Consider the following 110151-nt stretch of genomic DNA (forward strand, 5'->3'; position numbering starts at 1 on the left):
GCATCGGCGGTCTTGTCGAGGTTACCAACACCGGCAACATCACCACGAAGGGCAGCAATTCCAACGGCATCTTCGCCCAGTCGGTGGGCGGCGGCGGCGGCGTCGGCGGCAAGGCCAATATCGGCGCTACCGGCACGGTCGGCGTCGGCGGCAAGGGCAAAAGTGGCGGCGATGGCGGCATCGTCCACGTCATCAACAACGACAACGCCAAGATCGAGACCTTCGGCGCGGCATCCAACGGCATCTTCGCCCAGTCGGTGGGCGGCGGCGGCGGTGTCGCCGGCAATGTCGACCGTGTACTCGAGCAAGCGATGGGGCCGATCCCGGCTCTCAATCTCGGCATTGGGCTGGCCTTCGGTCAGGGCGGCGGTAGCGGCGGCTCGGGCAAGGATATCACCGTTGAAGGCAGTGGCGCGATCATCACCCACGGCTCATCCTCGGCCGGCATCTTCGCGCAGTCGATCGGTGGCGGTGGCGGTATACTTGGCACGCTCGGCAACGACGTCCCGGTGCTGGGGACCATCACCGACTATCATGTCGGCAGCAATGGCGACTTTGGCGACTCCGGCGTTGTCAAAGTCGACTATGCCGGTACTATCGACACCTACGGCAGCGGCTCCATCGGCATCTTTGCGCAGAGCGCGGGCGGCACGAAGGACACCCTCCATCCGCTCAACCCGCTGTTCCAGGGCGTCGCCGGTAATGTCACCGTCGACTTTGCAGGGTCGGTCGTCACCCATGCCGCGGGCACCAGCGCCATCGTCGCGCAGAGCAAGGCGTCCGAAGGCAATGGCGACATTGCCATCAACCTGACGAGCGCAGCCGGCAAGGTCGTGGGCGGCGCCACCGACGCAAACCATATCGGTGTCGGTGTCTGGATCGTCGACGGCAACAACAACACGGTCAGCAACAAGGGCACGATCACCACCGCGAGCGGCACGGCCGGCGGCTGGGCGATCCTTTCCGGCGATGCCAAGGAGACGGTCACCAATTACGGCACCGTCACCGGTTCCTTCGATCTCGGCGCCGGCGCCAACAGCTTCACCAACGAGGCCAACGCCACCTTCAATGCCGGCGCCGATGCCAAGCTCGGCACCGGCAACCTTTTCGCCGACAGCGGCTATTTCTCGCCGGGCGGCAACAACAATGTGATGACGACCAACCTCGTCGGCAATTGGAACCAGGCCTCGACCGGCGCCTATAAGCTCGACGTCGACCTCGATCCGCAGTCCGACCTGATCAACGTCGCCGGCACGGCGGATCTCGGTGGCGCCATCGACCTCAACATCATGGATGCGGCCGCGGCGAAGCCGGGGAGCCAGACGTTCCACATCCTGCATGCCGATGGCGGCGTGTCGCACACCGGACTGGAGCTGAGTTCGGTCCAAAGCGCGGTCGCGCAATATCAGCTGCAGTATCCGGACCTCAACAATGTCTATCTCGGTGTCGACATCACCTTCGCCCCCACCGGCCTGACCGGGAACCAGATTCCGGTCGCGAACGCGGTCAACGCCATCCAGAGCGGCGGCCCGACCTCGCCGGATTTCCAGAAGATCGCCGAGGCGCTGTTCTATATCCCGACCGTCGAGCAGCTTGGCGCCGTCTACGATTCGGTCTCGGGCGAGGGGGTTTCCGGTTTCGAGCAGCCACAATTCGGCGCCTATGAAAGCTTCTTCGCCTCGATCGGCCGCCAGGCCGATTTCTGGCGCACCGGCCTCGGCACCGATCCGACGGATGTCACAGCGGCACCGCAGGCCTATGACGAACCGGCGAAGCCCGGGAAGGATCCGTTCAAAGCCCTGCAGCCCGACCCGCGGCGCTGGAGCTATTGGGCGAGCGCCGGCGGCAATGGCGGCGAGATCAGCGGCAGTGCGGCGGCTGGCAGTGCCGGCACCACCTACAGGGGCGGCAATCTCGCGGCGGGCATGGAGACCGTCGGCGATCCCGACACGCTGGTGGGCTTCGCCCTGGGCGGCTCTGCGGGTTCATTTGCCGTCGATGGCCGACAGACTTCGGGCAACATCGTCGGCGCGCAGGCCGGCGCCTATGTCACGCATAAATGGGACCAGTTCTATATCGACGGCGCGCTTGCCTTCGGCCTCTACAACAACAACATCCACCGGGCCACGGCCGTGCCCGGTTCGGACACGCCGATCGACCCGGTGGCCGGCATCACGCCCGAGAACTGGCGCAGCAATTTCCTCAGCGCCGGCTTCGGCACCAACATCGAGGCTGGCTGGCGGCAGCAGGTGGGCGAGGGGGCGATCACGCCTTTCGCCGGATTGCAGTTCGCATTCCTGTCGATGGACTCTTTCGACGAGACTTCGCCCGACGGTGGCGCTTTGGGGCTGAGCTTCGATCGCCGCGTCATCACCTCGCTGCCGGTCTCGCTCGGCCTGCAACTCGACACCACGATCGGCATCGGCGACGGCCAGTCGCTGCAGGCCTGGGGCCGCGCGGCCTGGGTGCATGAGTTCGAGCCGGACCGCTCGGTGAAACCGAGCTTCCAGGCGGCGCCGGGCACCTCCTTCGTCATCCAGGGCGCCTCGGCCGCCGAGGACGCGGTTGCGGTCAATGCCGGCCTGAAGATGAACTGGGGCTCAAACACATCGACGTTCGCAGCTTTCGACGGCAAGTTCGGCGACGGATTGCAGAGCTATGGCGGCGATGTCGGCTTGAAGGTGAACTGGTAGAGGGATTGGCGAGCAATCTCGACCGGGATTGCGCCGGTCCTGCGAAGCTCGAAGCTGTAAGCAATCTGGCGGAGGGAGTGGGATTCGAACCCACGGTGAACTTGCGCCCACGCCGGTTTTCAAGACCGGTGCCTTAAACCGCTCGGCCATCCCTCCATCGTGCTCTTCACGAGGCGCTTCGTCCTGCCGGCCACAAAGCCATGCCGGCAGGAACGCAAGCGCCCTATGCTCTAGTGCGCCGTGCAAAGACCTGTCAATCGCAGGAATGGCCCAATGTTGTTTGGGGCGCGGTGGCTAGCCGGCTGATGCATTGACAATGCGGCCGATACGCTGCCAATTTGAACCTGCTAATATTTCAAGAGAGGAAGATTATGAAGAAAACCTATGAGAAGCCTGTTTTGACGAAGCGCGAGAAGCTTTCGCAGGTCGCCGCCACCGGGTCGCCGGTGCCGCAATAACAAGCCGGCAATTCGATTGGGACGGCCCCCGACGCCGTGAAATTCCTGGCCGTGGTGAGGCTTGGAAACGACAGTCACGGCGAGACGGCCGCCCCATCATTGTCCGGTCCTGGGCCTTGCCATAATCTCGCCCTGTTGCCGCCATAATCGATTAACATCGTGATAAGCAATTCCTGCGCACAAAGGGATTGGGGATCAAGGTGTTGCTGACATCGGCGGATGCTTGGCTCCGTCGGATGGCAGCACGGTAGGGGACAATCGAAAACATGCAGATTTCGGCGCGCCCGCGTCTTCGTCGCGCTTCTGCTTTCGCCCTGTGCGCCCTTTCGGGCCTCATTTTGGCTGCCTGCGCCTCCCAGCCCGAACCGAAGGGCATGGTCTACAAGAAGGCCCGCTCCAAGGAATATTTCGCCGAATCCGAATATGGGGTGAAGGCCAGCCCGCGCGTGCAGTTCATGCGGCGCGGCGGCGGTCGCGACCAGCTCGGCAAGCCCTACCAGGTGCGCGGCAAGTGGTATTATCCGAAGGAAGATAAGAAGGGCTTCGCCAAGGTCGGGCTGGCTTCCTGGTACGGCGACGCCTTCCATGGCCGCCTAACCGCCAATGGCGAAGTCTACGACATGACGCATCTGACGGCGGCGCATCCGACAATGCCGCTGCCGAGCTATGCCCGCGTCACCAATCTGGAAACCGGCAGTTCGGTGATCGTGCGCGTCAACGACCGCGGTCCCTACCATGAAGGCCGCATCATCGACGTCTCCGAACGCGCGGCGCAGATGCTCGACTATGACAAGGTCGGCACGGCCAAGGTCAAAGTCGAATATGTCGGCCGCGCGCCGCTCGACGGCGACGACGATCAGTATCTGGTGGCTTCCTACCACCCCGGCAACAACCGGCCGGATCCTTCGGATGGCCTGCCGACCGGTGTGATGGTGGCCATGAACGGCCCGTCGCCGAGTCTCTCGGTGGGAGCGCCGCCGGCCGCCGTGCCGTTCCCTGGACAATTGACCGATTCGGAGCAGGCCTTTGCCGCGCAGCCGGGCCTGTCGGAGCAGCTCACCGTGCAACCGGCAAGTTTCTCGACGCAGGGCGCCAGCGATGTCACACTGCCCGATTTCGGACCAATCGTGCCGGAACGGCCGGATGTCGGCCTTCCTGCGAACTCGCCCTTTGCCATGGCTTCGCTGTCCTACGCCGATGAGCGGGTGAAGCGCGCCGATGTCTTTGCCGCGCTTGACACCGGCGGCATGTCGCCGGCCGATATCCTGCAGTCGTGGAGGAAATCGAACCGCCAGGAACAGCCCGCGTCCGACTATGTCGCCGCCGGTTCCTTCGACGAAGCCGCGGAGGCAAATCGCGTGGCCGCGGCGCTCAAGCCATTCGGCCGGACCGAGATCCAGCGCACCGAGCTCGACGGCAATGATTGGTACGCGGTCAATGTCTATCCGGACGGCCATGGCAGCGTCGACGACCTGCTTCAGGCCGCCTGGTCGCATGGCGCGCCGGACGCGCTGGTTGTGCGTAACTGATCAAATTCGCGCGGCCCGTTGATCCGGCCGAAAAAACCCTGATAGCTTGGCCGCGGGGTAGTCTTTGCGCAATTCCGGGCGAAAGCCGTCGGTGTCTCCGGTATTGCTCAGATTGGGTCGACATTTCATGCAATTGCGCATTTTTCCGCCTTTCGCCAGCGTCCTGGGATTGGTGCTGGCGCTGCTTTGCGCCGCCCCGGCAAGCGCGCAGCTTTTTGAGACCAAGGCGACGCAGGCGTTCATGATCGATGCCGACACCGGCACCGTGCTCTTCGCCAAGGACCCCGACAAGCCGATCCCGCCGGCCTCGATGGCCAAGCTGATGACGATGGAAATGGTCTTCAACGCCATCAAGTCGAAGCGCATCACGCTCGACGACACGTTCGTCGTCAGCGAAAACGCCTGGCGCACCGGCGGCGCGCCGTCCGGCACCTCGACCATGTTCGCCAAGCTCAAATCCGAGGTCCGCGTCGAGGATTTGATCCAGGGCGTCACCGTGCAGGCGGCCAATGACGGCTGCATCGTGCTTGCCGAGGGCATGGCGGGCTCGGAAGCGAATTTCGCCGCGCAGATGACCGATCGCGCCCGTCAGCTCGGCCTCCAGAAATCGACCTTCGTCAATTCGACTGGACTGCCGGCGGATGGGCAGCAGACGACGGTGCGGGAGCTGACGATGCTGGCGCTGCATCTGTGGCGCGACTATCCGGAGTTCTTCCACTATTACGGTCAGCCGGACTTCACCTGGAACAAGATCGCGCAGAGGAACCGCAATCCGCTGATCGCCATGGGCATCGAGGCCGACGGCTTCGTGGCCGGCGCCAGCGAGCAGGCGGGCTTCGGGCTGGTCGGCACTGTCAGCCACAACGGCATACGCGTGATCGCCGCGGTGAGCGGACTGGCGAATGACCGCGAACGCTCCGAGGAGGCACGCAAGCTGCTCGACTGGGGCTCTCGGTCATTCCAGAAAACCGAGATTTTCGCCAAGGACGAGGTCGTCGGCGAAGCGCAGGTTTTCGGGGGCGCCAAGTCCGGCCTGGCCTTGAAAGCGAAAGGCCCGGTGAACATCTTTCTGCCGATCGCCAACCGCGACAAGCTGACCGCCAGGATCGTCTACCAGGGTCCGGTGTCGGCGCCGGTCGAGGAGGGGCAACCGGTCGGGGAACTGCGCGTTTGGATAGGCGACACGCTCAGCCAGCAGACGCCGCTGTATGCCGCCGAGTCGGTGAAAGTGGGCACGCTGCCGCAGCGTGCGCTCGACGCGGCCAAGGAACTCGCTGTCGGCTGGCTGCGTCAGAAACATTTGTGATCGGGCAAGTTCGTGGACCTTTTGTCGGACGGGAGCTATGACAGCGGCCAGCACGGGCAAAGGCAGTCTCGATTGGCGAGCGGATTTTTCATCACCTTCGAGGGCGGCGAAGGAGCAGGCAAGTCGACGCAGATCGAGCGGCTGGCGCGGCGCATGCGCGCCAAGAAATACGAAGTCCTGGTCAGCCGCGAACCGGGCGGATCGCCCGGCGCCGAGGCCGTAAGGCACGTGCTCCTGTCCGGGGCGGCCGAGCCGTTCGGCTCGAAGATGGAGGCGATCCTGTTCGCCGCCGCGCGGTCGGACCATGTCGAGCAGGTCATCCGCCCGGCGGTCGAGCGCGGCTCGATCGTGCTGTGCGACCGTTTTATCGATTCCTCGCGCGTCTACCAGGGCGTGACCGGCGGCATCGATGCCGATTTCATGAAGGCGCTGGAGGCAGTGGCCATCAACGGCATGATGCCGGACATGACGCTGATCTTCGACATCGATCCCGTCGAGGGCCTGAAGCGGGCCACGGCGCGGCGCGGGGCAGGGGATGCCGCCGACCGCTTCGAGAAGGAGACTTTGGCCATCCATCGGCAACGGCGCGAGGCTTTCCTGGCCATCGCCAAGGCGGAGCCGGAGCGCTGCATCGTCGTCGACGCTTCCGCCGATCCCGATACGGTGGAAAATGTCGTCACCGCAGCCGTCTTCGCCGCGCTGGAAGCGCGGATTCCGGCGCAAAGGATCGAGACGGCGCCGGCATGATTTTTGAACGCATCGCCCCAGAACAGCACGACACTCTGGACGGCGTGCCCGAGCCGGCGGAAACACCGCGGCTGATCGGCCACGCGACGGCGGCCGCGATGCTTGCTGGCGCCTACCGCACCGGCAAGCTGCCGCATGCGCTGATTTTCGCCGGGCCGCAAGGCATCGGCAAGGCGACGCTGGCGTTCCACATGGCGCATCACCTTCTGAGACATCCGGATTTCAGGACGGCGCCCGACACGCTTGCCGTTCCCGATCCGGCCTCCTCGCTGTTTCGCCAGATCGCCACCGGCGCGCATCCTTCGGTGCTGCATCTCACCCGTCCGGCCAACGACAAGACCAAGAGTTTCAAGACGGTGCTGACCGTCGACGAGATCCGAAAGGTCAGCCGCTTCCTGTCGATGACCTCGCATGACGGCAGCTACCGGGTCGTCATCGTCGATCCGGCCGACGATATGAACATCAATGCCGCCAATGCCTTGCTCAAGAATCTCGAAGAGCCGCCGGCGCGCACCCTGTTCATCCTGATCGTTCACGCGCCGGGCAGCCTGCTGCCGACGATCCGCTCGCGCTGCCAGATGGTGCGCCTGGCGCCATTGGCCGCCGACGAGCTGATGGCGGTGCTGGAAAATGTCGAGCCGCCGCCACCCGACGATCCGGCGGCGCGCGCAGCGCTCGCCGAGCGGGCAGGGGGCAGCGCCCGCAACGCCATACTGCTCACCCAATATGGCGGGCTGGAGATCGCCGGCGCGCTCGATACGCTGGTGGCGGCCCCGAAGCCCGACATTATCGGTGCCCACCGCCTAGCCGAGGCCGTGGCGGGTCGCGACCAGGCGATCCAGTTCGACATCTTCAACCGTCGCGCGCTCGACCTGCTATCGTCCGCCGCCAGCGAAGCGGCTCTGGTCGGCGATCTCGCCAGGGCCAGAAACCTGTCGGAAGCTTGGCACGAGGCGCTAAACACGATATCTGAGGCTGAGACCTACAATCTCGATAAGAAGCAGCACGCTCTGACCATGATCGACCGCCTGAATTCTGCGATGCGAATGTGACGGCCCGTTCGATGCATGCCGTTGGCCCAGTTTCGGGCGGCATGCGTTGGCCTCGGGATGGCAATCGACGTTCCGATGCGATATCCACCGCCACAACTCACATTCAGATATTCATGACGGTTCATTCATGTCACGCGACACATTCTACATCACGACCGCGATCTCCTATCCGAACGGCAAGCCGCATATCGGCCACGCCTATGAGCTGATCGCCACCGATGCGCTTGCCCGCTTCCAGCGGCTCGACGGCAAGGACGTCTTCTTCCTGACCGGCACCGACGAGCACGGCATCAAGATGCTGCAGACGGCGCGCAAGGAAGGCATCACGGCGCGCGAGTTGGCCGACCGCAACTCGGCCGAGTTCAGGCGCATGGCCACCGCGCTCAACGCTTCCAACGACGATTTCATCCGCACCACCGAGGAGCGGCACTACGCGTCCTCCCAGGCGATCTGGAAGGCGATGGCCGCCAATGGCGACATCTACAAGGGCGGCTATGCCGGCTGGTACTCGGTGCGCGACGAAGCCTATTACGGCGAGGAGGAGACCGAGGTCCGCGCCGACAATGTGCGCTATGGGCCGCAGGGAACGCCGGTGGAATGGGTCGAGGAGGAAAGCTACTTCTTCCGGCTGTCGGCCTACCAGGACAGGCTGATCGCACTTTACGAAAGCCAGCCCGATTTCATCGGTCCGGCCGAGCGCCGCAACGAGGTGATGAGCTTCGTCAAGTCGGGGCTGAAGGACCTGTCCGTCTCGCGCACGACCTTCGACTGGGGCGTGCCGGTGCCGGGTGACGAAAAGCACGTGATGTATGTCTGGGTGGACGCCTTGACCAACTACATCACCGGTGTCGGCTATCCTGATGAAAATGATGAGAAATGGCGCTTCTGGCCGGCAAACGCTCACATCATCGGCAAGGATATCGTGCGCTTCCATGCCGTCTACTGGCCGGCCTTCCTGATGTCGGCGGGAATCCCGCTGCCGAAGCGCGTCTTCGGCCATGGCTTCCTGTTCAACCGTGGTGAGAAGATGTCGAAGTCGGTCGGCAACGTCATCGACCCGTTCACGATGGTCGAGCATTACGGCGTCGACCAGGTGCGCTATTTCTTCCTGCGCGAGGTGCCGTTCGGGCAGGACGGCAATTACAGCCACGAAGCGATCGTCAACCGCACCAACGCGGATCTTGCCAACGGCCTCGGCAATCTGGCGCAGCGTTCGCTGTCGATGATCGCCAAGAACTGCGGCGCGGCGGTGCCGAAGCGCGGCGAACTCGCGGAGGCCGACACGGCGATCCTCGACCAGGCGATCGAAGCGCTGGCGGTTTCGCGCCGGGCGATGGCGGAGCAGGGCATCCATCTGGCTCTGGCCGCGATCTTCGGCGTGGTGGCGGAAGCCGACCGCTATTTCGCTTCACAGGAGCCGTGGGCGCTGAAGAAGACCAATCCGGAGCGCATGGAAACCGTGCTTTGGACGACAGCCGAGGTTGTGCGCCGGGTGACGGTGCTTTGCCAGCCCTTCATTCCTGGATCGGCCGCCAAGCTGCTCGACCTGTTGGCCGTGCCCGCGGACAAACGCGCCTTCGAGCACGTCCATGCCGACCATGCATTGGTGCCGGGCACGGCGCTGCCAACGCCCGAGGGTGTGTTCCCGCGTTATGTCGAGCAGAACGCCTGATGCTGGTCGACAGCCATTGCCATCTCGACTTTCCGGACTTCGCCGAGGAGCGGGCGGCTATTGTCGCCCGCGCCCTCGCCGCCGGAATCGGCCGCATGGTCACGATCTCGACGCGGGTGAAGCGCTTTCAGCAAATCCTTGAAATCGCTGAAACTTTCAACGAAGTCTATTGCTCGATCGGCACTCATCCGCACAATGCCGCGGAAGAGCTGGACGTCACCGCCGACGAGCTGGTGCGGCTTTCCGGCCATCCCAAGGTGGTAGCGATCGGCGAGGCCGGGCTCGATTACTACTACGACAAGGCGCCGCGCGATGCGCAGGCGCAAGGTTTTCGCACCCATATTGCGGCTTCGCGCCGGACGGGCCTGCCGCTGGTCATCCATTCGCGCGATGCCGACGACGACATGGCGTCGATCCTCGAGGACGAAACAGGGAAGGGCGCCTTCCCCTTCATCCTGCACTGTTTTTCGTCGGGACGCAGGCTGGCCGAAGTCGGCGTGGCTTTGGGTGGCTATGTCTCCTTCTCTGGCATCCTGACCTTCAAGAATTCCGCCGAGCTGCGCGCCGTCGCCGCCGATGTCCCGCGCGACCGGCTGCTGGTCGAGACCGACGCGCCCTACCTTGCGCCCATACCGTACCGTGGAAAACGCAACGAACCGGCCTATGTGGCCAATACGGCCAAGGTGCTTGCCGAGACCGTCGGCGTCAGCGAAGCCGAGATCGCCGACATCACCACCGGGAACTTCTTTCGGTTGTTCACCAAGATGCCGCGTCCCGACATGGCGGCAGGCTGAGGCATGGGCGACCGGCTGCGCTTTACCGTTCTTGGCTGCGGCTCATCGCCCGGCACGCCGCGCATCACCGGCGATTGGGGCAATTGCGATCCTAAGAATCCGAAGAACCGGCGCATGCGCACGGCCGCGCTGGTCGAGCGGATTGCCGACAATGGCGCGCGCACCACGGTCGTCATCGACACCGGGCCGGATTTCCGCGAGCAGATGCTGCTGGCCTCTGTCAAGCGCATCGACGCCGTCGTCTACACCCATCCGCATGCCGACCATATCCACGGTATCGACGATTTGCGCGGCTATGTGCTTGAGCAGCGGCACAGGATCGATGTCCACGCCGACGAGCCGACGATGGAACGGCTGCGCCAGGCCTTCGGCTATTGCTTCGAGACGCCGGCCGGGAGCTCGTATCCGCCGATCGTGAAGCCGCATCTTATTGACCATGCGAGGCCGGTGGTGATCGAAGGCGAGGGGGGCGCCCTCACCCTCGAGCCGCTGCCGCAGATCCATGGCGACATCATCTCGCTCGGCTTCCGTGTCGGCGGCCTTGCCTATTGCCCCGATATCAGCGGCTTCCCGGATGCCACCGTGAAGCGTTTGCGCGGCCTCGACATGCTGGTGATCGACGCGCTGCAGTACAACACGCATCCCAGCCATCTGTCGCTCGGCCAGGCGCTGGAGTGGATCGAGAAGCTGGCGCCCGGTAATGCCGTGCTGACGCATATGCATGTGCCGCTGGATTACGCCGTGGTAATGGCTGAGACGCCGGAACACGTGGTGCCGGCCTATGACGGCATGACGATCGAAATTCCTTATGAGTCAGGACGATAGCGGCAGTTGCTCAGCCGGCGCTGCCGTTCGTCGGTCGAACGTTCGTCCTCGATCTCGAAGACGCGAAGCGCTCCCGGAGCGATCAGTGGGCTCGTCGCCGGCAGCGAAAGCCGCAGCAATTCCTGGGTACGCACCCGACGCGAAAGTTCCATAATATATCTTATGCGACTAAGATTTGCGAAGAGTATGGCCGGCAAGAAGGTGGTCGTCTGCGGCTTATCCCGACGGTTGGCTTGTATACCAGACAAGGCGTGCTGGCGGTTGGCTACTGACGGTTTGCAGAGTTGCCCCGCTTTCACGCAATTGCCTTCGGAAGCGCGAACCGTTCCGAGCTCCCCAAACGGCTAGATAAGCCTCTTCAGTCGCTTCGTCGCGGTAGTAAGCCGAGCCTCCAAAGGCGGCTTCAAGCCCATGCTCGCCTTTCATTCCGCCACCGCCAAACACCTGGACAACGAGATCAATTGGCGCAGCGGTCACGACCGTCTCGCTCTTGGCGAATTGACGAGCACGGAAAACGTATATCGGGATGGGCTGGCTCACCATTGTAAGCTGCCATGGCAGGCTGAATCTCTGCAAGAGGCCGGCCCCTTATTCATGTCGTCGGCGTGTCGTTCACGCCGGGAACACCGCCCGGGAAGTCGCTGACACATTTCAGGCATTCGGCAAGTGCAGCCTTGTCCGAAGCGCGTAGTTTTTCGCCTGCCGCCAGAGGCGACAGACCGGCAAGGAGCGACCCACAAACCATCAGCACCAGAACGCTTTTCATCGCTATAGCCCACAGTGTTGCGCGAGAAGCGAATTGTCGCAAAACTCCGGGCCGAAGCAACTACCCTGCCCCAAGCTGCCATCGCGCTGGGGCGCAACAATGAAGGCATCCAGAAATGACCGTCTCGCCTGCCTTTCTCGGCTTTCCCGATCGCCTCGCCGACGGGCGCATGCCGCGAGCCGTTATCTTCGCCGCCGGCCATGGCACCACCTATGCCGGCCAGGACAGTCGCGGTTACGTCTCGGCCGCTGACGCCATCCGCGCTGCAAGCCAGGACGACGCTCCGCTGGTGGGGCACTGGGATTTCGACCTCGGCGGTCCTCTATTCGACGGCAAGCCGGCCTGCTGTGTCGATGCCGGCGATGTCTTGACCATCATGCATGACAATGCTGGCAACCGGGCCCGGATCGAGGCAAAGACGCGCGAAGTCCTATCCTTGCCGGCCGTGCCGATCCTGCTTGGCGGCGACGATTCCGTCGTCATTCCGTTCCTTGCCGGCTTTGCCGGCCACGGACCAATCTGGATCCTGCAGATCGACGCCCATATCGACTGGCGGGACGAGGTGCATAGCGAACGCTACGGCTATTCGAGCCCTATGCGCCGGGCCAGCGAGATGGGCCATATCGAAGGCCTGGTACAGGTCGGCCTGCGCAGCGTCGGCAGCGCGCGTTCCGCTGAAATCGAAGCGGCGCAGCGCTATGGCAGTCGCTTCGTCACCGCGCGCGAGGTTCATGCCCACGGCGTCGAAGCCGCTTTGCTGCACATCCCGGAAGGCGCGCATGTCGTCGTTACCCTCGACTGCGATGGCCTCGATCCGTCGATCATGCCGGGCGTGGCCGCGCGTACGCCCGGCGGCCTCTCCTACACCCAGGCGATCGACCTGATCGCCGGCCTCGGCAAGCGAGCGAGGATAGCAGGGTTCGACCTCGTCGAGCTCTATCCACCTGCCGACATCGACAAACTGTCGGCGCTGACCGCGGCGCGACTTCTCGTCAACGTGATAGGCGCCGTCACTCGGCAAGCCGGCTGATGGGCCCCTTGGACTGCCCTTACCCAAGCCCAGAACGAATTTGGCTCCTCGACCGCCTTCTGGTTGCAGAAAGCCGGAACCTGTTTCGCAGAAAATTGAGAAGACTTCTGCCCTGCGACTATCGGATTTCCAACGTTCCGGTCGCGCTATTTCTTCATGTTGCTTTGGCGTATTGTTGCATCAAAGGACACTGATCACCTTTTACCGATGCTGCAAGCATTGGATTATCCGGTCGCGCCCTTCTTTTACTTACTACTATCTAATCCGTTGATTTTCATAGAAGTGCGACTAAATCGTCACACTTTATTTTCGAATATTCGACTATGGTCACATCACCGATGGGATTTGGGTGGATCGGAGGAATCAGTGAAGAGACTTATCGCAATTGCCGCGCTGGCAGGACTCAGCGCGACCGCAGCCTCGGCCGCGGACATGACGGCCCCGGTTGCCGGATCGGCCTATGACTGGAGCGGCTTCTATGCCGGCGCGCATATCGGCGTCGCCAATAGCCACATCAAGGCTACGGATACACAGCAGCCGGATGGTGGATTTTTCACCGATATCATCACTCCGGGAGGGCCAGGCTCGGACTTCGGTTTCAGTGATACAAATATCGCGGGTGGCGCGCACATAGGCTACCAGTCCCAGTGGAACCAGATCGTCTTCGGCGGCGAGGCGACCTGGACCGCCACCGGCATCGACAAGACCATCACAAGCCCCTACTTCCCCGACAGCGACACCGAGACCGCTAAGCTGAAGCACTACGCAACGGTGGTTGGTCGGGTTGGCTATGTTTTCGATCGCTTCATGGTCTATGCCAAAGGCGGTTATGCTGGCGGAGAAGTCAGCTTCAACGCCCACGATTGCTGTTATGCGGACCGGGGCGTGAGCTATGACCAAAGCGGATGGCAGAACGGCTATGCTGTAGGCGCGGGTATCGACTACGCCCTTACCGACAAGTTGATCCTCGGGATCGACTACACGCATATCGATCTCGGATCCAAGACCGGCACGGGACCGAATGTCTATGATGACAACGGCGAACACGGCAACAATCCGGAGACTTTCAAGATCAAGGCCCGGGCCGATGCGGTCATGGCGCGGCTGAGCTACAAATTCGGCAACTGAGCCGATCGACAAACTTGTTTGGACTGGCCCGGCCTTCGCGCCGGGCTTTTCTTTTTAGAAAAACTCATCGAGAAACGCCACCGTCGCATCCGAGATGCCGACGATCTTGTTCGTCGCCTGGCGGTAGAATTTGAAGTTGAGCTCGGTCTCGGGCCGGCCATCCTTCCAATCCTTGAAGCGCTTGAGCTCGTCGCGGCCCAAAGGTCTTGTCGCCAAGGCGGTGCGATGGACGCAAACGCTGACCCGCGGCGTCTGCCGGTCGAGATCGGCGCGTCTCGGGATAGGCTCGGAGGATGTCACGACACCTCGCGCGACAAGCCCCTGCCCGCCTTCGTTCTCGCTGGCGAACAGGAAGACGACGTCGCCTTCGGCCACGTGCTTGCCGCCATACATGGTTTTCTGGGTGGCGAAGACGAATATCTCGGCCTGCGGGTCCTTGATCTCGGCCTTGATGGCATATGCCATGCCTCACGGGTCTCGGCTTAGGCCGATGCGGTAGCTCAGCACGCGCCGGGCGCCCGGCTCGATCAGCATGACGCCCGGCTTGTCGGCAAACTCGCCGTCGAAATCGACGGGGCTGGCGATGCCGTGCCACGGCTCGATGCACAGGAAGGGCGCGCCGCCGGGCTTGGACCAGATCCCCAGCTCGTTGAACCCCTGCCACGACATCTCGATCGACGGTCCGCGCCCGGCGGCATAGCGCACGCTTGTGCTGGCCGGCTTATCGAGAATGACGGCGTCGTCGACGAACAGGTTTTCGGTGAGCGGCAGCGTCTTTCCCTCGATGGGCGTTGGTTGCGGTTCCGGCAGCAGCAGGCCGTCCTTCAGGCGACGGACCGGCGCCGGCTCATTGTCCGCGAAGGTGAGCCGATAGGCTTCCTTGGGCAGTTCCGGCAGCAACGGCCAGTTGAACGCCGGATGCGCGCCAATCGAGGCTGGCAGCGGTTCGTCGCCGGTGTTGGTTATCTCGAAGGTCACGCCAAGCTGCCGTGGTTTCAGGTCGTAGCCGATGGTCAGACGAAAGGCGAAGGGGTAGTGCGTCCGCGTCTCGGCGTCATCCGTCAGGACCAATGTGCAGGAAGTCGGCCCCTGCTGCGCCCAATCAAAGCGCCGGTCGCGGGCGAAGCCATGTTGCGTCATCGGATAGGTTTGGCCGCGATGCCGCAGCCGATCGCCTTTCAACCGGCCGACGATCGGGAACAGGACCGGGGAATGACGACGCCAGGCCGGCCCTGCCTGCCACAGAAGCTCAGTGCCGTCGGCATCGCGCAGCGAGACCAGCTCGGCCCCCTGCCCGACGATGGTCGCCGAGATGCCGTCAGCGTGAAGCGTCAGCTGTTCCATTACGTCCTCGCGGCTGGCCGGTTTGGACGACAGGCTAGCAAAAGCCGGAGCGTGAACTCAAGGGCGGCCGCGCCTCACATCGTTGCTCCGGTTTGGCGGCAGGCCACAAGCAAAAAAGGGCCGGAGGTTTCCCTCCGGCCCTGCCGAGGGCAGCAGCGTTGCCTGCTACGGTTCGGACTATTCGCGTTCGCCGGTGAAATTCAGCAGCAGCTGGAAGATGTTGATGAAGTTCAGATAGAGCGAGAAGGCGCCGAAGACAGCGAGCTTCTGCTGTGATTCCGCATCGAAATTCTCCGCATACTGCTCCTTGATCGTCTGCGTGTCCCAGGCGGTGAGGCCGACGAAGACGGCAATGCCGATCACCGAGATGGCGAACTGCAGCGCGGTCGAACCGAGGAACAGGTTGACCAGGCTGGCGATCACCACGCCGATCAGGCCCATGATCAGGAAAGACGAGAACTGCGTCAGGTCACGCCTGGTCGTGTAGCCGTAAAGGCTGGTGGCACCGAACATCGTGGCGGCGATGAAGAAGGTGCGCGCGATGCTGGTCGAGGTGAAGACTAGGAACACCGAGGCCAGCGACAGGCCCATCACGCCACAGAAGGCCCAGAACATCGTCTGCGCGCTTGCGGCCGACATGGTCTGCATCTTGAACGAGAAGATCATGACGAAGGCGAGCGGCGCCAGCATCACCACCCATTTCAGCGGGCTGGAGAAGATCGGCACATAAAGTGCCGGCGTCGAGGCGACGAAGAAGGCGACGAGGCCGGTGACGACGAGACCGAGGCCCATATAATTGTAGACGCGCAGCATGTGCTTGCGCAGGCCTTCGTCATAGACGGCTCCGGCCTGGGCGCCGGTGCCCATTCGGTATCCCAGATTGGGGCTGTTCATTTGGTTCTCCTTAGTTGGAAGTCTCAGAAAGCGTCGTAGGTCGTCTGTTTCAGTAGAGCGTTCTGGCGAGTTTCTCGGCGGCACGGTCGAGATTGCCGGCGTCGCCGCGTCCGACCACGGCATAGGCGACCTCGCCGATCTGGAAATATGCGGTTGAGATGTCATCGGAGGGCGAAACCGTCGGCTTCACGACGTCGAACGTCCCCGGCCTGATGGCGAACAGCGAGACGAGGCCGAGGTCCCTGGTCTCGACCGCCACCTCGACGCTCGGCCCGAATTGCGAGGGGTAGACCTGGACGTCGCGGATCTTCCAGTCGTCGGGCAGCGACGGCATGACGATTGCGGTGGCGGCGCGGATCTCGTCGGCATCGTAGCCCGGCGCCTCTTGCTGCGACGGCATCGTCTCGCGCACCAAAGTAGTCCTGTGCGCCCGGACCGCATCCTCGACATAGGCCGGCGGCTGCGTCGAGGCGACCACCTTGGTCACCGCGATCGGTCCGAAAATGCCGTTGGCCAGCCAACCCGCGGCGACCAGCACGGCCGCGGCCGCTGCCCGCTGCAACATGGCAAGGATACGTCCCCTGGCAAGCGCCCTTTCCAGCCGCCGCGCCGCTTCGGTCGTGGCCGGACGCGCCATGCCGACGGGACCTGCAAGCGCGACGCGCAGTTCGTCGCGCGTCCTCAAGTCCGACATCACGCGCGCCGCCGCTTCCGGGCGCGCGGCGAGGTGAGCCTCGACCTCAATGCGGCGGGCGACATCCAGCTGATCGTCGACATAGGCGTCGAGATCGGCATCGGTTACGGGGTCGACAATGGCGGTCATTGATCGTCTCCCACGATCCTGAGGTGAGGCCTGGCTTTCGGCGTTGCGCCGTCTTCCATCTCGCGCAACGCGGCACGCGCGCGGCCGATGCGCGACATCAGCGTTCCGAGCGGCACGCCGATGACTTCGGCGGCCTGCTGATAGGAAAGCCCTTCGATGGCGACGAGATGCAGGGCGGAGCGCTGTTCCTCGGGGAGCGAAAGGAATGCTTCGCGGACCTGTGACAGGCGCACCGAATGGTCCTGCGACGCCGGCACGCTTTGGTCGGCGACAAGGCCGGCCTGTTCGATACGCGCCGCCTCGGAGCGGCGCGAGCGCATGCGGTCGATGAAGATGTTGTGCGTGATCGCCAGCAGCCAGGCGCGCAGATTACCGCCCGAGCGAAAGGTCGCGCGCCGCTCATAAGCGCGCACCAGCGCGTCATGGACAAGATCCTCGGCCTCAGTGCTGTCGCGCGTCAGCGAGCGCGCGTAGCGTCGCAGCGACCCCAACTGCCCGACAATATCGAAGCGTGCCATCGACCGTTTCATGCCCTGTTTACGGAGCATGTAGGGATTTTAATCCCCTGCCCGGCATTTCTTTTCGTGTCGCCGGCGCGGAGGAAACCGCTGGCGCGGCGGGATCGATTTGCGTATCACTCCGCCGCCATTGGAGTCCTTCTCGATGTTCGAGACCCTGCAGCCCGCGCCCGCCGACAAGATCCTTGCCCTGATCGGCCTCTATCGCAACGATCCACGGCCCGGCAAAGTCGATCTCGGTGTCGGCGTCTACAAGGACATCGACGGCAGGACGCCGGTGATGCGCGCAGTGCGCGAGGCCGAGAAGCGGCTGCTGGCGAGCCAGGACACCAAGACCTATCTCGGCCTTGCCGGCGACACCGGCTTCAACGCCGCCATGATCAATCTCGCCTTTGGCGAGAAGGCCGACCATTCGCGCATCCGCGCCGCACAGGCGCCAGGCGGATCCGGCGCGCTCAGGCTGGTGGCCGAGCTTCTGCAGCGCACGCGTGCCGGCGCGACTGTATGGATGTCCGATCCGACCTGGCCGAACCACCTGCCGGTGATGCGCGCCGCCGGTTTGCACGTCCGCGACTACCCCTATTTCGATGCGGCGTCGGGGGCCGTCCGCTTCGACGAGATGATGGCGGCGCTGAGGGGCGCCAACAGCGGCGATGTCGTGCTGCTGCATGGCTGCTGCCACAACCCGACCGGCGCCAATCTCGATGCCGAGCAGTGGGCCAAGGTCGCCGACGTGCTTATGGAGCGCGGCCTGTTGCCCCTCGTCGACATCGCCTATCAGGGTTTTGGCGACGGTCTCGACGCCGATGCCGCCGGCCTGCGGCTGCTGGCCGGCAAAGTCCCGGAGATGGTCGTCGCCTCGAGCTGCTCGAAGAATTTCGCCGTCTATCGCGACCGCGTGGGCGCGGCGATGATCATGGCCAAGGACGGCGCCCAGGCCGATGTGGCGATGAGCCAGATGCTGGCTGCCGCGCGCGCGCTTTATTCGATGCCGCCGGATCATGGCGCGGCGGCGGTGCGCATGGTGCTTGAAGATGCCAGCCTGAAGAAGGACTGGGCGACGGAGCTCGAAGAGATGCGGCTGCGCATGCTTCGCCTGCGCGTCGCCTTCGCCGAGGCGTTGCGCCGGCAGTCCAACTCCGACCGCTTCGATTTCGTCGCCAGCCATCGCGGCATGTTTTCGCGCCTTGGACTGACCGAGGCGCAAGTCGAACGCCTGCGCACCGAGCACGCCGTCTATATGGTCGGCGACAGCCGCATCAACGTGGCCGGCCTGCCGGAGGACGGCATGGACGATCTCGCCAAGGCGATCGTCTCGGTGCTCGACTGAGAGTCTCGCGCAGCTGTGGACAATAGGCTTTTGCCGATCGGTGGGATTGGTCGCCCGCCGCGGCGCGCGCTAGGGTCTCTTGCATGAAGCCCTCGAAAGACATTTCCCGGCTGATCGAGATCATGGCGGCGCTCAGGGCGCCGAAGACCGGCTGCCCCTGGGATATCGAGCAGAATTTCGCGACCATCGCCCGCTACACGATCGAGGAGGCCTATGAGGTGGCCGACGCCATCGCGCGCGGCGATCTCGACGACCTGCGCGAGGAACTGGGCGATCTGCTGCTGCAGGTCGTCTACCATGCGCAGATGGCCGAGGAGATCGACGAGTTCGCTTTCGGCGATGTCGTCGAGGCCATCACCACCAAGATGATCCGCCGCCACCCACATGTCTTCGGCGACGAGAAGGCGCGCAGCGCCGGCATGGCCAAGGGCATGTGGGAGAAGATCAAGGCTGAGGAGAAGGCCGAAAAGCGTAATGCCCGCATCGCGCGCGGCCTCGATCCGGAAGATCACGGCAAAGGTTTCCTCGACAGCGTGCCGGTCGCCCTCCCTGCCCTGACACGCGCCCTGAAGCTGCAGGAGAAAGCAGCGCGCGTCGGCTTCGACTGGAGCGAGGCAGCCCCCATCCTGGACAAGATAGAGGAAGAGATCGGCGAACTGCGCGAAGCGCTCGCCACTGGCGACGCCGCGCCGATCAAGGACGAGTTTGGCGACATGCTGTTTGCCGTCGTCAATCTCGGCCGCCACCTCAAGCTCGATTCGGAAGCGGCGCTCAGCGGCACCAACGACAAGTTCCGCTCGCGCTTCCACTATGTCGAGCAGGCCTTGGCGGCTTCGGGCGGGTCGCTGGAGAAGGCCACGCTCGACGAGATGGAAGCGCTCTGGCAGAAGGCTAAAGGCGTAAAGTAAACAGTAATTTAGCTGCCGCTCTTGCGATGCAGGCGGTTCTCGATTTCCTGCCTGGCGCTATGCGTGGCCGTCAGCGAAAGGGTGACGCTGCCGTCCTCATTGTCGGTGCGCGAAACGACGTCGCCGTTGCGGTAGAGCCAGTCGACCTGGCCGAGTTGGGCCGGGCTCAAGGTCACCGTCATCGTTTCCAGCTCGCCTGACACGCGCGTCTCGATGAGCGCCTTCAGCGTGTCCAGTCCTTCGCCGGTCACCGCCGAAATGGCGATCGGTGGAGACTTGCCGCTTGCCCCCTCGGCGAGCAGCCGCTCCCGGTTGCCTTCATCGAGCAGGTCTATCTTGTTCCAGACCTCGATCACGCGGTTGGTGTCGGCGGCATCGACGCCGAGATCGCCAAGGATGCGCTCGACATCTTCCGCCTGGGCCGCCGTGTCGGGGTCGGAGATATCGCGCAGATGCAGCACCAGATCGGCTTCGACGACCTCTTCCAGCGTCGCCCGGAAGGCGGCGACCAGATGCGTCGGCAGGTCGGAGATGAAGCCCACCGTGTCCGACAGGATCACCGGCGTGCCGTGCGGCAGACGCACGCGCCGCAGCGTCGGATCGAGCGTCGCGAACAGCATGTCCTCGGCCAGCACCCCTGCCCCGGTCAGCCGGTTGAACAGCGTCGACTTGCCGGCATTGGTGTAGCCGACGATCGCTACCACCGGGAATGGCACCTTCTTCCGTTTTGCGCGATGCAGGTCGCGCGTGCGCCGCACCGTTTCCAGCTCGTGCTTCAGCTTGGTGATCTTGTCCTGCAGGATGCGGCGGTCGGATTCGATCTGGGTTTCGCCCGGACCGCCGAGGAAGCCGGCGCCGCCGCGCTGCCGCTCGAGGTGGGTCCAGCTGCGCACCAGGCGGCCCTTCTGGTAGTTGAGATGGGCGAGCTCAACCTGCAGCGTGCCTTCCTTGGTGCGCGCCCGCTCGCCGAAGATCTCGAGAATGAGCCCGGTGCGATCGAGCACCTTGGCGTTCAGTTCCTTTTCGAGATTGCGCTGCTGCACCGGGGTCAGCGGATGGTCGACAATGACCAGCTCCGCCTTGCGTTCCTTCACGATATCCGCGAATTCGGCCACCTTGCCGCTGCCGAGCAGCGTCGCCGGCCGCGGATCAGCGACCGTCACCACCGCGGTGTGAACCGGATTGAGATCGATGGCGCTGGCAAGCCCGACCGCTTCGTCATGGCGGGCATCCGCCGAGCGGCTCAAACGCGGACGGCTCGACTCATCGTCGCCGCGTGGCTGGCGGGTAAGCACCGGCACAATGACAACGGCCCGGGTCGGATCCTTGGATTCCGGCCCGAGTTGATGTCCTTGTTTTCCGCGAACGCTACGGTCCGCGCCCTTATCACGTGCCAATCAGGCGCCCTGGCTTTCCTCGCCATCGAACATCTGAACCGGCTGGCTCGGCATGATCGTGGAAATGGCGTGTTTGTAGACGAGCTGGGAGTGCCCGTCACGCCGCAACAACACACAAAAATTGTCGAACGAAGTGACCACGCCGGTCAGCTTCACGCCATTGATGAGGAAGATGGTAAGTGGATTTTTGCTCTTGCGAACTGAATTCAGGAACAGGTCCTGAAGGTTTTGCGATCGTTCCGCCATTTTTCTTGTCTTTCGCCGATCCCCTTCGGTTTGCGGGCCAATGCGCCAAATTACGCGGCACCTGTCAAGCGCGCAAACCCCCTCTTGCCGACACAATGGCAAGCAGAATGAGATAGTTGAGGTTAATTCCAGTTGTGCGGTTATCAGGCTGGACTTTTTTCCGCAACGTCAAAAAAGGCCTGCCGCAACGAAAGTGTCATAGATCCGGGATGACCATTTGCGATTGGCGCCCCGTCGATTTCGACCACCGGCATGGCGATTGTCGTCGCCGAGCTGATGAACGCTTCCCTGGCCGCCTTGGCCTCAGTGACCGAAAAACCGCGTTCCTCGATCTTGAGGCCAAGCTTTGCGGCGACATCGAACAGCGTCGTGCGGGTGATGCCGCGCAGGATGCCATGCTCGGCCGGCCGGGTCACCAGGACGCCGTCCCGGGTGACGATCCAGGCGTTCGAGGAGCCGCCTTCCTTGACGTTGCCGTCGGTGTCGACGAACCAGGCTTCCTGGGCACCGGCTTCCTTGGCCTTCTGCTTGGCGAGCACGTTGGGCAAGAGGCCCGTGCTCTTGATGTCGACACGGTCCCAACGATTCTCAGGCACCGTGATGACCTTGATGCCGGTCTCCACCCGCTTCGCACCCGCGGCCGGATCGGCCTTCCTGGCGGTTATGACCAGTGATGGCCTTATGCCTGCCGGCGGAAACACGAACTCGCGGCTGGCGACGCCACGTGTGACCTGCAGATAAACAAGGCCGTCGACCACGCCGTTGCGATTGACCACCTCGCGCAAAAGCATCGGCAAAACGCCTTCCGACACCGGCCAGGCGATCGCCAGTTCCTTCAGCGAGCGCTTGAGCCGGGCAAGATGGCGCGGCATGTCGACGATATGGCCGCGCGCCACCTCGCAGACCTCATAGACGCCGTCGGCGAACTGGTAGCCACGGTCCTCGATATGGACGCTGGCTTGGGCATGAACGACATAGCGCCCGTTGACATAGGCAATGCGCGGCATGGGCATCCTCAGGGAAATGTCCGGCTTTCATAGGCGATTCCGCCCCTGCCGTAATGAACAATCGCGTAGGCCAAGCCGGTTCAGAGAGTTTACGCAATTCCGGACGGAAAACCGCTGCACACTTTTCCCGGAATTGCTTAGACGCCGAGCGACTTCAGCTTGCGATGCAAGGCGGATCGTTCCATGCCGATGAACTCAGCCGTCTTCGAGATGTTGCCGCCGAAGCGGTTGATCTGGGCGATCAGATAATCCTTCTCGAATTGCTCGCGTGCCTCGCGCAGCGGCAGCGCCATGATGTGCTGGTCCGACTGGTTGGGCGTGCGTGGCATGACGTCGCCGATCTCGGAGGGCAGAAGGTCGGCCGTGATCGGCGAATCCGGATCTTCTCCTCGCGCCAGGATCATCAGCCGCTCGACATTGTTGCGCAGCTGGCGAACATTGCCCGGCCAGTTATGCGCCTGCAGCACGGCCAGCGCATCGTCGCCGATCCGGCGCGGCTTAATGCCTGCCTGGCGCGCGATCTGCTTCATGAAATTGTCGACGAGGTAAGGGATGTCCTCGCGCCGCTCGGCGAGCCCGGGCACCATGACTGGAACCACCGCCAGGCGGTGGTAAAGGTCCTCACGGAAGCGGCCGTCGGCGATCATGGCTTCGAGATTCTGCGAGGTCGAGGAGATGATGCGGACATCGACCTTGACGCGCTTGGTGCCACCTACCCGCTCGAACTGCTGCTCGACCAGCACGCGCAGGATCTTGTTTTGCGTCTCGCGCGGCATGTCGGCGACTTCGTCGATGTAGAGAATGCCGCGATGCGCCTCCTCCAGCGCGCCGACCTTGCGCTCGGTGCCGTTCGATTCGGTGCCGAACAGCTCGATCTCCATGCGCTCGGGTGTGATGGTGGCCGCGCTCAGCGTGACGAACGGGCCGGTCTTGCGCGAAGAAAGCGCATGGACGGCGCGCGCCGTCAGTTCCTTGCCTGAGCCGGAAGGGCCGACGATCATGACACGGCTGTTGGTGGGCGCGACGCGCTCGATGGTCTGCCGCAACTGGCTCATCGCCGAGGACATGCCGATCAGGTCGAAGGTCTCACCGCTGCGCTGCTTGAGGTCGGAAACCTCGCGTCGCAACTTGGACGTTTCCAGCGCGCGCTCGGCGATCAGGATGAGGCGATCGGCCTTGAACGGCTTCTCGATGAAGTCGTAGGCGCCGCGCCGGATGGCTGACACCGCCGTCTCGATGTTGCCGTGGCCGGAAATCATCACCACCGGCATGCTCGGATGCATGGTCTTGATCTCGTCGAGCAGTGCCAGGCCGTCGAGGCGCGAGCCCTGCAGCCAGATGTCGAGGAAAATCAGCCGTGGCGCGCGATCGGCAATGGCCGCAAGCGCGCTGTCGGCATCGTGTGCCGTGCGGGTTTCGTGACCTTCGTCGCTCAGAATACCGGCGACAAGTTCGCGGATGTCTTCCTCGTCATCGACGATGAGAATATCAGACGCCATTATCGACCTTTTCAGTTTCTCGTTCGTGTTCGTTTCGACCTTCACCGCGTGGCGGCGCGGCTACAACCGTTGCCGGCGGCAGGATGATCGAGATCATCGCGCCCCGGCCACCGTGGAAATCTGGCGGCGCGTCGTGCAATTCGAGACGGCCGCCATGGTCCTCCACGATCTTCTTGACGATAGCGAGACCAAGCCCGGTGCCCTTCTCGCGTGTCGTCATATAGGGCTCGAGAAGCCTTTGGCGATTCTCGCGCGGCAGCCCCTTGCCGTTGTCGATAACGTCGATTCGTATGGCGCCATCTTGGCGTCTGGCTTGAATCCGGATTTTGCCGTCAGCGCGGTCTTGCGTATCAAGTCCGTCGATCGCCTCGGCTGCGTTCTTGATGACGTTGCCGAAAGCCTGCGCCATCAGGCGGCTGTCGAAAGTGCCTTTCAACGGCTCGCTGCCGAAGTCGCGCTCGAAGGCGATGTCGGAGCGGCTGACCTCGACCAGGAAAGACGCCTCGCGCAGCGACTCGCGAAGGTCTATCGCTTTCATCTCCGGCTTAGGCATGCGGGCGAAGGCCGAGAATTCGTCGACCATGCGGCCGATGTCCTCGACCTGGCGGATGATGGTATCGGTGCACTGGTCGAAAACCTCGCGGTCCTCGGTGATGACCTTGCCGTAGCGGCGCCTGATGCGCTCGGCCGAGAGCTGGATCGGCGTCAGCGGGTTCTTGATCTCATGCGCGATACGCCGCGCCACATCCGCCCAGGCCGACGAGCGCTGCGCCTGGACGAGATCGGTGATGTCGTCGACGGTGACCACGTAGGATTTCTCTTCCTCGCCGTCGTCGCCGGACTCGACCGTGACCTGGACATTGAAGGTGCGCTCCAGCCCGGTGCGGAAGAAGGTCACCTGCTCGCGGTAGACGGGTTTGCCGGACTGCCGCCCGATCTCGAAGACGCGGCCGACGAGCGGCAGCACCGCCGAAAGGTTCTGGCCGAGCGTCGCATTCGCCGAAATCGCCAGCATGGTTTCGGCCGAGCGATTGACGATGGTGATGGTGCCGTAGGGGTCGACGCCGATGACGCCGGCGGTGACGCCGGCCAGCACCGCCTCGGAGAAACGCCGGCGCTCGTCGATCAGATCCTTGGCCGAGAGGAGCTCGTTGCGTTGCGATTTGAGCTCGAGGATCATGTTGTTGAAAGTATCGCCGAGCGAGGCGACGTCGCCGTCGGACTGGCGAACGGGAACGGCGACGTCGAGATTGCCGGTGGCTACCTCGTCCGCGGCGCCGATCAGCTGGCGGATCGGCCGCACGATCCGGTCGGCAACCGCGATGCCGGTCCAGATCGCCGACAGCGTAATGATCAGCGTGAGCGACAGATAAGGCAGCGCAAATGCGACCTGCGAGGTCCGGCGGTTGTCTTCCAGATTGCGGTATTCGTCGGTGTTGGACCTGACGATCTGACGCGCCTTGATCACGTCGGGGTCGACCAGCCGGATCGTATAGAGGTAAAGCCCTTCGATCTCGCGCAGCTTGATGATGGCGCCCATGATGTTGCGGGTGCGCGGCTCTATCAGCACCGGCTTGCCGTCGGCCGCGGTGTCGACGGCGCCCGAAGGCGGCTCGGGCATGGGAAAATCGGCATCGGTCTTGGCGTTCATGACGAACGAGCCGTCAGGCTTGATCAGGGCCGCATGCGCCAGTCCGCGGCCCACGGCTTCCTTGTTCAGCAGATCAAGGAAACCGCCCTTGTCGAGGCCGTAGAGCGTGCGCGAGGCATCAAGGTCGTATGCCATCGACAACGTCGTGCCCTGGAGGTTGCGCGCATTTTCCTGCACATAGGCGTCGGCAATCGACAGCGACGAGTTGACGATCGTCTTGGTGCGGATTTCGAACCAGCGGTCGAGGCCGATGTCGAGCGTGATCGATGCGATGATCGCCACCATGATGGCCGGGATGGCGGCAACCAGCGCGAACATGGCGACGATGCGCACATGCAGCCGCGAGGCAGCCCTGCCGTGGCGCCGCGCCAGAACGATGCGGCGCACCTCGCGGGCGATCAAAGCGATCAGGAACAGGACAAAGACGGCGTTGGCCGCGATCAAGGCCCAGGTCGCGTCGGCGGTCGGCGCGATCGGCGTCGCGCCGACCAGGATCGCAAACGAGATCGCCGCCGTGATCATCGCGCCAGCAATAGCGACCACGCCCGGCAACGCCAGCAACCGCCGCCCGTCAGGCGCGCCGGTCTGGTTGAAAAGCGGTTGGTTCAGGGTCGGAGCCTCAGCTGCCATGTCGCGGTACAGAGTCGGTCATCGCGTCGGATGTATGCAACGCATTGTGGCGATTATGCAACAAGTGTGGCCGGGAAGATAATCTTTCCCGGGCAAAATTCGCCGAAAGGACGAAGTGACGCTAGAGCCGGACGATTTCAGGTCGGGTCGACCTGAAATCTGAATCCGTCTCTAGATCAACGAGATAGAGCATGATGTCGTCCGAAAACCGCTTCACACTTTTCGGCATCATGCTCTACGGCTGCCTGGCGGATTTGTAGACGTTGACGCCGAGCTCGCGGATCTTCTTGCGCAGCGTGTTGCGGTTGAGCCCCAGAAGCTCCGCCGCCTTGATCTGGTTGCCGCGCGTCGCCGTCATCGAGGCCAGCACCAGAGGATACTCGACCTCGGCAAGAATGCGCTGGTAGAGCCCGGCCGGCGGCAAATCGCCGGCAAAGGAGGCAAAATAGCGCTGCAGGAAATGCTCGACCGCCTGGCCGATCGACAGGTCGTCGGGGATGAGCGCGCCACCGTCGGGCACGACCGGCCTATCGCCGGTCTTCAGCTCGGATTCGATGATCTCCGACGATATCTCGTCCTGCGAGTAGAGGGCGGCGAGCCGGCGCACCAGGTTTTCGAGCTCCCGCACGTTGCCCGGCCAGGGATAGCGTTTCATCAATTCGATGCCGCCGGTCGAAATGCGCTTGGTCTGCAGGCCCTCGCTGGCGCCCTGCTTGAAGAAGTGCCGCACCAGGTCGGGAATGTCCTCGGAACGCTCTCGCAGCGCCGGCAACCTGAGCGGCACGACGTTGAGGCGATAGAACAGATCTTCGCGAAACAGGCCCTGGTTGATGAGCGTGCGCAGGTCCTTGTTGGTGGCCGCGACGATACGGACGTCGGTCTTGATCGGGGTGCGGCCGCCGACCGTGGTGTATTCACCCTGCTGCAGCACACGCAGCAGTCGGGTCTGGGCTTCCATCGGCATGTCGCCGATCTCGTCGAGGAACAGCGTGCCGCCCTCGGCCTGCTCGAAACGGCCGCTGGAGCGGTTCTGCGCCCCGGTGAAGGCGCCTTTCTCGTGGCCGAAGAGCTCTGATTCGATGAGGTCGCGCGGGATCGCCGCCATGTTGATGGCCACGAACGGACCGCCACGGCGGCGGCCATATTCGTGCAGCGCGCGCGCCACCAGTTCCTTGCCGGTGCCGGACTCGCCACTGATCATGACCGTGAGGTCGGTCTGCATCATGCGCGCCAGCATGCGGTAGATGTCCTGCATGGCGGCCGAGCGGCCGACCAGCGGCATCGTCTCGGGCTGGTCCTCCGCGCGGGCATCGAGCTTCGGCCGCTTCGGTTCGGCCAGCGCCCGGTTGACGATGTTGAGCAGCTCCGTCAGGTCGAACGGTTTCGGCAGATATTCGTAGGCGCCGGTCTCGGAGGCGCGGATGGCGGTCATGAACGTGTTCTGCGCGCTCATGACGATGACCGGCAGCTCGGGCCGGGCCTTCTTGATGCGCGGCAGCATGTCGAAGGCGTTTTCGTCGGGCATCACCACATCGGTGATGACGAGATCGCCCTCGCCCGCCGCCACCCAGCGCCACAGCGTCGAGGCATTCGAGGTCACGCGCACCTCGTGGCCGACTCGCGACAGCGCCTGGTTGAGCACGGTGCGGATGGCCGCATCGTCGTCGGCGACGAGAATATTGCCGCGAGCGGTCATGTGCGGTCTCCTTCAGCTTCGTCGCCGGTGCCTGGCGCGGTCTCCTTCCAGGCCGGAAGCAGGATGCGGAACGTGGTGCCGCGCGGCGTCGAATCGCATTCGATGATGCCGCCATGCTCGCCGACGATCTTGGCGACCAGAGCCAGCCCGAGGCCGGAGCCGTTCGGCTTGGTGGTGATGAACGGATCGAACAGGATCGGCAGGATGTCCTCGGAAACTCCGGGGCCGTTGTCATGCACGCAGAATTCCAGCGGCAGCGAGACACGGTCCTGCGTTCCAGGCACGGAAACGCGGATGCCCGGGCGGAAAGCCGTCGACAGCATGATCTCGCCTTGCGGGTCGGCGCCGATCGCCTCGGCGGCGTTCTTGACCAGATTGAGGAAGACCTGGATCAGCTGATCGCGGTTGGCGAAGACCGGAGGCAATGATGGATCATATTCCTCCAAAATCTTGATCCGCCTTGCAAAGCCGTTCTTGGCAATCGCCTTCACATGATCGAGCACGACATGGATGTTGACCGGATAGCGATCGATCGGCCGCTCGTCGGAAAACACTTCCATGCGGTCGACCAGCGAGACGATACGGTCGGTCTCGTCGGTGATCAGGCGGGTCAGCGCGCGGTCCTCGTCGGACGCCGAAAGCTCGAGCAACTGGGCGGCGCCGCGGATGCCGGAGAGCGGGTTCTTGATCTCGTGCGCGAGCATCGCGGCAAGGCCGGTGACGGAACGCGCCGCACCGCGATGCGTCATCTGGCGGTCGATCTTGTCGGCCATCGACCGTTCCTGGAACATGACGACGACGGAACCCGGAAACTCCGGCACCGGCGCGACGTAAAGATCGACCATCTTTTCGATGCCGAGACGCGGCGACGACACGTCGACGCGATATTCGTTGACCGGCGCGCGCCGCTCGCGCACCTGGTCGACCAGCGTCAGCAACGGGCTGCCGAAGGGCACCAGCTTGGTGAGCGTGTTGCGGGCGAGCATATTCGCGCTGGACCGGAAGAAGTCCTCGGCATCCGCATTGGCGAAGGTGATGAAGCCGTCGGGATCGACCATGATGACCGGGCGGCGGATGGTGTTGAGCACGATATTGGCGGCACCCGCCATATCGGCCTGCTGGGGAACATCGGCCTTCATGCAGCGCTCCGCAGGCTGATCGATGGCGAGCCGTCGGCTAGCACGTTGCGCAACCCCGCAATGACTTCGCCCGGCTCAAAGGACATGAGAATGGCTTTGCGCCGCTCGGCTAGAACGTCGGGAGCATGCCGGTCGAGATACCAGCCGAGATGCTTTCGTGCTTGGCGCAGCCCGCTTTCGATGCCGTAAAGCGCAAGCATGTCCTCGTAATGCGAGACGACGTAATCGGTTAGCTCTTGCGGCGTTGTTGGAATGCCTTGTGTGTTTGCACCGGCCGCGGCCATCGCTATGCCGCCCGCGACCCATGGCGCGCCATAATGCGCGCGGCCGATCATCACCGCGTCGGCGCCGGACTGTTCGAGGATGGTCACCGCCTCTTCCGGCGAGCCGACATCGCCATTGGCCACCACCGGGATCGAGACCGCTTGCTTGACGCGCGCGATGGCGCGCCAGTCGGCCTTGCCTTGGTAGAACTGACAGCGCGTGCGGCCATGCACGGTCACCATCTTGACGCCGGCCTGTTCGGCGCGGCGCGCCAGCATCGGCGCATTGAGGGCGCTTTCGTCCCAGCCGAGCCGCATCTTGACCGTCACCGGCACCGACACGGCGCCTACCACCGCCTCGATCAGCGACAGCGCATGGTCGAGATCGCGCATCAGCGCCGAGCCGGCATAGCCGCCGGTCACCTTCTTGGCCGGGCAGCCCATGTTGATGTCGATGATATCGGCGCCCTCACCGGCCGCTATGCGCGCGCCTTCGGCCATATGGATGGCCTCGCGGCCGGCCAGTTGCACCATATGCACCGGCAGGCCAGAATGGCGGATGCGCAAGTCGCAGCCCGCCCTGCCCTTGGCCAGCTCGCCGCTTGCCACCATTTCCGACACGACCAGCCCCGTGCCGTGCGCGTGGGCGCGCTGCCGGAACGGTTCGTCGGTTATGCCGGACATCGGCGCCAGGAAAACCCGATTGCGGATTTTCACGCCGCCGACATCGAGTGGCGATGCCAATGCGGTCAGTTCAGCCATGCACAAAAACCTAGCATGTTCGATCGTTGCACATTCTCTAGCCAGAAGTGTGGCATTGTGCAACGCGCAATGACGTCACATTAAGGCGCATTTTGGAAAATGCTGGCCTTCGGCCATCACCCCGACTAGAGCATGATGCCGAAAAGTGTGAGCGGTTTTCGGCCGACATCATGCTCTACTTCTTTGATTTAGAGACGGATTCAGATTTCAGGTCGAATCGACCTGAAATCATCCGGCTCTAGGACCGATCGGAATGAGCGAGGCAAGCGAAAAGCAAGCGGCGTCCCCAAGCGGCGGGATCGGGGTGGTGATCGTTGCCGCCGGCCGCGGCGCGCGCGCCGGGCAGGCCGACGGTCCGAAGCAATATCAGCGCATCGGCGGCCGCGCCGTCATCGCGCACACGTTGGACACCTTCCTCTCCCATCCGATGATCGGCGCCGTGGTCGTGGCGATCCACGCCGACGATGCCGAACTTTTCCAACGCGCGGCCGAGGCGCATGGCGATCGCCTTGTCGCCGTGATCGGCGGCCCGTCGCGCCAGGCGTCCGTCCGGCTCGGCCTGCTGGCGCTGAGGGAGCAGGCGCCGGCAAAAGTGCTGGTGCATGATGCGGTGCGCCCGTTCGTCGATGCCGGGCTGATCGACCGCACCATCGAGGCCATCGGCGAGCGCCAGGGCGCGCTGCCGGCTTTGCCCGTCGCCGACACGCTGAAGCGGGAGTCGGCCACGGGGATGATCGACGAGACGGTGTCGAGAGCAGGCCTGCATGCCGCGCAGACGCCACAGGGTTTCCCGTTCTGGCCGCTGCTGGCCGCGCATGAGAAGGCGCATCATCTGGGCAAGACGGAGTTCACCGACGACGCGGCGATCGCCGAATGGGCGCAGATACCGGTCAAGATCGTTCCCGGATCGCCGGACAACGTCAAACTCACCTGGGCAAGGGACATCGCATTGGCCGACCAGCGGCTCTCGAGTGCTCAGCGCTTCCCGGACATTCGCACCGGCAATGGCTACGACGTGCACGCCTTCGAGCCCGGCGACCATGTGACGCTCTGCGGCATCGCCATTCCCTACGAGCGAAAACTCTCCGGCCATTCGGACGCCGATGTCGGGCTGCATGCGCTGACCGACGCGCTGCTCGCCACCTGCGGCGCCGGCGATATCGGCACGCATTTCCCGCCATCGGACCCGCAATGGAAGGGCGCGGCCTCGAAGATCTTCGTCGAGCATGCGGCAAAGCTGGTGCGCGAGCGCGGCGGGCGCATCGCCAATGCCGATATCACGCTGATCTGCGAGGCACCGCGCGTCGGGCCGCATCGCGCCGCGATGACGCAAGCGCTTTCGGCCATGCTCGGCATCGCGGGCGAGCGCATTTCCATCAAGGCCACGACCAACGAGAAGCTCGGCTTTGTCGGGCGCGGCGAAGGCATCGCCGCAATCGCCACCGCCAGCGTCGTCTATCCGGGAGACGTGCCGGCATGAGCAACGCCGAACTCGCTATCGCTTTGCTCCAGGCCTGCCAGCAGCGCGGCATCATGCTGGCGACGGCCGAAAGCTGCACCGGCGGCCTGATCATCGCGGCGCTTACAGACATCGCCGGGTCCTCCGCCGTGGTCGATCGCGGCTTCATCACCTATTCCAACGAAGCCAAGATGGAGATGCTCGGCGTGTCCGCCGCCACGCTCGAGGCGCATGGCGCGGTCTCGCGCGAGACGGTGCTGGAGATGGCGGCAGGCGCGCTGGCGCATTCGCAAGCCAGCCTTTCGCTCGCCGTCACCGGCATTGCCGGTCCGGGCGGCGGCTCGGCGGACAAGCCGGTCGGCCTCGTCTGGTTCGGGATAGCGCTCGCCGGACAGCCTATTGTCGCCGAACAGCAATTGTTCGGCCAAAAGGGCCGTGAATTCATCCGGCACGAGACGGTGCGCCACGCGCTGCAACTCGGATTGCGGGCACTCGGCGAGCTTTAAAGCGCGTTGCGCTGAAACGGATTCAGGCGACGCGCATTAAGTCTTTGTTTTGATGCATGTCGCCCAAAACCGCTGCGCACTTTTGGGCGACATGCATTAGGCCGGCTTTGCGCCGTAGATGACGTCGGCGCGCTTCTCGAAGGCTTCCGAGAACATGCGGAAGGCACGGTCGAACATCGTGCCCATCACCGCGCCCAGGATGCGGCTCTTGAATTCGTAGTCGATGAAGAAATGCACCTCGCAACCTTTCTCGGCCGGGTCGAAGCGCCAGATATTGCTGAGATATTTGAACGGGCCGTCGATGTATTTGACGTCGATGGCATGTTCAACCGGATTGAGCAGCACCTGCGTGGTGAAGGTCTCGCGGATCGCCTTGTAGCCGATGCTCATATCGGCAACCAGGATGGTGCGGCCGTCGCGCTCCTTGCGCGATCGCACGGTAAGCGATTCACAAAGCGGCAGGAATTGCGGGTAGGTCTCGATGTCCGCCACCAGCGCGAACATCTCTTCCGGCGTATGCGCGACGCGGCGTGTCGCCTCGAATTTCGGCATTGAAGGTCAGCTGGCCTTCGCGAGCTGCGCCTCGCGCGCGGCGCGCAGCCTGGCGAAATCCTCGCCGGCATGGTGCGAGGAGCGCGTCAGCGGGCTCGACGCCACCAGCAGGAAGCCCTTGGTCTTGCCGACCGTTTCGTAGGATTTGAATTCGTCGGGCGGGATGAAGCGGATCACCGGATGGTGTTTCTTCGACGGCTGCAGATACTGGCCGATGGTCATGAAGTCGACATTAGCCGACCGCAGATCGTCCATCAGCTGCAGCACTTCGTTCCGCTCCTCGCCGAGGCCGACCATGATGCCGGATTTGGTGAAGATCGACGGATCGAGCTCCTTGACCCGCTGCAAAAGCCGGATCGAGTGGAAATAACGCGCGCCCGGGCGAACCGTCAGGTAGTTCGACGGCACGGTTTCGAGATTGTGGTTGAAGACGTCGGGCTTGGCGGCAACGACGATCTCCAGCGCGCCGTCCTTGCGCAGGAAGTCGGGCGTCAGGATCTCGATCGTCGTCGAAGGCGTCGCCGCGCGGATGGCGCGGATGACGTCGGCGAAATGCTGCGCACCGCCATCGGCAAGATCGTCGCGGTCGACGGAGGTGATGACGACGTGGCTCAGCCCCATCTGCTTGACGGCGTGCGCGACGCGCGCCGGCTCATCCGGATCGAGCGCGGTCGGGATGCCGGTGGCGACATTGCAGAAGGCGCAGGCGCGCGTGCAGATCTCGCCCATGATCATGAAGGTGGCGTGCTTCTTGTCCCAGCACTCGCCGATATTCGGGCAGCCGGCCTCCTCGCACACCGTCACCAGCTTGTGCGACTTCACGATCTCGCGCGTTTCGGCATAGCCCTTGGAAACCGGCGCCTTGACGCGGATCCAGTCGGGCTTGCGCAGCACCTCCTGGTCGGGCCGGTGCGCCTTCTCGGGATGCCGCGGGCGCGGCCGGTTGGCGATCGTGTCTACGACTGTGACCATCTCAAACCCTTCGCGGCCGTTATTTCGACGGCCGGCTGTCTTTCGTCATCTAGGACTTTTCGAGGCAAAGAAAAAGGCCGCGCCGGCGCATGCCGCCACGGCCGTTTTCGCATAACGGCTCTTCTTCAGCGACGCATTCGCGCGCCCTACCGGCGAACGAGCCGCCCCACGAAGATCAGCAGGCAGGCGCCGATGAAGCCGGTGATCAGATAGGCCACCCAGCCGACGCCGAACGACTGGATGTTGAGAGCCTGCAGGAGCGCGTTCAGCACTATCGCGCCGACGATGCCCATGATGATGTTCATGACGATGCCGGTGTTGCTCTTCATGACCATCTCGGCGAGCCAGCCCGCCAAGCCGCCGACGATGATGGCTGCGATCCAGCCGACGCCATTCAAATGCATATGCCAGTTCCTCCTCGATCAGGTGAAAACGCATCCGGATATGAACTGCCTTGCCGTCAGGTTTTTCCGGCTGCCGCGTGTGAGTCTCGCCCGACCACGTTACCACGGATTGGCCAGCTACCACCGGTTGGTGATCTATCACCGATTGGTGACCTATCACCGGCCGGTGACTTATCATGCGTTCAAAGCGCGGCCATAGGCGTCGAGCACGCTCTCCTTCATCATTTCCGACAGCGTCGGATGCGGGAAAATCGTGTGCATCAGCTCTTCCTCGGTGGTCTCCAGGTTCATCGCCACGACAAACCCTTGGATGAGCTCGGTCACCTCGGCGCCGACCATATGCGCGCCGAGAAGCTGGCCGGTCTTCCTGTCGAAGATGGTCTTGACGAAGCCCTGGTCCTCGCCGAGCGCGATCGCCTTGCCGTTGGCGCTGAACGGGAAGCGGCCGACGCGGATGTCCTTGCCTTCAGCCTTGGCCTTGGCTTCCGTCAGGCCGACGGAGGCGACCTGCGGGCTGCAGTAGGTGCAGCCGGGGATCTTCAGCTTGTCGATGGCATGCACGCCAGGGAAGTTAGCTATTTTCTCGATGCAGACGACGCCTTCATGCTCCGCCTTGTGGGCGAGCATCGGCGGGCCGGCGACGTCGCCGATGGCGTAGACGCCCGGCACATTGGTCTTGCCGTAGCTGTCGACCACCACGCAGCCCCGGTCCGTTTTCACGCCGAGCGCCTCCAGGCCGAGATTTTCGATGTTGCCCTGCACGCCGACTGCCGAGATCATGCGGTCGGCGGTGATCTTCTCGATCTTGCCGTCCTTCATCTCGACATGCGCGGTGACCGAATTGGCGCCCTTCTCGACCTTGGTCACCTTGGCTTCGAGGATGATCTTCATGCCCTGCTTCTCGAACTGCTTCTGTGCGAATTTCGAGACCTCGGCATCCTCGACCGGCATCACCGCCGGCATCAGCTCGACCACCGTCACGTCGGCGCCCATGGTGCGGTAGAAGGAGGCGAATTCGATGCCGATGGCGCCCGAGCCCATGACCAGCAGCGATTTCGGCATCTCCTTCGGCACCATGGCCTCGAAATAGGTCCAGATCAGCTTGCCGTCCGGCTCGATGCCGGGCAGCGCGCGCGGCCTGGCGCCGGTCGCGAGAATGATGTGCTTGGCGGTATAGGTGCCCTCGCCCTTGACGCCTTTCGGCACAGGCGGCTGCGGTTCCATCGCCTTCTTCGCGGTCTTCGAAACGACGACTTCGCCGGGTTTCGAAAGCTTCGCCTCGCCCCAGATGACGTCGACCTTGTTCTTCTTCATCAGGAAGCCGACGCCGGTGTTCAGCCTGAGCGACACTTTTCGCGAACGGTCGACCACGGCTGATGTATCGGGGCTGACCTTACCGCCCTCGAGCTTCAGGCCGTAGTCCTTGAGATGGTCGGAATAATGCATGATCTCGGCCGAGCGCAGCAGCGCCTTGGTGGGGATACAGCCCCAGTTGAGGCAGATGCCGCCCAGATGCTCGCGCTCGACGATCGCCGTCTTGAAGCCAAGCTGGGCGGAGCGCACCGCCGTGACATAGCCGCCGGGGCCTGAGCCGATGATGATGACGTCGTAGGATTCAGCCACGGGGTTTTCTCCCTGATCTTTCTAAGGGTTAGAGTGAGAGCATGACACGCACGAGCGGCGCCAGAGCGTGGCCGATCCGCCGCGTGTTTTCAGCATCGAGATGGACGCCGTCGAGCGGCGTGGTGGTTGCGACGGTGCCGGCGTCGAAGAAGCCGCAGCCGGCCTCGTCGGCAAGCGCAGAATATTGCGGCGCCAGCCGCCTGGAGGCGTCGTCGCCGCCAGCGAACATTTCCTTGAATTCGGCATTGTCGGTGCGCGAGACGGCGGGCGGCGCGACGATGAGAATCTGCGGCGCGTCCCAATCGAACGGATAGTCGTGGCCGCGCACGATATCGATCAGGCGCTGCACGCCCTGCTTGGCGGCGACCGGATTGCCGTGGATCCATGGCTTCATGTCGTTTGAGCCGAGCATGACGATGACGAGATCGAGCGGCGCGTGGCTGGTCAGGATCGTCGGCAGGACGCGGGCGCCATTGCGGTCGGCGCCGGCCAGATGATCGTCGAACGCCGTGGTGCGGCCGTTGAGGCCTTCGGCGATGACCTCGACGTCGCCGCCGAGCTCGGCCCGAAGCACGCTCGGCCAGCGGTCTGCCAGCGCATGGCGGCCAAGGCTGGCGGCATCATAGCCCCAGGTCAGGGAGTCGCCGTAGCACAGAATTGTCTTCACGCCTTCGCCCCGCTTCTACCAAAACCTGTCCTGACAGGCCCCACCCGCCAGCGCACGAAGAGCCACTGCACGATGATCGTAACGATACCCGGCAGTATCAGTCCGGCCATCATCGGCACGTCGCGCCTTACCACGTCTGCGCCGGCATCCGTATAGAGTACCAGGCCGACCAGCAGGATCAGCAACATGGCGAACACGATCAGCGACCATTTTCCCACCTTGGCGACGGCCATGGCCGGATCGGCCATGAACTGCGCCATGAAGAAGACGACGGTGGCGACGAGGGTCACCAACATCGAGACCATGAAAACGACGATGTATTCTTCCTCGGCCCCGGTGGCGACGGCGAGTTCCTGAGCCACCAGGCCGCCGGCGAAGCCGGAAAGGACGAAGGCGAAAAGGCTGGTGAAGAACTTCCGCACCGCCTTTTCCTTCTTACACCAGCATGCCCATCGGGTTCTCGATCATGCGCTTGAAGGCGCCGAGCAGCTCCGCGCCAAGCGCGCCATCGACCGCGCGATGGTCGGTCGAGAGCGTCACCGACATCACCGTCGCTATCTTGATCTCGCCCTTCTTCACCACCGCCCGCTCCTCGCCGGCGCCGACCGCCAGGATCGTCGCATGCGGCGGGTTGATGACGGCGGCAAAATCCTTGATGCCGAACATGCCGAGGTTAGACACCGCCGTCGTGCCGCCCTGATACTCCTCGGGCTTCAGCTTGCGGCTCCTGGCGCGGCTGGCCAGGTCCTTCATCTCGTTGGAGATGACCGACAGCGTCTTTTCATCCGCATGCCGGATGATCGGCGTGATCAGGCCGCCGGGGATCGACACGGCAACCCCGACATCGGCGTGCTTGTGCTTGACCATGGCGCTGTCCGTCCAGGAGGCGTTGGCGTCCGGCACCGCCATCAGCGCCATGGCCATCGCCTTGATCACCATGTCGTTGACCGAGAGCTTGTAGGCTGGCGCCTCGCCCTTATCGGTCTTCCTCATCGGGGCTGCGGCATTCAACTGCGTGCGCAGCGCCAACAGCGCGTCGAGCTCGCAATCGAGCGTCAGATAGAAATGCGGGATGGTGGACTTCGCCTCGACCAAACGACGCGCGATGGTCTTGCGCATGTTGTCGTGCGGCACGAGCTCGTAGGAGCCTTCGGCGAACAGCTTCAGCACCTGGTCGTCCGACATCGGCTTGGGCGCAGGGGCCGGAGCGGACGGGGCGCCCGCAGGCGCCTTCGCCGTCGGCGCGGCCTTGACGCCGCCGGAAGCGATCGCCGCCTCGACGTCGACCTTCACCACGCGGCCATGCGGGCCGGAACCGGTCAATGCCGTCACGTCGACGCCGGCATCCTTGGCGATTCGGCGGGCCAAGGGCGATGCAAAGACGCGATCGCCGGCGGCGTGGCCGTTGGCGACGGGAGCGGACTCGGCCTTCGCCGGCGCGGGCGCCGCGGCGGCTGCAGCCGGCTTGGGGGCTTCCTTGGGCACTTCGGCCTTCGGGGCATCCGCTTTCGGCGCCTCTGCCTTGGGAGCCGCGCCGCCACCGCTCTTGGCCGCGGCGCCGGTATCCTCGCCCTCGCCGGCCAGGATGGCGATCAGCGCGTTGACCTTGACGCCTTCGGTGCCGGCCGGAACCACCAGCTTGGCGACGGTGCCTTCATCGACAGCTTCGACTTCCATCGTCGCCTTGTCTGTCTCGATCTCGGCGATCACGTCGCCGGGCGAAACCTTGTCGCCTTCCTTGACCAGCCATTTTGACAGATTGCCCTCTTCCATCGTCGGAGAGAGCGCCGGCATGGTGATGTTAATTGGCATGTTGTCCTCCCGACCGGCTCAGCGATAAGTGACGGCTTTGACAGCCTCGACGACTTCGCCGACGTTTGGCAGCGCCAGTTTCTCGAGGTTCGCCGCGTAAGGCATCGGCACGTCCTTGCCGGCAATAGTGATCACCGGCGCATCGAGGAAGTCGAAGGCGCGCTGCGAGACCTGGTTGGCGATGTGGTCGCCAACCGAGTTCTGCGGAAAACCCTCTTCCACCACCACGAGACGGTTGGTCTTCTTCACCGAGGCGATGATGGTGTCGAAGTCGAGCGGCCGGATGGTCCTGAGATCGATGATCTCGGCATCGATGCCCATGCCGCGCAGCTCGGCCTCTGCCTTGATCGCATAGGTCATGCCGATGCCGAAGGAGACGAGTGTGACGTCCCTGCCCTGCTTGTGGATACGCGCCTTGCCGATCGGCAGCACGAAATCGTCGAGCTTCGGCACGTCGAAGGAATGGCCGTAGAGGATCTCGTTCTCGAGGAAGATGACCGGGTTCGGGTCTCTGATCGCCGCCTTGAGCAGGCCCTTGGCGTCGGCAGCCGTATAAGGCATCACAACCTTCAGGCCGGGGACATGGCTGTACCAGGCGGCATAGCACTGCGAGTGCTGGGCAGCGACACGGGCGGCGGCGCCGTTCGGGCCGCGGAACACGATCGGAGCGCCCATCTGGCCGCCGGACATATAGAGCGTCTTGGCGGCCGAGTTGATGATCTGGTCGATTGCCTGCATGGCGAAGTTGAAAGTCATGAACTCGACGATCGGCTTCAGCCCGGCCATCGCGGCGCCGACGCCGACGCCGGCAAAGCCGTGCTCGGTGATGGGCGTGTCGACCACGCGCCGCGGCCCGAATTCCTGCAGCAACCCTTGAGTGATCTTGTAGGCGCCCTGGTACTCGGCGACCTCCTCGCCCATGACGAAGACGTCGCCGTCGCGGCGCATTTCCTCGGCCATGGCGTCACGGAGCGCTTCGCGCACCGTGGTGGAAACCATCTCGGTGCCGGCGGGAATGTCCGGATCCGCGGCGACCTCCGTCTTCGGCGCGGCAGCGACAGGAGCGGCAGCCTCGCTCTTGGCCGCGGCGGGCGCCGGGGCTGGCGCTGCGCTCTCAGTCTTAGGCTCTTCTTCGCCGATGCCTTCGCCGGCCTTGTCGACGTCTTCACCATCGACGGCAAGCACGGCGATCACAGCATTGACCTTGACGCCTTCGGTGCCGGCGGGAACCACGATCTTGGCGAGCGTGCCTTCGTCGACAGCTTCGACCTCCATCGTCGCCTTGTCGGTCTCGATCTCGGCGATGACGTCACCGGCGACGACCTTGTCGCCTTCGTTCTTCAACCATTTGGAAAGATTGCCCTCTTCCATCGTCGGCGAGAGCGCGGGCATGAGAATTTCGATCGGCATGTCCTTGCCCTCTCCTCAGAGTACGATGTCGGTCCAGAGCTCGGACGGATCCGGCTCGGCGTCGTGCTGGGCGAATTCGGCGGCGTCGGCGACGATGTCGCGGACGTCCTTGTCGATGGCCTTGAGCTCGTCCTCGCTTGCCCATTTCTTGTCCATCAACCGCGCCTTGACCTGCTCGATCGGATCGTGCTCGGAGCGCATCTTCTGCACTTCTTCCTTGGAGCGGTATTTTGCGGGATCGGACATCGAATGACCGCGATAGCGGTAGGTCTGCATTTCGAGGATAAGCGGGCCGTTGCCGGCGCGGCACCATTCGGTGGCGAGATCGGCGGCCGACTTCACGGCGCGGACGTCCATGCCGTCGACCTGGATGCCGGGGATCTTGAAGGAAGCGCCGCGATGCGAGAAGTCGGTCTCGGCCGACGAGCGCGACACAGACGTGCCCATGGCGTAGCGGTTGTTCTCGATGATGTAGATCACCGGCAGCTTCCACAGCGAGGCCATGTTGAAGCTTTCATAGACCTGGCCCTGGTTGGCGGCGCCGTCGCCGAAATAGGTCAGCGAAACATTCTTGTTGTCGCGGTAGCGGTTGGCAAAGGCGAGACCGGTGCCGAGCGACACCTGCGCGCCGACGATGCCGTGGCCACCATAGAAATGCTTCTCCTTGGAGAACATGTGCATGGAGCCGCCCTTGCCCTTCGACAGGCCGCCGCGGCGCCCGGTGAGCTCGGCCATGACGCCGCGCGGCGACAGGTCCATCGCCAGCATATGGCCGTGGTCGCGATAGGCGGTGATCATCTGGTCGCCTTCGATCAGCGCCATCTTCATGCCGGTGACGACAGCTTCCTGGCCGATATAGAGGTGGCAGAAGCCGCCGATGAAGCCCATGCCGTAGAGCTGGCCGGCCTTTTCCTCGAAGCGGCGGATCAAGAGCATATGCCTATAGGCGGAAAGCTCGTCTTCCTTGGTGAAATCGGCCGGCTTGGGCGCTGACAGATTATGCTGTTTGTCGGATCTGGATTTGGCGGGCGCTTTTTTGGCGGCGGTGGCCATGCGTCACTCCCTGTTGGCGTCTCTTTGCGGACATTTGGGGAGATCGATCGCCTCCCCACCGATTTGCGGGAAGCTAACACGCAAGGATGCATTGCGCCATGCTGAAAAATGCATGGCTGGCATGCATCTAAGCGATTAAAATCATTGAAAATAAAGACGATTAACCGGAATTCAGTTATTTCGTCGGGGTGGGCAACATGATGGTGATTTCGTCGGGGTGGGAGAGATTGAGCGCCTTTCGGGCCTGCTCGTCAAGCATATCCTTCTCCAGCGTGCCTTCATGCATCAACTGGACCCGGCGCTCGAAGTCGATCCGCCGCGCCTTGACGGCATCGAGCTGCGCCTGCAATTCGACCGTCCGGGCCTCGAGCCGATATTTGGAATAGATGCCGAATTCGCCGTGATAGGCATGGAAGCCGAAATAGGCCAGGAAGAGCACGCAGAGCGAGGGGATGATCAGCCTGCCGGTGTTTCTCTGCTTGTGCTGACGTGTCCACATAACCCGAACCCTCGCGGCCGCGAACGCAAGCGGCCATGAGTCCTATTTCGCCCGATTGTGCTTAATGGACGGTTACGGGCGACCTGTCGCAGGACCGCCTGAAACGAAAAAGGGCGGGAATGCCCCGCCCTTTTCAAACCGTCCGAACAGGCCGGATCAGCTCTTGACCACCGACTTGCCGGCGTAACGCGCCTGCTTGCCAAGCTCTTCCTCGATGCGGATAAGCTGGTTGTACTTGGCCATGCGGTCCGAACGCGACAGCGAGCCGGTCTTGATCTGCCCGCAATTGGTGGCGACCGCGAGGTCGGCAATGGTCGAATCCTCGGTCTCGCCCGAGCGATGCGACATGACGGCGGTGTAACCGGCCTTATGCGCGGTCTCGACTGCGTCGAGCGTCTCGGTCAGCGAGCCGATCTGGTTGACCTTGACCAGGATCGAATTGGCGACGCCCATGCGGATGCCGTCGCGCAGCCGCGCCGTGTTGGTGACGAAGAGGTCGTCGCCGACGAGCTGGATCTTCTTGCCGATCAGGTCGGTCAGGATCTTCCAGCCTTCCCAGTCGTCCTCGGCAAGGCCGTCCTCGATGGTGATGATCGGATAGTCGGCAGCCAGCTTGGCGAGATACTTGGCCTGCGCCTTCGGATCGCGGGTCTTCTTCTCGCCTTCATAGACATAGTTGCCGTCCTTGAAGAACTCGGTCGCCGCGCAGTCGAGCCCAAGCGCGACATCCTCGCCCGGCTTGAAGCCGGCCTTCTCGATCGATTCCATGATGAAATCCAGCGCTGCGGGCGCGCTCTTCAGGTTGGGAGCAAAGCCGCCCTCGTCGCCGACATTGGTGTTGTGGCCGGCGTCCTTGAGCTTCTTGCGCAGCGTGTGGAAGATTTCCGAACCCCAGCGCACGCCTTCGCGCAGCGTCGGCGCGCCGACCGGCAGGATCATGAATTCCTGGAAATCGATCGGATTGTCGGCATGCGCGCCGCCATTGATGATGTTCATCATCGGCACCGGCAGGATGTGCGCCCTGGTGCCGCCGACATAGCGGTAGAGCGGTAGGCCCGCCGCTTCCGCCGCAGCCTTGGCGACCGCCAGCGAAACGCCGAGGATGGCGTTGGCGCCCAGTCGGCTCTTGTTCGGCGTTCCGTCGAGTTCGATCATCGTCTGGTCGATATGGATCTGGTTCTCGGCTTCCATGCCGCCGATCGCCTCGAACAGCTCGCCATTTACCGCTTCCACGGCGCGCTGGACGCCCTTGCCAAGATAGCGCGGCCCGCCGTCACGCAGCTCGACTGCCTCATGCGCGCCGGTCGATGCGCCCGAGGGCACAGCGGCGCGGCCCATCGAGCCGTCTTCCAGAACCACGTCGACCTCGACGGTCGGATTGCCACGGCTGTCCAGGATTTCACGCCCGACAATGTCGATGATGGCGGTCATTTGCGATGTCCCCGATTGATCGATTGAAGCGTCGCGCCCCTCTTAGCCAAAGCGGAGCAAAAGGCAATCGGCGGGGCCGCAATTATTGCCGCGGGCGAGAGTCACGAAGCGCAAATTTCTGTCATCATAAGTCATGCGCGCCGCAAGGCCTTCTCATCTATGGTCGCGTTCGCGCGGGGCGAAACAGGAGGAGTTTCGCCATGTCCCAGTTGAGCGGTATCGTGAGTTTGTTCCTGATCGCCGCGGCGTTCCTGACGTCGTGCGACGACCAGAAACCCCAGCAAAGCTCGGTAGAATTATCGACCCTCCAAGCGGCGTTCAAAACACCAAAGGCCTCCGGGTTTTACCCGGAGGCCTTTGGTGTTAGTGCGCCTATTCAGCGGTCAATGCCAATAGGGCTCCACATGGTAATACTGGAATGAGGCATCGCGAGCGGCTTCGCCGTCGGCGCCGGTCAGTTCCTCGATCGAGTATGCGGGCGCGGCCTGCAGCTGCTCCTTGGTGAATGGCACGATGTAACCGCCTTGATCCTTGTCATAGTCGAGGGTCGCCCACGGGACCGCGTGGTACTTCTCGCCCATGCCGAGGAAGCCGCCGAAGCCGATCACGGCGAACATGATGCCGTTCGACATCTTGTCGAGCATCACGTCCTCGATGCTGCCGATGCTCTTGCCTTCGGTGTTGTAGACAGACGTGCCGATGACGCGCGAGGCGGCAATGGCTGCGGTGTGCCCGGACGGGGTGGTCATGGTGGTGCTCCTCTTTGTCGTTCCGATATGGTGACAATGAGGGGCGCGGACGAAGGTTCCGGCTTGCTGCCTAGAACGGGTCGCCGTTTCGCGGAAACGGCGACCCGTTTTATTTCTTTGTTTTGACGCAATTCCGGACGGAAGGCTACGGCGAAGGCGCCGAGCCTGACCGCTGACACTTTTCCTGTAATGCTTTAGTTGTCGGTGAGGATGAAGGTGACCTTCATGTTGACGCGGTAGGCAGCGATCTTGCCGTCCTCGACGACGATCTTCTGGTCCTGGATCCAGGCGCCCTCGACGTTCTTCAGGGTCTTTGCGGCGCGTGCGATGCCCTTCTCGATGGCATCCTGAAAGCTCTTCTTGGACGACGACGTGATTTCGGTGACGCGGGCAACGGACATGGCTTCCTCCTGCCAAGACGCTCAGTTACGAAAACGAGCGTAGTGCCGGCTCGGTGCAACCACAAGCCGGCGCGGGATTCGCTAGAGCCGGCTGGAATCAGAGGCCTTTGGCGATGCGGTCGAAGGCCATCAGCTTTTCCAACAGCGCCGGCATGTCCTTGAGAGGCACCATGTTGGGGCCGTCCGAAGACGTCGAATTGTCGGGGTCCTGATGGGTTTCGATGAAGACGCCGGCGACGCCGACGGCAACGGCCGCGCTTGCGAGTGTCGCGACGAAGCGCCGCTCGCCGCCCGAGGAGCCGCCCTGCCCGCCCGGCTGCTGCACCGAATGGGTGGCGTCGAAGATCACCGGGGCGCCGATCTCGGCCATGATCGGCAGCGCGCGCATGTCCGAGACCAGCGTGTTGTAGCCGAACGAGGCGCCGCGCTCGGTGGTCAGCACATTCGGATTGCCGGAACCGGTGATCTTGGCGACCACGTTCTTCATGTCCCAGGGCGCGAGGAACTGCCCCTTCTTCACATTGATGACCTTGCCGGTCTTGGCTGCGGCGACCAGCATGTCGGTCTGGCGCGACAGGAAGGCCGGGATCTGCAGGACATCGACATGGGGTGCGACGATCGCGCACTGCTCCTCGGTGTGGACGTCGGTCAGCATCGGGAGCCCAAACTCCCTGCGCAGATCGTCGAAGATCGGCATCGCCGCATCGAGCCCCGCGCCGCGCGTCGCCGACAGCGAGGTGCGGTTGGCCTTGTCGTAGCTGGTCTTGTAGACGAGGCCGATGCCCAGGCGTTGCGTCAACTCCTTCAGCGCGCCGGCCATGTCGAAAGCATGCTGGCGCGATTCAAGCTGGCACGGGCCGGCGATCAGCGACAGCGGCGCATTGTTGGCGAAGACGACCTTGCCGACGGTTACCGATGCATTGGGCGCCAGGGGCTTGCTCATGGGATCTCCCGGAAGATGAAGGCGGCACCCTGCCCGGGCGCCGGCGCAACGACGATATCATCGCCGCTCATGTTGTGATCGACAGCGCCTGCCGCAAGCGCGCGTATGGCCGAAGCTTTGTCGCGGACCGAGAAAACAACCGCCTCGAACCGCAAATGCGACGAGGACTTGGCCGTCAGGCCGAAGCGCCGCACGTAAGTTTCAGGCGTGACGACGCTCAGGATTGCATTCGGCAGCCGCACCGTGTCGCCCGCCCCAAGCTCGTCGGCAATTGCGTCGGCGGCGATCGAGACCAGCCCGATCTGCGCGGCGCGCGCGTCGCTGACCGCGACCACTTCGACGATGCCGGTCACGCCATTGGCGTGCGCCTGAAGCGCCGTGCGATCGATCTTCGGCGCGTTGACGCGCTCGCAGGCAAAGAGGAAGGCGTCCGACGCCTCCTTGCCGGCCGCGAAGGCCAGCCTGAACGATGCCGTATCGCTCTTGCCGTTCGTATCGGTGAAGGCGCGTGAAAAACCCAGCATCTCGCCAGCCGACAGGCCGGCTTCGACAAAGCGCCTATGGTCGGCATCGGCGCTGCCGGTTCCAAGCACGACGGCGGAAAAACCTTCATCGCCCAGCCGCTCGCGATAAAGGCGGTCACGCGCTACGAAGACATTGCCGGCCGCGATCGCCTGTCCTGCCGCCTGTTCATTTCCTACCGCCAGTGGCTCGAGATAGGTGCCGTCGGCGAAAAAGACGCAGGCATTCTCCGTGCCGAAGGGGTGGATGCCCGTGGGCGCGACGACAAAGCCGAGCGAGGCCAGACGCGACCGTACGGAATCGAGGCTTCCGGTCGGCAGCACGAGATGGTCAAGCGGATGGGCGGAGCTTATGGTCATGCCGGGGCGGTGTGCCCCATTCCGGCCGGCTGTTCAAGAGCGCGGAGCCGACGAAGCCTTGCCGGTTCAGGCCGCCGCCACGACATCGGCCGAATAGCGCAGTTCGCGCAGCGGCTTCACCCTGCTGGTCGTGTCGGCATAGATGGGATCTGCCTTGTAGGCGGCAAGCGCCGCCTCGTCCTCGAACTCGGCATAGACGACGACATCGATCGCGTTGGAGAACAGATCGACCTTGGTGTTGAGCGTCACCTCGAAATGCTTCGAGTGTGGAATCTTGCCAAGCGCCAGCAAGCCCGAGCGCACCGCCTCGACATCTTCCCTGCGCCGCACGCTGAAGAAAACGATGTGCCGGATCAAGCCAGCCTCCCTTGTCTTCGATTCAGCGGTGTTTCTGTGGGAGCAATGCCCAGGCGTCAACCGGCAACGATGTCGCGCCCGCGATGCGAAACCGGCGGGACCTTACCCGGTGACGTAGCGCACGATGCGCGACATTTCCCGCACGGTCACGTCGAGGTAATGGCCGCGATTGTAGAGGCCGTCCCAGAACAGGAAGAAGGTGATGGCGGCGATGACGATCACATAACGCATGGCTAAAACTATCGCATGTGAACGGCCGGAACCAGAGTGGCGGCGAGAGCGATTGGTCCAGTTCACCGATTTTTGCCTGAGGCCGCGTTCCGTCAGCGACCGCTTTGCTGGAAGACGCCCAGCCTATGGGGTGCGAAGCCACACGCTTGTGAGGCGACGTGATGAAACCGCGATCGGGCATCGGGCATTTTTGCTGCCAGCCGATACGAGCGCGACGTTCCGAAGCGCCGGCCGGCCAGGCAACAGGAGGCCTCCATGAAGCGCGCCATCATTGCAACAGCGCTGGCGCTTGCCGCAATCCCGGCCAGCGCCGCTCCAAGAATATCCCGGCCAACGGTCACCAACGACCCGTTGGGCGCAAACACCACCGCGACACTGACGCCGGGTGTGGGCGACCTGATCAACAATGTGCCGACCTCGTCGATCACGGCGGTCCACCACCCGAAGGGCATGGCGCCGTTGACGGTACCCAGCGATCCGCTCGGCACATCGATCCAGCCGGTGTTTCCGGGACCGCTCACCACGCCCGCGACGACCAGCGCGCCATAGCCAAATCGGAGTAGCCTGACAGCGGCGATCAAGGGGCTGGTCAAAGCGTGATGCGGTATCTGGCGAAGCCTGACTCGCCATCGCCCGCCGGCTCGATCTTCAACGACTTGACCTCGGCGATGAAATCCTTGGCCCTGGGTCCGGTCTCGAAGACGACGCTGGCGCCGGGCAGCGACGCGAACGACCAGTTGTCGTCCGCCGACGGGTTGATGGTGCCCTCGCTGACGACATAGCGCACGATCACGTCGCGGTTGGTGTCCGGCGCCTCGTAGATGATCTTCGAAGCATTGATGTCGGGGAAATTGCCGCCGCCGCCGGCGCGGTAATTGTTGGTGGCAACAACGAATTTCGCTGCCGGATCAATCGGTTTCCCGTCGAATTTGAGGTCGACGATACGGTTGGAGCCGGTATTCGCGGCGCCGCCCTTGGCATCGTATTTCGGCGCCTGCGACAGGTCGATCCTGTAGGTGACGCCGTCGATGACATCGAAATTGTAGGACGGGAAATCGGTGTTGATGAGTGGCTGATCCGCTTTGCCCGGCTCGATATGGTTGAAGATGCCGGCAGACATCTCCAGCCATTCCTTCACCTCGGCGCCGGTGATTTCGACGGCCCGCACCGTGTTCGGGTAGAGATAGAGATCGGCGACGTTCTTGATGGCGATATCGCCCACGGGAACGTCGGTATAGTAGTCGGCGCCGTTTCGGCCGCCGGCCTTGAAGGGTGCCGCCGCCGACAGGAGCGGCACGTCCTTCCACTCGGTGCTCTTCAATATGTCCTTGAGATACCAGGTCTGCGCCTGGTTGACGATCTGCACGGACGGATCGTCGGCCACCAGTGCGAAATAGGAATAGAGCGGCGCCGATGTCTTGCCGACGGGGCGGCGGACATAGGCTAGGGTCGCTTCATGGTCCTGTTCCAGCGCGGCGATGATGCGCTTGTCGTCGCCGACGGTCGCCTTGTTCTTGTTGTCGACGCGCTCATAGATCGGCCGCGCTTCGGAGGTGGCCGACACAACCCGCCATTTCGAGCCGTCGCGCTCCAGAAGCAGGTCGATGAGGCCCATATGCGAGCCCCAGAAGCCGCCCATGACGGCCGGCTTGCCCTGCAGCGTGCCCTTCTCGGTGTCGACGCCTTGAAGCGCCTGGAAATCCTTCTTGCCGGGGAAGACCAGATGCTGGTGGCCGGTGAAGACCGCGTCGATGCCTTCGACGCCGGCGACGAAGAAGGAGGCGTTCTCCATCTTGTCGCCCTGCTTGATATCGATGCCTGAATGCGAAAGCGCGATGACGATGTCGGCGCCTTCTTCCCTGATCTGCGGCACCCAGGCCTTGGCCGCCTCGACGATATCGCGCGTCTGGACGTTGCCTTCGAGGTTCTTCAGGTCCCAGACCATGATCTGCGGCGGCACGAAGCCGATGACGCCGATCCTGATCGGTTGCTCGGCGCCCGAGCCATCCTTGATCTTCCGATCGAGGATGACATAGGGCTTGAGGTACAGCTTGTCGTCGCGCGGGTTCGTGGCAAGCGTGGTGCCGCGGATCAGGTTCGCGCAGACGAAGGGGAAGTTGGCGCCGGCCAACACCTTGTCGAGAAAGGAGAGGCCGTAATTGAATTCATGGTTGCCGAGTGTCGAGCATTCGTAGCCGAGGACGTTCATGCCCTTCATGACGGGGTGCAGGTCGCCATCCTTCATGCCTTTCTCGTAGGCGATGTAGTCACCCATCGGACTGCCCTGCAGCAAGTCGCCATTGTCGATCAGCATCGAATTCGTGGCTTCCTTGCGCACGGCGTCGATCAGTGAGGCTGTGCGCGACAGGCCCATCGTGTCGTTCGCTTTGTCGGCGTAGTAATCGTAAGGCAGCAGGTTCACATGGATGTCGGTAGTCTCCATGATCCTGAGATGCGCCTGACCGGCCGCGGCTCGGGCGGAGAACGGGTGCAGCATGATCAGCGCGCCGCCGGCAGCGGCGCCGGCCAGGAATTCCCGGCGGGAGAATCGGCGACGGGAGACGGGCAGTCGTGACATTCTCTTCTCCTCTTCGACAACGCGACAACCCCTGCCCCAGCACGAAGCATGGCGCTGAAGGCGCCGTGAGTCCACGTGCGCGAAAAGCCTTTCGATCACGAGAAGGTGACGCGTCGATGAAGCAGGGGATGGCGAAGTGATCAGCTTTTGTCGTCGTCGCCCTGGGTGATCAGGCGCGCGCTGCGCTGACCGGTCAGGTAAATCCATAGCCAGCTAAGCGAGACCGCTAGGCGGTTGCGGAAATCGATCAGGAAATAGATGTGCGCTATGCCCCAGAGCCACCAGGCGAGCCAGCCGGTGAGCTTAATCCAGCCGAAGTCGATGGCGGCGGCGCGCTTGCCTATCGTCGCCAGATCGCCGGCATGCCGGTATTGGAAAGGATGCGTTGCCGTGTCGCCGGCGAGCCGCGCCCTGATCGTCGCGGCAACGTGCTTGCCCTCCTGCTTGGCCGAGGGCGCCACGCCCGGCACCGGCTTTCCATCCGGCCGCAGCACATGCGCGGTGTCGCCGATGACGAAGATGTCTGGGCTGCCAGGCACCGTCAGGTCGGGTTCGACCATCACCCTGCCCGCCCGATCGGCCGGCACAGCCAGCCACTCAGCCGCCGGCGAAGCGGCAACGCCGGCCGCCCAGATGATCGTCCTTGCCGGCAGGCGTTTGTCGCCGAAGACGACACCTTCAGCATCGAGCCTTGTGACCGGACGCCCGAGCTCGACGGTGACGCCGAGCCGTTCCAGCGCCTTGCGGGCGTAATCGGAAAGCTGCGGCGCGAAATTGGCCAGGATACGGTCGCCGGCTTCGACCAGAACGACGCGCGCCTGGCGGGTGTCGATGTTGCGGAACTCGCCTCGCAACGTGTCATGCGCAAGCTCGACAATGGTGCCGGCGAGCTCGACGCCGGTCGGTCCGCCGCCGACGATGACCAGCGTCAGCAGCGCCTGGCGCTTCGCCGGGTCGATTTCGCGCTCCGCCTGCTCGAAAGCGAGCAGGATGCGGCGCCGAATCGTCGTGGCATCCTCGAGCGTCTTCAATCCCGGCGCGAATGGCTCCCATTCGTCATGGCCGAAATAGGCATGGCGAGCGCCGGTGGCGAGCACCAGCGTGTCGTAGGGGACCGAGCTGCCGTCGTCGAGCAGCACGCGTTTGCCGGCGCGGTCGACGCCGGTGACATTGCCGAGAAGCGTCGTCACGTCCTTGCGCCTGCGCAGCAGATGACGGATCGGCCAGGCAACCTCCGAGGTCGCGAGCGACGTCGTCGCCACCTGGTAAAGCAGCGGCTGGAAAAGATGGTGATTGCGCTTGTCGATCATGGTGATGCGCACTGCGGAACCAGCCAGCGCGCGGGTGAGCTCGAGGCCCCCGAAGCCGGCGCCGACGACTACGACTCTATGCTCGGTTTCGTTCATTTCATTCCACCTCGCCAGGTGCAATTGCCGCCTATGATGTAAGTATTTTTGTGCGTTGCAACAATATTGAATCGGGCAATGACCATGCCGGGGAGTCGTCGCGCGGCGTCGTGAATGCACATGCGACTGCCTCGGCGCAGGTATAGCGTGAAACAAAACGACAGGAGCCAGCATGGCTGACAACCGCGATGACGAAGCGCCGGGACAATACGCCTCACCGCCCTGCTTCATGCATGAGCTCGACCCGGAATACCGGGATCTGCTCTCCGACTGGACGGATGTCAGACGCTGGCGCAAGGCGGAGCGCGAGCGGCTCATCAATGCCCGCCTCGCCGTTTCAGCCGATGCGCGCGCCGCCATGTCGGCGCGTATCGCCGACGGCCTCGACGCGCTGATCGGAGACATAGCCGGCCGGATGGTCAGCCTCTACTGGCCATTTCGCGGCGAGCCGGATTTGCGCGGCTGGATGGCCTCGATCAACGAGCGCGGCGGCCGCACCGCGCTGCCTGTCGTCATCGAGAAGGGACAGCCGCTGGTGTTTCGCGCCTACAGACCGGGCGACCGGCTGGAAAAAGGCGTCTGGAACATTCCGATCCCGGCCGAAGGCGATCCGGTGCTGCCCGACATCGTGATCTCGCCGATCGTCGGCATCGATCCTGGCAACTACCGGCTGGGCTATGGCGGCGGCTTTTACGACCGTACGCTCGCCGCGATGCCGTTCAGGCCGCTGGTCATCGGCGTCGGCTACGAATTGCAGCGCATCCCGACCATCTACCCGCAGCCGCACGATATTCCGATGAGCGAGGTGGTGACGGAGGCGAATGCCGCCTAAACCATCCAGGCCCAGTCGATCGGATAGTGGAAAATCGGGGTGAAAGTCACGCCAACCGCCTCCATGTCCCTGCGACCGTCGATGGCCATCTCCTTCAGCGTGTTGAGTTGCGCCGCATGCTCGTCGGTATCCCAGACACTAACTTGGACCATCGAGCCCTTCGGCGAGACGCCTGAGTAAAACTGGAGGAGCCCCGGCAGCCGTCTGACGGCCGGTATCATATACTGCGAGGTCTTCTTGCTTGCAGCGTCGACTTCGGGGAACCGAACCGGGTCGAAGGTGGCGCGCGAAATGCGGACGACGGAGGTTGCCGGCAATGACTCGGCCAGAGTGACTCTTTCTGTCATGGTCCAGCCGCTGCCTCTTTAATTGTGCCGAGGCCGGACGCTAAGCAATTCCAGGCAATGCGTGAGACGGTTTCATCCGGAAATGGCGTCAAAACAAAATGAACAAAGAGAGCGAGAGGTCGACTGTTCCGTCAAGCGATGAACCTCGCTAAGCCATCTCCGGCCGCAGCCCGACCGCCGTGCGATCGACGATCTCACGCAGCGCGAAGGACGAGTTGATCTTGGTCACATGCGGCATGGCCGACAGCCATTCCTTGTGGATGCGCTCGTAGTCGACGAGATCCTTCGCCGCGATGCGCAGGATGTAATCGTATTCGCCCGACATCAAATGGCAGGAAAGCACGTTCGGGCAGCGCTTGATCGCCGCCTCGAAATCCGACAACGTCTTCTCGAATTGCCCTGACAGCGATATGTGCACGATCGCCGTCATCTGGTGGCCGAGCGCCGAATTGGACAGCCGCGCGTGGTAGCCGCGGATGGTTCCGGACTTCTCCAGATTGTCGAGCCTGCGCGAACAGGCCGATTGGGAAAGGCCGACCTTTTCGGCAAGCGCCGCATTGGGGATCCGGCCATCCTTCTGCAAAGTCTCCAGAATGGCGATATCAATCCTGTCGAGCCGCATTTTTCGTGGTTCCTGCGAATTTCCAGTCGTTTTGCGCAACGATTATCGAAGAGCGGCCGTTGCCGCAAGTGCATTCGCAAACACATACGCAACGATTCGTGGTTGACTGCGATTATTGCGTGTCACCTCCAAATCGCGCGGCGTTCCGGAGCTGATGGCATGCACCAATGACAGGGAGAGCGCCCCTTTAAGGGCGCGGACAGGAGAAGAACGATGCGTGTCGGCTGCCCCAAGGAAATCAAGAACCATGAGTATCGCGTCGGCCTGACGCCGGGCTCGGTCCGCGAATATGTCGCGCATGGCCATGAAGTGCTGGTCGAGACCGGCGCCGGCGCCGGCATCGGCGCCGACGACAACGCCTATCGCGCCGCCGGCGCGACCATCGCCAAGACCGCCGCCGACGTGTTCGCCAAGTCGGACATGATCGTCAAGGTCAAGGAGCCGCAGCCCAACGAATGGGTCCAACTGCGCGACGGCCAGATCCTCTACACCTATCTCCACCTCGCCCCGGATCCGGAGCAGACCAAGGGTCTTCTTGGCTCAGGTGTCACCGCCATCGCTTACGAGACCGTGACCGACGATCGCGGCGGCCTGCCGCTGCTCGCCCCGATGTCGGAAGTTGCCGGCCGCCTTTCGATCCAGGCCGGCGCCACGGCGCTGCAGAAGGCCAATGGCGGCCGCGGCGTGCTGCTCGGCGGCGTGCCCGGCGTGCTGCCCGGCAAGATCACCGTGCTCGGCGGTGGCGTCGTCGGCCTGCATGCGGCCAAGATGGCCGCCGGCCTCGGCGCCGACGTCACCATCATCGACCGTTCGATCCCGCGCCTGCGCCAGCTCGACGACATCTTTGGCGGCCGCGTTCATACGCGTTACTCGACCGTCGAGGCGCTGGAAGAAGAATGCTTCTCGGCCGACGTCGTCATCGGCGCCGTGCTGATCCCGGGCGCCGCGGCGCCCAAGCTCGTGACCCGCGAAATGCTTTCCGGCATGAAGAAGGGCTCGGTTCTGGTCGACGTCGCGATCGACCAGGGCGGCTGCTTCGAGACTTCGCATGCCACGACCCACGCCGATCCGACCTATGAGGTCGATGGCGTGATCCACTATTGCGTCGCCAACATGCCTGGCGCCGTGCCGGTCACTTCGGCGCACGCGCTCAACAACGCGACGCTGCATTACGGCCTGCAGCTCGCCGACAAGGGCCTCAAGGCGCTGGTCGACGACCACCACCTGCGCAATGGCCTCAACGTCCATAAGGGCAAGATTACCAACCGTGCCGTCGCAGAGGCGCTCGGCTACGAGATGGTCGAACCGAAGGCGGTCCTTGCCGCCTGACAAATCCGCAGAGATTTCCTTCAGTCGCCCGCCGGTCATTCCGGCGGGCTTTTTCTTGCGCGCAAACTGGTCGCGCCAAGAAACCGGGCAACAAAAAAGCGGAGCAAAAGCCCCGCTTCCTCGAGTGTTGGGACCTGCCGCCGGTTCATCCGCGGTCGACAAATCATCAACGACCCTTTTCTAGCGCAGTCGTGCGACGGAAATACGACAGTCCGGAAAGGCCCGGTTCCCACCTTCCGGGCCATTATGCGTGCTTGTGTGAAATGCTTCACATTCGCTCCGCGCGAAGGACGCCTAGACACGGGCCGTTACTGGCGGCCTGAGCTGCTTTCCGAGTCGGCCAAGTCCGGCTCGGACAGCACTGGCCGACAGCTTCTGTCAGACCCTCCAACGGCCCGCCTGACCATCGGCGGGCTTCTTTTTGGGTCATACCGGTTTGGGATCAGGCCCGCTCGATGCGGCATTGATAGCAATTGTTCCGGGCCGAGCGGACATGGATGTAGGCGATGTCTTCGCGCCCAAGCAGCGTCTGCGCGCGGGCGGCAATGTCGTCGGTCGGCGTCACGGCGCCGCTGCCATAGACGATGCGATCGTCCTTGCCATAGCCCCTGACGATGTAGTCGCTGCTTTCGAGCATCTCCGGCAGCGCATCGCCTTCCGCAGCGCGCTCGCATTCCTCGGCGTGCAGGAAGATAGGGCCGGTTTCGGCGTAGGGCTGCAGTTCCGGGAACGGCCGGTAGGCGACGATCAAGTAGCCCTCGCCCGCGGCGACATTCTTCAGGCAGTGCCTGCAGGGCACGCCGTCGCCGTCGGAGATCTGGCGCTCCGGGGCGCGGCCGTAGGCATCGGGCGCTCCCCGCTGCAAGGCGCGCACGGCTTCGGTCGGCAAGGCTTTGAACTGGATGCTCATGGCAAATCTCCGGGTGTCGATTTCCGGAAATTATGCCTTTAGGGCGGTGTCTCCCACCCGATTCCTGACCGACCGCGCGCGCACGTGAAAGAGCCCGGCCGCTTTGAACAGGCCGGGCTCCGTTGTCGGTATTATCGCTTCGTCGTCAGCGCACGAAATCGTCGAAGCGGCGCAGCGTCACGCGGCGGTTGCGCCAGTTTTCCTGCTGGGTCTGCACAAGCAGGAATTCCTCGCCGTAGCCGACGGTGTCGAGCGCGTAGGCCGGCACGCCGAACTCACCCACCAGCGTGCGCTTTAGCGACGCCGCGCGGCGTTCGGACAGAACCTGGTTCGATTCGAAGGAACCCACCGCGTCGGTGTGGCCTTCGATCAGGATGCGGGCGCCGCGGTCGCGCCGCAGGATGCGATGGAGCGCGTCGGCAATGATTTCGACCTTGCCATATTGCGAGGGAGCGATAGCGGCCGAGCCGAACTCGAAATTGATCGACTGGATGTCGATCGAACGCGCCATGCGCCGCAGGTCAGGCCGGCGCTTGAACTCGCGAATGGTGACGCGCTCGTTCGGGCGCAGCTTCTTCCTGGGAGCTGCGTCGAGCTGGCGCTCGATGGTCGCGGCCGAAGGCGTCGTCGCCTGCGCGGATGCCAGGCTCGGCACGGCAATTGCCGCGATCATGGCTACGGCGAATGTACGTCGGGTCAACATTGTCTTTTCTCCTATAAGCTCGGCCTCGTAATGCGGCCGGACAATGGCAAAGACAGTCTGAAGCGGCGATGAACGGGATGTTCAGTCGGTGGGACTCGCCGCTTTCCGCCCGAAACTGCTTGAGCGGCTTAGCCTCGCATGACGCTGGCCGAGCGCTCGGCGAAGGTCAGCGGATGCACGACCTCCTTCTTCTGCGCCACGGGGGCGAAGCCGAGCTTCTGGTAAAGCGGAAGCGCCGCCGGATGGTCGAGCGTGCAGGTCTGCACGGTGACGCGCCTTGGCCCATGCGCCCAGGCAGCCGAGATCGCGGCGCCGAGGAACCAGCGGCCGATGCCTTGGCCGTGCGCATGCTCCATCATGCCGAAATAGGCGAGCTCCACTTCGTCCGGCAGATGCGGCTTGAGATCGAAGAAGCCGGCAGGAGCGCCGTCGAGATAGAGCACGCGGATGTCGCGGTCCTCGCGGTGCAGGCCGGCGGCAAGCTCGTCGTCGCTCAGCCTGAGCACATTGACCCAGTGCCATTTGCGCCCGACGCGATCCATCAGGTAGCGGTAGAAATGAAGCGGGATATCTTTCGTCTTCAGCAGCGCGATCTGGCGGTTGTAGGGGATCGGCGGCGAAACCGCCGGCGCCGCATGCATCTCCAGGAAGGTGACGGTGACATCGATATCTTGCAGCGCGCCGTTTTCCATCATTCTTTCCCCGTCACCACCGGCGTGTCGCTGAGACCGCCCCATTCCGTCCAGGAGCCGTCGTAAAGCCGATTGTCGGCATGGCCAAGCGTCTCCAGCGCCAGCGTGATCGCCGCCGCCGTGATGCCCGAGCCACAAGACGTGACGACCGGCTTCGACAGGTCGATGCCGGCGTCCTCGATCACCTTGCGCAAGCGGTCCTTGGACAGCAGCTCGCCATTCTCGGCAAGCGCCGTGATCGGAACATTGTGTGCGCCCGGCATATGGCCCGAGCGGACGCCCTGGCGCGGCTCCGGATCGGTCCCGGCAAAACGGCCGGCAGAGCGCGCATCCGCGACCTGGCTCTCTCCGTCGCCGACAATCCTGCGCATCTCGTCGAGGCCGACGACCCGGCCCGCATCGAAATCGGCATGGAAGACGCTCGGCGCGATCTTCGTCGGCTCCGCCGTCACGGGTCGCCCCTCTGCTTTCCAGCGGTCGATGCCTCCGTTCAGGATGTAGACCTGGAAGACGCCCATGACACGGAACATCCACCAGGCGCGCGGCGCCGAGAACAGGCCCGGGCCGTCATAGACGACAATGGTGTCGTCGGCCGAAACGCCCATGGCGCCGACATATTGGGCGAAGTGCTGCGGCGAGGCCAAAGTGTGTGGCAGTTTCGAATCCGGATCGGAAACCGCATCCTGGTCGAGGAAGCGCGCGCCGGGAATGTGAGCGGCATCGTATTCGGCGCGGGCATCGCGCTTTTGCGCCGGCAGGTACCAGGAGGCGTCGACGATGGTGAGACCCGGCTCGCCAAGTTGCTTTTCCAGCCAGTCGGCGTCGACGATGAAAGGACTATCCTGCGCCATTTTTGTTCTCCCTGCCCCGCCTTCGCGCTTAGAGCATGATGCCGAAGAATGTAGAGCGGCTTTCAGGCGACATCATGCTCTACCTCCTTGATTTCGAACGATTTCAGGTCGTTTCGAGCCGAAATCATCCGGCGGTCAGTTCGCCGGTATCGGCCCGAAGCGGATGCGGAAGCGGCGGTTCTCGCGGCCTTTCTTCTCGATCTTGCCGATATGGATCTCGCCGACCTCGCCGGTCGACTTCACATGGGTGCCGCCGCATGGCTGGCTGTCGATCGAGCCGTTGTCGCCGATGCAGACCAGACGGATTTTTCCCGTGCCGACGGGAGGGCGGACGTTCTTCGATTTCACCAGGCCGGGATTGGCGGCAAGCGCCTCGTCGGTGATCAGCCGGGTGAAGATCGGATGATCGGCGCGCACCAACTCCATCAGCCGGGCCGTCACATCCTCCTTGGTGAAGCCGGCGTCGGGAATGTCGAAATCGACACGGCTGTCGTCCTCCGCGACCGCCGCCCCGGTGATCGGAAACGGACAGACCACGGTCAGCAGGTGGCAGGCGGAATGCATGCGCATCAGGAGATACCGCCGCTCCCAATCGATCAGGAGCTTTAGCCTTTCGCCGATAATGGGCATCGCCTGCTCCGGCGCCGGCACATGGATGATCTCATCCTTGGTCTCGCCGGTGATGCTGGCGGCGATCGCAATGCGGCTGCCATCAGCGCGTTCGAACATGCCGGTATCGCCCGGCTGCCCGCCAGACGTCGCATAGAAGACGGTCCGGTCGAGAAGGATGCCGCCACGGTCGTTGATGGCGACCACCTCGGCCTCGGCCGTCTTCTGATAGGCGTCGTCGCGAAACAGCGCCTCGGTCTTGCGCGCCATCATGCCACCTTTTCGAACGGCACGGAAATGCCGGTCTTCTCTTCCATCCAGCCCGGCACCGGAAGGTTCTTGCCGCGCAGGAACTCCGGATTGAAGAGCTTGGATTGGTAGCGCGTGCCGTAGTCGGCAAGGATTGTCACGATCGTGTGGCCGGGACCAAGCTCGCGCGCCAGCCGGATGGCGCCGGCGATGTTGATGCCGGTCGAGCCGCCGACGCAGAGCCCCTCCTCCTGGATCAGGTCGAAGATGATCGGCAACGCTTCTTCGTCCGGGATCTGGTAGGAGAAGTCCGGCATGAACCCGTCCAGGTTGGCGGTGATGCGGCCCTGCCCGATACCTTCGGTGATCGAGTTGCCGTCGGATTTCAGTTCACCGCTGGTGTAGAAACTGTAGAGCGCGGCGCCCAGCGGATCGGCAAGCGCGATCTTGACGTCCTTGCTCTTGCCCTTGAGCCCGAGCGCGACACCGGCGAGCGTGCCGCCGGAGCCTACGGCCGAGACGAAGCCGTCGATCTTGCCGCCGGTCTGGGCCCAGATTTCCTGCGCGGTCGTGCGGACGTGGCCGTCGCGATTGGCGACATTGTCGAACTGGTTGGCCCAGATCGCGCCGTTGGGTTCGGAGCGCGCCAGTTGCTCGGCAAGGCGGCCCGACAGTTTTATGTAATTGTTGGGGTTCTTGTAGGGCACGGCCGGCACCTCGATCAGTTCCGCGCCCAGGATCTTGATCACGTCTTTCTTTTCCTGGCTCTGCGTGTCGGGGATGACGATCACGGTGCGATAGCCGAGCGCCTTGGCGACCAGCGTCAAGCCGATGCCGGTGTTGCCGGCAGTGCCTTCCACGATAAGCCCGCCTGGTTTCAGGAGCCCGCGCTGTTCGGCATCGCGGATGATGAACAGGCCGGCCCGATCCTTCACCGATTGCCCTGGATTCATGAACTCGGCCTTGCCGAGGATTTCACAACCGGTCGCTTCCGAGGCCTTGTTGAGCCGGATGAGGGGCGTGTTGCCGATCGCTTCGATCACAGAACGGGGCATGCGGGATTCCTTCATGTGTGCGGCGAGACCCTAAAAACCGGACGCCGCGGTTTCAAGGCAAGATTTTGCCTGGTCCAGTCGCATTCCGGATGGTGCAACGCTCGCGATCATTTCAACGCCACGGGCCAAAACCGCTCTTTTCAATCGATTTCTCCGCCGCTAGAGCAAACCGGAACATTCACAGGACATCCCATGGCACTCTACCGGGCCAATCCGAAAGACGGTGTCGCCTGGATCACGGGCGGCAGCAGCGGCCTTGGCCGGGCGTTGGCCAAGGATCTCGCCAATCAGGGCTATGCCGTCGCGGTAACGTCGCTGCCGGAAGATCCCGCCGACACGCTGATCGTCGAAACGGCGCAAATGTCCGGGCATGCGAGGTCCTTTCCCTGCGACGTGACCGACGAGCACGGCATGGCGCGCACGGCCGCCGCGATCGAAGAGCAAATGGGGTCGATCGTGCTTGCCGTCTTCAACGCTGGCAACTACATCGCCACCCCCGGTGAGAATCTGGTGGTGCGCGACTTCCACCGCTCCTTCGCCGTGAACTATTTCGGCATCGTCAACGGCGTGGTGCCTGTCGTCGAGCATATGCGCGTGCGCGGACGCGGCCATGTCGTTCTGGTCGGATCGGTCACTGCCTATTCCGGTTGGCCTACCACGGCGGCCTATGGCGGCACCAAGGCCGCGATCAACATCCTGGCGGAGTCGCTGAAATACGACTTCGACAAGATGAACATCCGTATCCAGGTCATCAATCCGGGGTTCGTCGACACGCCTTTGACCGAAAAGAATAAGCTGCCGATGCCGGGCCTGATGCCTGTGCACCGCGCGTCGCGCCGCATGGCGCGCGGCATCATGAAGGGCGGTTTCGAAGTCACCTTCCCGTATCACGTAAGCTGGCCGTTGAAGTTCCTCGCCCTGCTGCCGCGGCCGATCTGCCGGTTCGTCATCGGACTCACCACCCATTGGTGGGGGCGGCCGTTGCATTTCGACCGCAAGCTGCCCGGCAGCAAAGATCCGTCCCGCGACAAGGCGACATGAGCCGGCGAAACAGCGATTGCCCGCCGGCAGGGAACGGCCATAGGTTGAGAATCATAGCTTGGAGACTGTAATGGGGCGGCGGATCGTGCTTGCGGTGCTTGGCCTTGCAGTCATCCTGGTCGCGGGATTTTTCCTCGGCCCGCGCGTGCCGGTCGACACCACAATCCGTTTCAATCCATCGGTGATCGGCGACGACCCGCAGGCCTATCTGGCGCGTGAAGAGGCTGCCGTGCCCAACATCCGCGACGGGCTCGACAAGGAGATCATCTGGGCGAACCCGATGGTCCATGTGAAGACGCCTTTGGCCATCGTCTACATCCATGGCTTTTCGGCCTCGAAGGGCGAGGTCCGCCCGTTGCCGGACGATGTCGCGGACGAATTGGACGCCAACCTTTTCTACACGCGGCTGACCGGCCACGGCCAGGACGGCGAGGCCATGGCGCAAGGCAGCGTCAACGCGTGGGTCAACGACTATGAGGAGGCTTTGGCGATCGGCCGCGCCATCGGCGACAAGGTGATCGTCATCGGAACCTCGACCGGCGGCTCGCTGGCGGCATGGGCCGCCACGCAGCCGGGCGCGTCGGACGGTGTCTCGGCAATCGCTTTCATATCGCCGAATTTCGGCGTCAAGGCCTCCGGCGCCGAGTTGCTGACCATGCCCTGGGGCGGGCAGCTCGCCGAGCTTGTCGGCGGCAAAGAGCGCAGTTTCCCCGCGCGCAACGCGCTCCACGAAAAATTCTGGACCACCAGATATCCCATGAAGGCGGTGCTGCCGATGGCAGCGCTCACCAACCTTGCCTATGAGGCGCCGGTCGAGAAGGCGACGATCCCTGCCCTGTTCATCTTCTCGGATTCCGACAAGGTGGTGCAGCCAGACCGGACGCGCGAGATCGCGGGGCGCTGGGGCGGTCCGCACGAGCTGGTACCGGTCGACGACACAGGCGACCCGGACAATCATGTCATCGCCGGCGATGTCTTGTCGCCGCAGACCACGGCCTTTCTCACCCAGCGTATCGTGGTGTGGGTCAAGGCGCTGATGCAGCAGCAATCAGGCCAATGAAATCGGGCCGGTGAAATGAAAACGGCCGGAGCATGCTCCGGCCGTTTCTGTTCCTGGTATCTCGCTGGAACTCAAGCCGCCCTGTTCGCCGGACGCTTGCCGCCGAAGCGGCGCTTGTTATTGCCCTTGAAGCGCTTGAAACCGTCGGGCTTGATCGAGCCATTCGGCTTGGCGGCCGCCGGGCGCTCGCCCTGCGGCTTCGGCCCGCGCTCGCCGTGAGGCTTGCCGCCGAAACGCTTGTTATCGGCACCATTGCCCGGGCGGCGACCGTCGCGACGGCCGCCGTGATGCTCGCGGTCATTGGCCGGCTCGAAATGACGCTCGGTCTTTTCCCGGGGGTCGCGCTGCGGATCCGGGCTGCCAAGATGATCGGCGATGACCGGCAGCTTCATGCGGATGATGCGCTCGACCTGCCGCAGCTTGGCGTTTTCCGAAGGATCGCAAAGCGTGATCGCAATGCCGTCCCTGCCGTTGCGGCCGGTGCGGCCGATGCGGTGGACATAGCTTTCCGCTTCGTCCGGCAGGTCGAAATTCACGACATGGCTGATGCCGGGCACGTCGATGCCGCGTGCCGCGATATCGGTCGCGACCAGGATGCGAACCGAGCCATCGCGGAAATCGTTGAGCGCCTTCTGGCGGGCGTTCTGTGATTTGTTGCCGTGGATGACCGCGGCTTCGAAGCCGTCGCGGGCAAGGTCCTTGGTGACGCGGTCGGCGCCGTGCTTGGTGCGTGAGAACACGATCACCGCGCGCATCGCCTCGTCGGCCAGCATCTTGGACAGCACCTGGCGCTTCTGCTTGGTGCGGGCAAGCACCACGCTCTGCACGATCTCGGCCGCCGCCGTGCTCTGCGGCGCGACCTCGATGCGGACCGGGCTCTTCAAAAGACCCTTGGCGAGCTCGGCGATCTCATCCGGCATGGTGGCCGAGAACAACGCTGTCTGGCGGTCCGGCGCGGTCGCCTTGGCGATGCGCTTGACGTCATTGATGAAGCCCATGTCGAGCATGCGGTCGCCCTCGTCGAGAACGAGCCATTTGGTGTCGGCAAGGATAAGATCGCCTTCGCGCACCAGATCGGTCAGGCGGCCCGGCGTGGCGATGAGGACGTCGACGCCGGGGGCGATCTTCTTCACCTGACTGAAGCGCGAGACGCCGCCGAGCACGAGCGCGGTCGAGACATGCGCGCCCTTGGCGAGCACCTTGATGGTGTCCTCGATCTGCACGGCGAGTTCGCGCGTCGGCGCCAGGATCAGCGCGCGCGCCGTCTTTGGCCGGCGCTTGGTGCCGAGGCCGATGATCTTCGACAGGATCGGCAGCGCGAAGGCCGCCGTCTTGCCCGAGCCGGTCTGGGCGATGCCGAAAATGTCACGGCCTTCCAGTTGCGGCGGGATCGCCTGCACCTGGATCGGCTTCGGCTCGGTAAAGCCGGCGGCAAGGGTCGCCTTGAGCAGCGCGCCCGAAATTCCCAGAGCGGCAAAGCCCGACAGCTGTGTGGCAGAACCGTTCAGTTCTGCTATGTTTTCATTGGTCAAAATAATCTTCTTTCAAGCGGCCTCTGGCCGCAAACATCAAATGGCGGCAGGGCGCAACCTGCCGTCGAAACAATCATCAGGAACGACAAGGCGGCGGACGTATCCGTCCGCTCGGCTGCGCTGTCGTGCCCGCGGGCTTCATGCCCCGGGGCTTTTTCACCGTCTTGCCGATCGACCGGGGCCGATTTGGCGGAAAGAGGGAAAACAGACGCAACCAGTCTCATTCGCGGAGAAAGCCGGACAAGCCGGCCCAAGCGCCTATGCCGCCCATATGGCCGAGTCCGGCCCGAAATGCAAGGGGGCCATGTTGCATTGCAGCAAAAACCCAGGAGCCGCGACGATATAGGGCGTACCTGAGATCACCAGTTCTCGAGTTCCTTTGATCTCGCCAACCCGCCCGATAAAGGGGTTGGCCGACAATAGCCGAGCTGTCTTTGAATGGATCTCATTGACGACCCGCGCTGCGGCGCGTGGGTTGTGTTGGCCGATGTAGTCGCCGATTGATGCAAGTTCGATCAAATAGTGTCGGGTCCAGACAATCCGCACAGATCGTTATGCCCGACCGTATTTGTTCAAAACGGCGGCTATCTCTTCTTCATCTGCGAAGTCGCCACGATCGGCGGCCTCGATCCCCGCCTGAATGCCGGCGATCCACTTTTCCTGCCACGCGAGCGAGCGACCGTGGGACAGGGCATCTTCAATGATCTGATCGCGAGTGAGTGTTGAACGCGAGGTCAGCATTTCGATCCTGCGATTCAAATCCTCGGATATTTCGACATTGTTCTTCATCGTTTCATTCTGCCATACACAGCTCCCGGCTTCCAAGATCGCTCAAGAAAGGCAGCGCTTGCGCTAGCTCGCAGGCATCTTTACCACGAAAGCAGCTTCCCATTCAGGAACCGTGCGATGAAAGATGTGCTGAAGGAACTCGAGCGTCGCCGCGAAATCGCCCGCATGGGCGGCGGCAAGGACCGCATCGAGGCACAGCACAAGAAGGGGAAGCTCACCGCCCGCGAGCGTATCGAAATCTTCCTCGACGAGGGCTCGTTCGAAGAGTTCGACATGTATGTCGAGCATCGCTCGACCGATTTCGGCATGGAGAAGACCAAGATCGCCGGTGACGGCGTCGTAACCGGCTGGGGCACCGTCAACGGGCGCCCGGTCTATATCTTCGCCAAGGATTTCACCGTGTTCGGCGGCTCGCTGTCGGAAGCGCATGCCGAGAAGGTCATCAAGGTCCAGGAGATGGCGCTGCGCAACCGCGCGCCGATCATCGGCCTTTACGACGCTGGCGGCGCCCGCATTCAGGAAGGCGTGGCGGCGCTCGGCGGCTACGCGGAGATATTCCAGCGCAACGTGCTCGCCTCCGGCGTCATCCCGCAGATCTCGCTGATCATGGGGCCTTGCGCTGGCGGCGACGTCTACTCGCCGGCGATGACCGATTTCATCTTCATGGTGCGCGACACCTCCTACATGTTCGTCACCGGGCCGGACGTGGTGAAGACGGTGACCAACGAGACGGTGACTGCGGAAAGCCTCGGCGGTGCTTCCGTCCACACCACCAAATCCTCCATCGCCGACGGCGCCTATGACAACGACGTCGAGGCGTTGCTGCAGATGCGCCGGCTGGTCGACCTGCTGCCGGCGTCGAACACGGCCGAAATCCCTGAGATCGAGTGCTACCAGTCGGTGGCCGACCACGACCTCTCGCTCGACCGGCTGATCCCCGACAATGCCAACAAGCCGTACGATATCAAGGAGCTGATCCTGAAGGTTGCCGACGAAGGCGATTTCTTCGAGATACAACAGAGCTTTGCCAAGAACATCGTCACGGGCTTCGGCCGTGTCGAGGGCCGCACGGTGGGTTTCGTCGCCAATCAGCCGATGGTGCTGGCAGGCGTGCTCGATTCCGACGCCAGCCGCAAGGCGGCGCGCTTCGTGCGCTTCTGCGACTGCTTCTCGATTCCGATCGTCACCTTCGTCGACGTGCCGGGCTTTCTTCCCGGCACCGCGCAGGAATATGGCGGGCTGATCAAGCATGGCGCCAAGCTGCTCTTCGCCTATGCCGAGGCGACCGTGCCGAAGATCACCGTCATCACCCGCAAGGCCTATGGCGGCGCCTATGACGTGATGGCGTCGAAGCATTTGCGCGGCGACATGAACTACGCCTGGCCGACGGCGCAGATCGCGGTGATGGGCGCCAGGGGCGCGGTCGAGATCATCTATCGCAAGGATATCGGCGATCCGGGGAAAATCGCTGCCCATACAAAGGCTTATGAGGATCGCTTCCTGTCGCCCTTCGTCGCCGCCGAACGCGGCTATGTCGACGAGGTGATCATGCCGCATTCGACCCGGCGCCGCGTCGCCCGGGCGCTGCGCATGCTGCGCAACAAGGACATGCAGAATCCGTGGAAGAAGCACGACAACATCCCGTTGTGAAACGACCTCCATCAGCCGAAAGGACGACAACCGCCAACATGAGCGCTGAGACGAAATGCGAATAACGCTTGCGGCCCAGGGCCTTATTCCGTGCAAAGGCTATGGCGGCATCCAGCGGCAGGTCGAGTGGCTGACCACGGAAATGGTCAAGATGGGCCATCAGGTGACATTGATCGCCGGCCCGGGATCGTCGCATCCGCTGTGCGAGGTCCGCCACGCGGTAACCAATGACGAGTGCCGCGCGGCCGTTCCCAAGGATACCGATATCGTCCATCTCCACGCCTGGAAGGTCGAGGTCCCCTTCCCGACGCTCAACACCGAGCGCGGTCATCTGCCGGATTACCCGAGGCCGCAGCCGAACTGGAGCTTCATCAGCGCCCGCCATGCCGAGCTGCATGGCCGCAAGACCTTCGTCTATAATGGCTTTCCGGTGGATGCCTATCGCCTGGCGCCGTCGAAGAACGACCATCTGTTTTTCATGGCGGCCATCGCGCGGGCCGGAAAGGGCCTCAACCGGGCGGTGGATCTCGCGAAAAAATACGATTTCAAGCTCGACATCGCCGGCGGCTCGCGCTGGAAGCTGCTTGGCCGCAGCAAGACCCGCCGCGAGGGCGTCTTTTTCAAAAGCCTGTCGTCCCGCTTCCGCTATCACGGCATGGTCGACGGTGAGCCAAAGGTGCGCCTGCTGGGTGAGACCAAGGCCTTCCTGAACCCAATTTCCTGGGAAGAGCCTTTCGGCAACGCGCCGGTCGAATCCATGTTGTGCGGCACACCGGTTTTGACGACGGCACGCGGCGCGTTGCCCGAAACCGTCGATGCCGATACCGGCCGTTTCTTCGACACGGACGAGGAGTTCGCGCGCGGTTTCGGCGAAATCGGCGGTTTGTCGGCGCAAAGATGCCGCGAATCCGCGGCAGACCGGTTTCCGATCCAGAAGGCCGCAAAAGCCTATCTGGAGCTCTACCACCGCATTCTTGATGGCGAAGCGCTTCCGTGAGACATCACGCAAGTGTCTCCCATCGGCGGTGGCCGCTTCGGATCGAAAAGGTTTCGCGCATTGCGCCCCATCCTGGTTTTCTGCCTGCCGGCGATCGGTGATTTCATCCGTTGCCACGCGGCCATCCGGATCATCGCCGGGAAATTTCCCGGGCAGCCGATCGATATCGTCACCTCGAGGATCGCCGCGCCGCTGGCGCGGCTGATGCCGCATGTCCGCAAAGTCTGGATAGCGGAGAAGCACTGGAAGCCGGGGCTGAAAGAACGCGCAGGTCTGGCGCGCGACATCCGCAAGGAAGATTACCAGGCGGCCTATATGCTCACCAGCAGCACGAAGGCTTCGCTGGTTCCGTGGCTGGCCGGGATACCGGAGCGCATCGGCTATCCGCGCGAGTTCCAGTTCGGCATCGTCAACCGGCTGCCTGCCGGTTGGCTGAAGTCGATGGTGGCCTTCGGCCCGCGCAAGGCACGGCTTGCAGAACAGGTTTGCGCAATCGCGCGTCTCGGCAAAAGGCCGGCCGAAGACGGACCGTTGCCGGCTCCGCAACTGGTCGTTTCCGCAGAGGAGCTTGCGGATTGGCGCCGGCGCAACGGGATCGACCCGGCGAAACCGGCGATCGCACTCTACACGTCCGACTTTGCCAACAAACGCTCGTGGCCGATAGAGCGCTTCGTCTCGATCGCGCGCGACCATGCTGCTCGCGGCTGGTCGGTTTGGCTGATCGGCGGGCCGCGCGAGCGGCAGGCTGCCGCGGAAATCAAAGCTCATTTGCCCGAGGCGATCGACTTCACCTCGACGCCCGATATCGCGGAAGCCATGTGCCAGATCGCAGCCTCGACCGTCTTTCTCGGCGTCGATGGCGGCATCTCTCATGCCGCTGGAGCGCTGGGCGGTCCATGCGTGCTCATATACGGTTCGAAGCGGGCCTATATGCACGGTCCGGTGAACGAACAGGTGATCTTTCTCGAACCGCCGATTTCGACACCGGGTTGGGTGGAGAACACGCGCGCCGTGAGCGAAGACAGGGTTCGCGAGGCGCTCGCGGCAGCGATCCGCAAACACGCGCCGCAGTTCGCCTGAACTATTCCTCCGCGGCTGCCCCGAAACCCGTGCCCATGCCCGCGCGCGCCGTGGTCGCCCATGGCGTGGCATGGTTGTCGATGCGCATCTGGAAGATGAAATAGGTCGGCGAGCAGAAGCCGATGCCCTTGACCTTGGCGGCGCCCGGCGTGTCCGCCGGCAGCGACTGGCACATATAGTCCTCGCGGCAGAAATGCTCGGCCGAGCAGGCCGGCCGGTTGCCGCGGTTGACCGCGCCGCCAAGACACTGGTCGAAATTGTTGGTCGCCACGCAGATGTCGAACTTCTTGCCGCCGACCAGGCCGCAGATTTCGCTCGGCATCGGCTTGCCGGTCTTGAAGGAGGCGAAGCTGCGGTCCTTGTCGTCGCAGGCGCGATAGGCGAAACCGCCTGGAACGCCAATCTTCGGCAGCCGGCAAGTATAGGCGGTGCGCGAGATCGCTGGCGCGGGGGCGGCGAACTGGCCGGTGATCTTGTAGCGATCGTTGAAAGGCTGCACCGCGTTGCTGGCAATCGAGCCGGTCAGGCATGGGTGGCCTGAAAACATCTTGTCGCTGTCCTTGGGCAGCAGGCACTGCGCCAGTTTGGTCTTCACCCCCGAAGCGGTCGCGATCGGCGTGCAGACCGTGCCGGCGCCGCATTGCCAGGTGCCACCGAAGCGGCTTGCGTCTTCCGGCACCAGGCATGGCATCGCCGTTTCGGCCGGCGCATAGGCGACCTCGCCAGTGTCTTTCCAGGCAGCGGGCGGCGCGAAGGAGAGCGGGCGAAAGCGGTTGGGTTCCCTGCCCTCGGCTGTCGCCTTGAGCCACGCTTCGCGGCGCGTGATCTCGGCATGGAGATGCGGCGAGATGCCGACCTCAAGACGGTTGAGCGGCGAGGTCGTGGCATCGTCGAGCCCTATGAAATGGAAGCCGGCGGTCGAACCCGCCTGATGGCAGCCCTGGCAAGCGCCGTTGTCGAGCCGCTCGACCAAAGCGTCCGGCGTGCGCGCCAAGGTGAATTTCGAATAGTCGAGTCCGACGAACTCTTTGGGATCGAACAGCGGCGTGAACGGATGATTGGCCTGCCTTGCGCTGCCGAAGGTCGACCAGGAGATGACTTTACGGGCGAGGAACTCGTCCGGGATTTCGTAGACGCCGAGATCGACCGCCGCGGCATTGGCGCGAACATAGTCGGCGAGCCGTGCCTTCAATTCTGCATCCTGCGCAAGCCGGGCCGTGTCCGGCGTATTTTCCAGCGGTTTCTCGCCGACCGTCGCGCCGTCGATACTGAAGATGCGCATCAGGTAAGCGGCCTGCCCGCCGAACTCGGTTTCCTGGCCGGAAGGAAAGCGCACCACCTGCGCGTTGAGCTCGAGCTGCTTGAAGGACAGCGAGGCCTTTTCGAGCGGCCCGCCGGTCAGCCAGCCGGCATCGACGGTTTCGTCGAGCTGCGGCGACCAGCGGCCGGCAACCCCCGTACAGCCGCCGTCGGCGTCTTGCGCGACGCGGTATATGGCGCTGAAGTTGAACGGCAGGCGCGAGGCCAGCTGCTTGCCGTTCTTCTTGAACGAGTAGGCCAGGCGATAGATGAACCGCACCTCGCCGCAGCTCGTCTCATTGCCAAGCGCCGCGAAATCGCGCCGGTCGAGCCGGTTAACGACCCCGACCAGGCGGAAACGCGCCGCGTTCGTCTTCAGCCAGCGTATGTCGATGATGCGGCCGACATTGCCGTCGGTCACTTCATAGAGGGTGCGGCCGCCGGCCTTCACGTCGGCGCGCAACGCCGCAACGTCTGCCGCGACAGTCTCGACGATGGCGTGATAGGCCGGTGCGGAATCGTAGAGGGTTTCCAGGTCGTCCTTGCCGTCGACACCGAAGAGGCCGGCGAAACCGTATCCCTTGGCGTCGAGCGTGGCGAGCACGCGCGGGTCGTCGACGATGGTGACCGGATGATCGGCGGCGCGCGCCGATTGCGCGGCGAACAGCGCCGGGAGAAGGGCCGCGATAAGGAGCCCCAGCCGTTTCATCGGACAGTGGTCTCCATCAGTTGACGCAGAACCGGCACCATAGCCAGGGGCAGGTCTTCGGCTATCAAACCCGGCCCAAAGCGACTGCCGGCTTCGGCATGAATCCAAACCCCAGCGCAAGCCGCTTCGAAGGCCGGCATGCCTTGCGCGAGAAGCCCGGCAATGATGCCGGCCAGCACGTCGCCCGAGCCGGCGGTGGCAAGCCAGGGCGCGCCATTGCTGTTGATCGCGGCGCGGCCATCCGGCGATGCGATCACGCTGTCGGCGCCTTTATAGACGATCACGGCGTTGGAGCGCTCTGCGGCGGCGCGCGCCTTGGCCAGCTTCGACATCGCCTTGTTGCCGGCAATGTCGGCAAACAGCCTGCCGAACTCGCCCTCATGCGGCGTCATGATCAAGGCCGGCGCGTCCGGCCTGCCGGCCGCCTCGAACAGCGTCGAGGCCGCGTTGCGGAAAGATGTGATGCCGTCGGCGTCGAGCACGAGGCCCTCGACGCCGCCGTCCTGGCGGTTTTTGGCGAGCACGGCGAGCGTGAAATCGCGGGCCTTGTCGCCGATGCCGAAGCCGGGGCCGAGGACAAAACTCGATGGCCGGCGATCGCCGATAAGGTCATGCACCTCCTCGACCGCATCGACCTTGCGTAGCATGATGGAGGTCAGGTGCGCCGCGTTGACCTGCATGGCGTTGGCGGGTGAGAGCACGGTGACGGCACCTGCCCCGCTTCGGGCTGCCGCAAGCGCCGAAAGGCGCGCCGCGCCTGTCGCGGATGGTCCGCCCGAAAAGACGCCCGTGTGGCCGCGCTTGTATTTATGCGCGTCGATGGCCGGCATGGGAAAGTCCGCGATCCAGAGTCCAGGCCGGTTCTCGAAGGCCTGCGACGCGACCTCGTCGATAATCTCGTCGCGAATGCCGATGTCGGCCAACACGATCTCGCCGCATCGCTCGCGGCCAGGCAGAAGCAGGTGCCCAGGCTTCTTTCGCGCGAAGGTCACCGTAAGGACCGCGCGAAATGCCGAGCCGAGGACTTCGCCGCTTTCGCCGGAAACGCCCGAAGGCAGGTCGATCGCGACGACCGGCAGGTTCATCCCCGTCACGATGTCGACCGCGCCCTTGGCGTCGCCGGTGAGAGGCTTCGACAAGCCCGCGCCATAGATCGCGTCGACAACCAGCGAGCCGGCTTCCGCGGTGAAGGCCGAAAGCGGGTGCCGCTCCAGAGGGCAGTCAGCCCCCGCGAGCGCGGCGTCGCTGCCTGCCCGCGGTTCGCCCGACGCCCACAGGGCCACATCGACGCCGGCCTCGGCCAGCAGCCGTGCCACGACATAGCCGTCGCCGCCATTGTTGCCGGGGCCGCACAGGACGTGGACCCTCTTCGCGCCAGGGTAGCGCGCCAGCACGACGGCAGCGGCCGCCTCGCCGGCACGTTGCATCAAGCGATAGCCGTCGATCGGTCCGGAAGCGATTGCCAACCGGTCGGCCTCGGCCATTTCGGCTGGCGATAGAAGTTCATTGCGCATGGGATTGCCGATCTCCATGCGATCAAGCATTGTCCAGTTTTCGGTTCGAAGCAAACCAGCGCGACCGCGCATCTGTTGCGCGTCCGGTCGCATCCGGGAGGGGTTCTGCCTGCAAATTGCGCTGTCTGCCCATTTTTTGCGCAGACGTGAGGAGGAGCGATGTATAGGGTTTGGGCGTCCATGACGCATCCGATGCAGCGGATGACGCGAATTTGCATCCGGACGCGGCATAGATTCGAAAAGGCCCCTCGCCGTCCGCACTCCTCGGGATTGGCACGGTTCGTGCTTGATGGAGGCGCAAGCGGGGCACACAACCCGTCTTCTTGGCAGTGGAGGCCACTTTTTACATGAAAAAGATCGAAGCGATCATCAAGCCATTCAAGCTGGACGAAGTGAAGGAAGCGCTTCAGGAGGCCGGACTGCAAGGCATCACCGTCACCGAGGCCAAGGGTTTCGGCCGCCAGAAAGGTCACACCGAGCTTTATCGCGGCGCCGAATATGTCGTCGACTTCCTGCCCAAGGTGAAGATCGAAGTGGTGCTCGGCGACGAGGCCGTCGAAGGCGCCATCGAGGCCATCCGCAAGGCGGCGCAGACCGGCCGTATCGGCGATGGAAAGATCTTCGTCTCCAACATAGAGGAAGTCGTGCGCATCCGCACCGGCGAGACCGGCATCGACGCCATCTGACCCCAACCCATTCCAGACGTCATCACACAGGGAAGAAATGACATGACGACAGCCAAAGACATCATGAAGCAGATCAAGGACAACGACGTGAAATTCGTCGACCTGCGCTTCACCGATCCGCGGGGCAAGCTGCAGCATGTGACGATGGATGTCGTCGAGGTCGAGGAAGACATGTTCGCCGACGGCGTCATGTTCGACGGCTCATCGATCGCCGGCTGGAAGGCGATCAACGAGTCCGACATGGTGCTTATGCCCGATACGGACACCGTCCACATGGATCCGTTCTTCGCCCAGTCGACCATGGTCATCCTGTGCGACATCCTCGATCCGGTCTCCGGCGAGGCCTATAACCGCGATCCGCGCGGCACCGCCAAGAAGGCGGAGGCTTATATGAAGTCGGAAGGCATCGGCGACACCATCTATGTCGGCCCGGAGGCCGAGTTCTTCGTGTTCGACGACGTGAAGTACAAGGCCGATCCCTACAACACCGGCTTCCGCCTCGACTCGACCGAACTGCCCTCCAACGACGACACCGACTACGAGACCGGCAACCTCGGCCACCGTCCGCGCATCAAGGGCGGCTATTTCCCGGTGCCGCCGATCGACTCCTGCCAGGACATGCGCTCCGAAATGCTGACCGTGCTCGCCGAGATGGGCGTTCGGGTCGAAAAGCACCATCACGAGGTCGCCGCCGCCCAGCACGAGCTCGGCATCAAGTTCGACACGCTGGTGCGCAACGCCGACAAGATGCTGATCTACAAGTATGTCGTGCACCAGGTCGCCAACGCCTATGGCAAGACGGCCACGTTCATGCCGAAGCCGGTGTTCGGCGACAACGGCTCGGGCATGCATGTCCACCAGTCGATCTGGAAGGGCGGCAAGCCGACCTTCGCCGGCAACGAATATGCCGGCCTGTCGGAAAGCTGCCTGTTCTATATCGGCGGCATCATCAAGCACGCCAAGGCGATCAACGCCTTCACCAACCCGCTCACCAACTCCTACAAGCGTCTAGTGCCGGGCTATGAGGCGCCGGTGCTGCTCGCCTATTCGGCGCGCAACCGCTCGGCTTCCTGCCGCATCCCGTTCGGCAACTCGCCGAAGTCGAAGCGCGTCGAAGTTCGCTTCCCCGATCCGGGCGCGAACCCTTATCTCGGCTTCGCCGCCATGCTGATGGCCGGCCTCGACGGCATCAAGAACAAGATCCATCCCGGACAGCCGATGGACAAGGATCTCTATGACCTGCCGCCGAAGGAGCTGAAGAAGATCCCGACGGTCTGCGGCTCGCTGCGCGAAGCGCTGCAGAGCCTCGACAAGGACCGCGGCTTCCTGAAGGCCGGCGGCGTCTTCGACGACGACCAGATCGACTCCTATATCGAGCTCAAGATGGCCGAGGTCATGCGCTTCGAAATGACCCCGCATCCGGTCGAGTATGACATGTACTATTCGGTCTAAGCTTCTGATCGGATACTGAAATGAAGCCCTTGGAGGTCATTGCCTCCAAGGGCTTTTCATTTTTGGAGACAGGTTTTCAAGATCGTTCTCCGAGCGCAAAAAAGAACCCCGGCGTTTCGCCGGGGTTCTCGCATGGACAGGTGTCGGAGGGCTGACGCCTATCCCGCAAGCTCGTCGGGTCCGTGCAGCGTCCAGTCGGCGCGGCGCGCCAGGAACAGCAGGAAGTAGATCGCGGCGACGGCCATGATCGCCAGCGTCGCGATCAGGCTCGGACGGCCGAAGGCGGCGTCGAGCCAGTTCTGGTAGGCGACATAGACCAGCGCCACGAAGGCAAGGATCGCCGGCACCGGGAACAGCGGCATGCGATAGTGGCCGCCCGAAGTGGTGCCGTTGCGGCGACCTGCGAAGACGGCGACGCACAGCAGCGCATAGATCACCACCAGCGACGTGCCGCTGACGACGAGCAGCAGGTTGAGGTCGATGAAGCAGGCAAGTGCCGCCAGCACCACCACGACGATGGTTGCGATCCATGGCGAAGCGTAAGTGCCGTGGACGGATGCGACCGCGGCGTTGATCGGACCGAACCAGGTCTTGTCGCGGCCGGAGCTGAAGAGCAGCCGTGCCGCCTGCAGGATGATGGCGATGACGGCGTTGAAGATGGCCACTGCAATCGCCAGGCTGATCGCCACGGTCAGCCAATGGCCGCCGCGCGCCTCGAGGAAATACTCAATCTTCTGGGGCGCTGAGAGCAGGCCGACGAGATCCGGCGCGCCGAGGAGCACCGCGGTCAGCGGGATGAGCTCGGCCGCGACCGTGATCACCAGCGCCCAGAGCACCACCTTGCCGATGTTGCGCTTGGCATCGTGCGTCTCCTCGCCAAAATAGGCGGCGGCGCCATAGCCATTATAGGCAAAGAGCGACACGGCGGTGGATGCGAGGATGATCGCCGCCGAGGCCGGGACCAGCGTGTTGGTCGTGGCGTCGAGCAGTTGCGGCGTGGTGAACAGGCTGGAGAGCGGCCGCTCGATATGGGTGAAGCCGAGCCAGATCAGGACCAGCAGCGCCAGCATCTCGATGCCGAGGAAGATGCCGGTGACGAAGGCGTTGAGCTTGATGCGCATGGCGGCGACCGCGCCGGCCAGGATGATCGTCACCACGCCCACCCATTGCGGGCTGAGGTTGGGAATGAGGACGCCGAGATAGGTGCCGACGCCGAGCGCGATGACCGCGACGATCAGCACGATCGACACGAACACCAGCACCAGCGTGACGAAACCCCAGAAGCGGCCGAGCGTGCGGCCGATCATGGTGTATTCGCCGCCGGCCATCGGATAGGCCGAGGAAAGCTCGGCATAGACGAAGGCCATGAACAGGCCGATGACGGCCGCGATCACGAAGCTCAGGAACGATCCTGTGCCGGCAAGCGCGATGACGCCCGGCACGATGATGAAGACGGATGATGCCGGCGTCACCGCCGATAGCACGATCATCAGCGTGCCCAGCGCGTTCAGCGCCCGGTCCAGGCCCTTGGCGCCGGGCGCGGCCTTGTCGGCGGCCGTCGTAGTGGCTTCGTTTGTAGACATTATCCTCCCCTTTTTTTAATTGGATAAAAATTACTATCCGCAGCGGAAGCTATCTGCGTTGACACATATCGTCAACAAATATGCGATAGGCAGGCTTGCAAAAACCCACAGGCCAGTTTTTATTGAATCAAATTCAGGAAACGAAATGGGCAGACCGAAGACACAGACCGATCGCCGCCTGACGCTGGTCGCGGCAGCCGAATCGATGATCGCCAAACGCGGCCTCGCCGGCGTCACCTTGCGCGACGTGGCCAATGAGGCGGGCATGAGCTCGAGCGCCCTGCTCTATTATTATCCCGGCCTCAAGGAGCTGCTGGACGACGTACAGAAGAAGGCGGTCGAGCGCTTCTGCACGCAACGCGCGGCAGCGGTCGCCGCGATCGCCAATCCGAGAGCGCGGCTGAAAACGATGCTGGATAGCGGCCTGCCGACCGATCCGGACGACCAACTTTGCCGGCTCCTGTTGGAGCTCGGCGCCTATTCGCGCTCGGATGCCAGCTATGCCGCCCGCCACATCACGCTGTTCGAGCGCCAGGTGGCGATCTATGTCGGCATCCTGGAGGCGGGCGCGGCCACCGGCGTCTTCAAACTGAACGCGGCGAGCGAAATCATCGCGCGCGGTCTCGTCGTCCTGGAAGACGGTCTCGGCCTCCACCTCGTCAACGTCGTGCCGGCTGTCGACCACGCCTCGGCGATGGCGATCCTCACCGGCTACGCCGAACTTGCGACCGGCTGCAGCCTTGGCTGAGCCGGCCATTATCAACGGAGCATCCTTTCGCATGGACCAACGAGCTGCCTCGACCACCACGCCGGCCGGCAAGATGCGCGCCCGCGGCCTCGGCATTCCGCTGTCGGGCACGCCGGGGCCTGCCAACGCCATCACCGATGTCGATGGCGTGCTCGTCGGCTATTCGACGCTGATCAAAGGCGACGGAAAACTCAGCCTCGGGCACGGGCCGGTTCGTACCGGCGTCACCGCGATCCTGCCGCTCGGCCGCGACGGCGTCGGTGCGGCTTTGGCTGCCGGCTATCATTCCTTCAACGGCAATGGCGAGATGACCGGCGCGTCATGGCTGGAGGAAGCCGGCAGCCTCTCGATGCCGATCCTCATCACCAACACTCATGCGGTCGGCCCCTGCCATCGCGGCGTCATCGACTGGGTGGCGCGCAACAAGCCCGATGTGGCGAACCAATGGCTGCTGCCGGTGGTGGCCGAAACCTGGGATGGCTATCTCAACGACATCAACGGCTCGCATGTCACGGTCGACCACGCGATCGAGGCGATCGACAATGCAGCCGGCGGGGCCATCGAGGAAGGATCGGTCGGCGGCGGCACCGGCATGAATTGCTACGCCTTCAAGGGCGGCTCCGGCAGCGCTTCGCGGACCGTCGACTACGGCCATCGCGCCTATATGGTCGGCGTCTTCCTGCAGGCCAATTTCGGTTCGCGCAACGAGCTCAGCATCGCCGGCGTGCCACTTGGACAGGAGCTTGCGGCCGACAATCCGATGGAGGCCTATTTCAGCGGCAGGCCGACCGGCGCCGGCTCCTGCATCGGCATCGTCGCCACCGACGCGCCGCTGCTGCCTGGACAGTGCAAGGCGCTGGCGCGGCGCGTGCCGCTCGGGCTGGGGCGCACCGGCACCGCCGGCTCGCATTTCTCCGGCGACATCTTCCTCGCCTTCTCGACCGCCAATCCGGACGCGCTCAACGGCCGCTTTCCCAAGGGCGCTCCCGGCGAGGAGAGCTACAGCCACATGAACTTCATCCCCTGGGGCCGCATGGACGATTTCTACACGGCCGTCGTGCAGGCGACCGAGGAAGCCGTGCTTAACGCACTCATCGCCAACACGGATATGGTCGGCCGCGACGGCAACCGCACGCCTGCCCTGCCGCATGCCAAGGTGGTGGCGGCGCTCAAAGCGCGCGGCGTCATTGCCGGCTGACGGCAGCGGGCGGAGCTCTCTCGCCGGCAGTCGCCAAGCAAAAAACCCCGGCGTTGACCCGCCGGGGCTTTTTTCTTTGATAGGCCGCAGGCTGAAGATCAAGCGGCGGCCGAAACCTTTGCGTCGGTTGCGACTTCCGAGATCGTCTTCAAGACCTGCGAAGCGATCTGGTAGGGGTCGCCCTGCGAGTTCGGGCGACGATCTTCCAGGTAGCCCTTGTAGTCGTTCTTGACGAAGGAGTGCGGCACGCGGATCGAGGCGCCGCGGTCCGCGACGCCGTAGGAAAACTTGTTCCACGGCGCGGTTTCATGCTTGCCGGTCAGGCGCTTGTCGTTGTCCGGACCGTAGACGGCGATGTGATCCATCAGGTTCTTTTCGAATTGCGCCATCAGCGCCTCGAAATAGGCCTTGCCGCCGACTTCGCGCATGTAGCTAGTCGAGAAGTTGCAGTGCATGCCCGAGCCGTTCCAGTCCGTATCGCCGAGCGGCTTGCAGTGGAACTCGATGTCGATCCCGTATTTCTCGGTCAGGCGCAGCAGCAAGTAGCGAGCCATCCACATCTGGTCGGCGGCCTTCTTGGAGCCCTTGCCGAAGATCTGGAATTCCCACTGACCCTTGGCCACCTCGGCGTTGATGCCTTCGTGGTTGATGCCAGCGGCGAGGCAGAGATCGAGATGCTCCTCGACGATCTGGCGGGCGACGTCGCCGACGTTCTTGTAGCCAACGCCGGTGTAATACGGGCCCTGCGGAGCCGGATAGCCGCTTTCGGGGAAGCCCAGCGGCCGGCCGTCCTTGTAGAAGAAATACTCCTGCTCGAAGCCGAACCAGGCGCCCTCGTCGTCGAGGATGGTCGCGCGGCTGTTCGATTCATGCGGGGTGACGCCATCGGGCATCATGACTTCGCACATCACGAGAACACCGTTGGTGCGGGCCGGATCCGGATAGACGGCGACGGGCTTCAGCACGCAGTCGGAGCTGCGGCCCTCGGCCTGGTTTGTCGAGGAGCCGTCGAAACCCCACAGTGGCAGCTGCTCGAGCGTCGGGAACTCGGCAAATTCCTTGATCTGGGTCTTGCCGCGCAGGCTGGGGGTCGGGACGTATCCGTCGAGCCAGATATACTCGAGCTTGTATTTGGTCATTCCAGTGCCTCTCGTTGCTTGGACGCCGCCATGGCGGCATCGATGCATGGCCGGATCAAGCCGGCCTGCCGATGATTAAAAAAGCAAGTCGTATGCCACTTAGATTTCACGGGGTGCGGCAAAATGGTCATGGCAAGGCGTTGATTTGCCGAGCCGCCTCAGCAATGCGTCCGGATTGTTCAGGCACCAATATTGCTTAAATAATGTGCATAAGATGATCTTTTGATGGGCATATTGCCTAAAGGAATCGCAGAACCTATTTTGGTGGAAAGATGAATCGATACGCTCCTGAAGAGACAAGGAGACCGGCCATGCAAGTCACGCCATCGCGCCCGTCGGCAAAAATCCTGATGTTCCCACTTGCAGCACGCAAGTCTGCCTCAAATTTAGGCGCCAAGGCCAAATTCGCGGCAGAACTTGCAGCGCTTCGCGGTGAGCAGGCCGATTTCGACGGCTGGTACCATGAAGCGGCCATCGAGGAAGAAAACCAGCGCAACGGCTGATCGTCTCTTCGAGGCTCAGGAACGGCAAAGCCCGGCGCGATCGCTAGCGCCGGGCTTTCTGTTTCAGCGGGTGATCGAGGTCAGTCCTTGGTCTGCAGGTCGGTGCCGAGCGTATCCCTGACGAAGATCATGCCGATGATGAGCGACATTGCCGCGATGATCACCGGGTACCAGAGACCGTAGTAGATATCGCCCTTATAGGCACTGAGCGCGAACACCGTCGCCGGCAGCAGGCCGCCGAACCAGCCATTGCCGATGTGGTAAGGCAGCGACATGCCGGTGTAGCGGATACGGGTCGGGAACATCTCGACCAGGATCGCGGCGATCGGCCCATAGACCATGGTGACGAACAGCACCAGGATGAACAGGATGCCGATCGTCATCGGCCAGTTGATGGCTGCCGGATCGGCGGTCATGGCGAAAGCGCCGCCGCCGGGGATGTTGTAGACGGTGACTTCCGGCGCGCCGGCTGCCTCATCCTTGGTCAGTATCTTGTCGGCGATCGCCTTGTCGGTCGGAACTGCCGTCTTCTCGCCGCCGCGAATGGCCACGGCGTCGAGCTTCAGTTCGGGATTGGCCGCGATGAAGGCGTCGAGCTTCTGGTCCGCCACCTTGGCCGCGGCGCGCTTCAGCGGATAGCCGCCGTCTTGCAGCGACATGTTCACCGCCTTGACGAAGGCTGCGTCCTTGGCCTTGGCCTGATCTCCCGCGGCGACGGTGTCATAGGAGGCGACCGTCTCGTTGCCGATCTTGACCGAAGCCGCGGTGCCAGGCGCTGCCGTGGTCACCACATCGTAAGGCACCGAATTCTTGGTCAGGAACGAGGTCGCGATGTCGCAGGAGGTCGTGAACTTCGCCGTGCCGACCGGGTTGAACTGGAACTTGCAGTCGCCGGGCGCCGCCGTCACCGTCGCGCGCGTGTTCTGCTGCGCGGTAGCCAGAGCCGGATTGGCGGCCCAGGTAAGCGCCTTGAACAGCGGGAAGGTGCAGACGATGCCGAGTGCGAGGCCGGCCATGATGATCGGCTTGCGGCCGATCTTGTCCGACAGCCAGCCGAACACGACGAAGAAGATCGAGCCGATGGCAAGCGCGATAGCGATCATGATGTTGACCGTCTGCGCTTCGACCTTCAGCACGTTCTGCAGGAAGAACAGTGCATAGAACTGGCCGTTGTACCAGATCACCGCCTGGCCGGCGGTCAGGCCGAGCAGCGCCAGCAGCGCGATCTTGGCGTTCTTCCATTGACCGAAAGCTTCCGTCAGCGGCGCCTTGGAGCCCTTGCCCTCTTCCTTCATGCGCTGGAAGGTCGGCGACTCCGAGAGCGACAGCCGGATCCAGATCGAAACGGCGAGCAGCACGAAAGAAACGATGAAGGGAATGCGCCAGCCCCAGGCGGCGTAAGTCTCCTTGCTGAGCGACCCTTGGACGATCAGGATGACAATCAGCGACAGGAACAGGCCGAGCGTCGCCGTCGTCTGGATCCACGACGTGTAGAAACCGCGGCGGTCGTCCGGCGCGTGCTCGGCGACGTAGGTCGCGGCGCCGCCATATTCACCGCCGAGCGCCAGGCCCTGCAGCATGCGAAGCCCGATCAGGATCACGGGCGCCGCAATGCCCCAGCTGGCATAGCCGGGCAGCAGGCCGACCAGGAATGTCGACAGGCCCATGATCGTCATGGTGACGAGGAAGGTGTACTTGCGGCCGACGAGATCGCCGATCCGGCCAAACACCAGGGCGCCGAACGGACGCACGAGGAAGCCCGCGGCAAAGGCCAGCAACGCGAAGATGTTGCGCGTGGCTTCCGGGATTGTCGGGCTGAAGAAGGTCGAGCCGATGAAGGCGGCGAGCGAGCCGTAGAGATAGAAATCGTACCATTCGAAAACGGTGCCGAGCGAGGAGGCGAAGATGACCTTCTTCTCCTCCCGCGTCATGCCGCGGCTGGTTCTGCCGGCGGTCGAAGCCATTGCCATTGATATTTCCTCCCGTGAGATCCCGTCTGTCCTCGATGACTGCGCGCCACCATCCGTGCTCCTCCGAACGCGGACTCAAAAACGCAGCCAACGAAGAAAAAATGACAGAAAGGGCGGGCCAAAGGCACCGCGACAATGGGATTATGACTTTGGTATTAGGTGCGCTGCGAAAGCGACACAGTGTGTGGAGTGGCTCGGCTCTGGGGATCGCCGATCCACTCCAGGTTTTGTTTACGCAATTGCGGACGGAAAACCGCTACGCACTTTTCCTGGAATTGCTTTGGCCTTGCAGCGCCTCGAGCAGGCCGACCGCCGCCATCATGTCGCGCTTGCGGGCCGAGCGGCGGGCGACCGCCTCTGCATCCTGACCCCAATGCTCGATCTGCCAGTCCTCGTCGACATGAGCCGCGGCCCAGGCTTCCTCGCCGTCGAGCTCGCCGAAATCGACAGCCAACGCCAGAAGCGCCGATCCGGTCAGGGATGTCATGACATGGATGGCGGCCAACCGCATCGGCTCGGCACGCTGGCCAAGATGCGCGCCGAGGACGGCGATGGTCTCGCGCGGCTGCTCGACATGGATGACGCCTTCGGCAAGGTTGAAGTGCGCGCGAAGGTGGCCGCGCGCCCAGTCGAGCACCGGATCCCAGAATTTGTTCTGGCGATCGACCAGTCCCTGCGGGCCGTCGGCCCGGTAGCACAAGAGATCGGACGAGGCGAAGCGCAGCACATCCTCCAAAACCGCCTGCGGATCGGAGGCGACGCCGTCGATGGCGGTGTTGACGAGCCGCATGACGGGCATCGTCACCGGATCGATGACCTCGCTTTGCGCGCTGAATTCATCGGCCACGAGCGCTGCAGCCTTTTCGGTCGGCAGCGCCATCACGGCCTTGCCCGGCGTGCGCACAGGCCGGCCGTCCAGATGAACGGCAAAACCATTCTCGACGGGAGCCAGCGAAACGGCCTTGTAGAACCGCTTCGGCAGCGGCGTCTTCATCTGGATCTGGGCGCGGCGCACGGGATCGGGATCGGACAGCAGCTTGCCGGCTTCGAGGTCTTCGAGGATGTCGCGCATGCCGAACTCCTTAAAGCAATTCCAGGAAAAGTGTGAAGCGGTTTTCCGTCCGGAATTGCGGCGAACGCCTATGGTGCTGGCTGCCTGCGCGCCGAGCGGTTGACGATGATCAGCCCGGCGGCGATCAGGCCGAGCGCCAGGATTATCCTGGCCGTCGGCGGCTCGCCGAGCAGCACCGCGCCGCACAGGACGCCGAACACCGGCGACAGGAAGGCGAAGCTCGAGAGGCTTGCCGCCGGATAGCGCGTGAGCAGCCAGAACCACAACACATAGGTGAAGGCAACGATATAGAAAGACTGGAACAGCAGCGCCAGTGTCGGCAAGGCGGCAACCGCGCGGATCGGCGGGCCGGCGAAAGGCATCACCAGGGCACCTACAATGGCGGCGCCGGCCAGCTGATAGAGCAGCAGTTTCTCCGCGCGCGTCTCGACCAGCTTCGACCGCTTGATGACGATGCTGGTCGCCGCCCAGAGAATGCCCGAGCCGAGACTGAGCAGATCGCCTGTCAGTGTCGCGTCGCTGCCGGCAGAGATACCGTCGGAGAAAACCGCCGCGAGGCCGCAGAAGGCGAGAACGAGACCGCCGAGCTTGCGCGCGTTGATGCGCTCGCCAAGCAGGAAATGACCGCCGATCAGCACCCAGAACGGCATGGTGTTGACCAGGAGCGTGTTGCGGGCAACGGTCGTGTATTCGAGCCCGATATAGAGGCAGAGGAATTCGACGCCGAAGAGCACGCCGACGACGATGCCGGCGGCCAGCGTCCCATCCGCTTCGAACAGCTTGATGCCGCGCAGCCGGCACCATCCGAGCACGCAGGCTCCCCCGATCAGCGAACGGGCGATCGAGACGAAGACAGGATCGTAACCCGCATAGGAGACCTTGGCGGCGACGTAGTTCAGCCCCCAGGAGAAGGTCAGCCCGACCATGATGGCCGCCGCCGCCATGTCGACCGCATCGCGGCGATCCAGTACGGGCGCAGCTGTCAAACCTCAGTCCTCCGCGCTCTGTTCGTCGAAGCCGAGCAGGTTCCAGCTCTGGCGCATATGCGGCGGCATCGGCGCCGTCACGTCGATCACGCCCTGGTCGGGATGCGGGATGACGATGCGGCGGGCATGGAGATGCAGCCGGTTCTGGATGCCGCCTGGGAAATCCCAGTTAGTATCGGCCTCGAAATATTTGGGATCGCCGATGATCGGGCAGCCGATATGGGCGGCATGAACGCGAAGCTGGTGTGTGCGGCCGGTATAAGGCTCCATTTCAAGCCAGCTCATGGTCTGTGCCGCTTGCTCGATGATGCGGTAGAAGGACACAGCGTGGTCGGCGCCTTTTTCCCCATGCGCGGCCACGCGTACACGGTCGCCGTCCTCAGTCGGCTCCTTGATCAGCCAAGTCGAAATCTTGTCCTCGCGCTTCGGCGGCACGCCCTTGACCAGCGCCCAATAGGTCTTCTTGGTTTCGCGCGCGCGGAACGCTTCCGAAAGCTTCATCGCGGCAAGACGGGTGCGGGCCACCACCAGCACGCCGGACGTGTCGCGGTCGAGGCGATGGACGAGGCGCGGCTTCTCACCCTTCTGGTTGCGCCAGGCCTCCAGCATGTCGTCGACATTGCGGGTGACGCCCGAGCCGCCCTGCACCGCCAAGCCGGCCGGCTTGTTGAAGACAAAGACCTTCGGGTCCTCATGCAACAGCATCTTGGCGAGCACATCGGCGTCGCCCTGGTTGCGGATCGAGTGGCCGGTGAGCGCGGTATCGCCCTTCTTGTCGACCTCCAGCGGCGGCACGCGCACGGTCTGGCCCGGCTCGACGCGCGTGTCTGCCTTCACCCGGCCGCCGTTGACGCGGACCTGGCCGGAGCGCAAGAGCTTTTGCAGGTGGCCGAAGCCGAGGCCCGGATAATGGACCTTGAACCAGCGGTCGAGCCGCATGCCCGCCTCGCCGGCCTCCACCGTGATCTGTTCAACACTTGCCATGACTTCGCTTTTCCATTCGAAAGCGGGCCATAGCACTAAGGCGAGGATGTTGCGAGCCAAAGGCCCAACAAAGCCGGACGATTACCCCAACGTCGCGCTGGATGCCGACCAGGCTATTCGCTCAGTCGCCGGAATATGGCGGCGGAACGGCGCAGATCGTCGAGCGCGTCAGGAATCGTTTCTCGCGGCCATTGTCGAGCGAGAACATGCCACCCCTGCCCTTCACCACATCGATGGTCAGGTCGGTGTGCTTCCACGCCTCATATTGCGAGGCGCTGATATAGACCGGCGTGTCGCCGATCTCGCCGAGCTTCACGTCGTTGTCGCCGATCATGAGCTCGCCGCGCTGATAGCACATCGGCGACGAGCCGTCGCAGCAGCCGCCGGACTGGTGGAACAGAACCGGGCCGTGATCGGCGATAATCTCGGCAAGCAGCGCCTTGGCCTCCGGTGTGGCCGACACTTTGCCCAATGAAGCACTATCCATCGAAACCTCCTCCAAATGACGGGAGGACGCGGGTGAACCGCGCCCTCCCTTCGGCCCTGGGAGGATCAGAAGAAGCCGAGCTTCTTGGGGCTGTAGCTGACCAGCATGTTCTTGGTCTGCTGGTAGTGGTCGAGCATCATTTTGTGGTTCTCGCGGCCGATGCCGGACTGCTTGTACCCGCCGAAGGCGGCATGCGCCGGATAGGCGTGGTAGCAGTTGGTCCAGACCCGCCCGGCCTGGATGGCGCGGCCGAAGCGGTAGCAGCGGTTGGCGTCTCTGCTCCAGATGCCGGCGCCCAGGCCGTAGAGCGTGTCGTTGGCGATCGACAGCGCTTCGTCATCGTCCTTGAAGGTCGTCACGGACACGACGGGACCAAATATCTCCTCCTGGAAGATACGCATCTTGTTGTTGCCCTTGAACACGGTCGGCTTGACGTAGTAGCCGCCGGCAAGGTCGCCCGGCAGATGGTTCTGCTCGCCGCCGGTCAACACCTCGGCGCCTTCCTGGCGGCCGATGTCGAAGTAGGACAGGATCTTTTCCAGCTGCTCGCTCGACGCCTGCGCGCCGATCATGGTGGCGGGATCGAGCGGATCGCCCTGGACGATCGCCTCGACACGCTTCAGCGCGCGCTCGATGAACCTGTCGTAGATCTTCTCATGCACGAGCGCGCGGCTGGGGCACGTGCAGACCTCGCCCTGGTTGAGCGCGAACATGACGAAGCCCTCGATCGCCTTGTCGAAGAAATCGTCGTCTTCCGCCGTCACGTCCTGGAAGAAGATGTTGGGCGATTTGCCGCCAAGCTCGAGCGTCACCGGAATGAGGTTCTGGCTGGCATATTGCGAGATCAGGCGGCCTGTCGTCGTCTCGCCGGTGAAGGCGATCTTGGCAATGCGGTTCGACGAGGCGAGCGGCTTTCCGGCCTCGAGGCCGAAGCCGTTGACGATATTGAGCACGCCTTCGGGCAAAAGGTCACCGATGAGGTCGGCCCACAGCATGATCGTTGCCGGGGTCTGCTCGGCCGGCTTCAGCACCACGCAATTGCCGGCGGCAAGTGCGGGCGCGAGCTTCCATACAGCCATCAGCAGCGGGAAGTTCCAGGGAATGATCTGGCCGACGACGCCGAGCGGCTCGTGGAAGTGATAGGCGACGGTGTCGTGATCGATTTCGGAGATCGAGCCTTCCTGGCCGCGCAGCACGCCGGCGAAGTAGCGGAAATGGTCGATGGCCAGGGGGAGATCGGCGGCGGTCGTCTCGCGGATCGGCTTGCCGTTGTCCCAGGTCTCGGCGAGCGCCAGAAGGTCGAGATTGTCTTCCATACGGTCGGCGATGCGGTTGAGGATCAACGCGCGTGCCGCGGGGCTGGTCTTGCCCCAGGCGTCCTTGGCCTTGTGAGCGGCGTCGAGCGCGGCATCGATGTCCTTGGCATCCGAGCGGGCGATCTCGCCCAACGGCCGGCCGGTGACCGGCGAGATGTTCTCGAAATACCTGCCTGAGAGCGGTGCTGCCCACTTGCCACCGATGAAGTTGTCGTAGCGCTTGGCGAACGGAACCTTGGCCGTGCGCGAGAATTCCACCTTGTTCATCGCATCCTCCCAAAAACCACGCCGCGGGATGCGGCGCGCTGGAGAGGAAGGGTCGCGGATCGACGCCGGCTTGTCAGCCCGGGGCCGATCGATCGCCGGTGCCGACTGTCGCAGAACTGCGACAGGTCATTTTGACATTTCACCGAAATGACAGCTTGTTTCAGTGCGGGCGGCGTATGCCGAAACGCGCGAGCTTGCGATGCAGCGTCGCGCGCGAGATGCCGAGGCTCTGCGCCGCCGCCGAGACATTGCCGCCGGCGCGCGCCATCGCCCGCTGCAGCGCGCCGCGTTCGGCGTCGTCGAGGTCTTCGGCAGCCTTGGCGGAATCGCCGAGAACATCGGCAGCCAGCAGTCCCTTGGCCAGGACTTCGCCGGTAATGCCAAGCGCTAGGCGCGCCGACCGGGTCGCGCCGATCACCAGGTCGTCCTGGTCGACCGCGATCAGCGCGCCGGCGCCGCGTTCTGCGACCGGCGCCAAAAGGATGCGGGCATTGGAGTAGAACAAGCGGAAATTTTCCGCCTCGATGCGGCGCGCGGCATCGCCCACCGCGACCGAGATAAGCTGGACGAAGCCTTCCGTCAGGTCCGAGCGGCAGGACGATACGTCGAGCGCGGCCGCCAGATTGCCTTCATGGTCGTAGACCGGTGCCGTGGTGCAGCTCATCAGCGTGTTGCGCGAAAAGAAATGCTGGTCGCGATGGATGGTTAGCGCCCGCTGTTCGGCAAGGCAGGTGCCGATGCCGTTGGTGCCTTCACTGTCCTCGCTCCAGACCGTGCCGGTCCACAGGCCCCATTCGTCGAAGGTTTCGTCGTCGGCGACCGCGCCCCGGCGCTCGACCGGGGTGCCGTCGCGATCGGCCAGCATCACGCAGCAGCCGACGCCGCCTACCGCCAGATAGAGCCGGTTGAGGCTTGCTTCCGCCGCGCGGATCATCCGCTCCATACGCTGACGGGCCCACCGCAATTCAACCTCGGTCAGCCGCCTGGGCGCCGTGCGTTCTGCCGGATCGAGGTGATGCAGTTGCAGGGAGCGCTGCCACGAGGCGACCAGCGCCGAACGGGCCGCGTCGCTCCTGGCGATCGAGGCCTGGACAAAATCCGCATGACCGGCTGCTTGCCGTCCGCTCAAGCCATCCTCCCAGCGAGCGGATCCTCCTTCCGCTCGTTGTCGTTATATCCGTACGGATATATCCGATGGAAGAGTTTTAACGGCGGGAGCCTCGCGGCGCTATAGGACGTTGGTTCAAGAGTGGGTTTCGCTGGTTCGGCTGGATATCGGCCGAACCAGGGCTGCGGCCTGGTGCAAAATCAGTTGGCGGCGGCCTTCGGCTTGGACGAGCCGATCATCTTCCAGTTCTTGTAGAAGATGGAATTGATGCGTTCCACACTGACCGAGACGATGGCGAGAAGGCCGGCGATCAGCTTCGGGAATGGGGACGGCCGGATGATATCGACAAAGACGCAATAGCGGCGGCCATCATATTCGTTGACCGAGCGGTGGAACAGCGTGTCGTCGAAGATGAACAGCGGGTTGTCGTACCAGTAGTTCTTCTTGCTGCCGCACTGCACGAAGATCTCCGCCTTCACCGGGATCAGATTGTAGAGGATGCGCAGGCTGAGGCGCAGCGGACCGAAATGCCAGGATGTGGATTCGCGCTTGCTGAAAACGGATACCGCGATCGTCTTGATGTATTTGTAGTCCTTGTTGAATTCGGGAACGTTGTCGATCTTGTGCTTGCCGTACCACTGGTAGACATACATGCCGCGCCGGCCAGCGCCGAAATTGGCGTCGATGTCGGCGATGATCTCGTCCTTGCGGGCCTTGAAGACGCCCAGGACCTCGTTGATCTCGCGCTGATAGTCCTCAGGGAACTGCTCGGGCTTCCAGACCCCGGGGTTGCGATAGCAGAGGAGATCGACGATCAGGTTGAACGGCGCCAGCAGCCAGGTGAACAGGCCATTGCCGAGGAAGTAGCGCTCGAACAGGTTCCGGTTCTTCTGGTCGTTGCGCATGACGTCGATCAGGCCGCAGGCGACCCAGATCGCCGTGATGATTGGAATGAAGTAGAAAGCGAGCGCGAGGACCACGACCGCGATGGCGGCCTTGCGGAGCGTCTTGACGGTTTGCTTTGTCATTGTCATTCGCGCGGGAGCGCGATCCTGTTCCATTAGCCAAAATCACGGCGACCCCCGCCTGCCGTGCGTCTTGATAAGATTTTTTGTTTCCCGGCACAATGCCGCCGCACCGGTCCGGGTGGTCGGTCGGAGCAGATATTTGGAGTTTTTTACTCCACTTTATCTCAATGCACGGCCGGTAAGCCAAGCTCGTCCCATCTGTCTCTGGGGATAGGATCGCCGACCAGGAACTCGAAGCCGACGACGCTTTCGCCATCTCCGGCGAGCTCGCAATTGAACTTCAGCCCGTGCCAGTTCCGGCGACTGCGAAAGGCGGCGCCCTCCGCCTCGATCGTGGTGCCCCTCACCTTCTCCTCGGCGGTTGCGTAAGGCACGACGCGCTTCGATTGGAAGTCCGGACACCATTTGTGGATCTGGTCCTGGGCCTCGATATTGCAAAGCTGCACCATACGCTCCTCGGAGGCGAAGGTTGCCAGGTCCGCGCGTGCATGCCGACTGCGCGGATCGGCCAGTGTCTTTCCCGACAGCATTTCGCCCGCATGGATCATGGCGGGCTGGGTGGAAGGTTGCGGAGCAGTCGGTTTAGCGCGGGTTCCGGCTTTGGCACCTGCGGCGGTGCTTCCATTGCCTGTGCCGGCGTCGGCCGCGTCGCGGCTTCGAACTGCCGGGGCGTCAGAATGTCGACCGAGACCCGCTCTTCCTCCAGCCGTTTTGGCGGCTTGGGCAGCGGCATCAACACCAGCACCGCGGCGAGCAGCGCGTGCAGGGCGATCGATGCGGGTATGCCCCATGGCGCGGCTTCGCGACGAAGCGTGCCGACCGCAGGGGCACGCAACTCAACCGTTCCGTTCGCTGCGCAGCTTTGCCCAGTATTCCAGCCGCTTGCGGATATCGCGCTCGAAACCGCGCTCCGGCGGATCGTAGAAAGCGCGCCGACCCATCTTCTCCGGAAAATAGTCCTGGCCCGAAAACGCGTCCGGCTCGTCATGGTCGTAGCGATAGCCGGCGCCGTAATCTTCCTGCTTCATCAGCTTGGTCGGCGCGTTGAGGATGTGTTTTGGCGGCAGCAGCGAGCCGAACTCCTTGGCGGCCGCGGTCGCAGCCTTGAAGGCTGTGTAGAGGGCGTTCGATTTCGGCGCCGTGGCCAGATAGACGGTGGCCTGGGCGAAGGCGAGCTCGCCCTCGGGCGAGCCGAGATAATCATAGGCGTCCTTGGCGGCATTGGCGACGACAAGCGCCTGCGGATCCGCAAGCCCGATATCCTCCACAGCCATGCGCACCAGCCGGCGGCCGAGATAGAGCGGATCCTCGCCGGCATCGAACATGCGGGCAAGATAGTAGAGGGCCGCATCCGGATCGGAACCGCGCACCGACTTATGCAGCGCCGAGATCAGATTGTAATGGCCGTCCTGGCCCTTGTCGTAGATCGGCGCGCGGCGCTGGATGACGCGTTGCAGGCCCTCAGGGCTGAACACCTCGCCTTTTTTCGCGGCGCGCCAGACTTCCTCGGCCAGTGTCAGCGAGGCGCGGCCGTCGCCGTCCGCCATGCGGATCAGCATCGCGCGCGCCTCTTCATCGAGCGGCAGCGGCCGGCCCTCGGATTCTTCCGCCCGAGCCAGAAGCTTGGCGATGCTTTCCTCGCCCAGCGAACGGAACACCAGAACGCGCGCTCGCGACAGAAGCGCTGCATTCAGCTCGAAGGACGGGTTCTCCGTGGTGGCGCCAACCAGCACCACCGTGCCGTCTTCCATCACCGGCAAAAAACCGTCCTGCTGGGCGCGGTTGAAGCGATGGATCTCGTCGACGAAGAGCAGCGTCTGGCGGCCGTTGGCACGCCTGAGCTTCGCCGCCTCGAAGACCTTCTTGAGATCCGCGACGCCGGAAAACACGGCGGAGATCTGCTCGAAGGCAAGATTGGTCTCGCCGGCCAACAGCCGCGCCACCGTCGTCTTGCCGGTGCCGGGCGGACCCCAGAAGATCATCGAGCCGAGCGAACCGGAATCGATCAGCCTGGTCAGCGCGCCGTCGGGGCCGGTCAGATGCTCCTGGCCGACGACCTCGCCTAGGTTCTTCGGGCGCAGCCGATCGGCCAGCGGTCGCCCGGGCGCCACTTTCTCCGGTTCATCGGAACTGAACAGATCGGCCATGCAAGTCTTTTGGTTGAAAAGCGATCCCGCTCGTTTTGGAGCATGATCTTACCCGAAAACCGGTTCCCACTTTTCGGGATCATGCTCTAAATGGGAAGACCACCTCAGTAGCGCAACACCTGGCGCAGTATCTGCCCGCCGCGCTCGACGGTAAAGCGCCACCAGCGCGTGTCCTGCTGGGCAACCTGCGCCAGCGTCGCCGCGGTGTCGATGGTGGTGCCGTTCACCTCACGCACGATGTCGCCGGGCTGGAAGCCGAAATCGGCGGCCGGCGAATCGCGGCTGATATCGATGACGGTGACGCCCTTGAGATCGGTGCGAAGGCCAAGCCGCTGGGCAAGCCTGGGCGACAGTTCCGCGACCTTGGCGCCCGAAAAGGGACTGCGGCCGCGCAAGGTGACTTCGCTGGGCTTGGCACCTTCCGGCGCGCGCTCCAGCGGGATCTCCAGCGTCGCCTGCTGCCCCTTGCTCAGCACGGCGAAGGTCGCCTTGGTGCCGATCGACAGCGTCGCCATGCGGTAGTCGAGCGCCTCGATGCTTTCGACTGGCGTGTTGTTGAGCGACAGGACGACGTCGCCAGGCTTCAGGCCCGCCTTGCCCGCTGGCCCCGTGGCGTCCACCGTGGAGACCAATGCGCCGGTCGGCTTTTCCATGCCAAGGGATTCGGCGATCTGCGGGGTCACCATTTCGAATTCCGCGCCGATATAGGGACGCTCGAAGAAGTCCAGTCCGGCCTTGGCGGCGTCGGCGAAGGCGCGCACCATGTTAGAGGGAATGGCGAACCCGATGCCGATCGAGCCGCCGCTGCGGCTGTAGATGGCCGTGTTGATGCCGACCAGCTGGCCGCCCATGTTGATCAGTGCGCCGCCCGAATTGCCAGGGTTGATGGCCGCATCGGTCTGGATGAAATAGCCTGAATCCGAGACGCCGATATGGCTGCGGGCAAGCGCCGAGACGATACCGCTGGTGGTGGTCTGGCCGACGCCGAACGGGTTGCCGATGGCAAGCACCAGGTCGCCGACCTCGAGTGCGTCGGAATCGCCGATGGCAATCACCGGGAACGGCTTGTCGGCCGAGATCTTGAGCACGGCGAGATCGAGCGTCTCGTCCTTGAGCATGACCTTCGAGGTGAACTCGCGGCCGTCCGCGGTCGCGACCTTAACCTCGTCGGCGTCCTTGATGACGTGGAAATTGGTGACGATGACGCCGCTCGGATCGACCAGCACTCCCGAGCCCAGCGAGGACTGCGCGCGCGGCTGGGCGCGGCCGAAGAACTCCTCGAAGAAGGGATCGCCCTCGAAGGGCGAGGTCACTTTGGCGGTCTGCGAGGCATAGACATTGACCACCGCCGGCGCCGTCTGCTTGACCAGCGGCGCGAAGGAGAGCTGCACCTCCTCGCGGCCAAACGGCACGCGCTTGTCGGGACCGGACGTGCCGTTCTCGCCTTCGACGCCATGCAGGAGATCGGTCAGCACATCGGAGAGGCCCGGATCAGCCGGCTTGGCGGCGTCCTCGGCAAAAGCCTGTCTTGCGGCCGGTGCCGCGGCGAAGACGGCCAGCGCGCAAACCGCGACAAGAAACAGTCGTTTGAGGTGCATTCCGAATCCTCCAGATCGGGCGCCATTGTCCCGACGATTGTGCAGAATGAAAGGCTAATGCACACAAATGCGGCGCTTGTCGCGCAAAAGCGTGAGCCCGGATCTGAAATTCCGCTCGCCCGGCTCAAACCTCTTCCATATGCAAAAGGGGCCCGTAGGCCCCTTGAAGTCATTGACGAAAACGCCGGCCTCAGGCGGCCGCGGTTTCCTCATTGGTGCCTTCTGCCTCGATGCGGGCGCGGTCGCCGGCGCCCTTGGCCGAAGTGTCGCGGTCGACGAACTCGATGACCGCCATGGCAGCGTTGTCGCCCTTGCGGAAGCCTGCCTTCATGATGCGCAGGTAGCCGCCGTTACGGGTGGCGTAGCGCGGGGCGAGGGTTTCGAACAGGCGCTTGACGACGCCTTCATTGCCGATCTGCGCGATTACCTGGCGGCGGGCGTGCAGGTCGCCGCGCTTGCCGAGCGTCACCAGCTTCTCGACGATCGGACGCAGGTCCTTCGCCTTCGGCAGGGTGGTGACGATCTGCTCGTGCTCGATCAGAGACACGGCGAGGTTGGCGAACATCGACTTGCGGTGGCTGATGCTGCGGGCGAAACGACGGCCTTTGAAACCGTGGCGCATGGCTCTTTTCCTTCTTCAGTTGTTCAAGAGGCCACGGCCTCTGATGGTTTTCCGCATGACCGTCGGATCGAGCGGCTCACGCCGCCGATCCTTGGAATTCATGCTCAATATTGGTCTTCGTAACGTTTTGCGAGGTCTTCGATGTTTTCCGGCGGCCAGTCCGGCACTTCCATACCGAGATGGAGGCCCATGGCGGCCAGCACTTCCTTGATCTCGTTCAGCGACTTGCGGCCGAAGTTCGGGGTGCGCAGCATCTCGGCTTCGGTCTTCTGGATCAGGTCGCCGATATAGACGATGTTGTCGTTCTTCAGGCAGTTGGCCGAACGCACCGAAAGCTCGAGCTCGTCGACCTTCTTGAGCAGTGCCGGGTTGAAGGCGAGCTCGGTGACGGCTTCGGCCGCGACTTCCTTTTGCGGCTCGTCGAAGTTGACGAAGAGCGCGAGCTGGTCCTGCAGGATGCGGGCGGCGAAAGCGACCGCGTCCTCGCCCGAGATCGAGCCGTTGGTCTCGATCGTCATGGTCAGCTTGTCATAGTCGAGAACCTGGCCTTCGCGGGTGTTCTCGACCTTGTAGGAGACCTTCTTGACCGGCGAGTAGAGGCTGTCGACCGGGATCAGGCCGATCGGCGCGTCCTCGGCGCGGTTGCGCTCTGCCGGCACATAGCCCTTGCCGGTGTCGACGGTGAACTCCATACGGATCTCGGCGCCCTCGTCCAGCGTGCAGATGACGTGGTCGGGGTTGAGGATCTCGACATCGCCCACGGTCTGGATGTCGCCGGCGAGCACGGCACCCGGGCCCTGCTTGCGCACGACCATGCGCTTGGGACCATCGCCTTCCATGCGGATGGCGATTTCCTTGATGTTGAGCACGATGTCGGTCACGTCCTCGCGCACGCCGGCGATGGACGAGAATTCATGCAGCACGCCGTCGATCTGCACGGCGGTCACAGCCGCGCCGCGCAGCGAAGACAGAAGCACGCGCCGCAGCGCGTTGCCCAGCGTCAGGCCAAAGCCGCGTTCGAGCGGTTCGGCCACCAGCGTGGTCAGCGTCTTCTTCTTCGACGAGAACTCGATCTTGTTCGGCTTGATCAGTTCCTGCCAGTTTTTCTGGATCATAAATGTCTTCCTTCCTTTGCCCCGCCACCATCCAATCGTGGCGGGCGACACGGAAAACCGCGGAGGAACGCCGTGGCGTTCGCGCGGCGCTTAAAAAATCAGACGCGGCGCTTCTTGCGCGGACGGCAGCCATTGTGCGGGATCGGCGTCACGTCGCGGATCGAGGTGATGGTGAAGCCGGCCGCCTGCAGCGCGCGAAGGGCCGATTCACGACCGGAGCCGGGTCCGCAGACCTCGACCTCGAGCATACGCATGCCGTGTTCCTGCGCCTTCTTGGCGACGTCCTCGGCAGCCATCTGGGCGGCGAACGGGGTCGACTTGCGCGAACCTTTGAAGCCCTGGGCGCCGGCCGACGACCAGGCAATCGAATTGCCCTGCGCGTCGGTGATGGTGATCATGGTGTTGTTGAAGGTCGAATTGACGTGGGCAACGCCCGACGAGATGTTCTTGCGTTCGCGACGGCGAACACGAGCGGCTTCCTTGGCCATGGTAGTCCTTTCAGTTGATCTCTACACCGCCGTAATGCCAGCGGCTCCACCTTAGAAGCGAGTAGTGAGTAGGGAATGGCGAGTAGGGTCCCTACTCGCTAACGGCTACTCACTATTCGCTCAATTACTTCTTCTTGCCGGCGATCGCCTTGGCCGGGCCCTTGCGGGTGCGCGCATTGGTATGCGTGCGCTGGCCGCGAACCGGCAGCGAGCGGCGGTGACGCAGGCCGCGGTAGCAGCCGAGGTCCATGAGCCGCTTGATGTTCATCGAGACTTCGCGGCGCAGGTCGCCTTCGACCTGGTAGTCGCGGTCGATCGTCTCGCGGATCTGCAGCACTTCCGCGTCGGTCAGCTGGTTGACGCGGCGATCCGCCGGGATGCCGACCTTGTCGACGATCTCCTGGGCGAACTTCTTGCCGATGCCGTGAATATACTGAAGCGCAATGACGACGCGCTTGTTGGTCGGAATGTTGACGCCGGCTATACGAGCCATTTTCTTCTCTTTCTCCATTTGGGCCGGACAAGCCGGCGCTATCGAAGTTGCCCCGCGTCCGGTGGAGGCCGGCCCTCGCGGGAGTTTCCTGGTTCAAAGCAACTGCCTTGCCCGCAAGGGCAAGCAAAGTCCATGCCTGATAGGAAGACGGGCCGCCATACCCCAAGGGCCCAATCCAGTCAAGCGCAATCTTCAATTGTCGCCAAGCGCAATCTTTAATTGCCGGCCCGGCTCACTTCGCCGCAGCCGCGAGCACCTTGCCGATCTCGGTGGTCACTGCATCGATGCTGGCCATGCCGTCGACGGTCTTGAGCTTGCCTTTGGCGTAGTAGTAGCCGATCAGCGGCGCCGTCTTCTTGTAGTATTCGCGCAGGCGTTCCTCGAACACCGCCGGGTTGTCGTCCTTGCGCACCGGCTGGCCGGCGGCCTTGGCATCCTCGGCGCGTTTGACGATTCGGCCGACCAGCGCCTTGTCGTCGACGACAAGCTCGATGACGGTGTCGAGCGCAATGCCGCGTTCGGCGAGCATGGCCTCGACCGCGTCGGCCTGGACCAGCGTGCGCGGATAACCGTCGAGGATGAAACCCTTGGCGCAATCCGGCTGATCGATGCGTTCGGCGACGATGGCGTTGACGATTGCATCCGAGACCAGCTCACCGGCATCCATCACCGCCTTGGCGCGCTTGCCGACCTCGGTTCCGGCTTGGACGGCGGCACGCAGCATGTCACCCGTCGAGAGTTGGGGGATGCCGTGTTTTTCTACCAGTCTTTGTGCTTGCGTCCCCTTGCCCGCTCCTGGCGGCCCAAGCAATATCAGCCTCATCTGCTCCTCTTCCCCCCGCGCAACTTCGACTTCTTGATCAGGCCCTCATACTGGTGCGCGATCAGGTGACCCTGAATCTGCGCCACCGTGTCGAGCGTGACACTGACCACGATCAGAAGCGATGTGCCACCGAGGTAGAAAGGTACGCCAGTCGCCGAAATCAGGAATTCCGGCAGCAGACAGACCAGCACCAGGTAGATGGCGCCGATGACGGTGATACGCGTCAGAACATAGTCGATATATTCGGCGGTGCGCTCGCCCGGACGATAGCCCGGGATGAAGCCGGAGTGCTTCTTGAGCTGGTCGGCGGTGTCCTTCGGGTTGAAGACGATCGCCGTGTAGAAGAAGGCGAAGAAGACGATCATGCCCGCATAGAAGATCATGTAGAGCGGCTGGCCGTGGCCGAGCGAAGCCAGGACCGTGCTTGCCCAGGCCGGCAGGTTCGTCGCCTGCGAGAAGCCGGCGACCGTCGCCGGCAGAAGTAGCAGCGAGGACGCGAAGATCGGCGGGATGACGCCCGAGGTGTTGAGCTTCAGCGGCAAATGCGAGGTATCGCCCTGGAACATGCGGTTGCCGACCTGGCGCTTCGGATACTGGATGAGCAGGCGGCGCTGGGCGCGTTCGAAGAACACGATCACGGCGATGACGACGATGGCCAGCACGATGATTGCCAGAATGAGGCCTGTCGACAGCGCTCCCGTGCGGCCGAGCTCCAGCGTGCCGGAGATGGCCCGCGGCAGGCCGGCGACGATGCCGGAGAAGATGATCAGCGAGATGCCGTTACCGATGCCGCGCGCGGTGATCTGCTCGCCGAGCCACATCAGGAACATGGTGCCGCCGACCAGCGTGACGACGGTCGAGATGCGGAAGAACATGCCGGGATCGTTGACGATGCCGTTGCCGCCTTCGAGGCCGATCGAAATGCCGTAGGCCTGGATCAGCGCCAGGAGCACGGTGCCGTAGCGCGTGTACTGGTTGATGATCTTGCGGCCCTGCTCGCCTTCCTTCTTCAGCGCTTCCAGCGACGGGATGACCGACGTCATCAGCTGCATGATGATGGAGGCGGAGATGTAGGGCATGATGCCCAGCGCAAAGATCGCCATGCGCTGCACGGCGCCGCCGGCGAACATGTTGAACATGCCGAGCACGCCCTTGCTCTGCGAGGAGAAGGCCTGGGCGAAGGCGTCGGGATTGATGCCGGGAAGCGGTATGTAGGTGCCGAGGCGGTAGACAAGCAGCGCGCCGACAGTGAACCAGATGCGCTTCTTGAGATCCTCGGCCTTGGCGAAGGCCGCGAAATTCAGATTGGAGGCTAGTTGTTCAGCAGCCGAAGCCATGCCTGATTCTCCGCTAGAGCATGGTGCCGAAAAGTGTGGAGCGGTTTTCGGACAACGTCATGCTCTACTTCATTGATTTCCATGTCACGCTCGATGCCCGCAGCTCAGGCGGCGCGTGTCACCGAAGCTCACGAGATAAGCTCCGGACCGTAAACATGCAAGCGGCCGCGTTGACGCGGCCGCCCAATTCACCAGATCAAAGTGCGGTTCGACGGAAAATGCGAATCATCCCGATCGGCCGCGCTTCAAATCGCCGTTACTCGGCGGCGGCCGCTTCCGGCAGCTTCACCGAACCGCCAGCCTTCTCGATCTTCTCGATCGCGGCCTTGGAGGCGCCGGCGACGTCGAAGGAAACCTTGGCCTTGAGCTCGCCGTCGGAGAGAACGCGCACGCCGTCCTTGGCGCGGCGGATGACGCCGGCGGCAACCAGGGCCTCGGCCGTCACGGTCGCCTTGGCGTCGAGCTTCTTGGCGTCGATGGCTGCCTGGATCTTGGCCAGCGAGACGACGGTGAAGCTCTTGGCGAAGATGTTGTTGAAGCCACGCTTCGGCAGGCGCCGGTAGAGCGGCATCTGGCCGCCCTCGAAGCCATTGATGGCAACGCCCGAGCGAGCCTTCTGGCCCTTGACGCCGCGACCGGCGGTCTTGCCCGAGCCGGAGCCGATGCCGCGACCGAGGCGCTTCTTGGAGTGCGTGGCGCCGTCCTTGTCACGCAGATCGTTGAGTTTCATGATTCTTCTCCTGCGCTTCCGTTCAGGCCTCGTCCACGACGCGGACGAGGTGCTGGACGGCGGCGATCATGCCACGCACGGAAGGGGTATCTTCCAGCGTGCGCCGCTTGTGCATCTTGTTCAGGCCGAGGCCGACCAGCGTCGCGCGCTGCTCCTTCGGCCGGCGGATCGGCGAGCCGATCTGCTCGACGGTGATGGTCTTGGTAGCTTTCTTGGCCATGGTCGAAATCCCTGGTCAGCGTCGACTATTCTTCAGCCGCAACGGCGGTGCCGCGGCGGGCCTGAAGGGTCGAGTACTTGATGCCGCGCGCGGCAGCCACATCCTTCGGATGCATCTGGCTCTTCAGCGCGTCGAAGGTGGCGCGAACCATGTTGTAGGGGTTCGACGAACCCATCGACTTGGCGACCACGTCATGCATGCCGAGCGTCTCGAAGACGGCGCGCATCGGACCGCCGGCGATGATGCCGGTACCCTGCTTGGCGGCGCGCAACAGAACGCGTCCGGCGCCCCAACGGCCCTCGACGTCGTGATGCAGCGTGCGGCCCGAGCGCAACGGCACGAAGATCATGTCGCGCTTGGCCGACTCGGTCGCCTTGCGGATCGCTTCCGGCACTTCGCGCGCCTTGCCGTGGCCGAAGCCGACGCGGCCCTTCTGGTCGCCGACGACGACGAGAGCGGCAAAACCGAAACGACGGCCACCCTTCACCACCTTGGCGACGCGGTTGATGTGGACGAGCTTGTCCACCATGCCGTCGTCACGCTCTTCGCGTTCGCGGCCGCGACCGCCTTCTCTACGTTCCTGTGCCATATCCTAGTCCTTGTTCTTTTCCGGAAGCACGGGTTGCTGTTTGCCGATGCCGCTTTGGGTCATCAGCGGCGAAATTAGAAGCTGAGGCCGCCTTCGCGGGCAGCTTCGGCCAGCGCCTTGACGCGGCCGTGGTAGATGTACGGGCCGCGGTCGAAGACGACTTCCTTGACGCCGGCCTTCGAAGCGCGCTCGGCGATCAGCTTGCCGACCGCAGCGGCGGCCGCGGTGTCGGCGCCGGTCTTGAGCGAACCCTTGAGGTCCTTCTCGAGCGTCGAAGCAGCGGCCAGCGTGTGGCCGTTGGCATCGTCGATGACCTGGACGTAGATGTTCTTCGAGGTGCGGTGCACCGAAAGCCGCGGCCGCGTGCCGGCGACCTTCTTCAACTGGCGGCGGACGCGCTGCGCGCGGCGCTGGATGGTCTCTTTGGGGCTTGCCATAATGTCAGTTCCTTGCCTTCGGAAAACGGGGGCAACCCTGTGCGGTAGGCCAGGCCTCCCGCGGCCGCTCCCCGCGGCTGTGTAAATCTTACTTCTTCTTGCCTTCCTTGCGCACGATGCGCTCGTCGGCATAGCGCACGCCCTTGCCCTTGTACGGCTCCGGACCGCGATATTCGCGGATCTCGGCGGCGACCTGGCCGACCTGCTGCTTGTCGATGCCCGAGACCGTGATTTCGGTCGGCTTCGGCACCGTGATCGTGATGCCCTGAGGCGTCTCATAGACCACGTCGTGGCTGAAGCCCAGCGCGAGCTGCAGGTTCTTGCCCTGCAACGCCGCACGATAGCCGACGCCGGTGATCTCGAGCTTCTTTTCGAAGCCGTCCTTCACGCCCTGCAGGATGTTGACGATCTGCGTGCGCGACATACCCCACTTGGAGCGTGCCGCCTTGGTCTGGTCGCGCGGCTCGACAGCGATCTCGCTGCCTTCCATCTTGACCAGCACTTCGTCGTTCACCACGAACTTCAGCTCGCCCTTGGGGCCCTTCGCCGTCACGGTCTGGCCGTTGACGGTCGCGGTCACGCCCTGCGGCAGCGAAACGGGTTTCTTTCCGATACGAGACATTTTGTTGTCCTCGTCACTTCTTTGGTTTCAAGTTCCAGTTCCCGGGCGCGATCCCGAGAACCGAAGCCCATTCATTCAATCTCATGCCGGATCAGAAGATCTGGCAGAGGATCTCGCCGCCGACATTCTGCTCGCGCGCTTCATGGTCGGCCATGACGCCCTTCGGCGTCGAAAGGATGGCGATGCCGAGGCCGTTGGCGACCTGCGGGATCGACTTGGCCGAGACATAGACGCGGCGGCCGGGCTTCGAGACGCGCTCGATTTCGCGCACGACCGGAGCGCCGTCGAAATACTTCAGCTCGATCTCGATTTCCGACTTGCCGTTTTCGAAATCGGTCTGGCTGTAGTCGCGGATATAGCCTTCCGACTTCAGCACTTCGAGGACGCGGGCGCGCAGACGCGAAGCCGGAGTCGAGACGCTCGACTTCTTGCGGCCATAGGCGTTGCGGATGCGGGTCAGCATATCGCCGAGAGGATCGCTCAATGACATCTCAGTGTCTCCTTACCAGCTCGACTTGACCAGGCCCGGGATCTGGCCGGTATTGCCCAGATCGCGAAGCGCGATACGCGAAAGCTTCAGCTTGCGATAATAGGCGCGCGGACGGCCCGTGACTTCGCAGCGGTTACGGATGCGGATCTTGGCCGAGTTGCGCGGCAGCGCCGACAGCTTCAACTGGGCGCGGAAACGCTCTTCCATCGGCTTGGACTGATCCATGATGATGGCCTTGAGCGCCGTGCGCTTGGCGGCGTACTGGTCGGCGAGCTTGCGGCGCCGGTTGTTCTTCTCGACTGAGCTGGTCTTTGCCATTTCAGATTGTTCCTTTTTCGCTGCCGTTACTGGCGGAAGGGGAAGTTGAAGGCCTTGAGCAGTGCTCTGGCCTCGTCGTCCGTCTTCGCCGTCGTACAAACGATGACGTCCATGCCCCAGACCTGATCAACCTTGTCGTAGTTGATCTCCGGGAACACGATGTGTTCCTTGATGCCCATGGCGTAGTTGCCACGGCCGTCAAAGCTCTTCGGGTTCAGTCCGCGGAAGTCGCGAACGCGCGGCAGCGCGATGTTCACGAGGCGGTCGAGGAACTCGTACATGCGTTCCTTGCGCAGCGTGACCTTAGCGCCGATCGGCATATTCTCGCGCACCTTGAAGCCGGCAATCGAGTTGCGGGCACGGGTGACGACGGCCTTCTGGCCGGCGATCATCGCGAGATCTTCGGCCGCGACCGCAGGCTTCTTGGAATCGCCGGTCGCTTCGCCGACACCCATGTTCAGCACGATCTTGTCGATGCGCGGAACCTGCATGTCGTTGTCGTAGCCGAACTGCTCCTGCATCGCCTTGCGGATAGTCTCGTTGTAGACCTTCTTGAGGCGCGGCTCGTTCTTGGCAGTTGCCTGCTTGGTTTCAGACTTAGCCATTGATGACTTCTCCCGAACGCTTGGCGACGCGCACCTTCTTGCCGTCCTTCTGGACGGTGAAGCCGACGCGGGTCGGCTTGCCGTCCTTGGGGTCGGCCAGCGCGATATTCGACAGGTGGATCGGCGCTTCCTTGGTGATGATCCCGCCCTCTTGGGACTGGGTCTGCTTCTGGTGACGGCGAATGAGGTTCACGCCGCGGACGACCGCGGTGTCTTCCTTCGGCTGCACCGACAGGACTTCGCCCGAACGGCCCTTGTCCTTGCCGGCAAGCACGACGACCTTGTCGCCTTTTTTGATCTTTTGCATTGGTCCGGCTCCTTACAGCACTTCAGGCGCGAGCGAGATGATCTTCATGTGGTTCTTGGCGCGCAGCTCGCGCGGAACCGGTCCGAAGATACGGGTGCCGATCGGCTCTTTCTTATTGTCGACGAGAACGGCCGCGTTCTTGTCGAAACGGATCACGCTGCCGTCCGGGCGGCGGATGTCCTTGGCCGTGCGAACCACGACCGCCTTCATCACATCGCCCTTCTTAACGCGGCCGCGCGGAATGGCTTCCTTGATCGACACCACGATGATGTCGCCGACGGAGGCATACTTCCGCTTCGAGCCGCCCAGCACCTTGATGCACATGACACGACGGGCGCCGGAATTGTCCGCGACGTCGAGGTTTGTTTGCATCTGAATCATGACTGGCCGCCTTCTTCTCTTCTATCGGGACGGGTGCTTTCACCCCTCCCCGGTCTGTCCAAAATTCGGTTCGTTCGCCCGGATCAACCCTGATCCGAAGAGACGACAACCCAGCGCTTATCCTTCGAAATCGGCTTCGATTCCTGGATGAACACCTGGTCGCCGACCTTGTGGGCGTTGTTCTCGTCGTGCGCCTTGTACTTCTTGGTCATACGCACGGTCTTCTTCATCACCGGATGGGTGAAGCGACGCTCGACCTTGACCACGACCGTCTTCTCGTTCTTGTCGCTGACGACGGTGCCCTGCAGGATGCGCTTTGGCATGGTTCTCGTCCTTAAGCCTTCTTGGCCGCGGCTTTTTCCGCGGCGATGGTCTTGATGCGCGCGATGTCCTTGCGGACCTGCTTCACGCGCGCGGTCTTTTCGAGCTGGCCGGTGGCCTTCTGGAAGCGCAGGTTGAACTGCTCCTTCTTGAGGGCTGCCAGGTCGTCGGTCAGCTGATCCTGGGTCTTGGTCCGGATGTCTTCGGCTTTCATGATCGCCTGTCCTTATTCTGCGATGCGCTGCACGAAGCGCGTCTTGACCGAGAGCTTGGCGGCGCCGAGACGCAGCGCTTCACGCGCGGTCTCCTCGCTGACGCCATCGATCTCGAACATGATGCGGCCGGGCTTGACGCGCGCCGCCCAATAGTCGACGGCGCCCTTGCCCTTACCCATGCGGACTTCGGTCGGCTTCGAGGTGACCGGCAGGTCCGGGAACACCCGGATCCAGACGCGGCCGGCGCGCTTCATCTCGCGGGTGATCGCGCGGCGGGCCGCCTCGATCTCACGCGCGGTGACGCGGTTCGGCTCAAGCGCCTTCAGTCCGAAACCGCCGAAATCCAGATTGGTGCCGCCCTTGGCGGTACCGTGGATACGGCCCTTGAACTGCTTACGGAACTTTGTGCGCTTTGGCTGCAGCATCGTTCTAACTCCAAATTCTCAAATGTCTCAGGCGTTCTCGCGACGACGGCCGCGTTCGCGCTCACCACCGCCGCCGCCATGCGCGGCATCACCTTCGGTGGCGCGACGCTCGGAGGCCATCGGGTCGTGCTCGAGGATCTCGCCCTTGAACACCCACACCTTGACGCCGCAGATGCCGTAGGCCGTGTTCGCCTCGGCCGTGCCGTAGTCGACATCGGCGCGCAGCGTATGCAGCGGCACGCGGCCTTCGCGATACCACTCCATGCGCGCGATTTCGGCGCCGCCGAGACGGCCGGAGCAGTTGATGCGGATGCCTTCGGCGCCGAGACGCATGGCCGACTGGACGGCGCGCTTCATGGCGCGGCGGAACGCGATGCGGCGCTCGAGCTGCTGGGCGATCGACTGGGCGATCAGCGTGGCGTCGATTTCCGGCTTGCGCACTTCAACGATGTTGAGGTGCGTTTCGGACTTCGTCATCTCGGTCAGCTTCTTGCGCAGCTTCTCGATGTCGGCGCCCTTCTTGCCGATGATCAGGCCCGGACGCGCTGCATGGATGGTGACGCGGCACTTCTTGTGCGGACGCTCGATCACGACCTTGGAGATCGCGGCCTGCTTGAGCTCCTTCTCGAGGTACTTGCGGATCTTGAGGTCTTCATGCAGCAGCTGGCCGTACTCGCCGGTGTTCGCGAACCAGCGCGAATCCCAGGTACGGTTGATGCCGAGACGCAGCCCGATCGGATTGACTTTCTGGCCCATTATGCGGCCTCCCCTTTTTCCTCGACTTCACGAACGACGATCGTGAGGTGCGAGAACGGCTTTTCGATACGGCTGGCGCGACCGCGGCCACGAGCGTGGAAACGCTTCATGACGATCGACTTGCCGACATAGGCTTCCGCCACGACCAGCGCATCGACGTCGAGGTCGTGATTGTTTTCCGCGTTGGCGATCGCCGATTCCAGCGTCTTCTTGACCGTGCCGGAAATCCGCTTGGCCGAGAATTCGAGGTCGGAAAGCGCTGTCGCGACCTTCTTGCCGCGGATCAGCGCGGCAACCAGGTTCAGCTTCTGCGGGCTGATACGGATCGTGCGCAGAACGGCACGCGCCTCGTTATCAGCAAGCCTGCGCGGAGCTTTGGCCTTGCCCATGATTATTTCCTCTTCGCCTTCTTATCCGCGCCATGACCGTAGTAGGTCCGGGTCGGAGCGAATTCACCGAACTTGTGGCCGACCATGTCCTCGTTCACCGAGACCGGGACGTGCTTCTGGCCGTTGTAGACACCGAAGGTGAGGCCGACGAACTGCGGCAGGATGGTGGAGCGACGGCTCCACATCTTGATCACCTCATTGCGACCACCTTCACGAACCTTGTCCACCTTCTTGAGAAGGTAGCCGTCGATGAAGGGGCCTTTCCAAATCGAACGAGTCACTTGGCGTTACCTCTTCTTAGCTCTTGCGCTGATGACGCGAGCGCAGGATGAACTTGTCGGTCGCCTTGTTGGACCGCGTCTTCTTGCCCTTGGTCGGCTTGCCCCAGGGCGAAACCGGATGACGGCCACCCGAGGTGCGGCCTTCGCCGCCGCCATGCGGATGGTCGACCGGATTCATGGTCACGCCGCGATTGTGCGGACGCTTGCCGCGCCATACGGTACGACCGGCCTTGCCGTCGTTGATGTTGCCGTGGTCGGGATTTGACACGGCACCCACGGTGGCCATGCAGGAACCGTGCACGACGCGCTGCTCACCCGAGTTGAGGCGCAGGATCGCCATGCCCTGATCGCGGCCGACGAGCTGGGCGTAACCGCCAGCCGAACGGGCGACCTGGCCACCCTTGCCCGGCTTCAGCTCGATGTTGTGGACGATCGTTCCGACCGGCATCGAGGCCAGCGGCATCGCGTTGCCCGGCTTCACGTCGACCGCTTCGCCGGCCACGATCTTGTCGCCGGCAGCAAGGCGCTGCGGGGCCAGGATGTAGGACAGCTCGCCGTCGTCGTACTTGATCAGCGCGATGAAAGCGGTGCGGTTCGGATCGTATTCGATACGCTCGACCGTGCCGACGACGTCGTACTTCTTACGCTTGAAGTCGATGATGCGGTACGAACGCTTGTGACCGCCGCCGATGAAGCGGGCCGTGATGCGGCCGTAATTGTTGCGGCCGCCCGACTTGGTCAGGCCTTCGGTCAGGCCCTTGACGGGCTTGCCCTTGTAGAGGCCCGAGCGGTCGACGATGACCAGCTGACGGGTGCTCGGCGTTACCGGGTTGAATTTCTTAAGTGCCATTGTCCTGTCCTCGCGGCCTTGCTCAGAGACCCGTCGCGACGTCGATCGACTGGCCGTCGGCCAGCGTCACAACCGCCTTCTTGACGTCGCCCTGGCGGCCAACGGTGCCGCGGAAGCGCTTGATCTTGCCCTTGCGGACGAGCGTGTTCACAGCCGTCACCTTGACGCCGAAGAGAGCTTCCACGGCTGCCTTGATTTCCGGCTTCGACGCCTTCTTGGCGACGTTGAAGACGACCTGGTTCTGCTCGGAAGCCATGGTCGACTTTTCGGTGATCGCCGGCGAGACGATCACGTCGTAATGACGAAGGTCGGTCATTTGAAGCGCTCCTCGAGAGCCTCGACGGCGGCCTTGGAAAGGACCAGCGTGCCGCGGCGCAGAATGTCGTAGACGTTGATGCCCTGGATGGGCAGCACGTCGATGTTCGGGATGTTGGTCGCCGCCAGCTTGAAGTTCTGGTCGAGCTCGGCGCCGCCGATCACCAGGGCGTTGGTCAGCCCCAGCGTCTCGAGGTTCGCCGCCAGCGTCTTGGTCTTGGCCTCGGCGAGCTTCAGCTCGTCGATGACGATGATGGAAGCGCTCTTGGCCTTGGCCGACAGAGCATGCTTCAAGCCGAGGGCGCGGACCTTCTTCGGCAGTTCGTGCTCATGGCTGCGAACGACCGGGCCGTGGGCCTTGCCACCGCCGCGGAACTGCGGAGCGCGAGCCGAGTGGTGACGGGCGCGGCCCGTACCCTTCTGCTTGTACATCTTGGCGCCGGTGCGCGCGATCTCGGCGCGGCCCTTGGCCTTGTGCGTGCCCTGCTGCTTCTTGGCGAGCTGCCAGCGCACGACGCGCTGCAGGATGTCCTCGCGCGGATCAAGGCCGAAAATCTCCTCGGAGAGTTTCACCTTGCCGGCATCCTTGCCGCCCAGCGTTGTGATCTTGAGATCCATTATTCGGCTCCCTCAGTGGCCGGGGCTTCGTTCTTGGCGGCAGCGGCGCGGATCGCGGCAGGCTTCGGCGCATTGGCCGGCAGCGCAACCTTGGCGGCGTCGCGAACCAGGATCCAGGCGCCCTTGACGCCGGGAACCGCGCCGCGGATCAGGATCAGGCCGCGATCGGCATCGGTCGAGACGACCTCGACGTTCTGCGTGGTCACGCGGGTGTCGCCCATGTGGCCGGCCATCTTCTTGCCCTTGAACACCTTGCCGGGGTCCTGGCGCTGGCCGGTCGAGCCGTGCGTGCGGTGCGAGACCGAGTTACCGTGGGTCGCACGGCCGCCACCCATGTGGTGCCGCTTGATCACGCCCTGGAAACCCTTGCCGGTCGAGGTGCCGGTGACGTCGACCTTCTGGCCGGCGACGAAATGCTCGACGGTCAGCTCGGCGCCGACGTCGATCATGTTGTCGGCGGAGACGCGGAACTCCGCGACCTTGGCCTTGGGCTCGACGGAAGCGGCGGCGAAATGGCCGCGCATCGCCTTCGACGTGTTCTTCACCTTGGCAAGGCCAACGCCGAGCTGGACGGCGGTGTAGCCGTTCTTCTCCTGCGTGCGCTGGGCCACGACCTGGCAGTTCTCCATCTGGAGAACGGTGACGGGAACGTGTTCCCCGGCATCGTTGTAGATGCGGGTCATTCCCACCTTCTTTGCAATCACACCTGAACGCATCGGTTCAATTCCTTTAGAGTTCCCTGTCGGGGCTATCGCCCCTCCACGCCTCTTGTTCCTTCAGAGTTCCGGGTCGCCCCGCCCTCTTGTTCCCTAGAGCTTGATCTCGACGTCGACACCGGCGGCCAGATCGAGCTTCATCAAAGCATCGACCGTCTGCGGGGTCGGATCGACGATGTCGAGCAGACGCTTGTGCGTGCGCATCTCGAACTGCTCGCGGCTCTTCTTGTCGACGTGGGGCGACCGGTTGACCGTGAATTTTTCGATCCGCGTCGGCAGCGGGATGGGGCCGCGGACGTTGGCGCCGGTGCGCTTGGCGGTCGACACGATTTCGCGCGTCGAGGCGTCGAGCACCCGGTGGTCAAACGCTTTAAGGCGGATGCGGATATTCTGTCCGTTCATGCGTCAATTCCTTGTTCTGGCGCGGCGCGGGCAACTACCGCGCCCGCGACAGATCGGTTTCAGTCCAATTATTCTTTGATGGTGACGACGATGCCGGCACCGACGGTGCGGCCGCCTTCACGGATGGCGAAGCGCAGCTTCTCTTCCATCGCGATCGGCACGATCAGCTCGACGTCGACGGTGATGTTGTCGCCGGGCATCACCATCTCGGTGCCGGCCGGCAGCGTCACGATGCCCGTCACGTCCGTCGTGCGGAAGTAGAACTGCGGACGGTAGTTGGTGAAGAACGGCGTGTGACGGCCGCCTTCGTCCTTGGTCAGGATGTAGGCTTCGGCCACGAACTTCTTGTGCGGCTTCACCGTGCCCGGCTTGGCCAAAACCTGGCCGCGCTCCACACCCTCACGGTCGACGCCGCGCAGCAGCGCGCCGATGTTGTCGCCGGCCTGACCCTGGTCGAGCAGCTTGCGGAACATCTCGACGCCCGTGCAGGTCGTCTTGGTGGTCGGACGGATGCCGACGATTTCCAACTCCTCGCCAACCTTGACGATGCCGCGCTCGACGCGGCCGGTCACGACCGTGCCGCGGCCCGAGATCGAGAACACGTCCTCGATCGGCATCAGGAACGGCTTGTCGAGCGGACGCACCGGCGTCGGGATGTAGGCGTCGACCTGAGCCATCAGCTCGCGGATGGCGTCCTCGCCGATGGTCTTGTTGGAATCTTCCAACGCAGCCAGCGCCGAGCCCTTGACGATCGGAATGTCGTCGCCGGGGAACTCGTTCTTCGACAGAAGCTCGCGAACCTCGAGCTCGACCAGCTCGAGCAGCTCGGCGTCGTCGACCTGGTCGACCTTGTTCAGGAACACCACGATCGAAGGCACGCCGACCTGGCGGGCAAGCAGGATGTGCTCGCGGGTCTGCGGCATCGGGCCGTCGGCGGCCGAAACAACCAGGATCGCGCCGTCCATCTGCGCCGCACCGGTGATCATGTTCTTCACATAGTCGGCGTGGCCGGGGCAGTCGACGTGAGCATAGTGACGGTTGGCCGTCTCATACTCGACATGCGCCGTCGAGATCGTGATGCCGCGCGCCTTCTCTTCGGGCGCCGCGTCGATCTGGTCATAGCGCTTGTATTCGCCAAAATACTTCGTGATCGCCGCCGTCAGCGACGTCTTGCCATGATCGACGTGACCGATCGTGCCAATGTTCACATGCGGCTTGGTGCGCTCGAATTTACCTTTTGCCATGTGATCTCTCCATTCCTGCCTGCCCGTGCGGGCCTTGAATTAAGGTCTCGTGCAACCCGCTCGAGTTACGCGTATTTCTTCTGAACTTCCTGGGCGACCGCGGTCGGAACCGGCTCGTAGTGGTCGAACTGCATCGTGTACTGGGCGCGGCCCTGCGACATCGAACGCAGATTGTCGACGTACTTGAACATGTTCGCGAGCGGGACCATCGCGTTGATGACGACGGCAACGCCGCGTGCTTCCTGGCCCTGGATCTGACCACGACGGCCGTTGAGGTCGCCGATGACGCCGCCGACATAGTCTTCCGGCGTCACAACCTCGACCTTCATGATCGGCTCCAGCAGCTGCACGCCGAGGCGCGGAGCGGCTTCCTTGAAGCAGGCGCGGGAGGCGATTTCGAACGCCAGCACCGAGGAGTCGACGTCGTGGAAGGCACCGTCGATCAGCGTCGCCTTGACGCCGATCATCGGGAAGCCGGCGAACGGGCCGGAACCCATGACGCTGTTGATGCCCTTCTCGACGCCCGGGATGTATTCCTTCGGAACCGCACCGCCGACGATCTTGGACTCGAACACGAACTCTTCGCTCTCGGTGTTCGGCTCGAAGATGATCTTGACGCGAGCGAACTGGCCGGTACCGCCGGTCTGCTTCTTGTGCGTGTAATCCTGCTCGTGGGTGCGGGTGATCGTCTCGCGGTAAGCCACCTGCGGCGCGCCGACATTGGCTTCGACCTTGAACTCGCGGCGCATGCGGTCGACGATGATGTCGAGATGCAGCTCGCCCATGCCGGCGATGATGGTCTGGCCGCTTTCCTCGTCGGTCTTGACGCGGAAGGACGGATCCTCGGCCGCCAGGCGATGCAGCGCGAGGCCCATCTTTTCCTGGTCGTTCTTGGTCTTCGGCTCGATGGCGATCTGGATGACCGGATCGGGGAATTCCATGCGCTCGAGGATGACTGGATGCAGCGGATCGCAGAGCGTGTCGCCGGTGGTCGTATCCTTGAGGCCCGCCAGGGCGACGATGTCGCCGGCGTAAGCTTCCTCGACGTCGGCGCGCGAATTCGCATGCATCTGCAGCATGCGGCCGATGCGCTCCTTCTTGCCCTTCACGGTATTGTCGACCGACACGCCCTTGGCGAGCTTGCCCGAATAGATGCGGGCAAAGGTCAGCGAACCGACGAACGGGTCGTTCATGATCTTGAACGCCAGCATCGACAGCGGCTCGTTGTCATCGGCATGACGCTCGATCTCGGCGTCGGTCTTGGCGTCGACACCCTTGATGGCCGGCACGTCGATCGGCGACGGCAGGTATTCGACCACGGCGTCGAGCAGCGGCTGCACGCCCTTGTTCTTGAAGGCCGAGCCACAGAACATCGGGTAGAACTTGACCGCGATGGTGCCCTTGCGGATCAGCGCGCGGATCTCGTCGTTCGACGGCATCTTGCCTTCGAGGTAATTCTCGAGCGCGGTCTCGTCCATCTCGACGGCGGCTTCGATCATCTTCTCGCGGTACTGCTCGGCCTTTTCCTTGAGGTCGGCCGGGATCTCGACGACATCCCAGGCAGCGCCCAGGGTCTCGTCGCGCCAGACGAGCGCGTTCATCTCGACGAGGTCGACGACGCCCTTGAACTCGGTCTCGGCGCCGATCGGCAGCTGCATGACGACTGCCTGCGCACCGAGGCGCGAAGCGATCATTTCCTCGGAGCGGTAGAAGTCGGCGCCGATCTTGTCCATCTTGTTGCAGAAGATCATGCGCGGCACGTGGTACTTGTCGGCCTGGCGCCACACGGTCTCGGTCTGCGGCTCCACGCCGGCGTTGGCGTCGAGCAGCGCGATGGCGCCGTCGAGCACGCGCAGCGAACGCTCGACTTCGATGGTGAAGTCGACGTGTCCGGGAGTGTCGATGATGTTGAAGCGGCGCATCTTGCCATCGCGACCCTTCCAGAAGGTCGTGGTCGCGGCCGATGTGATGGTGATGCCGCGTTCCTGCTCCTGCTCCATCCAGTCCATGGTGGCAGCGCCGTCATGGACTTCGCCGATCTTGTGCGACTTGCCCGTGTAATACAGGACGCGCTCGGTCGTCGTCGTCTTGCCGGCGTCGATATGCGCCATGATACCGAAATTGCGGTAGTCTTCGATCTTGTATTCGCGGGCCATGGGAGGTGCCTCTCAGTCTCGTTCGCGCTTTACCAGCGGTAGTGCGCGAAGGCGCGGTTGGCTTCTGCCATCTTGTGAGTGTCTTCACGCTTCTTGACGGCCGTGCCGCGGTTGTTGGCCGCGTCCATCAGCTCGCCCGAAAGGCGGTCGACCATGGTGGTCTCGTTGCGGTTGCGAGCCGCGGCGATCAGCCAGCGGATGGCCAGCGCCTGACGGCGCTCGGGGCGCACATCGACCGGAACCTGGTAGGTGGCGCCACCGACGCGACGCGAGCGCACTTCCACATGCGGCGCGACATTGTCGAGCGCCTGGTGGAAGACGGTGACCGGCTCCTGCTTGGTCTTGGCCTGGACTTGATCCAGAGCGCCATAGACGATGGTCTCGGCAACCGACTTCTTGCCGTCATACATGACGGCGTTCATGAACTTGGTGACAATAAGATCGCCGAACTTGGGGTCCGGATTGATCTCACGCTTTTCTGCACTGTGACGACGGGACATGGGAAACCCTTACTTCGGACGCTTGGCGCCGTATTTCGAACGACGCTGCTTGCGGTTCTTCACACCCTGCGTGTCGAGCACGCCGCGGATGATGTGGTAGCGGACGCCCGGCAGATCCTTGACGCGACCGCCGCGGATCATGACCACCGAGTGTTCCTGAAGGTTGTGGCCTTCGCCGGGGATGTAGCCGATCACCTCAAAACCGTTGGTCAGGCGAATCTTGGCCACCTTGCGCAGCGCCGAGTTCGGCTTCTTCGGCGTCGTGGTGTAGACGCGCGTGCAGACGCCCCGCTTCTGCGGGTTCTGCTGCATGGCCGGGACCTTGTTGCGCTTCACCGGCGCCAGGCGCGGCTTGCGGATCAGCTGGTTGACGGTAGGCATTAAACCCTCTTGTCTCTCAATTCCGTGTCTGCCCTGTCAGGGCCGCTCAAAGCGTCATTTCCATACGCGAATTCGGGCAACACACCGCGCCTCGCGGTCCTGCCCGAACAAATTGCAGAGGAAGCGGAAGCCGCTTCATGCGCGCCGGAAATGTCTTTTCGCTCGTAAAACGAACCCTGTTTGAGACAAACTCCAAAGCGCGTCGCCTCGGAAGGGCAAGTCTCACATCGGTTCTGACGTGGCGGCTTCTACTCGTAAGGCCATTCCCCGTCAACCCCGCAACGGCAAATATTGCGGTCAATTCGGGGCGTGACAGCCATGCGCAAAACGCGTGTAATTTTATTGCGCCTTTTTTCAAGAGCGAGGAAGAAAGTGACCGGCTTGCGGCTGTCTTCCACGTCTGCTTCGTGCCAAAAGGCGGCTTGAGCCGGACTTTCTCCCGGCAAACGAGGAATCAGCCCGTGAACGACAATGAAGAACGGCCGGTCACCATCATCACCGGGCGGGTCTGGAAGAAGAAGGGCGGCAAGCCGGAAGGCGTGCATGTGATGCTGGTAGCGCCCGACGATGATTCTGCCGTGCGCCGCGCGCTCGAATCACTCGCCGCCGAGGGATTCGCGGAAGCCGAGCTCGACCAGATCGGCGACATGGAGGGCGAACCCGACGACGAGCCGCATCTGTCGGCCTATCAGGGTGCGCTCGAAGGCGAGGTGTCGATCGTCACCTTCGACGAGCCGATCTGATATCGCGGCCCCGGCACGCCGGGATTTCGACTTGTCCCTCAACCTATCACAGCCTCTCTTCCGGAGTCCCCATGACCAG

The 110151-nt window shown here is 63.4% G+C and carries 121 protein-coding genes and 1 tRNA gene (2 of these 122 cut by a window edge); 29 read left to right on the top strand and 93 right to left on the bottom strand.

Annotated features, from left to right (window positions below; genetic code table 11):
* Positions 1 to 2693: the 3' end of a hypothetical protein gene (locus LB572_RS34390; protein WP_263497946.1), read on the top strand. It extends 4138 nt beyond the left edge of the window; 2693 of the gene's 6831 nt are visible here — the last part of the coding sequence; its start codon lies beyond the left edge, outside the window; it ends in the stop codon at positions 2691 to 2693.
* A 66-nt stretch (positions 2694 to 2759) separates the two neighbouring features.
* On the opposite strand, the gene LB572_RS11560 is transcribed toward LB572_RS34390, so the two are convergent.
* A tRNA-Ser gene (locus LB572_RS11560) sits at positions 2760 to 2849 on the bottom strand.
* A gap of 568 nt (positions 2850 to 3417) precedes the next feature.
* Between LB572_RS11560 and LB572_RS11565 the strand changes: the two genes are divergently transcribed.
* From LB572_RS11565 to LB572_RS11595, 7 genes are all read left to right on the top strand, one after another.
* Positions 3418 to 4680, top strand: a complete 1263-nt coding sequence (locus LB572_RS11565; protein ID WP_224667807.1) for a septal ring lytic transglycosylase RlpA family protein — start codon at positions 3418 to 3420, stop codon at positions 4678 to 4680.
* A 127-nt stretch (positions 4681 to 4807) separates the two neighbouring features.
* Positions 4808 to 5986: a D-alanyl-D-alanine carboxypeptidase family protein gene (locus LB572_RS11570; protein ID WP_224667808.1), complete on the top strand. Its 1179-nt coding sequence runs from the start codon at positions 4808 to 4810 to the stop codon at positions 5984 to 5986.
* 72 nt (positions 5987 to 6058) lie between these two features.
* The gene (tmk, locus tag LB572_RS11575) at positions 6059 to 6733 is read left to right on the top strand and encodes a dTMP kinase (RefSeq protein ID WP_224667809.1); all 675 of its coding nucleotides are present in this window, start codon (positions 6059 to 6061) and stop codon (positions 6731 to 6733) included.
* Positions 6730 to 7785: a DNA polymerase III subunit delta' gene (locus LB572_RS11580; protein WP_224667810.1), complete on the top strand. Its 1056-nt coding sequence runs from the start codon at positions 6730 to 6732 to the stop codon at positions 7783 to 7785. The genes tmk and LB572_RS11580 overlap by 4 nt, the downstream gene beginning before the upstream one ends.
* 127 nt (positions 7786 to 7912) lie before the next feature.
* Entirely contained in the window at positions 7913 to 9457 is a 1545-nt protein-coding gene (gene metG, locus LB572_RS11585; RefSeq protein WP_224667811.1) for a methionine--tRNA ligase, read from the top strand.
* Positions 9457 to 10251: a TatD family hydrolase gene (locus LB572_RS11590; protein ID WP_140808159.1), complete on the top strand. Its 795-nt coding sequence runs from the start codon at positions 9457 to 9459 to the stop codon at positions 10249 to 10251. The genes metG and LB572_RS11590 overlap by 1 nt, the downstream gene beginning before the upstream one ends.
* A gap of 3 nt (positions 10252 to 10254) precedes the next feature.
* A complete protein-coding gene (locus tag LB572_RS11595) occupies positions 10255 to 11076 on the top strand; it encodes an MBL fold metallo-hydrolase (protein WP_224667812.1) in 822 nt (273 codons plus the stop codon).
* Here the strand turns inward: LB572_RS11595 and LB572_RS11600 are convergent.
* A complete protein-coding gene (locus tag LB572_RS11600) occupies positions 11058 to 11228 on the bottom strand; it encodes a hypothetical protein (RefSeq protein WP_224667813.1) in 171 nt (56 codons plus the stop codon). The genes LB572_RS11595 and LB572_RS11600 overlap by 19 nt on opposite strands.
* Positions 11229 to 11668: 440 nt before the next feature.
* Complete coding sequence (locus tag LB572_RS11605; protein WP_224667814.1) at positions 11669 to 11842, bottom strand: hypothetical protein; 174 nt, start codon at positions 11840 to 11842, stop codon at positions 11669 to 11671.
* A 115-nt stretch (positions 11843 to 11957) separates the two neighbouring features.
* On the opposite strand from LB572_RS11605, the gene LB572_RS11610 reads away from it, so the two are divergent.
* Both LB572_RS11610 and LB572_RS11615 read left to right on the top strand, forming a co-directional pair.
* On the top strand, positions 11958 to 12872 hold the full coding sequence (locus LB572_RS11610) for an agmatinase (RefSeq protein WP_224667815.1): 915 nt from the start codon (positions 11958 to 11960) through the stop codon (positions 12870 to 12872).
* Positions 12873 to 13238: 366 nt separating this feature from the next.
* Positions 13239 to 14000 (top strand): outer membrane protein, encoded by a 762-nt coding sequence (locus LB572_RS11615; RefSeq protein ID WP_224667816.1) that lies wholly within the window; start codon positions 13239 to 13241, stop codon positions 13998 to 14000.
* 54 nt (positions 14001 to 14054) lie between these two features.
* Here the strand turns inward: LB572_RS11615 and LB572_RS11620 are convergent, their stop codons facing one another.
* The 5 genes from LB572_RS11620 to LB572_RS11640 all read right to left on the bottom strand — a co-directional run bounded on the left by LB572_RS11620 (position 14055) and on the right by LB572_RS11640 (position 17591).
* Complete coding sequence (locus LB572_RS11620; protein ID WP_224667817.1) at positions 14055 to 14465, bottom strand: hypothetical protein; 411 nt, start codon at positions 14463 to 14465, stop codon at positions 14055 to 14057.
* 3 nt (positions 14466 to 14468) lie between these two features.
* Positions 14469 to 15344, bottom strand: a complete 876-nt coding sequence (locus tag LB572_RS11625; RefSeq protein ID WP_224667818.1) for an aldose 1-epimerase family protein — start codon at positions 15342 to 15344, stop codon at positions 14469 to 14471.
* Between the two features lie 177 nt (positions 15345 to 15521).
* Positions 15522 to 16238: a Bax inhibitor-1/YccA family protein gene (locus LB572_RS11630; RefSeq protein ID WP_140809767.1), complete on the bottom strand. Its 717-nt coding sequence runs from the start codon at positions 16236 to 16238 to the stop codon at positions 15522 to 15524.
* A 49-nt stretch (positions 16239 to 16287) separates the two neighbouring features.
* A complete protein-coding gene (locus tag LB572_RS11635) occupies positions 16288 to 17061 on the bottom strand; it encodes an anti-sigma factor family protein (protein ID WP_140809764.1) in 774 nt (257 codons plus the stop codon).
* Positions 17058 to 17591, bottom strand: a complete 534-nt coding sequence (locus LB572_RS11640) for a sigma-70 family RNA polymerase sigma factor (RefSeq protein WP_412033556.1) — start codon at positions 17589 to 17591, stop codon at positions 17058 to 17060. Before LB572_RS11640 ends, LB572_RS11635 begins: the two co-directional genes overlap by 4 nt.
* 133 nt (positions 17592 to 17724) lie before the next feature.
* On the opposite strand from LB572_RS11640, the gene LB572_RS11645 reads away from it, so the two are divergent.
* Both LB572_RS11645 and mazG read left to right on the top strand, forming a co-directional pair.
* Complete coding sequence (locus LB572_RS11645) at positions 17725 to 18909, top strand: aromatic amino acid transaminase (RefSeq protein ID WP_224667820.1); 1185 nt, start codon at positions 17725 to 17727, stop codon at positions 18907 to 18909.
* An 83-nt stretch (positions 18910 to 18992) separates the two neighbouring features.
* On the top strand, positions 18993 to 19817 hold the full coding sequence (mazG, locus tag LB572_RS11650; RefSeq protein ID WP_224667821.1) for a nucleoside triphosphate pyrophosphohydrolase: 825 nt from the start codon (positions 18993 to 18995) through the stop codon (positions 19815 to 19817).
* 8 nt (positions 19818 to 19825) lie between these two features.
* Here the strand turns inward: mazG and hflX are convergent, their stop codons facing one another.
* From hflX to dusB, 8 genes are all read right to left on the bottom strand, one after another.
* Entirely contained in the window at positions 19826 to 21214 is a 1389-nt protein-coding gene (gene hflX, locus LB572_RS11655; protein ID WP_224667822.1) for a GTPase HflX, read from the bottom strand.
* The gene (gene hfq, locus LB572_RS11660; protein WP_006202172.1) at positions 21215 to 21460 is read right to left on the bottom strand and encodes an RNA chaperone Hfq; all 246 of its coding nucleotides are present in this window, start codon (positions 21458 to 21460) and stop codon (positions 21215 to 21217) included.
* Positions 21461 to 21603: 143 nt separating this feature from the next.
* Positions 21604 to 22467, bottom strand: a complete 864-nt coding sequence (locus tag LB572_RS11665; protein ID WP_224667823.1) for a D-amino-acid transaminase — start codon at positions 22465 to 22467, stop codon at positions 21604 to 21606.
* 137 nt (positions 22468 to 22604) lie between these two features.
* Positions 22605 to 23966, bottom strand: a complete 1362-nt coding sequence (locus LB572_RS11670) for a sigma-54-dependent transcriptional regulator (RefSeq protein WP_140809752.1) — start codon at positions 23964 to 23966, stop codon at positions 22605 to 22607.
* Positions 23956 to 26247 (bottom strand): sensor histidine kinase NtrY-like, encoded by a 2292-nt coding sequence (locus LB572_RS11675; RefSeq protein WP_224667824.1) that lies wholly within the window; start codon positions 26245 to 26247, stop codon positions 23956 to 23958. The genes LB572_RS11670 and LB572_RS11675 overlap by 11 nt, the downstream gene beginning before the upstream one ends.
* Before the next feature lie 235 nt (positions 26248 to 26482).
* Positions 26483 to 27943, bottom strand: coding sequence for a nitrogen regulation protein NR(I) (gene ntrC / locus LB572_RS11680; protein ID WP_140809858.1), 1461 nt, complete (start codon positions 27941 to 27943; stop codon positions 26483 to 26485).
* Positions 27940 to 29082, bottom strand: coding sequence for a two-component system sensor histidine kinase NtrB (locus LB572_RS11685; RefSeq protein WP_140809856.1), 1143 nt, complete (start codon positions 29080 to 29082; stop codon positions 27940 to 27942). Before LB572_RS11685 ends, ntrC begins: the two co-directional genes overlap by 4 nt.
* Positions 29079 to 30107, bottom strand: coding sequence for a tRNA dihydrouridine synthase DusB (dusB, locus tag LB572_RS11690; protein ID WP_224667825.1), 1029 nt, complete (start codon positions 30105 to 30107; stop codon positions 29079 to 29081). Before dusB ends, LB572_RS11685 begins: the two co-directional genes overlap by 4 nt.
* A gap of 253 nt (positions 30108 to 30360) precedes the next feature.
* Between dusB and LB572_RS11695 the strand changes: the two genes are divergently transcribed.
* Together LB572_RS11695 and LB572_RS11700 are read left to right on the top strand one after the other, a co-directional pair.
* The gene (locus LB572_RS11695) at positions 30361 to 31587 is read left to right on the top strand and encodes a bifunctional 2-C-methyl-D-erythritol 4-phosphate cytidylyltransferase/2-C-methyl-D-erythritol 2,4-cyclodiphosphate synthase (protein WP_224667826.1); all 1227 of its coding nucleotides are present in this window, start codon (positions 30361 to 30363) and stop codon (positions 31585 to 31587) included.
* Positions 31584 to 32072: a CinA family protein gene (locus tag LB572_RS11700; protein ID WP_140809850.1), complete on the top strand. Its 489-nt coding sequence runs from the start codon at positions 31584 to 31586 to the stop codon at positions 32070 to 32072. Before LB572_RS11695 ends, LB572_RS11700 begins: the two co-directional genes overlap by 4 nt.
* Positions 32073 to 32168: 96 nt before the next feature.
* On the opposite strand, the gene LB572_RS11705 is transcribed toward LB572_RS11700, so the two are convergent.
* The 17 genes from LB572_RS11705 to LB572_RS34395 all read right to left on the bottom strand — a co-directional run bounded on the left by LB572_RS11705 (position 32169) and on the right by LB572_RS34395 (position 46057).
* Positions 32169 to 32624 (bottom strand): type II toxin-antitoxin system RatA family toxin, encoded by a 456-nt coding sequence (locus LB572_RS11705; RefSeq protein ID WP_224667827.1) that lies wholly within the window; start codon positions 32622 to 32624, stop codon positions 32169 to 32171.
* Positions 32625 to 32630: 6 nt separating this feature from the next.
* The gene (gene lipA, locus LB572_RS11710; RefSeq protein WP_224667828.1) at positions 32631 to 33596 is read right to left on the bottom strand and encodes a lipoyl synthase; all 966 of its coding nucleotides are present in this window, start codon (positions 33594 to 33596) and stop codon (positions 32631 to 32633) included.
* Between the two features lie 146 nt (positions 33597 to 33742).
* Complete coding sequence (locus LB572_RS11715; protein ID WP_140809844.1) at positions 33743 to 34000, bottom strand: GlsB/YeaQ/YmgE family stress response membrane protein; 258 nt, start codon at positions 33998 to 34000, stop codon at positions 33743 to 33745.
* Between the two features lie 174 nt (positions 34001 to 34174).
* Positions 34175 to 35623, bottom strand: coding sequence for a dihydrolipoyl dehydrogenase (gene lpdA, locus LB572_RS11720; RefSeq protein WP_224667829.1), 1449 nt, complete (start codon positions 35621 to 35623; stop codon positions 34175 to 34177).
* Between the two features lie 28 nt (positions 35624 to 35651).
* A complete protein-coding gene (locus LB572_RS11725) occupies positions 35652 to 36290 on the bottom strand; it encodes an SGNH/GDSL hydrolase family protein (protein WP_140811190.1) in 639 nt (212 codons plus the stop codon).
* Positions 36287 to 36712, bottom strand: a complete 426-nt coding sequence (locus tag LB572_RS11730) for a hypothetical protein (protein WP_224667830.1) — start codon at positions 36710 to 36712, stop codon at positions 36287 to 36289. The genes LB572_RS11725 and LB572_RS11730 overlap by 4 nt, the downstream gene beginning before the upstream one ends.
* A gap of 13 nt (positions 36713 to 36725) precedes the next feature.
* A complete protein-coding gene (locus LB572_RS11735) occupies positions 36726 to 38102 on the bottom strand; it encodes a pyruvate dehydrogenase complex dihydrolipoamide acetyltransferase (RefSeq protein WP_224667831.1) in 1377 nt (458 codons plus the stop codon).
* 18 nt (positions 38103 to 38120) lie between these two features.
* A complete protein-coding gene (locus LB572_RS11740) occupies positions 38121 to 39512 on the bottom strand; it encodes a pyruvate dehydrogenase complex E1 component subunit beta (protein ID WP_224667832.1) in 1392 nt (463 codons plus the stop codon).
* A 15-nt stretch (positions 39513 to 39527) separates the two neighbouring features.
* Positions 39528 to 40565, bottom strand: a complete 1038-nt coding sequence (pdhA, locus tag LB572_RS11745) for a pyruvate dehydrogenase (acetyl-transferring) E1 component subunit alpha (protein WP_140803038.1) — start codon at positions 40563 to 40565, stop codon at positions 39528 to 39530.
* 175 nt (positions 40566 to 40740) lie between these two features.
* Positions 40741 to 41064 carry an FtsB family cell division protein gene (locus LB572_RS11750; RefSeq protein WP_140803037.1) on the bottom strand — a complete coding sequence of 108 codons (324 nt, stop codon included), beginning with the start codon at positions 41062 to 41064 and terminating at the stop codon, positions 40741 to 40743.
* Between the two features lie 156 nt (positions 41065 to 41220).
* Positions 41221 to 42495, bottom strand: a complete 1275-nt coding sequence (gene eno / locus LB572_RS11755) for a phosphopyruvate hydratase (RefSeq protein WP_140803036.1) — start codon at positions 42493 to 42495, stop codon at positions 41221 to 41223.
* A gap of 383 nt (positions 42496 to 42878) precedes the next feature.
* On the bottom strand, positions 42879 to 43244 hold the full coding sequence (locus LB572_RS11760) for a PRC-barrel domain-containing protein (RefSeq protein WP_140803035.1): 366 nt from the start codon (positions 43242 to 43244) through the stop codon (positions 42879 to 42881).
* Positions 43245 to 43438: 194 nt separating this feature from the next.
* Positions 43439 to 43645 (bottom strand): dodecin family protein, encoded by a 207-nt coding sequence (locus tag LB572_RS11765; protein ID WP_112099570.1) that lies wholly within the window; start codon positions 43643 to 43645, stop codon positions 43439 to 43441.
* 97 nt (positions 43646 to 43742) lie between these two features.
* Positions 43743 to 44588: a 3-deoxy-8-phosphooctulonate synthase gene (kdsA, locus tag LB572_RS11770; protein WP_224667833.1), complete on the bottom strand. Its 846-nt coding sequence runs from the start codon at positions 44586 to 44588 to the stop codon at positions 43743 to 43745.
* Positions 44585 to 45469 (bottom strand): VOC family protein, encoded by an 885-nt coding sequence (locus LB572_RS11775; protein ID WP_224667834.1) that lies wholly within the window; start codon positions 45467 to 45469, stop codon positions 44585 to 44587. The genes kdsA and LB572_RS11775 overlap by 4 nt, the downstream gene beginning before the upstream one ends.
* A 66-nt stretch (positions 45470 to 45535) precedes the next feature.
* Positions 45536 to 45826 (bottom strand): Dabb family protein, encoded by a 291-nt coding sequence (locus LB572_RS11780; RefSeq protein ID WP_140803032.1) that lies wholly within the window; start codon positions 45824 to 45826, stop codon positions 45536 to 45538.
* Positions 45827 to 45928: 102 nt separating this feature from the next.
* Positions 45929 to 46057, bottom strand: coding sequence for a hypothetical protein (locus LB572_RS34395; RefSeq protein WP_263497950.1), 129 nt, complete (start codon positions 46055 to 46057; stop codon positions 45929 to 45931).
* Between the two features lie 255 nt (positions 46058 to 46312).
* On the opposite strand from LB572_RS34395, the gene LB572_RS11785 reads away from it, so the two are divergent.
* Positions 46313 to 46606 (top strand): hypothetical protein, encoded by a 294-nt coding sequence (locus LB572_RS11785; protein WP_140803031.1) that lies wholly within the window; start codon positions 46313 to 46315, stop codon positions 46604 to 46606.
* 40 nt (positions 46607 to 46646) lie between these two features.
* On the opposite strand, the gene LB572_RS11790 is transcribed toward LB572_RS11785, so the two are convergent.
* Together LB572_RS11790 and LB572_RS11795 are read right to left on the bottom strand one after the other, a co-directional pair.
* Positions 46647 to 48635, bottom strand: a complete 1989-nt coding sequence (locus tag LB572_RS11790) for a bifunctional 2',3'-cyclic-nucleotide 2'-phosphodiesterase/3'-nucleotidase (protein WP_224667835.1) — start codon at positions 48633 to 48635, stop codon at positions 46647 to 46649.
* Positions 48636 to 48775: 140 nt separating this feature from the next.
* Complete coding sequence (locus tag LB572_RS11795; RefSeq protein WP_224667836.1) at positions 48776 to 50041, bottom strand: NAD(P)/FAD-dependent oxidoreductase; 1266 nt, start codon at positions 50039 to 50041, stop codon at positions 48776 to 48778.
* A 172-nt stretch (positions 50042 to 50213) separates the two neighbouring features.
* On the opposite strand from LB572_RS11795, the gene LB572_RS11800 reads away from it, so the two are divergent.
* A complete protein-coding gene (locus LB572_RS11800; protein ID WP_224667837.1) occupies positions 50214 to 50873 on the top strand; it encodes a 5-formyltetrahydrofolate cyclo-ligase in 660 nt (219 codons plus the stop codon).
* Here LB572_RS11800 and LB572_RS11805 read toward each other — a convergent pair.
* Together LB572_RS11805 and LB572_RS11810 are read right to left on the bottom strand one after the other, a co-directional pair.
* Positions 50870 to 51220 (bottom strand): hypothetical protein, encoded by a 351-nt coding sequence (locus tag LB572_RS11805; protein ID WP_224667838.1) that lies wholly within the window; start codon positions 51218 to 51220, stop codon positions 50870 to 50872. The two genes, LB572_RS11800 and LB572_RS11805, sit on opposite strands and share 4 nt — an antisense overlap.
* A gap of 148 nt (positions 51221 to 51368) precedes the next feature.
* Positions 51369 to 51842 carry an Lrp/AsnC family transcriptional regulator gene (locus tag LB572_RS11810; protein ID WP_040982960.1) on the bottom strand — a complete coding sequence of 158 codons (474 nt, stop codon included), beginning with the start codon at positions 51840 to 51842 and terminating at the stop codon, positions 51369 to 51371.
* Positions 51843 to 52055: 213 nt separating this feature from the next.
* On the opposite strand from LB572_RS11810, the gene ald reads away from it, so the two are divergent.
* Positions 52056 to 53171 (top strand): alanine dehydrogenase, encoded by a 1116-nt coding sequence (ald, locus tag LB572_RS11815; protein WP_224667839.1) that lies wholly within the window; start codon positions 52056 to 52058, stop codon positions 53169 to 53171.
* Between the two features lie 442 nt (positions 53172 to 53613).
* On the opposite strand, the gene LB572_RS11820 is transcribed toward ald, so the two are convergent.
* From LB572_RS11820 to LB572_RS11845, 6 genes are all read right to left on the bottom strand, one after another.
* Positions 53614 to 54081, bottom strand: coding sequence for a DUF1203 domain-containing protein (locus LB572_RS11820; RefSeq protein ID WP_140803025.1), 468 nt, complete (start codon positions 54079 to 54081; stop codon positions 53614 to 53616).
* 145 nt (positions 54082 to 54226) lie between these two features.
* Positions 54227 to 54784: an OmpA family protein gene (locus LB572_RS11825; RefSeq protein ID WP_224667840.1), complete on the bottom strand. Its 558-nt coding sequence runs from the start codon at positions 54782 to 54784 to the stop codon at positions 54227 to 54229.
* A 128-nt stretch (positions 54785 to 54912) separates the two neighbouring features.
* Positions 54913 to 55476, bottom strand: a complete 564-nt coding sequence (locus tag LB572_RS11830; protein ID WP_224667841.1) for a GNAT family N-acetyltransferase — start codon at positions 55474 to 55476, stop codon at positions 54913 to 54915.
* On the bottom strand, positions 55476 to 56327 hold the full coding sequence (sseA, locus tag LB572_RS11835; protein WP_224667842.1) for a 3-mercaptopyruvate sulfurtransferase: 852 nt from the start codon (positions 56325 to 56327) through the stop codon (positions 55476 to 55478). The genes LB572_RS11830 and sseA overlap by 1 nt, the downstream gene beginning before the upstream one ends.
* Positions 56328 to 56462: 135 nt before the next feature.
* Positions 56463 to 57206 carry an alanyl-tRNA editing protein gene (locus tag LB572_RS11840; RefSeq protein WP_140803043.1) on the bottom strand — a complete coding sequence of 248 codons (744 nt, stop codon included), beginning with the start codon at positions 57204 to 57206 and terminating at the stop codon, positions 56463 to 56465.
* The gene (locus LB572_RS11845; RefSeq protein WP_140803022.1) at positions 57206 to 58240 is read right to left on the bottom strand and encodes a cysteine synthase A; all 1035 of its coding nucleotides are present in this window, start codon (positions 58238 to 58240) and stop codon (positions 57206 to 57208) included. The genes LB572_RS11840 and LB572_RS11845 overlap by 1 nt, the downstream gene beginning before the upstream one ends.
* Positions 58241 to 58432: 192 nt before the next feature.
* On the opposite strand from LB572_RS11845, the gene LB572_RS11850 reads away from it, so the two are divergent.
* The gene (locus tag LB572_RS11850; protein ID WP_140803021.1) at positions 58433 to 59281 is read left to right on the top strand and encodes an SDR family NAD(P)-dependent oxidoreductase; all 849 of its coding nucleotides are present in this window, start codon (positions 58433 to 58435) and stop codon (positions 59279 to 59281) included.
* Positions 59282 to 59351: 70 nt separating this feature from the next.
* Entirely contained in the window at positions 59352 to 60341 is a 990-nt protein-coding gene (locus tag LB572_RS11855) for an alpha/beta hydrolase (RefSeq protein WP_224667843.1), read from the top strand.
* A gap of 71 nt (positions 60342 to 60412) precedes the next feature.
* On the opposite strand, the gene LB572_RS11860 is transcribed toward LB572_RS11855, so the two are convergent.
* The 3 genes from LB572_RS11860 to LB572_RS11870 all read right to left on the bottom strand — a co-directional run bounded on the left by LB572_RS11860 (position 60413) and on the right by LB572_RS11870 (position 62662).
* Entirely contained in the window at positions 60413 to 61873 is a 1461-nt protein-coding gene (locus LB572_RS11860) for a DEAD/DEAH box helicase (protein WP_224667844.1), read from the bottom strand.
* 258 nt (positions 61874 to 62131) lie between these two features.
* A complete protein-coding gene (locus LB572_RS11865; protein WP_263497951.1) occupies positions 62132 to 62392 on the bottom strand; it encodes a type II toxin-antitoxin system RelE/ParE family toxin in 261 nt (86 codons plus the stop codon).
* A 33-nt stretch (positions 62393 to 62425) separates the two neighbouring features.
* The gene (locus tag LB572_RS11870) at positions 62426 to 62662 is read right to left on the bottom strand and encodes a transcriptional regulator (protein ID WP_224667846.1); all 237 of its coding nucleotides are present in this window, start codon (positions 62660 to 62662) and stop codon (positions 62426 to 62428) included.
* Positions 62663 to 62779: 117 nt separating this feature from the next.
* Here LB572_RS11870 and LB572_RS11875 point away from each other — a divergent pair, with 117 nt between their 5' ends.
* The 3 genes from LB572_RS11875 to waaF are packed head-to-tail and all read left to right on the top strand — an operon-like array spanning position 62780 to position 66389.
* Complete coding sequence (locus LB572_RS11875) at positions 62780 to 64312, top strand: acyl-CoA carboxylase subunit beta (protein ID WP_140803018.1); 1533 nt, start codon at positions 62780 to 62782, stop codon at positions 64310 to 64312.
* Between the two features lie 55 nt (positions 64313 to 64367).
* Positions 64368 to 65309: a glycosyltransferase gene (locus LB572_RS11880; protein WP_224667847.1), complete on the top strand. Its 942-nt coding sequence runs from the start codon at positions 64368 to 64370 to the stop codon at positions 65307 to 65309.
* Positions 65310 to 65369: 60 nt separating this feature from the next.
* Positions 65370 to 66389, top strand: coding sequence for a lipopolysaccharide heptosyltransferase II (gene waaF, locus LB572_RS11885; RefSeq protein WP_224667848.1), 1020 nt, complete (start codon positions 65370 to 65372; stop codon positions 66387 to 66389).
* A gap of 1 nt (position 66390) precedes the next feature.
* On the opposite strand, the gene LB572_RS11890 is transcribed toward waaF, so the two are convergent.
* On the bottom strand, positions 66391 to 68397 hold the full coding sequence (locus LB572_RS11890) for a hypothetical protein (RefSeq protein ID WP_224667849.1): 2007 nt from the start codon (positions 68395 to 68397) through the stop codon (positions 66391 to 66393).
* A complete protein-coding gene (locus LB572_RS11895) occupies positions 68394 to 69911 on the bottom strand; it encodes an NAD(P)H-hydrate dehydratase (RefSeq protein ID WP_224667914.1) in 1518 nt (505 codons plus the stop codon). The genes LB572_RS11890 and LB572_RS11895 overlap by 4 nt, the downstream gene beginning before the upstream one ends.
* A 347-nt stretch (positions 69912 to 70258) precedes the next feature.
* On the opposite strand from LB572_RS11895, the gene LB572_RS11900 reads away from it, so the two are divergent.
* Positions 70259 to 70597 carry a P-II family nitrogen regulator gene (locus tag LB572_RS11900; protein ID WP_018428041.1) on the top strand — a complete coding sequence of 113 codons (339 nt, stop codon included), beginning with the start codon at positions 70259 to 70261 and terminating at the stop codon, positions 70595 to 70597.
* A 42-nt stretch (positions 70598 to 70639) separates the two neighbouring features.
* Positions 70640 to 72049 (top strand): type I glutamate--ammonia ligase, encoded by a 1410-nt coding sequence (gene glnA / locus LB572_RS11905; protein ID WP_140646263.1) that lies wholly within the window; start codon positions 70640 to 70642, stop codon positions 72047 to 72049.
* Positions 72050 to 72207: 158 nt separating this feature from the next.
* Here the strand turns inward: glnA and LB572_RS11910 are convergent, their stop codons facing one another.
* Positions 72208 to 73632: an APC family permease gene (locus LB572_RS11910; RefSeq protein ID WP_140803014.1), complete on the bottom strand. Its 1425-nt coding sequence runs from the start codon at positions 73630 to 73632 to the stop codon at positions 72208 to 72210.
* Between the two features lie 145 nt (positions 73633 to 73777).
* Here LB572_RS11910 and LB572_RS11915 point away from each other — a divergent pair, with 145 nt between their 5' ends.
* Positions 73778 to 74380, top strand: coding sequence for a TetR/AcrR family transcriptional regulator (locus LB572_RS11915; RefSeq protein WP_224667850.1), 603 nt, complete (start codon positions 73778 to 73780; stop codon positions 74378 to 74380).
* A gap of 31 nt (positions 74381 to 74411) precedes the next feature.
* A complete protein-coding gene (locus LB572_RS11920) occupies positions 74412 to 75578 on the top strand; it encodes a P1 family peptidase (RefSeq protein ID WP_224667851.1) in 1167 nt (388 codons plus the stop codon).
* A gap of 98 nt (positions 75579 to 75676) precedes the next feature.
* Here LB572_RS11920 and LB572_RS11925 read toward each other — a convergent pair whose 3' ends face one another.
* On the bottom strand, positions 75677 to 76717 hold the full coding sequence (locus LB572_RS11925; RefSeq protein WP_140803012.1) for a glutamine synthetase beta-grasp domain-containing protein: 1041 nt from the start codon (positions 76715 to 76717) through the stop codon (positions 75677 to 75679).
* A gap of 311 nt (positions 76718 to 77028) precedes the next feature.
* Here LB572_RS11925 and LB572_RS11930 point away from each other — a divergent pair, with 311 nt between their 5' ends.
* Positions 77029 to 77220, top strand: a complete 192-nt coding sequence (locus tag LB572_RS11930; protein WP_140803040.1) for a DUF2735 domain-containing protein — start codon at positions 77029 to 77031, stop codon at positions 77218 to 77220.
* Between the two features lie 80 nt (positions 77221 to 77300).
* On the opposite strand, the gene LB572_RS11935 is transcribed toward LB572_RS11930, so the two are convergent.
* The 43 genes from LB572_RS11935 to rpsL form a co-directional block, all read right to left on the bottom strand.
* Positions 77301 to 79190 carry an MFS transporter gene (locus LB572_RS11935; RefSeq protein ID WP_224667852.1) on the bottom strand — a complete coding sequence of 630 codons (1890 nt, stop codon included), beginning with the start codon at positions 79188 to 79190 and terminating at the stop codon, positions 77301 to 77303.
* A gap of 256 nt (positions 79191 to 79446) precedes the next feature.
* Positions 79447 to 80262 carry an ATP12 family chaperone protein gene (locus tag LB572_RS11940; protein ID WP_224667853.1) on the bottom strand — a complete coding sequence of 272 codons (816 nt, stop codon included), beginning with the start codon at positions 80260 to 80262 and terminating at the stop codon, positions 79447 to 79449.
* A 68-nt stretch (positions 80263 to 80330) separates the two neighbouring features.
* Positions 80331 to 81206 carry a DMT family transporter gene (locus LB572_RS11945; RefSeq protein WP_224667915.1) on the bottom strand — a complete coding sequence of 292 codons (876 nt, stop codon included), beginning with the start codon at positions 81204 to 81206 and terminating at the stop codon, positions 80331 to 80333.
* A 45-nt stretch (positions 81207 to 81251) separates the two neighbouring features.
* On the bottom strand, positions 81252 to 82232 hold the full coding sequence (locus LB572_RS11950) for an RluA family pseudouridine synthase (RefSeq protein WP_224667854.1): 981 nt from the start codon (positions 82230 to 82232) through the stop codon (positions 81252 to 81254).
* A gap of 121 nt (positions 82233 to 82353) precedes the next feature.
* Positions 82354 to 82719 carry a DUF779 domain-containing protein gene (locus LB572_RS11955; RefSeq protein WP_224667855.1) on the bottom strand — a complete coding sequence of 122 codons (366 nt, stop codon included), beginning with the start codon at positions 82717 to 82719 and terminating at the stop codon, positions 82354 to 82356.
* 65 nt (positions 82720 to 82784) lie between these two features.
* Positions 82785 to 84302 carry an aldehyde dehydrogenase gene (adh, locus tag LB572_RS11960; RefSeq protein WP_140803007.1) on the bottom strand — a complete coding sequence of 506 codons (1518 nt, stop codon included), beginning with the start codon at positions 84300 to 84302 and terminating at the stop codon, positions 82785 to 82787.
* Positions 84303 to 84462: 160 nt separating this feature from the next.
* On the bottom strand, positions 84463 to 85431 hold the full coding sequence (locus tag LB572_RS11965; protein WP_140803006.1) for a helix-turn-helix domain-containing protein: 969 nt from the start codon (positions 85429 to 85431) through the stop codon (positions 84463 to 84465).
* 179 nt (positions 85432 to 85610) lie between these two features.
* Positions 85611 to 86438 (bottom strand): aspartyl/asparaginyl beta-hydroxylase domain-containing protein, encoded by an 828-nt coding sequence (locus LB572_RS11970; protein ID WP_224667856.1) that lies wholly within the window; start codon positions 86436 to 86438, stop codon positions 85611 to 85613.
* A 164-nt stretch (positions 86439 to 86602) separates the two neighbouring features.
* Positions 86603 to 86986: a DUF930 domain-containing protein gene (locus LB572_RS11975; protein WP_224667857.1), complete on the bottom strand. Its 384-nt coding sequence runs from the start codon at positions 86984 to 86986 to the stop codon at positions 86603 to 86605.
* Positions 86983 to 87273, bottom strand: a complete 291-nt coding sequence (locus LB572_RS11980; RefSeq protein ID WP_224667858.1) for a hypothetical protein — start codon at positions 87271 to 87273, stop codon at positions 86983 to 86985. Before LB572_RS11980 ends, LB572_RS11975 begins: the two co-directional genes overlap by 4 nt.
* 1 nt (position 87274) lies before the next feature.
* Positions 87275 to 88585, bottom strand: coding sequence for a replication-associated recombination protein A (locus LB572_RS11985; RefSeq protein WP_140803003.1), 1311 nt, complete (start codon positions 88583 to 88585; stop codon positions 87275 to 87277).
* Between the two features lie 104 nt (positions 88586 to 88689).
* A complete protein-coding gene (locus tag LB572_RS11990; RefSeq protein WP_224667859.1) occupies positions 88690 to 90183 on the bottom strand; it encodes a DegQ family serine endoprotease in 1494 nt (497 codons plus the stop codon).
* Positions 90184 to 90373: 190 nt separating this feature from the next.
* A complete protein-coding gene (gene rplQ, locus LB572_RS11995; protein ID WP_224667860.1) occupies positions 90374 to 90805 on the bottom strand; it encodes a 50S ribosomal protein L17 in 432 nt (143 codons plus the stop codon).
* Between the two features lie 104 nt (positions 90806 to 90909).
* The gene (locus tag LB572_RS12000; protein ID WP_040983001.1) at positions 90910 to 91920 is read right to left on the bottom strand and encodes a DNA-directed RNA polymerase subunit alpha; all 1011 of its coding nucleotides are present in this window, start codon (positions 91918 to 91920) and stop codon (positions 90910 to 90912) included.
* A 98-nt stretch (positions 91921 to 92018) separates the two neighbouring features.
* A complete protein-coding gene (gene rpsK, locus LB572_RS12005; RefSeq protein WP_006205444.1) occupies positions 92019 to 92408 on the bottom strand; it encodes a 30S ribosomal protein S11 in 390 nt (129 codons plus the stop codon).
* Between the two features lie 124 nt (positions 92409 to 92532).
* Complete coding sequence (gene rpsM / locus LB572_RS12010; RefSeq protein WP_027170351.1) at positions 92533 to 92901, bottom strand: 30S ribosomal protein S13; 369 nt, start codon at positions 92899 to 92901, stop codon at positions 92533 to 92535.
* Positions 92902 to 93133: 232 nt separating this feature from the next.
* Complete coding sequence (locus LB572_RS12015; RefSeq protein WP_140803000.1) at positions 93134 to 93724, bottom strand: adenylate kinase; 591 nt, start codon at positions 93722 to 93724, stop codon at positions 93134 to 93136.
* Positions 93721 to 95061 carry a preprotein translocase subunit SecY gene (secY, locus tag LB572_RS12020; protein ID WP_140802999.1) on the bottom strand — a complete coding sequence of 447 codons (1341 nt, stop codon included), beginning with the start codon at positions 95059 to 95061 and terminating at the stop codon, positions 93721 to 93723. The genes LB572_RS12015 and secY overlap by 4 nt, the downstream gene beginning before the upstream one ends.
* Before the next feature lie 256 nt (positions 95062 to 95317).
* Entirely contained in the window at positions 95318 to 95791 is a 474-nt protein-coding gene (gene rplO, locus LB572_RS12025) for a 50S ribosomal protein L15 (RefSeq protein WP_140802998.1), read from the bottom strand.
* Between the two features lie 22 nt (positions 95792 to 95813).
* A complete protein-coding gene (rpmD, locus tag LB572_RS12030) occupies positions 95814 to 96011 on the bottom strand; it encodes a 50S ribosomal protein L30 (protein WP_027170355.1) in 198 nt (65 codons plus the stop codon).
* Positions 96012 to 96036: 25 nt separating this feature from the next.
* Positions 96037 to 96600 (bottom strand): 30S ribosomal protein S5, encoded by a 564-nt coding sequence (gene rpsE / locus LB572_RS12035; RefSeq protein ID WP_032933400.1) that lies wholly within the window; start codon positions 96598 to 96600, stop codon positions 96037 to 96039.
* A 74-nt stretch (positions 96601 to 96674) separates the two neighbouring features.
* Entirely contained in the window at positions 96675 to 97037 is a 363-nt protein-coding gene (rplR, locus tag LB572_RS12040; RefSeq protein WP_140802997.1) for a 50S ribosomal protein L18, read from the bottom strand.
* 88 nt (positions 97038 to 97125) lie between these two features.
* Entirely contained in the window at positions 97126 to 97659 is a 534-nt protein-coding gene (rplF, locus tag LB572_RS12045) for a 50S ribosomal protein L6 (protein WP_140802996.1), read from the bottom strand.
* A gap of 91 nt (positions 97660 to 97750) precedes the next feature.
* On the bottom strand, positions 97751 to 98149 hold the full coding sequence (gene rpsH / locus LB572_RS12050; RefSeq protein WP_042642201.1) for a 30S ribosomal protein S8: 399 nt from the start codon (positions 98147 to 98149) through the stop codon (positions 97751 to 97753).
* A gap of 12 nt (positions 98150 to 98161) precedes the next feature.
* Positions 98162 to 98467, bottom strand: a complete 306-nt coding sequence (rpsN, locus tag LB572_RS12055) for a 30S ribosomal protein S14 (protein ID WP_042642199.1) — start codon at positions 98465 to 98467, stop codon at positions 98162 to 98164.
* Between the two features lie 26 nt (positions 98468 to 98493).
* Entirely contained in the window at positions 98494 to 99072 is a 579-nt protein-coding gene (gene rplE, locus LB572_RS12060; protein ID WP_140802995.1) for a 50S ribosomal protein L5, read from the bottom strand.
* On the bottom strand, positions 99065 to 99379 hold the full coding sequence (gene rplX / locus LB572_RS12065; RefSeq protein WP_140802994.1) for a 50S ribosomal protein L24: 315 nt from the start codon (positions 99377 to 99379) through the stop codon (positions 99065 to 99067). Before rplX ends, rplE begins: the two co-directional genes overlap by 8 nt.
* Before the next feature lie 12 nt (positions 99380 to 99391).
* Positions 99392 to 99760, bottom strand: a complete 369-nt coding sequence (rplN, locus tag LB572_RS12070) for a 50S ribosomal protein L14 (RefSeq protein WP_006205457.1) — start codon at positions 99758 to 99760, stop codon at positions 99392 to 99394.
* 83 nt (positions 99761 to 99843) lie between these two features.
* Positions 99844 to 100083 carry a 30S ribosomal protein S17 gene (rpsQ, locus tag LB572_RS12075; RefSeq protein WP_140802992.1) on the bottom strand — a complete coding sequence of 80 codons (240 nt, stop codon included), beginning with the start codon at positions 100081 to 100083 and terminating at the stop codon, positions 99844 to 99846.
* 11 nt (positions 100084 to 100094) lie between these two features.
* On the bottom strand, positions 100095 to 100295 hold the full coding sequence (gene rpmC, locus LB572_RS12080; protein ID WP_040983026.1) for a 50S ribosomal protein L29: 201 nt from the start codon (positions 100293 to 100295) through the stop codon (positions 100095 to 100097).
* Positions 100296 to 100307: 12 nt separating this feature from the next.
* The gene (rplP, locus tag LB572_RS12085; protein WP_027170364.1) at positions 100308 to 100721 is read right to left on the bottom strand and encodes a 50S ribosomal protein L16; all 414 of its coding nucleotides are present in this window, start codon (positions 100719 to 100721) and stop codon (positions 100308 to 100310) included.
* 27 nt (positions 100722 to 100748) lie between these two features.
* Complete coding sequence (gene rpsC, locus LB572_RS12090; protein WP_095818137.1) at positions 100749 to 101477, bottom strand: 30S ribosomal protein S3; 729 nt, start codon at positions 101475 to 101477, stop codon at positions 100749 to 100751.
* The gene (rplV, locus tag LB572_RS12095) at positions 101477 to 101866 is read right to left on the bottom strand and encodes a 50S ribosomal protein L22 (protein WP_010909277.1); all 390 of its coding nucleotides are present in this window, start codon (positions 101864 to 101866) and stop codon (positions 101477 to 101479) included. The genes rpsC and rplV overlap by 1 nt, the downstream gene beginning before the upstream one ends.
* 2 nt (positions 101867 to 101868) lie before the next feature.
* A complete protein-coding gene (rpsS, locus tag LB572_RS12100; RefSeq protein WP_015317982.1) occupies positions 101869 to 102147 on the bottom strand; it encodes a 30S ribosomal protein S19 in 279 nt (92 codons plus the stop codon).
* Between the two features lie 16 nt (positions 102148 to 102163).
* Positions 102164 to 102997, bottom strand: coding sequence for a 50S ribosomal protein L2 (rplB, locus tag LB572_RS12105; protein WP_095818138.1), 834 nt, complete (start codon positions 102995 to 102997; stop codon positions 102164 to 102166).
* Positions 102998 to 103019: 22 nt separating this feature from the next.
* On the bottom strand, positions 103020 to 103313 hold the full coding sequence (locus LB572_RS12110) for a 50S ribosomal protein L23 (RefSeq protein ID WP_040983033.1): 294 nt from the start codon (positions 103311 to 103313) through the stop codon (positions 103020 to 103022).
* Positions 103310 to 103930: a 50S ribosomal protein L4 gene (gene rplD / locus LB572_RS12115; protein ID WP_112099609.1), complete on the bottom strand. Its 621-nt coding sequence runs from the start codon at positions 103928 to 103930 to the stop codon at positions 103310 to 103312. Before rplD ends, LB572_RS12110 begins: the two co-directional genes overlap by 4 nt.
* Positions 103930 to 104646 (bottom strand): 50S ribosomal protein L3, encoded by a 717-nt coding sequence (rplC, locus tag LB572_RS12120; RefSeq protein ID WP_095765515.1) that lies wholly within the window; start codon positions 104644 to 104646, stop codon positions 103930 to 103932. The genes rplD and rplC overlap by 1 nt, the downstream gene beginning before the upstream one ends.
* Before the next feature lie 93 nt (positions 104647 to 104739).
* On the bottom strand, positions 104740 to 105048 hold the full coding sequence (gene rpsJ, locus LB572_RS12125; RefSeq protein WP_006205468.1) for a 30S ribosomal protein S10: 309 nt from the start codon (positions 105046 to 105048) through the stop codon (positions 104740 to 104742).
* A gap of 68 nt (positions 105049 to 105116) precedes the next feature.
* Positions 105117 to 106292, bottom strand: a complete 1176-nt coding sequence (tuf, locus tag LB572_RS12130) for an elongation factor Tu (protein WP_140646975.1) — start codon at positions 106290 to 106292, stop codon at positions 105117 to 105119.
* A 65-nt stretch (positions 106293 to 106357) separates the two neighbouring features.
* Entirely contained in the window at positions 106358 to 108448 is a 2091-nt protein-coding gene (gene fusA / locus LB572_RS12135; RefSeq protein ID WP_224667861.1) for an elongation factor G, read from the bottom strand.
* Positions 108449 to 108477: 29 nt separating this feature from the next.
* Positions 108478 to 108948 carry a 30S ribosomal protein S7 gene (rpsG, locus tag LB572_RS12140; protein WP_027170372.1) on the bottom strand — a complete coding sequence of 157 codons (471 nt, stop codon included), beginning with the start codon at positions 108946 to 108948 and terminating at the stop codon, positions 108478 to 108480.
* A gap of 9 nt (positions 108949 to 108957) precedes the next feature.
* Positions 108958 to 109329 (bottom strand): 30S ribosomal protein S12, encoded by a 372-nt coding sequence (gene rpsL / locus LB572_RS12145; RefSeq protein ID WP_006202128.1) that lies wholly within the window; start codon positions 109327 to 109329, stop codon positions 108958 to 108960.
* Positions 109330 to 109790: 461 nt separating this feature from the next.
* Between rpsL and LB572_RS12150 the strand changes: the two genes are divergently transcribed.
* Together LB572_RS12150 and LB572_RS12155 are read left to right on the top strand one after the other, a co-directional pair.
* Positions 109791 to 110072, top strand: coding sequence for a transcriptional regulator (locus LB572_RS12150; protein WP_140807976.1), 282 nt, complete (start codon positions 109791 to 109793; stop codon positions 110070 to 110072).
* 71 nt (positions 110073 to 110143) lie between these two features.
* Positions 110144 to 110151 carry the start of a Gfo/Idh/MocA family protein gene (locus LB572_RS12155; protein WP_224667862.1) on the top strand. Its footprint extends 922 nt past the window's final position, so only the first 8 of its 930 coding nucleotides appear in the window; its start codon is at positions 110144 to 110146; the stop codon falls past the right edge of the window.

Source organism: Mesorhizobium sp. BH1-1-5 (genome assembly GCF_020165615.1).
Classification (GTDB): domain Bacteria; phylum Pseudomonadota; class Alphaproteobacteria; order Rhizobiales; family Rhizobiaceae; genus Mesorhizobium.

What these genes read in the sequence shown, in the direction of transcription:
- LB572_RS11670 (WP_140809752.1), bottom strand. Translation starts at nt 23,966, where the DNA reads ATGGCGTCTGATATTCTCATCGTCGATGACGAGGAAGACATCCGCGAA.
- secY (WP_140802999.1), bottom strand. Translation starts at nt 95,061, where the DNA reads ATGGCTTCGGCTGCTGAACAACTAGCCTCCAATCTGAATTTCGCGGCC.
- rplF (WP_140802996.1), bottom strand. Translation starts at nt 97,659, where the DNA reads ATGTCTCGTATCGGAAAGAAACCCGTTTCGCTGCCGCAGGGCGTGACC.
- LB572_RS11625 (WP_224667818.1), bottom strand. Translation starts at nt 15,344, where the DNA reads ATGGAACAGCTGACGCTTCACGCTGACGGCATCTCGGCGACCATCGTC.
- mazG (WP_224667821.1), top strand. Translation starts at nt 18,993, where the DNA reads ATGAAGCCCTCGAAAGACATTTCCCGGCTGATCGAGATCATGGCGGCG.
- rpsQ (WP_140802992.1), bottom strand. Translation starts at nt 100,083, where the DNA reads ATGCCAAAGCGCATCCTGCAGGGCACCGTCGTCAGCGACAAGAACGAG.
- lipA (WP_224667828.1), bottom strand. Translation starts at nt 33,596, where the DNA reads ATGGTCACAGTCGTAGACACGATCGCCAACCGGCCGCGCCCGCGGCAT.
- rplX (WP_140802994.1), bottom strand. Translation starts at nt 99,379, where the DNA reads ATGCAAAAGATCAAAAAAGGCGACAAGGTCGTCGTGCTTGCCGGCAAG.
- LB572_RS11915 (WP_224667850.1), top strand. Translation starts at nt 73,778, where the DNA reads ATGGGCAGACCGAAGACACAGACCGATCGCCGCCTGACGCTGGTCGCG.
- LB572_RS11590 (WP_140808159.1), top strand. Translation starts at nt 9,457, where the DNA reads ATGCTGGTCGACAGCCATTGCCATCTCGACTTTCCGGACTTCGCCGAG.
- LB572_RS11620 (WP_224667817.1), bottom strand. Translation starts at nt 14,465, where the DNA reads ATGGCATATGCCATCAAGGCCGAGATCAAGGACCCGCAGGCCGAGATA.
- LB572_RS11685 (WP_140809856.1), bottom strand. Translation starts at nt 29,082, where the DNA reads ATGAAGGCCGATGTTCCCCAGCAGGCCGATATGGCGGGTGCCGCCAAT.
- LB572_RS11945 (WP_224667915.1), bottom strand. Translation starts at nt 81,206, where the DNA reads ATGGCGGCGGCGGCCATCATGGTCGGGCTGACCTTCTCCTGGGGGCTG.
- glnA (WP_140646263.1), top strand. Translation starts at nt 70,640, where the DNA reads ATGACGACAGCCAAAGACATCATGAAGCAGATCAAGGACAACGACGTG.
- LB572_RS11925 (WP_140803012.1), bottom strand. Translation starts at nt 76,717, where the DNA reads ATGACCAAATACAAGCTCGAGTATATCTGGCTCGACGGATACGTCCCG.
- dusB (WP_224667825.1), bottom strand. Translation starts at nt 30,107, where the DNA reads ATGGCTGAACTGACCGCATTGGCATCGCCACTCGATGTCGGCGGCGTG.
- LB572_RS12000 (WP_040983001.1), bottom strand. Translation starts at nt 91,920, where the DNA reads ATGATCCAGAAAAACTGGCAGGAACTGATCAAGCCGAACAAGATCGAG.
- LB572_RS11845 (WP_140803022.1), bottom strand. Translation starts at nt 58,240, where the DNA reads ATGCCCCGTTCTGTGATCGAAGCGATCGGCAACACGCCCCTCATCCGG.
- LB572_RS11640 (WP_412033556.1), bottom strand. Translation starts at nt 17,591, where the DNA reads ATGAAACGGTCGATGGCACGCTTCGATATTGTCGGGCAGTTGGGGTCG.
- LB572_RS11800 (WP_224667837.1), top strand. Translation starts at nt 50,214, where the DNA reads ATGGCTGACAACCGCGATGACGAAGCGCCGGGACAATACGCCTCACCG.
- LB572_RS11750 (WP_140803037.1), bottom strand. Translation starts at nt 41,064, where the DNA reads ATGTGGACACGTCAGCACAAGCAGAGAAACACCGGCAGGCTGATCATC.
- LB572_RS11825 (WP_224667840.1), bottom strand. Translation starts at nt 54,784, where the DNA reads ATGTTGACCCGACGTACATTCGCCGTAGCCATGATCGCGGCAATTGCC.
- LB572_RS34395 (WP_263497950.1), bottom strand. Translation starts at nt 46,057, where the DNA reads ATGCGTTATGTGATCGTCATCGCCGCCATCACCTTCTTCCTGTTCTGG.
- LB572_RS11765 (WP_112099570.1), bottom strand. Translation starts at nt 43,645, where the DNA reads ATGTCCGTTGCCCGCGTCACCGAAATCACGTCGTCGTCCAAGAAGAGC.
- tuf (WP_140646975.1), bottom strand. Translation starts at nt 106,292, where the DNA reads ATGGCAAAAGGTAAATTCGAGCGCACCAAGCCGCATGTGAACATTGGC.
- LB572_RS11630 (WP_140809767.1), bottom strand. Translation starts at nt 16,238, where the DNA reads ATGAACAGCCCCAATCTGGGATACCGAATGGGCACCGGCGCCCAGGCC.
- LB572_RS12015 (WP_140803000.1), bottom strand. Translation starts at nt 93,724, where the DNA reads ATGAGGCTGATATTGCTTGGGCCGCCAGGAGCGGGCAAGGGGACGCAA.
- LB572_RS11705 (WP_224667827.1), bottom strand. Translation starts at nt 32,624, where the DNA reads ATGCCGAAATTCGAGGCGACACGCCGCGTCGCGCATACGCCGGAAGAG.
- rpsN (WP_042642199.1), bottom strand. Translation starts at nt 98,467, where the DNA reads ATGGCAAAGACCAGCTCAGTCGAGAAGAACAACCGGCGCCGCAAGCTC.
- LB572_RS11760 (WP_140803035.1), bottom strand. Translation starts at nt 43,244, where the DNA reads ATGACCACCCCGTCCGGGCACACCGCAGCCATTGCCGCCTCGCGCGTC.
- LB572_RS11985 (WP_140803003.1), bottom strand. Translation starts at nt 88,585, where the DNA reads ATGGCCGATCTGTTCAGTTCCGATGAACCGGAGAAAGTGGCGCCCGGG.
- LB572_RS11820 (WP_140803025.1), bottom strand. Translation starts at nt 54,081, where the DNA reads ATGAGCATCCAGTTCAAAGCCTTGCCGACCGAAGCCGTGCGCGCCTTG.
- LB572_RS11610 (WP_224667815.1), top strand. Translation starts at nt 11,958, where the DNA reads ATGACCGTCTCGCCTGCCTTTCTCGGCTTTCCCGATCGCCTCGCCGAC.
- LB572_RS11875 (WP_140803018.1), top strand. Translation starts at nt 62,780, where the DNA reads ATGAAAGATGTGCTGAAGGAACTCGAGCGTCGCCGCGAAATCGCCCGC.
- LB572_RS11895 (WP_224667914.1), bottom strand. Translation starts at nt 69,911, where the DNA reads ATGCGCAATGAACTTCTATCGCCAGCCGAAATGGCCGAGGCCGACCGG.
- metG (WP_224667811.1), top strand. Translation starts at nt 7,913, where the DNA reads ATGTCACGCGACACATTCTACATCACGACCGCGATCTCCTATCCGAAC.
- LB572_RS11695 (WP_224667826.1), top strand. Translation starts at nt 30,361, where the DNA reads ATGAGCGAGGCAAGCGAAAAGCAAGCGGCGTCCCCAAGCGGCGGGATC.
- fusA (WP_224667861.1), bottom strand. Translation starts at nt 108,448, where the DNA reads ATGGCCCGCGAATACAAGATCGAAGACTACCGCAATTTCGGTATCATG.
- LB572_RS11900 (WP_018428041.1), top strand. Translation starts at nt 70,259, where the DNA reads ATGAAAAAGATCGAAGCGATCATCAAGCCATTCAAGCTGGACGAAGTG.
- LB572_RS11935 (WP_224667852.1), bottom strand. Translation starts at nt 79,190, where the DNA reads ATGGCAATGGCTTCGACCGCCGGCAGAACCAGCCGCGGCATGACGCGG.
- LB572_RS11920 (WP_224667851.1), top strand. Translation starts at nt 74,412, where the DNA reads ATGGACCAACGAGCTGCCTCGACCACCACGCCGGCCGGCAAGATGCGC.
- LB572_RS11795 (WP_224667836.1), bottom strand. Translation starts at nt 50,041, where the DNA reads ATGAACGAAACCGAGCATAGAGTCGTAGTCGTCGGCGCCGGCTTCGGG.
- rplC (WP_095765515.1), bottom strand. Translation starts at nt 104,646, where the DNA reads ATGCGTTCAGGTGTGATTGCAAAGAAGGTGGGAATGACCCGCATCTAC.
- LB572_RS11975 (WP_224667857.1), bottom strand. Translation starts at nt 86,986, where the DNA reads ATGATCCATGCGGGCGAAATGCTGTCGGGAAAGACACTGGCCGATCCG.
- LB572_RS11880 (WP_224667847.1), top strand. Translation starts at nt 64,368, where the DNA reads ATGCGAATAACGCTTGCGGCCCAGGGCCTTATTCCGTGCAAAGGCTAT.
- LB572_RS11810 (WP_040982960.1), bottom strand. Translation starts at nt 51,842, where the DNA reads ATGCGGCTCGACAGGATTGATATCGCCATTCTGGAGACTTTGCAGAAG.
- rpsC (WP_095818137.1), bottom strand. Translation starts at nt 101,477, where the DNA reads ATGGGCCAGAAAGTCAATCCGATCGGGCTGCGTCTCGGCATCAACCGT.
- LB572_RS11805 (WP_224667838.1), bottom strand. Translation starts at nt 51,220, where the DNA reads ATGACAGAAAGAGTCACTCTGGCCGAGTCATTGCCGGCAACCTCCGTC.
- LB572_RS11565 (WP_224667807.1), top strand. Translation starts at nt 3,418, where the DNA reads ATGCAGATTTCGGCGCGCCCGCGTCTTCGTCGCGCTTCTGCTTTCGCC.
- LB572_RS11850 (WP_140803021.1), top strand. Translation starts at nt 58,433, where the DNA reads ATGGCACTCTACCGGGCCAATCCGAAAGACGGTGTCGCCTGGATCACG.
- rplR (WP_140802997.1), bottom strand. Translation starts at nt 97,037, where the DNA reads ATGGCAAGCCCCAAAGAGACCATCCAGCGCCGCGCGCAGCGCGTCCGC.
- LB572_RS11735 (WP_224667831.1), bottom strand. Translation starts at nt 38,102, where the DNA reads ATGCCAATTAACATCACCATGCCGGCGCTCTCTCCGACGATGGAAGAG.
- ald (WP_224667839.1), top strand. Translation starts at nt 52,056, where the DNA reads ATGCGTGTCGGCTGCCCCAAGGAAATCAAGAACCATGAGTATCGCGTC.
- rpsM (WP_027170351.1), bottom strand. Translation starts at nt 92,901, where the DNA reads ATGGCTCGTATAGCCGGCGTCAACATTCCGACCAACAAGCGCGTCGTC.
- rplD (WP_112099609.1), bottom strand. Translation starts at nt 103,930, where the DNA reads ATGGATCTCAAGATCACAACGCTGGGCGGCAAGGATGCCGGCAAGGTG.
- rpmD (WP_027170355.1), bottom strand. Translation starts at nt 96,011, where the DNA reads ATGGCCAAGAAAGCTACCAAGACCATCACCGTCGAGCAGATCGGCTCG.
- LB572_RS11605 (WP_224667814.1), bottom strand. Translation starts at nt 11,842, where the DNA reads ATGAAAAGCGTTCTGGTGCTGATGGTTTGTGGGTCGCTCCTTGCCGGT.
- LB572_RS11600 (WP_224667813.1), bottom strand. Translation starts at nt 11,228, where the DNA reads ATGGAACTTTCGCGTCGGGTGCGTACCCAGGAATTGCTGCGGCTTTCG.
- rplP (WP_027170364.1), bottom strand. Translation starts at nt 100,721, where the DNA reads ATGCTGCAGCCAAAGCGCACAAAGTTCCGTAAGCAGTTCAAGGGCCGT.
- rplN (WP_006205457.1), bottom strand. Translation starts at nt 99,760, where the DNA reads ATGATTCAGATGCAAACAAACCTCGACGTCGCGGACAATTCCGGCGCC.
- rpsK (WP_006205444.1), bottom strand. Translation starts at nt 92,408, where the DNA reads ATGGCCAAGGAAGCCGCTCGTGTTCGCCGTCGCGAACGCAAGAACATC.
- rplB (WP_095818138.1), bottom strand. Translation starts at nt 102,997, where the DNA reads ATGGCACTTAAGAAATTCAACCCGGTAACGCCGAGCACCCGTCAGCTG.
- pdhA (WP_140803038.1), bottom strand. Translation starts at nt 40,565, where the DNA reads ATGGCCACCGCCGCCAAAAAAGCGCCCGCCAAATCCAGATCCGACAAA.
- rpsJ (WP_006205468.1), bottom strand. Translation starts at nt 105,048, where the DNA reads ATGAACGGACAGAATATCCGCATCCGCCTTAAAGCGTTTGACCACCGG.
- LB572_RS11790 (WP_224667835.1), bottom strand. Translation starts at nt 48,635, where the DNA reads ATGTCACGACTGCCCGTCTCCCGTCGCCGATTCTCCCGCCGGGAATTC.
- LB572_RS11840 (WP_140803043.1), bottom strand. Translation starts at nt 57,206, where the DNA reads ATGGCGCGCAAGACCGAGGCGCTGTTTCGCGACGACGCCTATCAGAAG.
- kdsA (WP_224667833.1), bottom strand. Translation starts at nt 44,588, where the DNA reads ATGAGCAAGCCCCTGGCGCCCAATGCATCGGTAACCGTCGGCAAGGTC.
- rpsG (WP_027170372.1), bottom strand. Translation starts at nt 108,948, where the DNA reads ATGTCCCGTCGTCACAGTGCAGAAAAGCGTGAGATCAATCCGGACCCC.
- LB572_RS11970 (WP_224667856.1), bottom strand. Translation starts at nt 86,438, where the DNA reads ATGACAAAGCAAACCGTCAAGACGCTCCGCAAGGCCGCCATCGCGGTC.
- rplV (WP_010909277.1), bottom strand. Translation starts at nt 101,866, where the DNA reads ATGGGCAAGGCCAAAGCTCCGCGCAGGCTTGCTGATAACGAGGCGCGT.
- sseA (WP_224667842.1), bottom strand. Translation starts at nt 56,327, where the DNA reads ATGGCGCAGGATAGTCCTTTCATCGTCGACGCCGACTGGCTGGAAAAG.
- LB572_RS11580 (WP_224667810.1), top strand. Translation starts at nt 6,730, where the DNA reads ATGATTTTTGAACGCATCGCCCCAGAACAGCACGACACTCTGGACGGC.
- LB572_RS11890 (WP_224667849.1), bottom strand. Translation starts at nt 68,397, where the DNA reads ATGAAACGGCTGGGGCTCCTTATCGCGGCCCTTCTCCCGGCGCTGTTC.
- LB572_RS11955 (WP_224667855.1), bottom strand. Translation starts at nt 82,719, where the DNA reads ATGGATAGTGCTTCATTGGGCAAAGTGTCGGCCACACCGGAGGCCAAG.
- LB572_RS11675 (WP_224667824.1), bottom strand. Translation starts at nt 26,247, where the DNA reads ATGGCAGCTGAGGCTCCGACCCTGAACCAACCGCTTTTCAACCAGACC.
- rpmC (WP_040983026.1), bottom strand. Translation starts at nt 100,295, where the DNA reads ATGAAAGCCGAAGACATCCGGACCAAGACCCAGGATCAGCTGACCGAC.
- rpsH (WP_042642201.1), bottom strand. Translation starts at nt 98,149, where the DNA reads ATGTCATTGAGCGATCCTCTCGGCGATATGCTGACCCGCATCCGCAAC.
- rplE (WP_140802995.1), bottom strand. Translation starts at nt 99,072, where the DNA reads ATGGCTAAGTCTGAAACCAAGCAGGCAACTGCCAAGAACGAGCCGCGC.
- LB572_RS11635 (WP_140809764.1), bottom strand. Translation starts at nt 17,061, where the DNA reads ATGACCGCCATTGTCGACCCCGTAACCGATGCCGATCTCGACGCCTAT.
- LB572_RS11700 (WP_140809850.1), top strand. Translation starts at nt 31,584, where the DNA reads ATGAGCAACGCCGAACTCGCTATCGCTTTGCTCCAGGCCTGCCAGCAG.
- LB572_RS11990 (WP_224667859.1), bottom strand. Translation starts at nt 90,183, where the DNA reads ATGCACCTCAAACGACTGTTTCTTGTCGCGGTTTGCGCGCTGGCCGTC.
- LB572_RS11785 (WP_140803031.1), top strand. Translation starts at nt 46,313, where the DNA reads ATGAAGCGCGCCATCATTGCAACAGCGCTGGCGCTTGCCGCAATCCCG.
- rpsE (WP_032933400.1), bottom strand. Translation starts at nt 96,600, where the DNA reads ATGGCACAGGAACGTAGAGAAGGCGGTCGCGGCCGCGAACGCGAAGAG.
- LB572_RS11940 (WP_224667853.1), bottom strand. Translation starts at nt 80,262, where the DNA reads ATGCGCGACATCCTCGAAGACCTCGAAGCCGGCAAGCTGCTGTCCGAT.
- adh (WP_140803007.1), bottom strand. Translation starts at nt 84,302, where the DNA reads ATGAACAAGGTGGAATTCTCGCGCACGGCCAAGGTTCCGTTCGCCAAG.
- LB572_RS12110 (WP_040983033.1), bottom strand. Translation starts at nt 103,313, where the DNA reads ATGACCGACCTTCGTCATTACGACGTGATCGTCTCGCCGGCGATCACC.
- LB572_RS11910 (WP_140803014.1), bottom strand. Translation starts at nt 73,632, where the DNA reads ATGTCTACAAACGAAGCCACTACGACGGCCGCCGACAAGGCCGCGCCC.
- LB572_RS11645 (WP_224667820.1), top strand. Translation starts at nt 17,725, where the DNA reads ATGTTCGAGACCCTGCAGCCCGCGCCCGCCGACAAGATCCTTGCCCTG.
- LB572_RS11830 (WP_224667841.1), bottom strand. Translation starts at nt 55,476, where the DNA reads ATGGAAAACGGCGCGCTGCAAGATATCGATGTCACCGTCACCTTCCTG.
- hfq (WP_006202172.1), bottom strand. Translation starts at nt 21,460, where the DNA reads ATGGCGGAACGATCGCAAAACCTTCAGGACCTGTTCCTGAATTCAGTT.
- rplO (WP_140802998.1), bottom strand. Translation starts at nt 95,791, where the DNA reads ATGAAACTCAACGATCTGCGTGACAAGGACGGCGCCACGCACTCCAAG.
- LB572_RS11665 (WP_224667823.1), bottom strand. Translation starts at nt 22,467, where the DNA reads ATGCCGCGCATTGCCTATGTCAACGGGCGCTATGTCGTTCATGCCCAA.
- LB572_RS11775 (WP_224667834.1), bottom strand. Translation starts at nt 45,469, where the DNA reads ATGACCATAAGCTCCGCCCATCCGCTTGACCATCTCGTGCTGCCGACC.
- LB572_RS11870 (WP_224667846.1), bottom strand. Translation starts at nt 62,662, where the DNA reads ATGAAGAACAATGTCGAAATATCCGAGGATTTGAATCGCAGGATCGAA.
- LB572_RS11740 (WP_224667832.1), bottom strand. Translation starts at nt 39,512, where the DNA reads ATGCCGATCGAAATTCTCATGCCCGCGCTCTCGCCGACGATGGAAGAG.
- LB572_RS11715 (WP_140809844.1), bottom strand. Translation starts at nt 34,000, where the DNA reads ATGCATTTGAATGGCGTCGGCTGGATCGCAGCCATCATCGTCGGCGGC.
- rplQ (WP_224667860.1), bottom strand. Translation starts at nt 90,805, where the DNA reads ATGCGCCACGGTTTCAAAGGCCGTCGTTTCGCCCGCAGCATCAGCCAC.
- LB572_RS11930 (WP_140803040.1), top strand. Translation starts at nt 77,029, where the DNA reads ATGCAAGTCACGCCATCGCGCCCGTCGGCAAAAATCCTGATGTTCCCA.
- LB572_RS11595 (WP_224667812.1), top strand. Translation starts at nt 10,255, where the DNA reads ATGGGCGACCGGCTGCGCTTTACCGTTCTTGGCTGCGGCTCATCGCCC.
- ntrC (WP_140809858.1), bottom strand. Translation starts at nt 27,943, where the DNA reads ATGACCGCTCGCGGCAATATTCTCGTCGCCGACGACGATGCGGCCATC.
- LB572_RS11855 (WP_224667843.1), top strand. Translation starts at nt 59,352, where the DNA reads ATGGGGCGGCGGATCGTGCTTGCGGTGCTTGGCCTTGCAGTCATCCTG.
- eno (WP_140803036.1), bottom strand. Translation starts at nt 42,495, where the DNA reads ATGACCGCCATCATCGACATTGTCGGGCGTGAAATCCTGGACAGCCGT.
- rpsL (WP_006202128.1), bottom strand. Translation starts at nt 109,329, where the DNA reads ATGCCTACCGTCAACCAGCTGATCCGCAAGCCGCGCCTGGCGCCGGTG.
- LB572_RS11570 (WP_224667808.1), top strand. Translation starts at nt 4,808, where the DNA reads ATGCAATTGCGCATTTTTCCGCCTTTCGCCAGCGTCCTGGGATTGGTG.
- LB572_RS11950 (WP_224667854.1), bottom strand. Translation starts at nt 82,232, where the DNA reads ATGGCAAGTGTTGAACAGATCACGGTGGAGGCCGGCGAGGCGGGCATG.